The 115,343-nt window shown below is 71.2% G+C and carries 103 protein-coding genes, 3 pseudogenes and 1 CRISPR repeat array (1 of these 107 running past the window's edge); of the genes and pseudogenes, 68 read left to right on the forward strand and 38 right to left on the reverse strand.

From position 1 onward, the window contains the following. Positions 1–237: 237 nt before the first annotated feature. The 3 genes from C8250_RS09370 to C8250_RS09380 form a co-directional block, all read right to left on the reverse strand. Positions 238–720 carry a hypothetical protein gene (locus C8250_RS09370; RefSeq protein WP_138356052.1) on the reverse strand — a complete coding sequence of 161 codons (483 nt, stop codon included), beginning with the start codon at positions 718–720 and terminating at the stop codon, positions 238–240. Next, positions 717–1,277: a DUF4913 domain-containing protein gene (locus C8250_RS09375; protein WP_244809799.1), complete on the reverse strand. Its 561-nt coding sequence runs from the start codon at positions 1,275–1,277 to the stop codon at positions 717–719. The genes C8250_RS09370 and C8250_RS09375 overlap by 4 nt, the downstream gene beginning before the upstream one ends. 241 nt (positions 1,278–1,518) lie before the next feature. Further along, positions 1,519–2,274 (reverse strand): site-specific DNA-methyltransferase, encoded by a 756-nt coding sequence (locus C8250_RS09380; protein WP_138356050.1) that lies wholly within the window; start codon positions 2,272–2,274, stop codon positions 1,519–1,521. A 512-nt stretch (positions 2,275–2,786) separates the two neighbouring features. On the opposite strand from C8250_RS09380, the gene C8250_RS09385 reads away from it, so the two are divergent. The 23 genes from C8250_RS09385 to C8250_RS09490 all read left to right on the forward strand — a co-directional run bounded on the left by C8250_RS09385 (position 2,787) and on the right by C8250_RS09490 (position 22,206). After that, positions 2,787–3,917 (forward strand): C40 family peptidase, encoded by a 1,131-nt coding sequence (locus tag C8250_RS09385; RefSeq protein WP_138356049.1) that lies wholly within the window; start codon positions 2,787–2,789, stop codon positions 3,915–3,917. Positions 3,918–4,031: 114 nt separating this feature from the next. Then, positions 4,032–4,346: a DUF6112 family protein gene (locus C8250_RS09390; protein WP_138356079.1), complete on the forward strand. Its 315-nt coding sequence runs from the start codon at positions 4,032–4,034 to the stop codon at positions 4,344–4,346. After that, entirely contained in the window at positions 4,346–5,038 is a 693-nt protein-coding gene (locus C8250_RS09395) for a hypothetical protein (RefSeq protein WP_138356048.1), read from the forward strand. Before C8250_RS09390 ends, C8250_RS09395 begins: the two co-directional genes overlap by 1 nt. Before the next feature lie 31 nt (positions 5,039–5,069). Continuing rightward, the gene (locus C8250_RS09400; RefSeq protein ID WP_138356047.1) at positions 5,070–6,389 is read left to right on the forward strand and encodes an ATP-binding protein; all 1,320 of its coding nucleotides are present in this window, start codon (positions 5,070–5,072) and stop codon (positions 6,387–6,389) included. A gap of 81 nt (positions 6,390–6,470) precedes the next feature. Then, the gene (locus C8250_RS09405) at positions 6,471–7,943 is read left to right on the forward strand and encodes an SCO6880 family protein (RefSeq protein ID WP_187144799.1); all 1,473 of its coding nucleotides are present in this window, start codon (positions 6,471–6,473) and stop codon (positions 7,941–7,943) included. After that, positions 7,940–8,467, forward strand: a complete 528-nt coding sequence (locus tag C8250_RS09410; protein ID WP_138356046.1) for a hypothetical protein — start codon at positions 7,940–7,942, stop codon at positions 8,465–8,467. Before C8250_RS09405 ends, C8250_RS09410 begins: the two co-directional genes overlap by 4 nt. 108 nt (positions 8,468–8,575) lie before the next feature. Beyond that, positions 8,576–9,040, forward strand: a complete 465-nt coding sequence (locus C8250_RS09415; protein WP_138356045.1) for a DUF6238 family protein — start codon at positions 8,576–8,578, stop codon at positions 9,038–9,040. A gap of 28 nt (positions 9,041–9,068) precedes the next feature. Then, positions 9,069–10,574 (forward strand): ATP-binding protein, encoded by a 1,506-nt coding sequence (locus tag C8250_RS09420; RefSeq protein WP_138356044.1) that lies wholly within the window; start codon positions 9,069–9,071, stop codon positions 10,572–10,574. 53 nt (positions 10,575–10,627) lie between these two features. Next, positions 10,628–11,122 carry a hypothetical protein gene (locus C8250_RS09425; protein ID WP_138356043.1) on the forward strand — a complete coding sequence of 165 codons (495 nt, stop codon included), beginning with the start codon at positions 10,628–10,630 and terminating at the stop codon, positions 11,120–11,122. A gap of 126 nt (positions 11,123–11,248) precedes the next feature. Then, entirely contained in the window at positions 11,249–11,818 is a 570-nt protein-coding gene (locus C8250_RS09430; protein ID WP_138356042.1) for a hypothetical protein, read from the forward strand. Between the two features lie 107 nt (positions 11,819–11,925). Continuing rightward, the gene (locus C8250_RS09435) at positions 11,926–12,099 is read left to right on the forward strand and encodes a hypothetical protein (protein WP_187144800.1); all 174 of its coding nucleotides are present in this window, start codon (positions 11,926–11,928) and stop codon (positions 12,097–12,099) included. 88 nt (positions 12,100–12,187) lie between these two features. Then, positions 12,188–13,033 carry a hypothetical protein gene (locus C8250_RS09440; protein ID WP_244809062.1) on the forward strand — a complete coding sequence of 282 codons (846 nt, stop codon included), beginning with the start codon at positions 12,188–12,190 and terminating at the stop codon, positions 13,031–13,033. Between the two features lie 34 nt (positions 13,034–13,067). Further along, positions 13,068–13,835 carry a hypothetical protein gene (locus C8250_RS09445; RefSeq protein WP_138356040.1) on the forward strand — a complete coding sequence of 256 codons (768 nt, stop codon included), beginning with the start codon at positions 13,068–13,070 and terminating at the stop codon, positions 13,833–13,835. A 52-nt stretch (positions 13,836–13,887) separates the two neighbouring features. Beyond that, complete coding sequence (locus C8250_RS09450) at positions 13,888–14,418, forward strand: hypothetical protein (protein WP_244809063.1); 531 nt, start codon at positions 13,888–13,890, stop codon at positions 14,416–14,418. Positions 14,419–14,428: 10 nt separating this feature from the next. Next, on the forward strand, positions 14,429–15,502 hold the full coding sequence (locus C8250_RS09455) for a hypothetical protein (RefSeq protein WP_274599396.1): 1,074 nt from the start codon (positions 14,429–14,431) through the stop codon (positions 15,500–15,502). A gap of 24 nt (positions 15,503–15,526) precedes the next feature. Next, entirely contained in the window at positions 15,527–16,063 is a 537-nt protein-coding gene (locus tag C8250_RS09460) for a hypothetical protein (RefSeq protein WP_138356039.1), read from the forward strand. Positions 16,064–16,241: 178 nt separating this feature from the next. Then, a complete protein-coding gene (locus tag C8250_RS09465) occupies positions 16,242–16,688 on the forward strand; it encodes a hypothetical protein (protein WP_346268730.1) in 447 nt (148 codons plus the stop codon). 48 nt (positions 16,689–16,736) lie between these two features. Beyond that, positions 16,737–17,531: a glycosyltransferase gene (locus C8250_RS09470; RefSeq protein WP_138356037.1), complete on the forward strand. Its 795-nt coding sequence runs from the start codon at positions 16,737–16,739 to the stop codon at positions 17,529–17,531. Between the two features lie 17 nt (positions 17,532–17,548). Continuing rightward, positions 17,549–18,202, forward strand: a complete 654-nt coding sequence (locus C8250_RS43460; protein ID WP_244809066.1) for a hypothetical protein — start codon at positions 17,549–17,551, stop codon at positions 18,200–18,202. Then, a complete protein-coding gene (locus C8250_RS43465) occupies positions 18,190–18,729 on the forward strand; it encodes a hypothetical protein (RefSeq protein ID WP_244809068.1) in 540 nt (179 codons plus the stop codon). Before C8250_RS43460 ends, C8250_RS43465 begins: the two co-directional genes overlap by 13 nt. Before the next feature lie 473 nt (positions 18,730–19,202). Next, a complete protein-coding gene (locus tag C8250_RS09480) occupies positions 19,203–20,393 on the forward strand; it encodes a hypothetical protein (RefSeq protein WP_138356036.1) in 1,191 nt (396 codons plus the stop codon). 27 nt (positions 20,394–20,420) lie between these two features. Next, positions 20,421–21,779: an MFS transporter gene (locus C8250_RS09485; protein WP_138356035.1), complete on the forward strand. Its 1,359-nt coding sequence runs from the start codon at positions 20,421–20,423 to the stop codon at positions 21,777–21,779. After that, positions 21,709–22,206, forward strand: coding sequence for a hypothetical protein (locus tag C8250_RS09490; RefSeq protein ID WP_187144801.1), 498 nt, complete (start codon positions 21,709–21,711; stop codon positions 22,204–22,206). The genes C8250_RS09485 and C8250_RS09490 overlap by 71 nt, the downstream gene beginning before the upstream one ends. Positions 22,207–22,247: 41 nt before the next feature. Here C8250_RS09490 and C8250_RS09495 read toward each other — a convergent pair whose 3' ends face one another. After that, positions 22,248–23,120 (reverse strand): hypothetical protein, encoded by an 873-nt coding sequence (locus C8250_RS09495; protein ID WP_138356034.1) that lies wholly within the window; start codon positions 23,118–23,120, stop codon positions 22,248–22,250. Positions 23,121–23,353: 233 nt separating this feature from the next. Between C8250_RS09495 and C8250_RS09500 the strand changes: the two are divergent. From C8250_RS09500 to C8250_RS09585, 18 genes and pseudogenes are all read left to right on the forward strand, one after another. After that, positions 23,354–23,790: pseudogene (locus tag C8250_RS09500) on the forward strand (hypothetical protein). A gap of 46 nt (positions 23,791–23,836) precedes the next feature. Continuing rightward, positions 23,837–24,679: a relaxase/mobilization nuclease gene (locus C8250_RS09505; protein WP_138356033.1), complete on the forward strand. Its 843-nt coding sequence runs from the start codon at positions 23,837–23,839 to the stop codon at positions 24,677–24,679. 13 nt (positions 24,680–24,692) lie between these two features. Next, positions 24,693–25,388, forward strand: coding sequence for a hypothetical protein (locus tag C8250_RS09510; protein ID WP_187144802.1), 696 nt, complete (start codon positions 24,693–24,695; stop codon positions 25,386–25,388). Positions 25,389–25,411: 23 nt separating this feature from the next. Then, positions 25,412–26,170, forward strand: a complete 759-nt coding sequence (locus C8250_RS09515) for a hypothetical protein (protein WP_138356031.1) — start codon at positions 25,412–25,414, stop codon at positions 26,168–26,170. 37 nt (positions 26,171–26,207) lie between these two features. Further along, positions 26,208–26,630 carry a hypothetical protein gene (locus C8250_RS09520; protein ID WP_244809070.1) on the forward strand — a complete coding sequence of 141 codons (423 nt, stop codon included), beginning with the start codon at positions 26,208–26,210 and terminating at the stop codon, positions 26,628–26,630. 243 nt (positions 26,631–26,873) lie between these two features. Further along, on the forward strand, positions 26,874–27,257 hold the full coding sequence (locus tag C8250_RS09525; RefSeq protein ID WP_138356030.1) for a hypothetical protein: 384 nt from the start codon (positions 26,874–26,876) through the stop codon (positions 27,255–27,257). Next, a complete protein-coding gene (locus C8250_RS09530; RefSeq protein WP_138356029.1) occupies positions 27,254–28,057 on the forward strand; it encodes a DUF317 domain-containing protein in 804 nt (267 codons plus the stop codon). Before C8250_RS09525 ends, C8250_RS09530 begins: the two co-directional genes overlap by 4 nt. Before the next feature lie 29 nt (positions 28,058–28,086). Continuing rightward, on the forward strand, positions 28,087–28,443 hold the full coding sequence (locus tag C8250_RS09535; RefSeq protein ID WP_138356028.1) for a hypothetical protein: 357 nt from the start codon (positions 28,087–28,089) through the stop codon (positions 28,441–28,443). Further along, entirely contained in the window at positions 28,440–29,270 is an 831-nt protein-coding gene (locus C8250_RS09540) for a DUF317 domain-containing protein (RefSeq protein WP_346268731.1), read from the forward strand. The genes C8250_RS09535 and C8250_RS09540 overlap by 4 nt, the downstream gene beginning before the upstream one ends. A 23-nt stretch (positions 29,271–29,293) precedes the next feature. Further along, a complete protein-coding gene (locus tag C8250_RS09545; RefSeq protein WP_138356026.1) occupies positions 29,294–29,875 on the forward strand; it encodes a hypothetical protein in 582 nt (193 codons plus the stop codon). Between the two features lie 96 nt (positions 29,876–29,971). Further along, positions 29,972–31,759: a type IV secretory system conjugative DNA transfer family protein gene (locus tag C8250_RS09550; protein WP_138356025.1), complete on the forward strand. Its 1,788-nt coding sequence runs from the start codon at positions 29,972–29,974 to the stop codon at positions 31,757–31,759. A 262-nt stretch (positions 31,760–32,021) separates the two neighbouring features. Beyond that, positions 32,022–32,744 (forward strand): hypothetical protein, encoded by a 723-nt coding sequence (locus C8250_RS09555; RefSeq protein ID WP_187144803.1) that lies wholly within the window; start codon positions 32,022–32,024, stop codon positions 32,742–32,744. Continuing rightward, positions 32,741–33,478, forward strand: a complete 738-nt coding sequence (locus tag C8250_RS09560) for a DUF317 domain-containing protein (RefSeq protein WP_138356023.1) — start codon at positions 32,741–32,743, stop codon at positions 33,476–33,478. Before C8250_RS09555 ends, C8250_RS09560 begins: the two co-directional genes overlap by 4 nt. Before the next feature lie 50 nt (positions 33,479–33,528). Continuing rightward, the gene (locus C8250_RS09565) at positions 33,529–34,383 is read left to right on the forward strand and encodes a hypothetical protein (protein ID WP_138356022.1); all 855 of its coding nucleotides are present in this window, start codon (positions 33,529–33,531) and stop codon (positions 34,381–34,383) included. Positions 34,384–34,644: 261 nt separating this feature from the next. Continuing rightward, on the forward strand, positions 34,645–35,523 hold the full coding sequence (locus C8250_RS09570; protein WP_138356071.1) for a hypothetical protein: 879 nt from the start codon (positions 34,645–34,647) through the stop codon (positions 35,521–35,523). Then, on the forward strand, positions 35,520–36,770 hold the full coding sequence (locus tag C8250_RS09575; protein WP_138356021.1) for a DNA cytosine methyltransferase: 1,251 nt from the start codon (positions 35,520–35,522) through the stop codon (positions 36,768–36,770). The genes C8250_RS09570 and C8250_RS09575 overlap by 4 nt, the downstream gene beginning before the upstream one ends. Then, positions 36,770–37,894, forward strand: a complete 1,125-nt coding sequence (locus C8250_RS09580; protein WP_138356020.1) for a DnaB-like helicase N-terminal domain-containing protein — start codon at positions 36,770–36,772, stop codon at positions 37,892–37,894. The genes C8250_RS09575 and C8250_RS09580 overlap by 1 nt, the downstream gene beginning before the upstream one ends. Before the next feature lie 67 nt (positions 37,895–37,961). Continuing rightward, complete coding sequence (locus C8250_RS09585; RefSeq protein ID WP_244809072.1) at positions 37,962–39,329, forward strand: DUF317 domain-containing protein; 1,368 nt, start codon at positions 37,962–37,964, stop codon at positions 39,327–39,329. A gap of 132 nt (positions 39,330–39,461) precedes the next feature. Here C8250_RS09585 and C8250_RS09590 read toward each other — a convergent pair whose 3' ends face one another. Together C8250_RS09590 and C8250_RS09595 are read right to left on the reverse strand one after the other, a co-directional pair. After that, a complete protein-coding gene (locus tag C8250_RS09590) occupies positions 39,462–40,676 on the reverse strand; it encodes a hypothetical protein (RefSeq protein WP_346268732.1) in 1,215 nt (404 codons plus the stop codon). 242 nt (positions 40,677–40,918) lie between these two features. Next, positions 40,919–41,809, reverse strand: coding sequence for a DUF5655 domain-containing protein (locus C8250_RS09595; protein WP_138356018.1), 891 nt, complete (start codon positions 41,807–41,809; stop codon positions 40,919–40,921). 1,433 nt (positions 41,810–43,242) lie between these two features. Between C8250_RS09595 and cas6 the strand changes: the two genes are divergently transcribed. From cas6 to C8250_RS09640, 9 genes are all read left to right on the forward strand, one after another. Next, a complete protein-coding gene (cas6, locus tag C8250_RS09600) occupies positions 43,243–43,932 on the forward strand; it encodes a CRISPR-associated endoribonuclease Cas6 (RefSeq protein ID WP_138356017.1) in 690 nt (229 codons plus the stop codon). Next, positions 43,929–45,353, forward strand: a complete 1,425-nt coding sequence (locus tag C8250_RS09605) for a hypothetical protein (protein ID WP_187144804.1) — start codon at positions 43,929–43,931, stop codon at positions 45,351–45,353. The genes cas6 and C8250_RS09605 overlap by 4 nt, the downstream gene beginning before the upstream one ends. Before the next feature lie 20 nt (positions 45,354–45,373). Then, positions 45,374–46,426: a type I-B CRISPR-associated protein Cas7/Cst2/DevR gene (cas7i, locus tag C8250_RS09610; RefSeq protein WP_244809074.1), complete on the forward strand. Its 1,053-nt coding sequence runs from the start codon at positions 45,374–45,376 to the stop codon at positions 46,424–46,426. Next, a complete protein-coding gene (locus C8250_RS09615) occupies positions 46,416–47,102 on the forward strand; it encodes a CRISPR-associated protein Cas5 (RefSeq protein ID WP_244809075.1) in 687 nt (228 codons plus the stop codon). The genes cas7i and C8250_RS09615 overlap by 11 nt, the downstream gene beginning before the upstream one ends. Further along, positions 47,084–49,507, forward strand: coding sequence for a CRISPR-associated helicase Cas3' (cas3, locus tag C8250_RS09620; protein ID WP_138356013.1), 2,424 nt, complete (start codon positions 47,084–47,086; stop codon positions 49,505–49,507). Before C8250_RS09615 ends, cas3 begins: the two co-directional genes overlap by 19 nt. Beyond that, positions 49,504–50,034, forward strand: coding sequence for a CRISPR-associated protein Cas4 (locus C8250_RS09625; protein ID WP_138356012.1), 531 nt, complete (start codon positions 49,504–49,506; stop codon positions 50,032–50,034). Before cas3 ends, C8250_RS09625 begins: the two co-directional genes overlap by 4 nt. After that, positions 50,034–51,014: a type I-B CRISPR-associated endonuclease Cas1b gene (gene cas1b / locus C8250_RS09630; protein WP_138356011.1), complete on the forward strand. Its 981-nt coding sequence runs from the start codon at positions 50,034–50,036 to the stop codon at positions 51,012–51,014. Before C8250_RS09625 ends, cas1b begins: the two co-directional genes overlap by 1 nt. Positions 51,015–51,026: 12 nt before the next feature. Further along, positions 51,027–51,284 (forward strand): CRISPR-associated endonuclease Cas2, encoded by a 258-nt coding sequence (gene cas2, locus C8250_RS09635; RefSeq protein WP_244809076.1) that lies wholly within the window; start codon positions 51,027–51,029, stop codon positions 51,282–51,284. An 89-nt stretch (positions 51,285–51,373) separates the two neighbouring features. Next, positions 51,374–56,086: a CRISPR direct-repeat array (repeat unit 29 nt; unit sequence GTCGTCATCAGCTCAGGAGGGCTCGCAAC). 822 nt (positions 56,087–56,908) lie between these two features. After that, on the forward strand, positions 56,909–58,288 hold the full coding sequence (locus tag C8250_RS09640) for an MFS transporter (protein ID WP_138356009.1): 1,380 nt from the start codon (positions 56,909–56,911) through the stop codon (positions 58,286–58,288). A gap of 56 nt (positions 58,289–58,344) precedes the next feature. Here C8250_RS09640 and C8250_RS09645 read toward each other — a convergent pair whose 3' ends face one another. From C8250_RS09645 to C8250_RS09655, 3 genes are all read right to left on the reverse strand, one after another. Beyond that, positions 58,345–60,255, reverse strand: coding sequence for a helix-turn-helix domain-containing protein (locus C8250_RS09645; protein WP_244809077.1), 1,911 nt, complete (start codon positions 60,253–60,255; stop codon positions 58,345–58,347). A gap of 44 nt (positions 60,256–60,299) precedes the next feature. Continuing rightward, positions 60,300–61,082, reverse strand: a complete 783-nt coding sequence (locus C8250_RS09650; RefSeq protein WP_138356007.1) for a 3-hydroxybutyrate dehydrogenase — start codon at positions 61,080–61,082, stop codon at positions 60,300–60,302. A gap of 91 nt (positions 61,083–61,173) precedes the next feature. Further along, positions 61,174–61,671: an NUDIX domain-containing protein gene (locus tag C8250_RS09655; protein ID WP_138356006.1), complete on the reverse strand. Its 498-nt coding sequence runs from the start codon at positions 61,669–61,671 to the stop codon at positions 61,174–61,176. Positions 61,672–61,859: 188 nt separating this feature from the next. Between C8250_RS09655 and C8250_RS09660 the strand changes: the two genes are divergently transcribed. Continuing rightward, positions 61,860–62,909, forward strand: a complete 1,050-nt coding sequence (locus tag C8250_RS09660) for an O-antigen ligase family protein (protein WP_138356005.1) — start codon at positions 61,860–61,862, stop codon at positions 62,907–62,909. 201 nt (positions 62,910–63,110) lie between these two features. Here C8250_RS09660 and C8250_RS09665 read toward each other — a convergent pair whose 3' ends face one another. Beyond that, entirely contained in the window at positions 63,111–63,674 is a 564-nt protein-coding gene (locus C8250_RS09665) for a hypothetical protein (protein ID WP_138356004.1), read from the reverse strand. 89 nt (positions 63,675–63,763) lie between these two features. Beyond that, complete coding sequence (locus C8250_RS09670) at positions 63,764–64,561, reverse strand: aspartate/glutamate racemase family protein (RefSeq protein WP_138356003.1); 798 nt, start codon at positions 64,559–64,561, stop codon at positions 63,764–63,766. Between the two features lie 98 nt (positions 64,562–64,659). Between C8250_RS09670 and C8250_RS09675 the strand changes: the two genes are divergently transcribed. Further along, positions 64,660–65,844, forward strand: a complete 1,185-nt coding sequence (locus C8250_RS09675; RefSeq protein ID WP_244809078.1) for a glycosyltransferase — start codon at positions 64,660–64,662, stop codon at positions 65,842–65,844. Here C8250_RS09675 and C8250_RS09680 read toward each other — a convergent pair. Both C8250_RS09680 and C8250_RS09685 read right to left on the reverse strand, forming a co-directional pair. Continuing rightward, on the reverse strand, positions 65,817–66,965 hold the full coding sequence (locus tag C8250_RS09680) for a glycosyltransferase (RefSeq protein WP_138356001.1): 1,149 nt from the start codon (positions 66,963–66,965) through the stop codon (positions 65,817–65,819). The two genes, C8250_RS09675 and C8250_RS09680, sit on opposite strands and share 28 nt — an antisense overlap. 118 nt (positions 66,966–67,083) lie before the next feature. Continuing rightward, positions 67,084–68,449 (reverse strand): annotated as a pseudogene (locus C8250_RS09685) (TerD family protein). A gap of 252 nt (positions 68,450–68,701) precedes the next feature. On the opposite strand from C8250_RS09685, the gene C8250_RS09690 reads away from it, so the two are divergent. The 4 genes from C8250_RS09690 (at position 68,702) to C8250_RS09705 (ending at position 73,374) form a co-directional block, all read left to right on the forward strand. After that, positions 68,702–69,301, forward strand: coding sequence for a DUF6643 family protein (locus tag C8250_RS09690; RefSeq protein ID WP_138353820.1), 600 nt, complete (start codon positions 68,702–68,704; stop codon positions 69,299–69,301). Between the two features lie 55 nt (positions 69,302–69,356). After that, entirely contained in the window at positions 69,357–70,184 is an 828-nt protein-coding gene (locus C8250_RS09695) for an MOSC N-terminal beta barrel domain-containing protein (RefSeq protein ID WP_138353821.1), read from the forward strand. 106 nt (positions 70,185–70,290) lie between these two features. Continuing rightward, complete coding sequence (locus C8250_RS09700; protein ID WP_138353822.1) at positions 70,291–70,893, forward strand: hypothetical protein; 603 nt, start codon at positions 70,291–70,293, stop codon at positions 70,891–70,893. A gap of 87 nt (positions 70,894–70,980) precedes the next feature. Then, positions 70,981–73,374, forward strand: a complete 2,394-nt coding sequence (locus C8250_RS09705) for a right-handed parallel beta-helix repeat-containing protein (RefSeq protein ID WP_138353823.1) — start codon at positions 70,981–70,983, stop codon at positions 73,372–73,374. On the opposite strand, the gene C8250_RS09710 is transcribed toward C8250_RS09705, so the two are convergent. Beyond that, positions 73,344–75,737 (reverse strand): hypothetical protein, encoded by a 2,394-nt coding sequence (locus tag C8250_RS09710; RefSeq protein ID WP_138353824.1) that lies wholly within the window; start codon positions 75,735–75,737, stop codon positions 73,344–73,346. The two genes, C8250_RS09705 and C8250_RS09710, sit on opposite strands and share 31 nt — an antisense overlap. A gap of 207 nt (positions 75,738–75,944) precedes the next feature. On the opposite strand from C8250_RS09710, the gene C8250_RS09715 reads away from it, so the two are divergent. Beyond that, positions 75,945–76,781, forward strand: coding sequence for a DeoR/GlpR family DNA-binding transcription regulator (locus C8250_RS09715; RefSeq protein ID WP_138353825.1), 837 nt, complete (start codon positions 75,945–75,947; stop codon positions 76,779–76,781). Between the two features lie 24 nt (positions 76,782–76,805). Beyond that, complete coding sequence (locus tag C8250_RS09720) at positions 76,806–77,294, forward strand: SRPBCC family protein (protein WP_138353826.1); 489 nt, start codon at positions 76,806–76,808, stop codon at positions 77,292–77,294. A gap of 23 nt (positions 77,295–77,317) precedes the next feature. On the opposite strand, the gene C8250_RS09725 is transcribed toward C8250_RS09720, so the two are convergent. Beyond that, complete coding sequence (locus C8250_RS09725; protein ID WP_138353827.1) at positions 77,318–77,785, reverse strand: MarR family transcriptional regulator; 468 nt, start codon at positions 77,783–77,785, stop codon at positions 77,318–77,320. 105 nt (positions 77,786–77,890) lie between these two features. On the opposite strand from C8250_RS09725, the gene C8250_RS09730 reads away from it, so the two are divergent. Then, entirely contained in the window at positions 77,891–78,448 is a 558-nt protein-coding gene (locus tag C8250_RS09730) for a DoxX family membrane protein (protein ID WP_138353828.1), read from the forward strand. Positions 78,449–78,605: 157 nt separating this feature from the next. Here C8250_RS09730 and C8250_RS09735 read toward each other — a convergent pair whose 3' ends face one another. Genes C8250_RS09735 through C8250_RS09760 form a run of 6 tightly spaced genes read right to left on the reverse strand, consistent with a single transcriptional unit; the run spans position 78,606 to position 88,183 of the window. Further along, a complete protein-coding gene (locus C8250_RS09735) occupies positions 78,606–81,680 on the reverse strand; it encodes a glycoside hydrolase family 38 C-terminal domain-containing protein (protein ID WP_138353829.1) in 3,075 nt (1,024 codons plus the stop codon). 14 nt (positions 81,681–81,694) lie between these two features. Further along, positions 81,695–83,809 carry an endo-beta-N-acetylglucosaminidase gene (locus tag C8250_RS09740; protein WP_138353830.1) on the reverse strand — a complete coding sequence of 705 codons (2,115 nt, stop codon included), beginning with the start codon at positions 83,807–83,809 and terminating at the stop codon, positions 81,695–81,697. 11 nt (positions 83,810–83,820) lie between these two features. After that, complete coding sequence (locus C8250_RS09745) at positions 83,821–85,074, reverse strand: glycosyl hydrolase (RefSeq protein ID WP_138353831.1); 1,254 nt, start codon at positions 85,072–85,074, stop codon at positions 83,821–83,823. Between the two features lie 42 nt (positions 85,075–85,116). After that, on the reverse strand, positions 85,117–85,950 hold the full coding sequence (locus C8250_RS09750) for a carbohydrate ABC transporter permease (RefSeq protein ID WP_138353832.1): 834 nt from the start codon (positions 85,948–85,950) through the stop codon (positions 85,117–85,119). Position 85,951: 1 nt separating this feature from the next. After that, positions 85,952–86,827, reverse strand: coding sequence for a sugar ABC transporter permease (locus C8250_RS09755; protein WP_138353833.1), 876 nt, complete (start codon positions 86,825–86,827; stop codon positions 85,952–85,954). 15 nt (positions 86,828–86,842) lie between these two features. Next, positions 86,843–88,183, reverse strand: a complete 1,341-nt coding sequence (locus tag C8250_RS09760; protein ID WP_138353834.1) for an extracellular solute-binding protein — start codon at positions 88,181–88,183, stop codon at positions 86,843–86,845. Positions 88,184–88,404: 221 nt separating this feature from the next. Here C8250_RS09760 and C8250_RS09765 point away from each other — a divergent pair, with 221 nt between their 5' ends. Beyond that, a complete protein-coding gene (locus tag C8250_RS09765; RefSeq protein WP_138353835.1) occupies positions 88,405–89,460 on the forward strand; it encodes a LacI family DNA-binding transcriptional regulator in 1,056 nt (351 codons plus the stop codon). Positions 89,461–89,647: 187 nt separating this feature from the next. On the opposite strand, the gene C8250_RS09770 is transcribed toward C8250_RS09765, so the two are convergent. From C8250_RS09770 to C8250_RS09785, 4 genes are all read right to left on the reverse strand, one after another. Next, positions 89,648–91,078, reverse strand: a complete 1,431-nt coding sequence (locus C8250_RS09770) for a hypothetical protein (RefSeq protein ID WP_138353836.1) — start codon at positions 91,076–91,078, stop codon at positions 89,648–89,650. 177 nt (positions 91,079–91,255) lie between these two features. Continuing rightward, positions 91,256–91,909 carry a cytochrome b/b6 domain-containing protein gene (locus C8250_RS09775; RefSeq protein WP_138353837.1) on the reverse strand — a complete coding sequence of 218 codons (654 nt, stop codon included), beginning with the start codon at positions 91,907–91,909 and terminating at the stop codon, positions 91,256–91,258. Next, positions 91,893–92,651, reverse strand: coding sequence for a molybdopterin-dependent oxidoreductase (locus C8250_RS09780; protein WP_138353838.1), 759 nt, complete (start codon positions 92,649–92,651; stop codon positions 91,893–91,895). The genes C8250_RS09775 and C8250_RS09780 overlap by 17 nt, the downstream gene beginning before the upstream one ends. A gap of 52 nt (positions 92,652–92,703) precedes the next feature. Beyond that, positions 92,704–93,513 (reverse strand): alpha/beta fold hydrolase, encoded by an 810-nt coding sequence (locus tag C8250_RS09785; protein WP_138353839.1) that lies wholly within the window; start codon positions 93,511–93,513, stop codon positions 92,704–92,706. Between the two features lie 166 nt (positions 93,514–93,679). Here C8250_RS09785 and C8250_RS09790 point away from each other — a divergent pair, with 166 nt between their 5' ends. Then, positions 93,680–95,017, forward strand: coding sequence for a PLP-dependent aminotransferase family protein (locus C8250_RS09790; RefSeq protein WP_138353840.1), 1,338 nt, complete (start codon positions 93,680–93,682; stop codon positions 95,015–95,017). A gap of 52 nt (positions 95,018–95,069) precedes the next feature. Here the strand turns inward: C8250_RS09790 and C8250_RS09795 are convergent, their stop codons facing one another. Beyond that, positions 95,070–96,203: a PLP-dependent cysteine synthase family protein gene (locus C8250_RS09795; RefSeq protein WP_269288342.1), complete on the reverse strand. Its 1,134-nt coding sequence runs from the start codon at positions 96,201–96,203 to the stop codon at positions 95,070–95,072. A gap of 405 nt (positions 96,204–96,608) precedes the next feature. Here C8250_RS09795 and C8250_RS09800 point away from each other — a divergent pair, with 405 nt between their 5' ends. Continuing rightward, a complete protein-coding gene (locus tag C8250_RS09800) occupies positions 96,609–97,070 on the forward strand; it encodes an ATP-binding protein (RefSeq protein ID WP_138353842.1) in 462 nt (153 codons plus the stop codon). 162 nt (positions 97,071–97,232) lie between these two features. On the opposite strand, the gene C8250_RS09805 is transcribed toward C8250_RS09800, so the two are convergent. The 4 genes from C8250_RS09805 to C8250_RS09820 form a co-directional block, all read right to left on the reverse strand. Next, positions 97,233–99,797, reverse strand: coding sequence for an ABC transporter permease (locus C8250_RS09805; protein WP_138353843.1), 2,565 nt, complete (start codon positions 99,795–99,797; stop codon positions 97,233–97,235). Continuing rightward, positions 99,794–100,576, reverse strand: coding sequence for an ABC transporter ATP-binding protein (locus C8250_RS09810; RefSeq protein ID WP_138353844.1), 783 nt, complete (start codon positions 100,574–100,576; stop codon positions 99,794–99,796). Before C8250_RS09810 ends, C8250_RS09805 begins: the two co-directional genes overlap by 4 nt. Beyond that, complete coding sequence (locus tag C8250_RS09815; RefSeq protein ID WP_138353845.1) at positions 100,573–100,905, reverse strand: SHOCT domain-containing protein; 333 nt, start codon at positions 100,903–100,905, stop codon at positions 100,573–100,575. Before C8250_RS09815 ends, C8250_RS09810 begins: the two co-directional genes overlap by 4 nt. A 152-nt stretch (positions 100,906–101,057) precedes the next feature. After that, positions 101,058–101,438 (reverse strand): PPOX class F420-dependent oxidoreductase, encoded by a 381-nt coding sequence (locus C8250_RS09820; protein WP_138353846.1) that lies wholly within the window; start codon positions 101,436–101,438, stop codon positions 101,058–101,060. 59 nt (positions 101,439–101,497) lie between these two features. Between C8250_RS09820 and C8250_RS09825 the strand changes: the two genes are divergently transcribed. Then, on the forward strand, positions 101,498–102,397 hold the full coding sequence (locus tag C8250_RS09825; RefSeq protein ID WP_244809079.1) for a DUF2797 domain-containing protein: 900 nt from the start codon (positions 101,498–101,500) through the stop codon (positions 102,395–102,397). A 49-nt stretch (positions 102,398–102,446) separates the two neighbouring features. On the opposite strand, the gene C8250_RS09830 is transcribed toward C8250_RS09825, so the two are convergent. Continuing rightward, complete coding sequence (locus C8250_RS09830) at positions 102,447–104,084, reverse strand: DUF2142 domain-containing protein (protein ID WP_138353847.1); 1,638 nt, start codon at positions 104,082–104,084, stop codon at positions 102,447–102,449. A gap of 434 nt (positions 104,085–104,518) precedes the next feature. Beyond that, positions 104,519–105,742, reverse strand: a complete 1,224-nt coding sequence (locus tag C8250_RS09835) for an ROK family protein (protein WP_138353848.1) — start codon at positions 105,740–105,742, stop codon at positions 104,519–104,521. A gap of 41 nt (positions 105,743–105,783) precedes the next feature. Here C8250_RS09835 and C8250_RS09840 point away from each other — a divergent pair. Beyond that, positions 105,784–107,014 (forward strand): annotated as a pseudogene (locus tag C8250_RS09840) (MFS transporter). Between the two features lie 174 nt (positions 107,015–107,188). After that, positions 107,189–107,932, forward strand: a complete 744-nt coding sequence (locus tag C8250_RS09845; protein WP_138353849.1) for a maleylpyruvate isomerase family mycothiol-dependent enzyme — start codon at positions 107,189–107,191, stop codon at positions 107,930–107,932. Between the two features lie 28 nt (positions 107,933–107,960). Here C8250_RS09845 and C8250_RS09850 read toward each other — a convergent pair whose 3' ends face one another. Continuing rightward, positions 107,961–109,331 (reverse strand): deoxyribodipyrimidine photo-lyase, encoded by a 1,371-nt coding sequence (locus C8250_RS09850; protein WP_138353850.1) that lies wholly within the window; start codon positions 109,329–109,331, stop codon positions 107,961–107,963. A gap of 100 nt (positions 109,332–109,431) precedes the next feature. Beyond that, positions 109,432–109,827, reverse strand: coding sequence for a MarR family transcriptional regulator (locus tag C8250_RS09855; RefSeq protein WP_138353851.1), 396 nt, complete (start codon positions 109,825–109,827; stop codon positions 109,432–109,434). Between the two features lie 86 nt (positions 109,828–109,913). On the opposite strand from C8250_RS09855, the gene C8250_RS09860 reads away from it, so the two are divergent. Both C8250_RS09860 and C8250_RS09865 read left to right on the forward strand, forming a co-directional pair. Then, complete coding sequence (locus C8250_RS09860) at positions 109,914–111,431, forward strand: MFS transporter (protein WP_138353852.1); 1,518 nt, start codon at positions 109,914–109,916, stop codon at positions 111,429–111,431. A gap of 147 nt (positions 111,432–111,578) precedes the next feature. Continuing rightward, complete coding sequence (locus C8250_RS09865) at positions 111,579–111,857, forward strand: DUF6332 family protein (RefSeq protein WP_138353853.1); 279 nt, start codon at positions 111,579–111,581, stop codon at positions 111,855–111,857. A 41-nt stretch (positions 111,858–111,898) separates the two neighbouring features. Here the strand turns inward: C8250_RS09865 and C8250_RS09870 are convergent, their stop codons facing one another. From C8250_RS09870 to C8250_RS09880, 3 genes are read right to left on the reverse strand one after another with little or no spacing between them, the layout of a single operon-like run. Next, complete coding sequence (locus C8250_RS09870) at positions 111,899–112,564, reverse strand: response regulator transcription factor (protein WP_138353854.1); 666 nt, start codon at positions 112,562–112,564, stop codon at positions 111,899–111,901. Next, on the reverse strand, positions 112,561–113,778 hold the full coding sequence (locus C8250_RS09875; RefSeq protein ID WP_138353855.1) for a sensor histidine kinase: 1,218 nt from the start codon (positions 113,776–113,778) through the stop codon (positions 112,561–112,563). The genes C8250_RS09870 and C8250_RS09875 overlap by 4 nt, the downstream gene beginning before the upstream one ends. A gap of 58 nt (positions 113,779–113,836) precedes the next feature. Further along, on the reverse strand, positions 113,837–114,556 hold the full coding sequence (locus tag C8250_RS09880) for a TetR/AcrR family transcriptional regulator (RefSeq protein WP_138353856.1): 720 nt from the start codon (positions 114,554–114,556) through the stop codon (positions 113,837–113,839). Positions 114,557–114,688: 132 nt separating this feature from the next. Here C8250_RS09880 and C8250_RS09885 point away from each other — a divergent pair, with 132 nt between their 5' ends. Then, positions 114,689–115,144 carry a nitroreductase family deazaflavin-dependent oxidoreductase gene (locus C8250_RS09885; RefSeq protein ID WP_138353857.1) on the forward strand — a complete coding sequence of 152 codons (456 nt, stop codon included), beginning with the start codon at positions 114,689–114,691 and terminating at the stop codon, positions 115,142–115,144. 81 nt (positions 115,145–115,225) lie between these two features. Here the strand turns inward: C8250_RS09885 and C8250_RS09890 are convergent, their stop codons facing one another. Beyond that, positions 115,226–115,343: the 3' portion of a DUF4230 domain-containing protein gene (locus tag C8250_RS09890; protein WP_138353858.1), read on the reverse strand. The gene runs 539 nt beyond the window's last position; only the last 118 of its 657 coding nucleotides appear in the window; its start codon lies off the right edge, out of view — the gene reads right to left on this strand; it ends in the stop codon at positions 115,226–115,228.

A 115,343-nucleotide genomic window follows, 5' to 3' on the forward strand; every position in this document is an offset into this window, starting at 1 on the left:
GCCAGCCGCTGGAGGAGGGTGCGGTAGAAGGTCACGCCGGTCTCGGCGCTGGCCAGCTCGCGGTGCCGGTCAACCAGGTGGGCATGCGGCGCGTCCAAGACGCCGCGGTCGCGGTACGTCCAAAGGGTGTCGACGTCCTGGCCGGTGACGATTTCGATGCGGTGGTCGAGTGGTGTCACCGAGCGCCGGGCTGCTGCCGGCGCGGGGTCTGGGGGCATAGGCGAAGGCTCCGTGTACTCAGCGGATGTGCAAGGGCGAGGGGTGGTGCGCGAGACGGGGAACGCCCGGCATCGCGGCCGGCGGCGGACCCGGTCTCGGTGTGGAGCCGCTGGTCATCAGCTGCGGGGGGCGGGAGCGTGCCGCGTGGGTGCGGGCGCTCAGCGGCCGGCGGGCCATGCCCAGGCGTCGGCCGACCTCGTCGTAGACGTCGTTGCCGGCCCGTGGCCGGACCGCGACGACGTGGATCTCCCGCTGGTGCGCGGACCCCTCGGGCGCCGAGCGGAGACCGTAGACCACGCGCCAGTCCTTGCGGGTGTCCACGACGATCTTGCGGTAGCCCTCCAGATCGCCCGTAAGCCGCGGCCCGAAACGCTCGGCGTTCACCACTTCCTGCAGGTAGGCCAGGGTGAGATCGCGGATGTCGCCGGGTGCTTGGAGGAGGTCGGTCAGGGCGCGGGGGTCGAAGCTCAGCCCGAAGGCCGGTTGCCGCCCGCTGTTCATGACGTCGGCTCGCCCAACTCAGCCGGCCCGGCGGGCTCCTCCGCGTTGGTGGTCGCCTTCTCCGTTCGCACTGAGGGCGGCGGGCCGGGAAGAAGCCGATGCGCGGGACGCTCGGGGGAGGTCATGCAGGCGGACAGCGGACCGCCCGGCGCGCGGATCGCCGCGGTGGCGTGGGTGAGGAAGTCCCGGTGCCACACGAACAGGCCGCTCAGTCCGGCTTCGGGGTCCTTGTGCTGCTGGTAGGCCAGCCAGAGGGCGTGCAGCCACGCCACGACGTCGTCGTGCTCCTGCCACTGCAAGCACCAGGGCGCCGCCGTGGTGACCTCCGCCCCGTAGACCGGCAGGAGGAAGTCATCGACCCAGTCCGACAAGCCGTCGAGCTCGTCCTCGCGCTCCTCCCCCTCCAGCTCCATGATCGGCCGCGGCTCCGGCGGCGCGACCGCAGGCAGGCCGCCGAACCCCGGCATGCCGAACGCCGCGAACGGCGAAGGGCTGCCGGGGGCCGGCGCTGAGGCCAGACGGTCGAGCTGCTGCTCCTGCTGGGCCTGCCGGTCCATCAGCCGTCGAACCGTGGCCTCCACCCCCTCCGCTCGGGGATCCGGAACTCGGACCGGCTCCAACTCGCCATCAAGCGAGGTTTCTACGGGTTCAGACATGAAGGGAAGGGCCTCCTAGAGGACAAGGAACAGGGGAGCAGGAGCGATGACGAACGGACCGGCCATCGGGGTCACAGGACATTCGTGGCGGGCCGTGCCCGGGACAGGAGACGGTCGCCAGTTCCGCCGCGGTATCGCAACGTCAGGCGGTGAGCACCATGTCGTCCTGGGTGAGGGTTTCGCGGATCGTCGCGGTGAGCCGGTCGGCCGCGATGGCTGCGTACTGCGTGGTCTTCTCCACGCCGATGAAATCCCGGCCCTCCAGCAGGGCCGCGACACCCGTGGAGCCGGAACCGGCACAGAAATCCAGCACCGTGCCGCGCTCGGGGCTGATCTTGACCAGCTCGCGCATCACCTCGACGGGCTTTTGCGTGATGTGCTGGCGCTTCGCGCCCGAGGGCTGCGAGGCGGAATACAGGCCCGGCAGGTAGACGGGGTTCCGAGAACCATCGATCGCGCCGTTGGACGCCCACACGATGAACTCACAGTTCTGGGTGAACCGACCCTTCTGCGGCCTGGCCTGCGGCTTGTGCCAGGCCAGGACCCCGCGCCACAGCCAACCGGCCGCCTGGATCGCGTCCGTCGTGATGGGAAGCTGACGCCAATCGGTGAACAGCAGAGCGGTGCCACCGGTCTTGGTGAGCCGCTGAGCTTCGGTCATGACCTGCGTCAGCCAGAACCCGTACGACCTCTGGTCCATGTTCTCGCCGGTGAAGTCCGGCAGGGTGTGCTGGGCATCCACGGACGTGTACTTCTGCTTCGCAGAGCGCGTCGTGCGCTCTTTCGCCGTTCGGCCGCCTGAGTTGTACGGCGGGTCGGTGATGACGGAGTCGACGCAGTCGTCCGGCAGGCCGGCCAAGACGCTCAGGGCGTCGCCCTGGTGAAGGGAAAAAGGCAAAGAGGAACCCCAATTCGGGTGTGGGAGCGTGAAAGGGACTGCCCGTCTCGCATGAGAGTCCCTGCGGGCCGGAATCGGGCATGAGGATGCCCGGGCCGCAGATCAGGGAGAGCGAAGGGAGTCCAAAAACTGTAGAGGCGAAATCGCCGACAGCCAAGAAGTACTGGCTGAGGGTGCGGATTTCGACCCCTCACGCCTATTTTTTGGTCGTCGGCGATTTCGCCTCTACTGTTTTTGAACCAGTCGGCGCACACCGCCGCTGGCTACTCCACATCACGCCGCACGGAGGTTCGCCCTGTCCCGGCACACCTAGCTCACGGCCCGGCCATGCGACGCGAGCGGCAACTCGCCCGCACCGGCCTCCCTCGATCGCCCACCACCGGCCGCCGCGCCCTTCCACCACACCAACGCATCCGCGGCACGCCGGACACCGCACCCCGAAGGACAACGCCCATGACTTCCCGCTACCCGACCCGGCCCGACATCGCTGACACCCGAGCGGTCCGCTCCGGTTGAAGACGCTCGCCGCCGGCCTCGGCGTCGTCTTCCTGTCTCCACTCCTGCTCGCGGGAACGGCCATGATGGCGGCCACCTCCAGCGAAGCCGCCCAGAGCACCGGCTCGTTCAGCTGCCGCTCCAACATCGATACTGATGCCGTCGCCCAGCAGGTCACCGCCATGCTCGACGGAGCGTCCGGCAAGGACGTGCACATCGAGGGCCTGACCCTGCCGGCCGAGCAGATCCCCAACGCCCGGACCATCGTGGCCGCCGGGATCAGCCTGAAGGTGCCGGTGCGTGGGCAGGTCGTCGCCATCGCCACCGCGATGCAGGAGTCGAGGCTGCGCAACCTGAACTCCGGGGACCGCGACTCGCTGGGCCTGTTCCAGCAGCGGCCCTCGCAGGGTTGGGGGACCGCCCAGCAGATCCGCGATCCGATCTACGCATCCCAGCAGTTCTACCAACACCTGTTGAAGGTCAAAGGCTGGCAGCAACTGACCGTCACACAGGCCGCCCAGGCCGTGCAGGCATCGGGCTACCCCGACGCGTATGCGCAATGGGAACCCCTGGCCAGCGCGCTGCAGCAGGCCATCGCCAAGACCTTCCCGAACGCCAGCAAGGACACGGACGGCACGACGCCGGACCAGGGCAAGCCGCCTGCGGCCGGCACCACCGCCTGTCCTCCTGCCGCGGACGGCTCCGGGTTCGGCCGCATCCCCGAAGGCAGCGTCCCGCAGGGATACAAGATCCCGCTGGACGCCGACCCGAAGGCGCGCAAAGCCATCGAATGGGCGATGTACCAGCTCGGGACGCTCTACCAGTGGGGCGGCAGCTGCACCGACTCTCACGGCCCTGACCCGATGGGTCGCTGCGACTGCAGCAGCCTGATGCAGCAGGCATACGCCCACACCGGCATCCAGCTCCCCCGCACCACGTACGAACAGGTCAACGAGGGCAAAGCGGTTGCGCCCAACAAACTGAAGCCCGGCGACATGATCTTCAGCCGCGGCACCGCGAGCCGTCCCGAGCACGTCGGCATGTTCCTGGGCGCCGGCCTGGTCATCGAGGCGCCTCGCACCACCAAGCCCGTCCGGATCACTCCGATCAAGGACTGGGCGATCCTCGCCGTGCGCCGCGTCGTCTGACGCCGCACCGCGCCCGGACACCGCTCCGGGCGGCCGGATGACCCATCTCGCTGCCTCCAGCCCCCATTCCCGCCGCAGGTGTCCATTTGGCCTGCGTACACAAGGAGTCCCGCCATACCCCTGTCCCTCGCAGACCGCGCCACCTACCTCGCCTATGACCCCGGCATCGCGCCCGCGGAAGGCGGGCTGCCGGGCCTGTCCGTGCTGAAGAACGTGGTCAACAGCATCAATCTGTTCGGCATCATCGCCGTCGTCGGTGCCCTCGCCGTATCGCTCGCCGTGTGGGCCTGGGGCCACCACAGCGGCGGCCACCAGGCCGAAGCTAACGGCAAGAAGGGCGCGACCGTGGCTGCGGGCGCGGCCCTTGGTCTCGGTGCCGCCAACGGCATCGTGATGTTCTTCAGCACGCTGGGGTCCCAGGTCAAATAATGCAGAAACGTTTCCCCTCCTTCGCTCTGTCCGCCCGCGCAGTCGACTGGCCAGCGCACCGGCGGGTAACGATCGCCGCGATCGTCATCACCGGTCTGCTCGCAGTCGCCGCCACCACCGCCTGGCTCTCCAGGGGCGGTGACCAGCACGACCGTTCCAGCGCGCCCACTCGTTCGTCCCCTAGCAGCGTTTCACCGTCCCAGGCCGTGCCTACTCCGGCCGGCGGCACAGGCTCGGTTCCCAAACCACCGCCAGTCTCCGAGCCGGTCGCCTATGCCAAGGCTGCCGCCACGATGCTGTGGTCCTACAACGCCCGCGACACCAGCCGTGGCCAGCAGCTCGCCGGCATGGAGGCGTGGATGAGCAAGGAGACCCAGTACGCCGACTGGCAGTCCATCTCGGCGCAGGTCCCCGACCCGGTGCTGTGGTCGCGCATGGCCGACAACGACCAGCACGCCACTTCCACCGTCACCGAAGCGCACTACCCCAGTGCCTTCGAGCAAGCCCTCGCGGACGACCCGACCGCGATCACCGAGGCATATATCTACGTCGTCACCGTCAACGGCAAACAGCAGATCACCTGGAAAGGGGGTGGCGGCGGAGCCGAAGACCGGGCCGTGACCCTCGCCGTGCAGTGCCGGCCCTCCCACGACTGCTCCCTGGTCGCCATCGCACCCCGCGTCGCGCCGTGACCCGCCCGACTGAGAAAGGAGACCTCCACCCATGGGCTTTTGCGACCTGCCCGTCGCGGGCAAGCTGTGTTCCGTCGGCGACGCCGTGGACTTTGTGAGCGATCCGGGCAAGGCGATCGGCGACTGGATGGCCAAGTCCGCCGGCGAACTCGCCGCAACGTCCGCCGACCTGGCCGCCACAGCCGTCAACACCACCACCAAGGTCGACCTGAACGCACCCTGGTTCCGCGACAACTACCAGATGCTGCTGCCGCTCGGCCTCGTCCTACTCGTCGCCACCTTCTGCGCCCAACTCATCCGGGCCGCGATCAAACGCGACGGCCAGGCCCTCACCCAGGCATTCACCGGCACCGCCTCCGGTGTGATCTTCGCATTCGCAGCCATCGCGCTGACCACCGTCGCCATCGAGGTGGTGGACGCCCTGTCCGACGGCCTGTTCAGAGCCTCACACCTATCGATCGAGTCGGCCGTCCGCCGTATCGTCAAGGTCTCCGAAATCGGCGCCATCATCCCCCTGGGGTGGCTCATCGCGACGCTCGCCGGCCTCGGCGCCGCACTCGGCGCCGTCCTGTACTGGTGCGTGATGATGGTCCGCAAGGTCGGCATCCTCGTCATGGTCACCCTGGCGATCTTCGCCAGCGCCGGCGGCGGCTGGGAAGCAACCCGCCGGTGGCGCCGCGGCTGGATCGAAGCCACCGCCACCCTCGTGGTCTCCAAACTCCTGATGACCGTGATCTTCGTACTCGGCATCGCCGCCATGGGCAAGACCGAGGCCAAGGACGGGATCGGTGCACTCGCCGATGTCATGTCCGGCATCGTGATCATGATCATGGTGCTGCTGTGCCCGTACGCGGTCTTCAAATTCGTGCACTGGGCAGCCGACGGCACCGACGGAGAGTCCATCCACCGCGCCGGTGGAGCCGGAGCCCAGATCGCCAAGCAACACGCCGAAAAGGCCGCCCGCAAGGCCGCAGCAGCAGCCACCGCCGGAGCCGGCGGCGGCGCGGCAGCCGGAGCGGAAGCCACCCCGCAAGGCCCCGACCCCGCAGGCGGATTCCCCGGCGACATTGCCTCCAACCCGACCGGCGGGGACGGTGAAGGTGCCCCGCCCGGCCTGGAGCAGGCAGTCCAGCCCCCTCCGACGAGCGTGACCGACGACACCAACGCCCCGATGGGCGACACGGGACCGAACGGTCCCGGAACGAACGCCCCGCCCAACCAGCGCGGCGGATGGCAGTCAGCCCCGCCGACCACCACCCCACCGCCCCAGGGCGCACCGCCGCCCCCCGGCACACAGCCCACAACAACCAATGGGACGGCCCCACCGCCGACGCCCCCAGCCGGCCTCTGACCCCCTGTCCGCTGTCCGGGGGCGGGTGGTGCTCATCACCTCCCGCCCCCGGCCCCCACCCGCGACCCCAGGACCCGCCCCTTGACTGACCTTTCCGTCGCCCCGGTCACGGTGAAGTTCCCGCACCGGTCCCGCCGCGGCATCCTCCTCGGACTCTCCCTCCCCCAACTCGTCCTCGTATCGAGTGCATTGGCTCTGTTGCTGATGACGGTGGTCTCCACCGGCCTACTCGGGGCCATCGCCCTGACACCGCTGTGGGCCGCGGTCGCCGCTCTGGTGGCGATCCGCCGGCACGCCCGTTCCCTGATCGACTGGGCGCCAATCGTCGCCCGCTACACACACCGCCGGCACACCGGCCAAACTCTGTGGCTCGCCCGGCCCGTCACCCGGCCCCGCCACGACGGCGTCCTGCACCTGCCCGGGACCGCTGCCTCCCTCAAGGTCGTCACCCCCGGCGATTCCGCCAACGGCGCTGCCGCCGTGTACGACCCGCACCGCCAGACCCTGACCGCTGTTGCCCGCGTCACCAGCCGCGCTTTCGCGCTGCTCGACCCCACCACCCAGAACCACAACGTCAGCAGCTGGGGCCGCGCGCTGGCGGGCATCGCCCGCACCGGGCACATCGCCACCGTGCAGGTCCTGGAGCGTACGGTCCCTGACAGCGGAGACACGCTTACCCGGCACTGGGCTCACAACGGGCAGCCCCAGACGCCGGTCGCCGGGCAGATCTACTCCGAACTGGTCGCCTCGGCCGGCCCCGCCGCCGCCCCGCACGAGACCTACCTCGCGATCTCCCTCGACCTCAAAGCCGCCAAGCGCCTGATCTCGCAGGCTGGCGGAGGGCTGCCGGGTGCGTTCACCGTCATGGGGCAGACCACGACGTCCATCGCCCAGGCCGCCCGCAACGCCGGGCTGATGGTGACGGGCTGGCTGAGCTCGCGGGAGATCGCCGCCGTCATCCGCACCGCCTACGATCCCAAGGCCCTCGCCGCGCTCCAGCAGTGGTCCCCGGCTGGTCGCGCCGAGGCGGACCCCGCAGCCGCCGGACCCGTCGTCCAGGTCGAGGAGTACGACCGCCTGGCGACCGACTCCGCCCGCCACGCCACCTACTGGGTGGAGAACTGGCCCCGCACCGAGATGGGGGCCGGCTTCCTGCACGGCATCATGTTCACGGCCGGAGTGCGGCGCACCTTGTCCCTTATCTACGCACCGCAGGGGCTGGAGTCCGCGCTGCGCGACGTCCAGCGGAAGAAAGCGTCGATCATAGCCGACGCGAACGAGCGCTCCCGCCGCGGGCAGGTCGACAGTGAAGAAGACTCCGTCGAGTACGCCGACGTCAAAACGCGAGAGCGCCAGTTGATCGCCGGGCACGCGGACGTGGCCCTGACCGGCCTGGTCACCGTCACCGCCGCGACCGACGCCCTCCTAGACGCCGCCTGCGCGCAGATCGAAACCCACGCCGTCACCTCGGGAGTCGACCTGCGACGGCTCAACTACCAGCAGCCCGACGCCTTCACCCTCGCCGCCCTGCCCCTCGCCCGGACCGCCCTATGACCGAGTCGCTTCCCACCGCCGGCCCCGCGCCACACCTGATGGACGAAATTCTGGCCCTGCTCACCCCCTTGCAGGCCATGCACCGCCGCCACCAGGAGGAGCTGGACGTCTACCGGAACACCGACGGCGAGGTGATCGAGGACCAGCGCCGCGCATACGAAGGCACCCGTGAATCCACGGCCATGGAGGCCAGCGACACTCTGGGCATCGTGGTGCAGCGGCTCGCGCTGCTGGCGTCCGTCCCCACACGCCGCGCCTTCACAGTCGCCCTCACCAGCCCCGGTCACGAAGAAGGTGCGCTCCCGTGGCTGTTCGTGGTCCTGGCCACCGACCTCGACGACGCACACCGCACCCTCTCCGAAATGCCCTCGTACAAGCAGTGGTTGGAGGAAATCGCGCCTCTAATGGACGGCGACGGGGAACTGGTAGCCGCGCAGAGCCACCCGGGAACCCGCGCCCCGGGTTCATACATCGACCTGCGTCACGAGCAGGCCCGCGTCCTGGCCGAGCGTGCCCCCACATAGCCCCCGGCCGCGGCGCCGGCCCCGCCGCCGAAGGCACCGCGTCGTTCCCGCTGACCACCCTCCCTACCCGCCGCTATCCCTGCCTTATGGCAGGAAGGACCACCACCTTTGACCTATCGCACGCGTCCGGACGACGCGCACCCCTATCTCCGGGCCGCAAGCGCCGGAGTCCGCCATCACACCCGCGCCCTGGCACGGACCACCGCCACCCCTCCGGCGCCGGTGGATCGCGTGCACCTCGACGTGCTCCACACCCACCTCACCGCCCTGCACCGCCTCCTCGACCAGCTCGCCGAGGCCACCCGGCCGCCGCACCCCGCCGCAGGCCGCCACCTGACCACCGCGCACACCCGCCTGTGGCAGGCCACCGCCGAGATCCACTCGGCCTTCCACCTGCTGCCCAGCAGCACAGCGGCACAAGGCGCCGAGGCGAGCGAGTGCCATCCGGAACGGCTGCCCGAGGGACCACCCGTCCTGACGATCTGCCAGCGCCACCTCGCCGCCGGACACAGCATCCGGCGCAAGACCACCCCCACCGACCTCCGCCCGCGTACCACGGCCTGCGTGCGATGAGCAGCACCCGCAGAATCGAGGGCACCCGATGAGCCACCGGCCCGCCCGCCGCGCCTCCGCGTCGCCCCTGTTCACCCCGCACGGAACCGACCGGGCCAGCCGCAAAGCAGCCCGCCGCCAACTAGCGGAGGCCACCGCCAAGGCCCGCACCGACGCAAGCGCCCACTCGGCAGGCACCACACCCGCCGAGCACAAGACTCCCGCCGCCCTTTACCCTCCGAGCGGTCGACCCGGGGCAGCCTCGGCCCGCAGGAATCGGCTGAAGCTGCCCGCGCACCGCATGACGACCGCGGTGGCAGCCGGCGCGTACCCTTTCCTCGCCGAAGGCGGCCTCGGCGCCGAAGGCATCTACATCGGCCGCGACGTCCATGCCGAAGCGTCGTTCGTGTTCGACCCGTTCGCCCTGTACGGCAAGATCGAGGGATTCACCAACCCGAACATCCTGCTGGCCGGGGTGATCGGCCAGGGCAAGAGCGCATTGGCGAAATCGTTCGCGCTGCGGTCAGTCGCCTTCGGCTACCGCGTCTACGTTCCGTGCGACCCCAAGGGCGAGTGGACCGCAGTGGCGCGGGCTCTGGGCGGCACCTCCGTCGCCCTCGGTCCTGGCCTGCCCGGCAGGCTCAATCCCCTCGACGCGGCCCCGCGGCCGGCGAGCATCTCGGCGGCCGACTGGGTCGGGGAAATCCGCAAGCGGCGCCTGCTCCTGCTGGGCTCCCTCGCCCGGACCGTCCTCGGCCGGGACCTGATGCCCATGGAGCACACCGCCCTGGACATCGCCCTCGACGCCACCGTCACCCACGCCACCGCCACTGGCCGCACCCCACTCCTCGGCGACGTCGCCACCACCCTCAACGACCCCGCCACCCTCGACGAAGCCGCCGGAATGATGTCGGGACGACTCGGCGACGCGGCCCGCGACCTGGCGCACGCCATGCGACGGCTGATCCACGGCGACCTGGCCGGCATGTTCGACGCCCCCTCCACCGTGACCTTCGACCCCAGCGCGCCGATGCTGACGATCGACCTGTCGCAACTAGGCGGATCCGGCGACGACACCGCACTGGTCCTGGCCATGACCTGCGCCTCCGCCTGGATGGAGTCCGCCCTCACCGACCCGAACGGCGGCCGGCGCTGGATCGTCTACGACGAGGCATGGCGCCTGATGCGCCACGCCGGCCTCCTGCAACGCATGCAGGCCCAATGGAAACTTTCCCGCGGCCTGGGCATCGCCAACCTCATGGTGATCCACCGGCTGTCCGACCTGCTCACCGCAGGCGACGCCGGATCCCGCGGACGCGCCCTGGCCGAGGGCCTCCTCGCCGACTGCAGCACCCGCATCATCTACCGCCAGGAAACCGACCAGCTCCACGCCGCGGCCTCGCTGCTCGGCCTGACCTCCGTCGAGATGGACGCCATCGCGCACCTCAACCGGGGCCGCGGGCTCTGGAAGGTCGCCGGACGATCTTTCATCGTCCAACACCAACTGCACGCACTTGAATTGTCGCTATTCGACACAGATGCTCGCATGCATTGAGTCTCTCGTGGGTTCACGAATTGCGACGTCAACGCCACCAAGGAGGTGCGCTCATGCCGAACCCCACCACGCCACCTGCCTCGACCGCGCGGGCCGCCCTGCCTCGGCCGTTCTTGCCGCAAAGCACCTCAGCAGCCGGGTTCCTCGCGCTCGCCTACGCCTATCTACTCGCTTTCAACCTGCTGCAGCAACTCGCAGCCACGACGCACGCTCCCGCCTCTGTCCCCTACCTGTTCCTCGGCGTCATCGATGGCTTCATCACCTTCGCGATCTACGCCGCGGTACGGCTGCGACCCGACGAGAACAAGGAAGCGTCCGCGTGGACCATGGCGGTACTCGCGATCATCGTTCGTGGCATCACGGTCCTCGTGCTCGGCGTCCTAGGCACACGTCAAAGCCCGGGGAGCAGGTGGCAGCCCGCAGACGTCGCCACCACATGGATGTCTGTTGTGGCGCCTCTCATCCTTGTTCTCGCCGTACACCTCTACGCCCTGGTCACCCAGAACGCTGCAGACGTCGAGCAAGTCCAGAGCGGTGATGCCCGATGACATCTCGGCAGCTTCGGCACGCCACGTCATCGACGGCCATGACCGGCATTCGTCCCGGCTCCGCTCGCCCCGTCCTCGCCCGTCGGGCAACCAACCCACACCCTGGACAAGGACAGCGAAGCGTTCATGAATCCCAGTATTGCGCGGCAGCTCATTCCCCGAGGCGACACGGTTCGCCTGATCAACCAACTGCAGGAATTGGTGCTTCGGCTCAAGGACACGGCTGAGCAGATGCGGTTGCTCACGGACGCGGGGCGTGTTCCGCAAACGCCGGACTTTTCCTCACTGATCCAGCATGCCGCCGAGGCACAGGCCATCTCCCACGAAGTCGTCAACCTGGCTGCCCAGTTCGCCCAGAGCCCACACAGCACGAACCGCGCCGGCAGCTCCGTCCTGGCCCACCTGGCGACGGCCGCCACCTTGTCGGCCTTCGCCGCACCGCACTTCGCCGAGACGGCAGAGGCCGCCCTTTCCCTGCCCCGGTCCTGTGGCCCGACCGACCTGCAGTACGCCGAAAACCGCATGGTCATCGACCACGCCACCGCGCGCGCCTACCTGCGGCGCACGTCGGACTCGCTGCGCGACGCGGTCAAGGAACTCGACGAACACCTCGACCTCCACCGTTTCTTCCCGACGCCATCCCGACCCGACAGCCCGGCGCCCCTGCAGCCCAAGCCGGGCACACACCGCCGCTAGCCCCCTCCGGCATCCCCTTCCCAAGGAGTCCCCTGAACCGCCCCACCCATTTCAGCGACGCCGACTGGGCCAAGTGCCAGCAGAGCCAGGCCAAACACGAAGACCTCATGGCACAGATCGCCGATCACGAAGCCCAGATGGAACACGAACTGCTCTGCGCCTACGACGCCGACGAATTCGACTCCGCCGCCCCAGCGCGACCCGAGCAACAGCCCCACCTCGCCCCCCGGGCACCGCGCCTCCGCGCACTGACTCCCCGCAGGCACAACCGTGGCAGCTGACGACAAAGGCTTTCCGGATTCCTTCCCCGCCGCGCGCCGCTTGCCTGCCGGCACTTCGCCTCTCGCACCGCTTCCCGAACACCGCAATGTGCACACCGCCTGGTGGCAGGAGCTGTGGCGGCGCCACGCGCACATCACCACGCCTCTGCGGCAGCGCGGACTGGAGTGCGACATCGAATTCGGTCTCAGCGCATACATCGTGCACGTATCGCTCCCCGACGACAGCTACCTGATCATCGGTCCACCACAGGAACATCCCTCCGAGCGTCCGCCGGGGGATCCCGAGGGGTGGATCGTGACCCGTCAACACCACGACAGACCAGAGCTGTTCGAGCTGATCTACGACTCGGTCCCCTCGACCGACCCCGGCGCCCCTGCGCGTCCCGAAGGCCGCCACGGCCGCAGTGCCACGCAGGTGATCGAGGCCATCGACCAACGGCTCACCCAACTCAGGCTGTTGCCAGCGCCTCCCGCGTCCACCGGAAGCCCGAGCTTGCCCACCGCAGCCCAGCCCGAAGCACCGGAACCTCCCGCCGAGGTCGCAGACAGCACCGCCGGTTACGTCTACGGCAACGCTCTCCTCGCGCTCACCGACCAGCTCAACGGAGCCGGCTCGCACGCCGAGGCCGCCGCGCTGCTGCACCAGATCCTGGACCCGATCAACGGCCTGCTGGAACGGCTCGGAGAGTTCTTCGAAGCGGCAGGTGAGAAGGCCAAGGAAGCCGAGCAGGACGACGGCTTCGACCTGTCCTACGACCTCGCCGACGCCGCTGCCGAGATCCGCAACCTCGGGGACGTTCTACACGTCGCCGAGGACCGGATGCGGGCGCTGACCCCGCTACCGCCGGCGCCCCGACCGTCGGCGGCCCTTCCCCGGACTTCGCCCTTTCCCCCGCCGGCCCTCCCTTCGGCACCGCCGGGGCACACACGCTAATGCCGGCACACCGCCCTACAGCCCCCAGGAATCCATGACCCCACCCCGCACCGATCTGTCCACGTTCGCCAATGGCCTGGCCGCCCGGCTGCCCGGCGCCTGGACCAGCGACTACCAACGCCACGCCACGTACGCGGACCAGTTCTCCCGGACCGAGCAGCTGTGGGACCTCGGCCACGTCCAGCACATTGTCAGCCAGTACGTCCTGACCCACGACGCCGTCCTGCACGGTCCGGACGGGCAACGGCTCTATGTCGTCGACCGGCCGCACTACCCGCATCAGTTCGTCGTCGCCCCGCTCGCCCCGGACGACGACGAGACTCAGCCGCATCACTTCGAGGGGGTCGCGGAGCCCAACGGCATCGCCGTCCCCAACGATCCCGCGCGAGCGGCAGCCGGGGTCGACCGCCGGGTTCTGCCCCGCTACGAGCAGGCCCTGCAAGTGGTGCGCGACAACGCCGCAGACCAGCCTGAGCCGCCGCACCGGCCCGCGCCGCCGCAGGTCGCACAGGTTCTCACCTTGACGTTGTACGAGGACGGGGTCCTGGGCGCACCGTACGCAAGCGTGCCTGAGCAGGCCCGCATGACGCTGTACGCCTGCGGTTTCCAGTACCACCCGCACCAGGCCGCGATCCTCCTGCCCGCCACGTACAGCGAGAACGGTCGGACGCTCCGTCTCCAGGCCGTGTTCCGACTGCTCACGGCCAAGGACATCGGGGTGAACCTACGACACGCCGATCCCAACACCAGACCTGCGCCCCCACCTACCTCGGGGCGGGCCGCCCGCACGTCCCATCGGTGATCCGCTCCTGAGCGCGCCTCGCGGAGTTCACCGGCTGTCCGACCTCGACGCCATGAGCCAACTGCGGTCCCTGGCCGAGCGCATCCACCAGGCCGCCCAGGACATGCCCTTCACCAACGCCCGGCACTGCGTCAATGACAACCTCGACGAGCTGGAAGACCGGATCCGCGACATCGCCGGACTGATCATGCATGTCACCAGTGCCGCCGCGTTCGCGCACCGGGTCGTCAGCGGCCATGCCGGCGCCAAGGACGGCGTCACCCAGCGCAGAGTCACGGCGCTGACGCAGTCCGTGGGCGCCCTGGGGTGCGTCGTGGCCGATCTCGGGGCAGCCGTCGCCCACGCCGGCCTCCTGCATCAGGCCGCGCCTCTCCAGGGCTCGCCGGAGGGGGCCGATGCCCGGCAAGTCACCCGCTCCGCCCTCGACCTTCTGCTCAACCGCGCCCGCGATCACCTCTATCAGGCATCACACCAACTGCGCCTCGACGCGGACCACCTCACCCCGACACCGCTCACACCCCGCCGTGCGCCGACACCCGCCGCCGCTCAGGCCGTCAGCCGCTCTTCACCCCGCACGCGCTGACCACACCCCGTTGACCTTTGGAGTCCGTATCCGCATCGCCCGCCGCACCCTGCCGCTGATCACCGGCGCCGCCTGCCTCACCCTGGCCATGGCCGCCTGCACCAACGGCAGCAGCTCCTCCCCCGCCGCACCGACCCCCACCACCAGCTCCGTGGCAAAACCCGCACCTGCCCTCAGCGCCGCCCAGGCCCAGGCCGTCATCGCCCGTTACTCGGTGATCAACAACCAGGCCAATGCCACCGACGACCGCGCCCTGCTCGACACCATCGAAGACGATTCGCTGTATGCCATGTCGCTCGCGGAGTACACGGAATACGGCGGGCTGACCAAGTCCGAGCGCCAGCCGTACAAGCCGTGGTCCTACGACCTGGCGAGCGCCCGGCTGTACATCCCGCGGGTCACCGCCGGCCAGTCCCGCTGGTTCGTCGCCGCGCTGTCCACCGCGAAGGGCAAGGCCCCCTCCCGGCTGGCCGTTTTCGCCGAGCAGCCGGAGCACCAGCGGTGGGAGATGGTCTCCGTCACCGACCTCGACAACGGCACCCTGCCTGCGGTCGCGCTGGACTCCGACGGATACGCCACCGCGGTGGCGCCCAACGACCCGCGCCTCGCCGCCGGCGCAGACCTGCTGCGCAACGGCGTTCTCGACAACTTCGCCACCGGCGGCACCACCACCGGCCAGAAGGTCTTCGCCGCGACCGAGGCGAGCAAGCGGCAGATCAAGGTCCACGACGAGACCGGCCGCCAGTACGGATCCCAGGGCACCAGCGTGTTCGCCGGAACCGTTAACCGCTTCCCGGACCCCTACGCGCTCAAGACCACCGACGGCGGCGCGCTGATCCTCTTCTCCCACACCCACACCCAGACCGACACCGTCGCCCACGCCGGCCTGGAGATCATCCCGGGCAAGGACGACCGGGCCTGGCTCCACGACATCCCGCGCCTCTCCATCCAGTACACCTTCGTGTGCGACGACGCCGCCACCGTCCCCGCCAAGGGCGCCCCCTCCCGGCTGATCGGCTACACGTGCGCCCGCACCGACGCCTCCGGCCCGCCGTCCACACCCCGGCAGTTGAACCGCGCATAAGCCCTGCACTGCCGAGGAGCACTCTTGTCCCACCCTGATTTCGAGCTGTACGACAATGCCGGCCGCGACGCCGAACAGATCAGCGCCGCTCGCTACGGCATAGCCACGCGCGCCGACCTGCTGCGGTGGGCTCGGCGGGACGCCGTGCCGTTCCTGGCCGAGCACCCGCTGCCGGACGGACCCCTACCCAGCCCGGACCCGGCCCCCTATTTGGCTGCACTCGCCGCGGCCCAGACGCCCGCCGAGGTCCACGCCATCACCAGCTGCCTCCTGGACGCCGCTGAACCCGCGCTCCGCGCGATGAGCGACTACCTCGTCGCCGCCGCCCAGTGGCGCGGTCAGCACCGCGAAGCGGCGAAGGACTCCCCACCCAAGCTGCTCCTGGAAGCGGCCAGCCGCAGTCTGTCCGCCCTGGCCATCGCGGACCACGCCGATCTGGAAGCGCTACGGGCCGCATACGACCCCGCGCCGACGCCCAAGAGTCCGACCCCCGGTCTTGCCTCACCCCCGCCGAGCAGCACACCACCCGGTCAGGTTCCCCCGCACCGCCCGGCGCGCTGACCGGCCCCAACCCACCCTGCGACCTGGAGACCCCCTGTCCACACGCGCCTTCATCGCCCGCCCCACCGATCGCACGGGCTACAGCGGCATTTACGTCCACGTCGACGGCGTGCCCAGCCACCACCTGCCGTTGCTCCTGGCCGCCTACCAGCACCGATTCCGTCGCAGGTTGGAAGCCATGTCCCATCACCTCATCGACACGGTGGCCATTGGCTGGGACGAGCTGGGCACCGACCTTCTCGACGGGGCCCCGCTCTCGCTCATCGCCGCGCTGACCGGCGGCGCGCAGTGGCCCAGCCGCGCGCTCGCCCACGTGATCACCCCGGACGGCTCCCCTCCGGTGCGCATGACCGTCACCGACGACACCGCCGACGCGCAGGGCATGCAGTGGGGCTACGTCCTGCACGAGCAGGGGATCGAGGTGATCAGCCTGCACCACCAGGACCTCGGCCCGATCGTGAAGTGGTCCACCGACCCGCGCACCCTCTTCAGCGACGATCGCGAGCTCTGGTTCTGCGACGAGCCCGCCCCGGTCATCCGGTCCGTGCAGAACACGCCGCCCCTGGGCTCTCCCGCGGCGGCCCCGGCCAAGACCGACATCCAGCGACCCGCCACGCGCCGCTAGCCCTCCCCTCGTTCCCCGGAGACTCCTCTGCCCCCGCACACCACGCCCCTGATCACCGTCGTCATCGCGACCCGCCTGCGCGAGGACCGGCTGGATTACCTCACCGCCATGCACGCCAGCCTGACCCGGCAGTCCGTCCCCTGGCAGGCCCTGATCGCGCTCGACGGGGTATCTGCTGACCGCCTGCCCACCCCGCTCGCCGACGACCCGCGCGTCCGTACCCTGGCGCTGCCCCGCCCGGTCGGCGCCGCCTGCGCCAGAAACTTCGCCCTCGCCCAAGTCGACACCGAGTACACAAATTGGGCGGACGATGACGACGAGTTCACCGACGACGCCATGTCCCTGCGCCTGAACGCCCTGGAGTCAGCCGGGGTGGGCTGGTGTGCGGGGTGGAGTGAGGACCTGTATCCGGACGGTTCGACCAGCCTGTGGCGCTGCCCCACCCCACCGGGTCGGCACGAGGCCGGCGACGTGTGGACGTACTGGAAGTCCCCGGCGGACACCATCCCGATCGGGCCGACCACGATCCTGGCCCGTACCGACCTCGTACGCGCCGCACCGATGGGCGGCCTCGTCCAGGGGGAGGATTACTGCACGGCCGTCGGCATATCAAATCTTGCCCCCGGAATCCTGCTGCCCGTCCCGGTCTACAGGTACCGCAAGCACGCCGGCCAGCTCACAGCCCAGCCCGGATATGACGAGTTGGAGGCGGCAGCTCGCGAGCATGCCTGGCAGTACGGCCGCAGCCTGCGCTCCGCCCTCCGCAACCAGCAGCCCAAGCCCGCTGCCCGCACCCGCCCGCCGGCGCTTGCTGCAGGGCTGCCGGCTCGCGCGCACCGCTGACACTCAGGATCACCGACATGAGCACCCCGCCCGACGCGGAAATCATTCTCTCGACCAGCCACACCCACGGCCTCGTCGCCATCACCTCCGGCGAGAGGTTCCTCGACGCCCGCGCCGCCTTGCACGAAGCCGGGTTCAGCGACCTACCCGGTGGAGCCTTCGCCGCCCCACTGCGTGGGGCGCAGGCAGCCCGCGACACAGCCAGCGCCTTGGTGCACCGGGCCCACGACCACGGCGTGAGCATCACCACCAGCAGCCGCCCCTACCTCGGCGACACCGGCCAGGACATCGCCGCACGGCTGCCCGGCGCCTGGACCGCTACGGTGGAGACCTACCCCCGCCGACACTGGCAGGAGGACATCGTCGGCTCGCTGTGGGACAGCGGCGACCTCTTCCAGGCCATGGTCCACGACCACGTTCGGTGCGCAATCGTGCTGGAGAACCCAGCCGGCACCGCGTTGCTCCTGATCGAGCGTCCCGGGCACGCCAGCGGCTATCTCCTGGGCGCCTTCGCCACCGAGGAGTACGACGACAACTGGGATGACCCGCACGCGCCCCGCAGCATCGTGCTGAGGCGGAGCTCGCCGCGCAGGCCGTCGCCCACACCTTCCTGCCCGATTACCGCAGCGCCCTGCACCACCGGCGGCTCGACACCGTCATGGCCGCGCTGAACCGGATCCGCCCGGACCACGAGACCCTGCAGGCGATTGCAGAGTCCGGCCGGTACAGCGACGGCATGCCGTTCGACAACCCGCGGTTGCTGAAAGAGATGGAGCGATCGTACGCCGACCGCGGCTGGCGCTCTTTCCAAGATGTCCTGCAGCACGCGCCTCTCCTGCTCAGCCGCTGCCGGCCCTCCGCGAGTGCCTGGCCGCAGGACGCTGCCGCGCTGGCCCGGCTGCGCGACGCGCTCGCCAGCAGCCAGGATGCCTGGGCCGAATTCCAGGACCTGCGCGCGGAGTTGTACTCCATTCCCGCGACGTTGTCGGCCCCGGAGTGGAGCCAGGTACGCAGCCAGCTCGGGGCCACCGTCCTGCCGCAGATCGCGACCTGGCTCGCCGACGGCGAAGCGTTCGAGCGCCAGGCCCGCGCCGCTGTCCCCGGTGGACAGGTGGCGCTGTCCGCGCCCACCCCGCGTCTGCTCACCACCCGCCCGCCCCAGCCCGCCACTCCCCGGCCGGCGAACGCGCACCGCTGACACCCCCAAAGAAGAGGTTTCCCCCTGCCTGACCATTTCCGTTTCGGCACACACCCCGACCTGGGCTTCGTCGCCGCCGCGACGCCGCAGATATCCCCGCATCTGGCCGAGTGGTTTCTGACCCGCGAGCAGTTCGAACCCGTACCCGCCCGTCCCGGGCTGTATCGACTCAGCGAACCCGAGCGTGACGGCCACCGCCGCACACGCCAGGCGGTAACCGACCTGCGCCGTCACGGATATGCCGTGCACGCCGACATCGTCCTCGACCCCGCGCTCTCCCCTGGCCTAGCTGATCCGGTGCTGCCGCACGGGCTACTGGAGCGCCGCAGCCGCCTCGCCCAAGCTGCTGCCGGCCGAACGACACAACGCGCAAAGCCGCCGACCGCATCGTCGCCTTCGACCCGGCCTATCCCACCCAAGCCCTCCTACGCGCCGACCGTCCACCTGACGTCTTCGGGCGGTGCGCGATCCCGATGACGAGTCCCAGCAACCCGACCCCCGAAAGCCCCCGGCCGCTGGTGCCCGAACTGGCGCACCAGGCGCGTGACTTCCGGCTACGGATGTCGGTCATCAACGCCGAGGCCGATACCGCGCTCGACCTGACACGCGACCGCTACGGGCACACCGTTCACCCCGAAGCCGCGGCGGCTGCCTGGACCCGTCGCGACCGGGCAGCCGTCGAGGCGTACGTCACGCACCTCGCCCCGCACACGGATCCCTTGCTCGACGCCGCCCGCCTGTCGCTCGACGCGCTGCCGCCCGCCCGGCACCTCAGTGGGTGGCGGACCGTGCTGGATGACCTCGCCGCCTCCGCCCGTGAGGTCCGTCGGGCGCTCGACCGGCCCGCTGTTGCCGGCTCGGCAGCCGAACGCGCGCAGCATGCGGCCCTGTGGCCTCACCTCGCCGCCTGGGCGGAATACGGCTTCATCGCCAGCGACCTCGCCGACCAGGAACACCGCCAGCACCACCAGGCGCCGCTGACCGACGAAGAGCAGCAGGTGTGGACCGAGCGGGCCCAGGCCGCACAAAGGCGAGGTGAGCTGGAGCTCACCGAGTCGTGGTACGCCGCTGACGGCCAGCCGATCACCCTCGCCCATCTGATCGAGGGCGACGACTCGACCGTGATCGCGCTGCGAGGAGACCCGGACGCACCGGGCTGGCAGGTGATCGGGCACTACGCCCACGAATACGAGGCCGGGCAGGCACTGCCCGCCGCGGTCCCGCCCGGCGTGCTGCGGGCGGACGCCTCCCGGTTCAACCGACCCGCACCTGACCCCGAGGTGCCGCTGCATGAACTCATCCGGGACGTCGTCGAAGCCCAGCACGCCGGTGACGCATCCAACGCCCTGCTCACCGCGACCCAGCGCGGGCACGGCGCGGGCCCGATGGTCCAGCTCCAGGAGCTCGTGGAGACCGCCGGCCAGTTCGCCAGCGCGCTGGAGACCGTGCAGGGCCGACAGATCGCTGCCCGCCTGTCAGCACTGGGCCGGCAGATCAACTTCCTCACCCGCGAAGTACACGAGGCGGCCGAGGACCTCGGCGCGACCGTCTCCGTCCTGCCGCCGCACCGCACCCCCGTGCTGCGAGCCCGTCCGCGCCCCGCCGTGGACACCACACCACCGGCGGCGGCGCCTCGCACCACCACCACCGCCCGCCACCGGTAGGCGCCGCTCCCGACGAGAAAGCACCCGTTGTCCCTGACCGCTCCCCCGGCCCCGGCACCGCGCATCAGCTACGGCGCGGTGCTGGGCACCCCGTACGTCGCCCGACTGCTCGGCGGCACGCTCGCCGGCCGCCTGCCCAACGCTATGGCGCCCGTCGCCATCGTGCTGTGGGCCACCGCTACCGGCGGCAGTATCGCTTTCGGCGGGCTGCTCAGCGCCCTGTACGGCTTGGCGTCGTCGCTGGCCCAGCCGGTCATGGGGCGTCTGATGGACCGCTACGGGCAGACCAGCGTGCACCTGCCGGCCGCTGTGCTGAACTCCGTACTGGTGGCCGTCCTGCCAGTGGCCGGACCCTACGGTGGGCCGACCACGGCCACGGTGATCGTGCTCGCCGCGGGCCTGACGACGCCGGCCCTGGAGGTCGGGCTGCGGGCTCTGTGGCCCACCGTGCTGCCCAGCCCCCGGCTGCGGCACGCCGCGCTCGCCCTCGACACCGGCATGCAGGGCCTGCTGTACGTCCTCGGCCCGCTGCTCGTCGCCGCGCTCGCCTTCTCATGCAACCCGTCCCTGGCGCTCGCCGTCACCGCCGCTCTCGGTCTCGCGGGCACCGTCACCGTCGCCTGCGCACCGCCCTCTCGGAGCTGGCGTCCTCCACAGTCTGCGGACTCGGACACCAAGCGAGGGCGCCGCTTGCTCTGTCAGGGCCTGGTGCTGCTGTTCGTCTCCCTCACCGGGGTGGGGTTCGCGATCGGGGCCATGAACGTGTGGTCGATCGCCATGGCTGAGCAGCACGGCCAGGACCTGCTCTCCGGGGTCATCCCCGCCGCGTTCTCGATGGGCAGTTTCGTCGGCGGCCTCCTTTACGGACGCCGCACCTGGTCGGGCACCACCACCGGGCGACTGATCGCTGCCACAGCCGGGTTCCTGGTCGGGTGGTTGCCGCTCCTTGCCCTCCTGGGTCCGTACGCGGCCACCGCCGCGGTCGTCGTGCCCGGCGCGTTCCTCACCGTCGTGGTCGCCTGCGCCTTCGTGACCGCGGACGTCCTCGCTCCGGCAGGCCGTACCAGTGAGGCGTACGCGTGGCTGATCCTGTCGATCGGCGTCGGACAGTCCGCCGGCACCGCACTCGCCGGGTACCTCGCCGAGCACCCCCTCGCCAGCGCTGCCCTCCCCGCCGCCGGCGCCGCTGCTGCCCTCACCGCTCTCCTTTCTCGCCCGCCCTGGCCAGCACCTGCCCTCTCTCGACGGCACCGTCGCGCACCCGCCTGGAATCGTGCCTCAACCCCCGTCCGTCATTCCTTTAGGAGATCCACATATGGCTGTCCGCACGCAGTTCATCATCGAGCATCCCTGTGGCCACTCGATCACCCACGACCTGTCCGGTAGGGCCGCAGACAAAAGATCCGGATTCGCTCGCTGGCTCGCGGGTCGGGACTGCACCAACTGCTGGAAGGCAGCCCGCGACTCCAACACGGAATCCAGAGAAGAGTGGCTGGCTGGCAAGCGCGCTGAGGAACAGCAGGCCGCTGTCGAGTGGGCGAAGCGATTCGATATGCCGCCGCTGGAGGGCCCGGAGCGGGCCCTCGACTGGGGCGAACGATCCCGTCATCAATTGATGACAGCCGCGCACACCGCCCTGGTCGTCGAGGGCACCTGGGACGAGGCGGACTGGGCGGAACTAGAGGAGAAGGCTCGCGCGATCACCCGGGCCGGATGGTGGCTCGACCAACGGGACACGGAGGGCTCCGACCTGCTCGAACTCCTCGACGCCGCAACCGAACACGATGTGGGCAACGAAAACCCCTTCCGCTAGGACCCTCCCGGCGGACCCATCGTCTCCTCGACGGTAGCCTCCTACAGCCTTCGCTTCCGCCGCTCCACCGGAATCGCTTCCAGAAGTTTATCGACCCTGCGATCCGCACGATTGCTCCACCATCCGGATTCTTCGATGGTGTCGCGGTATCTCGAGAAGTCCACGTCAGGGTGCTTGGCCACCAGCCCGGCGAGGCGATCCAGCGTGTAGTTGACCTCTTGTGCCTGCCTCAGTGCCTCATGCAGCTTCTCTCGAAGGTGATCGTCCGGGCTTGAGTAGGTTGGCGGGATCACCAATTTGAAGCTGGCGCTCCCCTCAGCGTCCAGGAACGCGCCGTCAATCACCAGTGGGATGAACGAGCAGTCCCTGTGGTTGCGCTGGAGGGCTTCCATCACCTTCAGATGGTCATCCCTGAACTCCGTGGTGATCCATACAGCGTGACTTGCTTCCACCGTGGCAGCGCAGGTGATGAGTCGACCGAGATGATCCGCGTCGGTCCGTTCCATTTGATTCTCAATCACGACGAATCGCTCACGGTCGCCCACCAAAGTCTTGGCGAGAATATCGATTCGGTACCCAGCGATCTTCTGCTCAGTGCCGACAAGGGTAAGCGGATTTTCAAACCATGCCGCACGCCTGATGATTTGGAGCCGCTTGGCGATCCATGGAGTGAGGTTGGATGCCTCATGCGGGAAGAACGAACGCAGGTCTTCGACCGGCCGAAGCCATACCTGGCGAAGCTTGTCCGTTCCATCCGGCTCTTCGGCGTCCACCACCGCCGGCTCGGGCAAGTCCTCCTGTATTTCGGTGTCGAGGGTGCCCAAGTAGTCGTTTGCATCGAGTTCCGAGTAGGCGTCAGCGAAGGACTGGCCCAGGCTGGTCCAGTCCACGGCAGGAGCGGTATCCATAGTCATGAACGGAACGCTACCTTCCGGTACTGACATCGCTACGAGCGTTCGCCCCCAGACCCACTGCGTTGCCTATTGCCGGTTGCCGAACGCTCAGGTGAGCCGCGCAGCATCCGCGCCTCGGAGCCAAATCCTGGTGAGCGAACGGAACATAGCCGGGCATCGCCGGTTAGCCAAACCGGCGTTCCTGCGGACCATTGATCCTCCCGCCGTTACCCGCTCCGTGTGGAAGGACCTTCATGATCCCGCCGTCCTGGACGCCGCCGCCAACCCCAGCCTTCGTGCCGACCCGCGACCCCTTCACTCCCGGGCGGGACATCACCCACGCCCACTTCCAGCCCGGCGATCAGATCGTCGTCATCAAGGGGCCGCCGCAGGCGAGCTGTGGGGAGATGCCATGCGCGTGGTCGCCCCGTCCTGGCACGCCCCGACTGACGAGGACGGCTGGCGGCTGCGCAATCCCCAGGGCGGCGAGCAGACCTTCCTCACCGCCCACCCCCGCTACCTCGTGCACCTGTCGCGGCGCTGCCCCGACTGCCTGATCCACCTGCGGGCCATGGAGGACTACCTGCTGCCCAAGTTCACCGACCCCAACACCGTCACCAACTGCGGTTGGTACACCATCACCGCCCTCGGCCAGCTCGTGCACATCGCCGACATCCAGAGCGGCCGATGATTCTCCCCATCCAACGCCCGGACAGCGCCCTCGGAGGCACACCGAGGTGATCCCCCACATCAACGAGCGCACCCATACTCCGCACGATCCGCTCAGTGAGGCGCTGGGGCGCCCGGTGTCACCGGACGACGGGCTGACCGAGTACACCGTCGTCGCCCATTGGCCGGGCCTGGACTCCTACACCCTGGATGACGAGCAGAAGATCTGGACGTCCGCCCAGTGGGCCGAGCACCTTGAAGATCCGCTGCTGGAGCACCCGTTCGCTGCCAGCCCGAACGACGACCGGCGGGCGATCTTCCACCTCGATATCCGCCTCCACCCCGATGACCGGGTGCTGACCGGCCCCGAATGGGCCGAGGCCGCCCACCGGCTCGCCCGCGCCGCTGGCATCGAAGTCCCCGGTGACGAGAACGGCTGCCGGTGGATCGCCGCCCAAGCTCAACCCGGCCGCCTCGACCTGATCGCCAACCTCATCCGCCTCGACGGCGAATGGCACGCCCCGCCTGCCGATGCCCACCGGCAGCTGGCGGAGGAGTCCCGCCGCATCGAGCAGGACCTGCGCCTCATCCCCGCCCCAACCGCTCGTCGGCTGCCGGCCGTTCCCACCGCGTCCACGCAGCTCGGGGCCCTCCTGGCGCAGCTCGCCGACGAGCAGTCCGGGCCGCTCGCCACGGTTCGAGGGCTCGTTGAGCACACCGCTCACCGCATCGCACGACAACCCGGCACAGCCGGGGCCGGTACGGCGCACCGCCTGGAGCTGATCGCCGGCCGCCTTCACGCCATCCAGCACGACCTGGACGGCGCCGCAGCCCACCTGAGTGACCTGAGCCGCCCCCGTGTAGCCGCCGCACCGCCCGCTGCTCACCGGGCCGCCCATCGATCGCCGTAGGAGAAACGATTCTTTGCCTCTAGCCGACCGCATTCTGGTTATCCGGCGCGATCCGCACTCCGATGAGGTCCTCGCCCGCGGTGGAGACGCAGAGGCCCACAGCGTTCTGCAGCGCACCGGTTTCGTGCCCGTCGTCCGTGTCCACGAGACCTACCACCGCACCCCCACCGGTCTCGGCCAGGACGAGGAATCCCGCCTCGCCCTCCAAGCCGTCGCCCGGCTGCGATCCGCGGGATACCACGTCAACTGCGACGAGGACTTCCACACCGAAGCACGGCCGGCCAGTTACCTGCCGCTGGGCGCATCCGTCGCCCACCTCGCCGAGCGGATCCGCCAGGCCACCACCACCGACGAGGCAGCCGACGCTCTCACCGAGCTGACCGCCGCCCACGACGGCATCCTCGCCGCCCTGGCCGAGGTCCTGACCGCCACCGCCGAGTTCCACGACAACCTCGGCCAGGCCGCCGACCCGCACATCGCCCAACGGCTTCACTACCTCGCCAACGAGCGCCTGCCCATCATCAGCGCCGACCTGGCCGCTACCCGCAACGCCCTCGCCGACCGGCACGCCCCGCACCCCGGCCGCAGCCCCTGCGCCCAACAGGTTCCCGCCACCGAACGCGAGCGTTCCGCCGTCTGCGCCTGCCCACCCCCGCCGCGGATAGCTCCCGCCCCGCCGCCACCGGTGGCCACCGGGCTCCGCCGCTGACCTCCACCACACCCAAGGACACCATGCACGATCACGAAAACTCCGAGCGCCTTGCTTCGTACGCCGACATCCTCGCCGGTGAACTCCCCGGCGCGTGGACCAGCACGTACCTTCCGTCCGCGGACAAGGACGACCTCGCCGAACTGGCCGAGCGGGTCTGGGACCTGGACCTCGTCGCCGCGACCCTCGCCGAAATCCCGCTCCAGCATGCGGCTGTCCTGAGCCGCCCGGACGGCGCCCAGCTCATCGTCCTGGACCGGCCCGACGAGCGCGACGGCTTCCTCATCGCCGCCGTCGCCCCTCATGACCTTCCCGACGAGGCGTACCGCGCAGTCGCCGAACCCAACGGCATCGCTCTGGTTGACGACCCCTTCCAGGGTGCCGAGACCGTAGCGGGCGACCTGCTCGCCCGCTACGACACCGCGCTCGCCCAGGTCCGCCACAACGCCATCGGCGGCTTCCAGCCGTCCCAGCCCGAGCGGGTAGTCCTGACCTGGCAGCCCGACGGCTTCCTCGCCGCCGCACCCATCGGAGAGATGGCCGCCGCCGTCCTGGTGGCCAACGGCTTCGTCCAGGACCCGCAGACCGGCATCCACCGGCTCAGTGGAGACGACACCACCGCGCAGGCCCGCGCCGTCCGTGAACTGGGCGCGCAGCTCGACGCGCACGGCATCGGCACCGGCCTGCAGCACCCCGCCGGCCGGACCGCACCCACGGTCACACCGGCCGCCCTGCCGCCAGTCCCCACTGTGACCCGCGCCCAGGCCCGCCCGGCTCGCTGACACACAGAGGCTGACCTCACGCCCCTACTGCGGCTGAATGGGAGAGACCTCCATGGCCAATCTGGCCGACGAGTACGGCACCGACGTCGAGATCTACCCCAGGGCCCCGAGCACCACCATCCACGCCGACACCCCCACCGACGCCCCCGCAAGGCTCCACGACCTGCTCGACCAACTCGGCCTGGAGCGCCAAGAGATCCGCACCGCCGGCCCCGTCTACACCTGGCATGTTGTGCCCGAACACCTCGACGCTGATGAGCAGAAGCGCCTGGCCACCCGCGCGATCCCCGCCCTCCTCCTGGCCGGGTACAAGGTCAACTGCGCCCCCGACGTCTTCGACGAGGACGCCTACCAGCAGGCCGTGAACGAGATCCGCGCCAGCAAACCCGATCCCGCGGCGCGATACCCCACACCGGTCGCTGCCCCCAAGCGCCCCGCACCGTCCCCGCGCACCCCGTGAAGCGGGCCGGGCGGTCCCGACACCCCACCGGAGCCGCCCGGCCCGCACCGTCCGAACCATCGGAGAAACCCGTAACACACCGCACGCCCCCGCCGATCACCCACAGCCGCAAGCCCCGCCTGGCGACCGCTCTATTCCGCCGGTACCTGCACGCATGCATCCCCACCGGCCCGCAGGCCGTTCTCCCCGAATCCCAGCAGATCGCACCCTGCCCAGACACTGACCGCCCCGCTCTGGAGGAGCATGTCCCATCCCACCCCGTACCCGGTGAGGCTCGCTGACGAGATCAGCCGCCAACTCGACCAGCTCGCCGAGCACCTCACCCACCTGCTGGCGCACGAGGCCACCCAGGTCATCGCCCGGATCTGCGACCCCGACCACGGCCTCCTCGGTGGCGTGGCCCACCTGGTCGACCGCAGCAGCAGGTTCGCCAAGGGCCAGACCGAGCGCGGCGCACTGCCTGCCGAGGTATGGCTTGCCCTGGGCCGAGCCGCGAACGACCTCGCCCACACCAGCGCAGACCTGGAGGAACACCGGGAGACTCTCCAGCACGCCTCCACACAACCCGCCACCAGCGCGGGCAAGCCGCCAGCCACCGCATCGCTCGTCGTCCGGCGGCACCGATGAGCAAGCAGCAGCGGCAGAACTGGGGGGCAGGAGAGCAGGCCCAGCAGCACTACCTGGTCGAGCCTCGGGCCCTCGCCGGCGGCGGTGACCTGCGGCACGTATCTGAATTCCTGCGTGCCTCAGGATGGCGGGACAAGTCCAAGACAGGCGGCCCCCTTGTCATGGAGAGCCCGCAGCGCGCTATCCGAATCTCCTACGACCCCTACGTCCTGCCCGGTGGGTGGACGATCCACGGCAGGGCGAGCGGCCAACAGGAGGAGTGGTGGGCGGTCCTTGGGCGGCAAACACCGGTGGAGATCGTCGCCGGTCTCACCGACGCGCTCACCGCTCCCCGCTCCGCGCATGCCCCCAACGTCTGGGCGCCCTTGCAGGAGCAGGACTGGCAGACGGGTCCCGCGGGTGGGCACTACACCGCCACCAGCCCTGACGGCAGCGCCCGACTGCAGTACCACGAGGTCCCTGGCAGCCAGCCCATGTGGCGGGCCCAGGCGAAGGGCGGCCAAGGCAACGGGTGGTCCGCCCAGTTCACCGCCACCACCCCGATGCATCTGGTGCAAGCCTTCTCGACCGCGCTTTCCAGCCCTGAGCCGGTGATGCGCCCGCTCGGCCGCGTCCCCCAGAGCACCCAGATCCGCACCACGTCCGTCTCCGTCCTGCCCTCCCAGCTCAGCGCCTGGCAGCAGTCCCGGATCGCCGCGGCCCGCGCCGCCACTTGGGCCCGCAACACCGCCCGAGGTAACCGGCCCCGCACCACGGCTCGCCCCCACGCGCACGCCGGCGGAACCCGAACTCGCCGCTGACCCAGCACTCACAACTTCCGAGGAGCCCTATGCCCGCACTCACCCCGGACACCATCCGAAGCGCGACCGAGACCCTGACCCACCTCACCGAGTATCTGCGCGACGAGCCTGACCCCGAAACGGCGTTCGCGCTCGTCGAGCCGCTGCTCGACGAGTACACCGGCCTGCCCATCCAGCTCGCCGACATCCTGCGCGCCTTCGCCCGCACCGTAGCGGGTCACCTCGATACCCCGTGGCCGGCCGGGGCCCGCGAGTTGATCGCGGAGCTGCGGGACGCCGCGTGGGAGCAGACCGACCAGCACACCCTGCACTACGCCCTGGACGATCTGCGGCTCCTGTTCGACCAGGCTCGGGCGACGAAACCGGGGTGCTGCGCTTGCCGGTGAGTGCACGGCAGCTCGCCACCTTCGCCTCCACGCACGCCTGGCAGATCCCGTTCGACACCAGCCCCCGCCACCTCGCCGGCCCCGGAGACGCCCGCCACGTCACCCACGGCCTGGCCGCCGCCGGCTGGACCCCCACCTCCGACCCGCTAAGCGCCGAGATCGTCCTGCGCAGTCCCGACCTTCGGCACACCCTCCAGTTCAACCCGCAGTCCGCCACCTCCGCGTGGTGGCGGCTGCGGGCTGAGCCCGCCGGCTCCGAGCCAGGTTGGTTCGCCGAGTTCGGCGAACTCGTCCCCGCCGAAGTCCTCGCCGGCATCACCGACGCCCTCGTCGCTCCCGCACGCGCCGAGCCGAGCAGACCGCTGTCCGTGTTGGAAGGCGCCGGTTGGCTCATCGACGGCCGCGGGTCCGCCGCCTCCGACCCACCGGGGTGCACGGTGGAGCGCCGACCGGAGAGCGGCCGGGGCACCGTGCCCTGGCGTGAACCGGAGCGTGTGTCCTGGCACATCGAGGTCCATGACCAGCCTGAGGTCTTCGTCAACGGTCCCCGCCTGTGGCACGCCTGGTTCGACGGTCATACGCCCGAACACCTCGTGACCGCGTTCGTCGCGGCGCTCGCGGATCCCGCTCCGCTGCAGCGCGGCATGTTCGACCGGACCGGCCACGGGGCCACCCAAGAGCGCAGTGCTCTCACACCGCAACAGGTCGTCGATGCCCACGCCAACCGCCTGGCGACGACTCGGGCGCAGACCCGGGCCGCCCGCCGGCGTCAAAGCGCCGCGCTCGCCGCCCGGTCCACCGCAGCGCCCGCGGTGCGAAGCCGGTGACCGCCCCGAACGGAAAGCCCGCCATGACCACCCACCCCACCCACTGGGTCCATGAACTGCGCATGCGCCAGCTCGCCCACTACGTGCGCGAGAGCCGGCAGATCCTGGCCGACTGGGACGCCTACTCCGACCATCACTCCGACCCCGAAACGTACGAGCCCCTGGACGAGACCGCGTACGGGCTGCGCCAGCGCCAACGTGACGCCGACACGTGGAACTCCTTCGCCCGCGTGCTCTACGTCGCCGACGACATGCTCGACACCGCCGAACAGCAGCTCGCCCAGCTGCCTCCTGCCGATGCCGTCGGGCTGACCGGGCAGATCCGCGAACTGCACACCAGCATGGACCGCCTCCACGCCCTGCACGTCGAAGGGCCGGCCCGCCATGGCGCCATGCCCAGCAATCCGGCGTTTGACGCCGAGGCGCTGGCCGAGCGGAACGCCGAAGCCTGGCACCACCTCAACCAGTGGACTTCGTTCGGCCCTGCGCTCATTGCCGCCGATGTGCTGTTCCGGCAGGCCCAGGCGGCGCCTCCTACCGGCACTCCCCTCCAGGGGCCGGTGACCTCCACCCCGCACGCTAAGGGCCCGGGGAAGCGCCGGTGACGCACCCGCACGACCTCTGAACTGCCCGCGACAGCCGCCCCTCAATCACAGCGGCAGCCGCTGCTACCCCTGCCCCGCCCGGAAGTTTGGAGCCCTTTGCCGCCCTCGTCCAACAGCTCCACCGACGGTTACGACCTCGTTCTGCGCCTCTTGCTTGGGGTGCTCGCCATCGTCGTCCCCCTGTCCCACCTCGCCTGGCTGGGCGGCAACGCCAACGCCTACGTCACCGGAACCAGCTGGGCGCCGTACCAGCCGACCATCGCCCTGCTCCACCCCGAACGGCTCTGGCCGCAGGCAGGGGAAACGTCCCTGCTGATCGGCACCCGCATCGTCCCCGGACTTCTCCTCCTGGCCCTCGGGATCGCAGCTGGCGTCCTGTGGGCCCGGCACAAGAACCGCAGCGGCGGCCGGAAGAAGATCACCGACATGGCCAAGGCCCGGGACATCGAGCCGCTGCTGGCCAAGGCGATCACCGCCAAGGCCCGAGCCCTGCGGCCGAGCCTGAAGGACGCCAAGCGCATCGTCCCGAAGGACACCGGCATCCTGCTCGGCAACCTCCAAGGCAGCCGCCACGAGGTCCGGATGGGGTTCGAGGACGTCGCTGTCGCGATCATGGCCCCCCGGTCCGGCAAGACCACCTCGCTCGCGATCCCCTCCATGCTCGCCGCACCCGGCCCGGTCCTGCTGACCTCGAACAAGGCCGCCGGTGACGCCTTCACCGCCGCCTACGACGCCCGTGCGGAGGCGGGGCAGGTGTGGACGATGGACCCGCAGCAGATCGCCCACGCGGCTCGCGAGATGTGGTGGAACCCCCTCGCCAGCGCGAAGACCCTCGACGGTGCCGGCCGGTTGGCCGGCCACTTCCTCGCCGCGAGCGTCGATGCCAGCGCGCAGGGCGACTTCTGGTCCAAGGCCGGCAGCAACATCCTCAGCCAGCTCCTGCTGGCCGCCGCCCTCGACGAGCGGCCGATCACCGACATCATGCAGTGGCTCGCCTTCCCGGCCGACCGCACCCCGCTCGACATCCTCCGCGACCATGATTTCGCCGCCGTCGCCGCCCAGCTCAAGGGAACCGTTGAAGGGCCGCCGGAGACGAGAGACGGGATCTACGAGACCGCCCGCCAGTACGCCGCCGCCCTGCTCAACACCGAGATCGCGGCCTGGGTAACACCGCAAAAGGACGTCCCCGAGTTCCAGCCGGCGCAGTTCGTCACCTCCACCGACACCCTGTTCCTGCTGAGCAAGGACGGCGGCGGCGGAGCCTCGGCGTTGATCGCGGCGTGCGCGGATTCGGTCATGCGGGCGGCCACCGCCCAGGCCGAGCGTGCCGGGGGACGCCTCGACCCGCCGATGCTGGCGATCCTCGACGAGGCAGCCAACGTCTGCAAGATCAGCGACTTGCCGGACCTGTACTCACACCTCGGCAGCCGCGGGATCATCCCCATCACGATCCTGCAGTCCTACCGCCAGGGCCAGAAAGTCTGGGGCGACGCCGGTATGGACGCGATGTGGAGTGCCTCGACCGTGAAGGTCATCGGCGCCGGTATCGATGACCCCGACTTCGCCGACAAACTGTCCCGGCTGATCGGCGACCACGACGTGGAAACCACGTCCACCTCGCACTCCGAATCCGGAAAGTCGACCTCGGTGAGCATGCGGCAGGAACGGATCCTGCCCGCCGACGCGATCCGCGCCCTGCCCAAGGGCACGGCGCTCTGCTTCGCCACCGGAATGCGTGCCGCCATGCTCGACCTGCGCCCGTGGTACCTGGAGCCCGGCGCCGACGAGCTGGCCGGCGCCTCCGCCCGCGCATCGAAGGCCATCACCACCCGCGCCATCGCGAAGCACGCACCGCAGCAATCCGACTTCGGCAAGGCCGTGTGAGCGCACCCCCGCTGGGTTGCGTGCCTCCCCGAATGCAACTCCACCAAGCGGATTGCGCCGTCGACCGCTGGCGACCGTCTCGCCGGCCTGGCTACGGCCGCCGCATGACCGCTGACCCGATGACCCGCCTCCGGAGCCCTCTCTGCCCACGAAAGAAATCGACCTCCCCAGCCAGCGCGAGCGCCTGCGCCACCTCGCCTGCGCTTTCGAGGCCCTTCGCATCCAAATCCGCGATCTCACGTTCACACCCGGCCCCGATGCCGTGCGCCGCATCGAGCCTTTGATCCTCAAAGCCCATGACCTGGTCGGCAATTCGATCCTGCAGTTGTCCGCACTCGACGGCAGCCAGTACACCGCCGTCCCCGGCAGCAGGGCCTCCCTGGACGCCCTCTCCAGCGTCGTCTCATCCGTATCCCTGGCCGGCACCGACCTAGCGCACGCGCTGGCCGCCAGCCCCCTCGACGGTGCTTCCTTCGGCGAGCCGGCCGATGATGAGGACGGCATCCGCCAGGCCCGGCACGCCCACGCCCTGCCAGTCATGGCCGACCACCTGCATAACGCAACCCAGCAGCTGGAGTTGTGCGCGACGGCCTGCCGCTACGTGGCCAGCGGGTTCGACCGGGACCTGGCATCCACCGCGCAGAACACCCAGCCCACGCCGCCGCAGAAAGTGAGCCCCACCCAGCAGCATGCGCTGACCGCGCTGGCGACGGGCGGGGCGCGCCTGCGGGCAGCGAACAACTACGCCACTCCTCGTGTCTACGTCCCGGACGGCAGCCGGGTGGGTCTGGCCACCTTCGCGTCGCTGGCCAGGCGGGGCCTGATCCACGTGGACACCTCTGCCCCGCTCTATCAGGGGCAGAACGTCAGCGTCACGGCGCAAGGCCACCGCGCCCTGGCCCACTGCCGGATCACGGCCACCCTCCCCAGCGCCGCTGTCCCGGCGCCGCCGACAGCAGCGTCCACCCTCGGGGCGCGCCGGTGAGCGAATTCCTGGAGGACGACCGCGTCCTTATCTCCCCGCGCCACCTCGCCGGCGCCGGCCTGGACCGCCTCGCCGACGCCATCGGCCCCCTGGTTCACCTCTTCGGGTGGCCCACCGGGCACGACCCCACCCGCGGGCACGTCGCCCTCGACAGCCCGGACCACAGCCTGACGGTCGACTTCGAGCCCACCCGGGTGGACGGCATCTGGTGGACCATCGCCCACCACCAGCCGTACTGGGAAGCGCGGTTCACCCGACAAACCCCCATCGAGGCGATCGCGGCCGTCACCCAGGTCCTGCCGCAGCTGCTCGGTGACCACCGCCACGCCGATCGCATCCACCTCAGCACCAGCAGCCTCGCCGACATCGCACACCTGAACGGTTGGGCCGCGTCGCCGCATGGTGAGGCGTTCACCTCGCCCGACGGACAGTGCACCCTGCGCCGCAGCGCCGACAGCGACGCCGCCTGGAGCGCCGCGCACGGCGTCTACGACGGGTTCGACACCCACTGGAACGCGACCTTCACCCAGGACACCCCCGATCGCCTCATCGCGCAGTTCTTCGCCCACCTCGCCTCCACCCTCCCCGTCGAGCGCCGGTACGGCGAGATCCCGTACCTCGTTCGGGACCTCGACGACGCGCTGATCACCCCCATCCGCGGCGCCACCGTCAACCCGCAGGTCCACCACGCCGCCGCCCAAGCGGGCCGTGCTCATCACGCCCACCGCCGCTGAACCACCCGGCCCGCGACCACGATCACCACACCGGAGGACTCCCCCGCACCATGACCACACCGTCCCGCGACGAGCAGCACGCCGCGCCCCCGCCCACTGCGCCCGAGCAGCTCCTGGAGCTCGCCGGCGACTTCTCCCGGCACAACGACGCCCTGACCGCCCTAACCGCCATTGGCCCATCCGCAACCAGCAACGTGCTGCAACACGTCGCCTTCACCCAAAGCCTCGCCCGCGAGACCCTCGCCACCATCGCCGTCATCAAGCAGCAGCCGCTGCACCACACCCACCAGGTGCAGGACACGCTGGTACGCCTCAAGCAGCTCGCCTACCTCACCACCGAGGCAGCCGACCACCTCCTGGACGCAGTGGACCTCCTGCGTGCGGCCCGCGAGCAGGGCGCCGGGAGCCCGGACCAGCTCGCGGCTCATCCGGAGCCGCTCCGCGCGGCGTCCCGCCGGATCCAGCTGGCCCGCGAGCTGACCGCCCTGGCACCCGAAGCCATCGTCGAGGCAGCCGAACACATCGCCCGCGAGTCACACCGCCAGAAGGCGGCCGAACCTCACCCGCAGGAGATCCGCCTGTCGCCAGCGCAGTACACCGCCCTGCGCGCTGCCGCGAGTGGTCATGTCCTGGCGACGGACCTGTTCGGCAAGCAGTCCGCCAGCATCCGCAGCACCCGCGTCCCCATCAGCACCCTCCGGTCCCTGCAGGCCAAACGCCTCCTCCAGCACGAGATGCTGCCCCCCGCTCACCGCGACGCCGCACACCAGTCACGGATCCGCCTATCCCCCGCGGGCATCACCGAGCTCGCTGCCCTCCTGAGCCGGCCCCGGCCCGCCCCACAGACCACCAAGGGCGCATTGCAGCCAGCGCCGGCCAAGCCGGCACCGAGCCGAACCCGCTGACCTCGGACCCACACCACCGAAGGGGCCTGGCACCCACCGCCATCGCCGGGCCTGTCGATGCCCGATAGCCGCCGGGCGCGGGGGCAGCTGTACTCGGCACCCTCGCTGACTGCGCCCGCCGGGCGGGGAATCCGCCGGCCACGCGCTGCCGCAGTCGCGCTCCCCCTTACCGCGCCTCTTTCCCCCACCCAAGGACAGAATATTTCCGAAAAGCCCGTATTTCGCGCCCTTTCCCTAGGGGCGGGAGTTCAGTCCAGCGCCCTGCTCGCGCTGTCGGCGAAAGGGATTCTACCCAAGGTCGACTACGCCATTTTTGCCGATACCGGATGGGAACCCGCAGCGGTCTATTCCCATCTGGACCGGCTGGAGCGCGAGATAGCCGCACCCGCCGGAATACCTATCCTCCGTGTGACGTCCGGCAATATTCGCGATGACGCCCTGGATCCAGATCACCGGTTCGCCTCCATGCCTCTCTACATCCTCAACAAGGATGGCCGACCTGGCATGACGCGGCGCCAGTGCACTGGCGAATACAAGATCAAACCGATCAAGAAGAGGGTCCGGGACCTTCTGGGTTACCCGTCACCGGAGCGTGTCCCGAAGGGCGTGTTCGTCGAGCAGTGGGTCGGCATTTCCACCGACGAATTCCACCGCGCCAAAGACTCCGACGTCCAGTACATGCGCAACCGCCACCCGCTGATCGCGGATATGAACTGGTCGCGCGGCGACTGCGTCGACTACCTCACCGAGTTGGGCCTGGCCGAAACCCCGAAATCGAGCTGCCTGGGCTGTCCCTTCCACGGCAACGCGCAGTGGAGAAGCATCCGGGACACCTCTCCGTCGGAGTGGGCGGATGTCGTCGCGTTCGACGCCGCGATTCGCCAGGGCAACGCCCGCGCCAACGCGACCGGCAACCGACTCCTGGGACAGGCATTCCTCCACCGTTCCCGCGTGCCGCTCGACCAGGCCCCGATCGATCACGTCACGGCCGCCGAACGGGCAGCTCTCCAGCAGCCATCCGGCGACACCGATCCCGAGGCGGACGAACTGGAGCATGGAGTCGCCGACGGGTGCTCCCCTTGGGCCTGCCGCGGATCGGCGACGGGGCCGGAACAGGACGACTACGAGCTGGCCACGTGATCCTGGATCTCTTCGCGGGGCCGGGTGGCTGGAGCAGGGCCCTGACCGTGTTCGGTGTCCAGGACGTGGGCCTGGAATGGGACGAGTGGGCCAGCAAAACCCGTCAGTCGGCCGGCCTGTTGACCGTGCGGACGGACGTGGCGCGCTATCCGACCTGGCCCTTTGTCGGCCGGACCCGCGGGCTGATCGCGTCTCCTCCCTGCCAGGCATGGAGCACAGCCGGCAAGCGTCTCGGCCTGCTCGACCAGCCGCTCGTGCACGAGGCCGTTGACCAGCTCGCCGCCGGACGCGACACCCGGGCACGCCTCCTGACCCTCTGCCGCGACGAGCGCTCCCTGCTCGCGGCGGAGCCGATGCGCTACCTCCACGCCCTGAACACCGCCGGCGAACCCGAGTGGGTCGCCATGGAGGAGGTACCGGACGTCCTGCCCTTGTGGAAGCAGTACGCGGCCGTGCTGCGGGCGTGGGGGTTCAGCGTGTGGACGGGCATCCTCAACGCCGCCGACTACGGCGTACCCCAGACGAGACGGCGGGCGATCCTGCTCGCCTCCCGGGTCCGCACCGCCCAGCCCCCTGCCCCGACCCATGCTCAAGTCGGCGAGCCCGACTCGCTGTTCGGTCCGGGCCGCATTCGCTGGGTCAGCATGGCCGAAGCACTCGGGTGGGGCGCCACCGACCGGCCCGTGCCAACCGTCTGCGCCGGCGGCGGGCCCGGGGGTGGCCCTGAACCGTTTCCCTCCGGGTCCCGCAAGGCCCTGTCCAATGCGCGTGAGCGCGGGACTTGGATGTCGCGGCCGGAGGGGTTGATGCTGCCGTCTCGGGCTTCCTGGCCCGGACAGCGCGAGGGCTGTCCGGCAACCGCTCCGCGACCAGCCATCACCGGGTCACCTGGCTGGTCCTGGTCCTTGCGGAGCAACAACCAGACCAACGCCACCATCCGGCCGCTGTCCGAGCCCGCGGGGACCCTGTTCTTCGGGCATCGGGCCAACGAATGCACCTGGATCGCTGAACCGCCCGCATCCCCGCACCAGGACGCTGCGGCGGGTCCCGTCCCGGATCCGATCCGGATCACCGCCCGCGAGGCCGGCATCCTGCAGACCTTCCCCGCCGACCACCCCTGGACCGGTAACAAGGGCCAGCAGTTCTCGCAGATCGGCAACGCCGTCCCTCCGCTGCTCGCCGCCCATCTCCTCGCCCCGCACCTGAACGTTCCCCTCAACCCCGACGACTTCGCCCTGGCCGCCTGATGCATCACACCCCCGAACCCGACGCAGACGACCTCGACGCCACCGCCCCGCCGCCCCCGGTGTTCCACGCCGAGCAAGCCCTGCTCGGCGCGCTCCTGTTCCAACCCCAGCACCTCGGTGAAGTGACCGGCATCGGCCCCGACGCGTTCTCCGCCGCCGCACACGGTGCCGTGTTCCGCGCGATCGCGTCCCTGCCAGCATCCGACCCGGGCGACCACACGCAGAGCACGCAGTGGCTGGATGCCGTGCTCGGCACGGCTCGCGAGCAGGCGCCCGGCCTGACCGCCACTTACCTGCACCACCTCATCCAGGTCTGCCCGTGGCCCCGGCATGCGCCCGCGTACGCACGAATGATCGAAGCCGAGCACGCCCGGCGCCGTCTGGCCGCCGCCGCCCAACGCCTCGGAGACACGGCCCGGGACACCTCCCTGCCGCAGCTCGTGGACGCCACCCTCGATGAGGCCGACGCCCTGGCCACCGTGGTGGACGACATCACCGCCCGCTTCCCCCCACAAGCGGGCCCCCTGCCCCGCCCCCGCATTTCTCGGCAGACCCCGGCCCCCGACCAGGAGGCCCTCGGCGAAGAACAGTTGCTGCTCGCGACCGCCACCGCGTTCCCCACCGACGTCGAGCAGATGCGGTGGCTGACACCCGACGACTTCACCCACCCGTTGCACGCCGGGCTGTGGCAGTGCCTGAACGCCCTGATCCGACGCGGCGCCCCCGTCGACCCCGTGACGCTGCTGTGGGAGGCACAGCACCGACGCCTGATGGCCGCCGGAGCCGACCCGCGAGAAGTGCTCGGCCTCCTCGCCGGCCCGCTCGGCTCCCCCGACCACTGGGGCGAGCGCGTCCTTCAGCGCTCCCTCCTCGCCACCGCCCAGCACACCAGCCAGGTCATCTACGCCTTCACCAACGATCCGGCCACCACGCCGAACCAACTCGTCGTCGGCAGCCGCCGCGCTCTCGCCGACCTGTCCGCCGTACGCACCCGATGGCACCACGCCACCGCACCCGTACCGGCGCACCCACCCCACCCCAATAAGCCTCGCAGGGCCCCGCACGCATCCGGGGCCGGGCCACCGCGGACAACAGCTCCGCCCGCCGCCCGGAGTTCCCGCTAAGCCCCCTGCCGCCAGCCGGACATGCCGGGCCCTTGCGCCCCGGCGACCGATGAAGAGAGCCCCCTTCGTGTCGACCCCCTTCCTGGACGCGCACGTCCTCCTCGACAGCCACCCCACCCACTCCAGCGCCGTAACCGCCCTGCCGACCGGCTCCCAAGCCCACATCCCCCACCTGGGCCTGGAGGCCGCCAACTGGCACGTCGTCGCCACCAACACCCTGGTTCTTGCCCGCATCGACCATGAGGAGCCCTACTGGGCCGAACAGGCCGCCCAGCAACTGGCCGCCGACGGGATCACCGTCGAGATCACCCCCCAGCTCCGCAAAGCCATGGACGAAGACTGGACATGGGCCGACTACCCGATGCCCTGGTGCACCCGGACCGAGATCCGCGAGGTCTCCAACGAGGCCCAGACCATCTATGACGACATCCGCCACGGCCGGCTCCTCATCCACGCTCACGCCGATGACAGCCACGCCACCGTCGCGGTGGGCACCTACCTCAGCAGCGGCAAGAGCGTCTACCTCCACGGCGAGAACCACCTGCGGCAGGTCGCCGACACCTTCGACTCACCCGCTCAGGCCCTGGTCGCCTTCGAAAAAGTCCACGGCGGCACGATGCGGCCCGGCCCGGCACCCATGACCGACATCGAGCACGACGCCGTCCAGGCCCGCACCTCCTTCGCCATACCGGGCGTCGAACCTGTACCCGCACCAGAGCAGGAAACCGTCCCGGCGTACGCCGCCGATGCCGGCGACCACGATGCGCTCCTGAACGCATTCCTCGCCGCTCATGACGACTGGGCGAAGTGGCGGACCTGGTCCGACGACACGACCCACGCGATCCACGAAGACCAAACCCTGCGCATCGAGCGAATCCACGACGCCCCCGCCCACGAGACCGCCTGGACCGTCGCGGCATACGAGACACCGGTCTCGGACCGCATGTGGATTCTCACCGCGACCGGTGCCACCCCCGCCCCCGTGCTGCAAGAACTACTGGAGCACCTCGCCGACGGAGACGGCTGGAGCACAGCCGTGGGCACCCCGGTGGACGAAAAGACCGTCACCGCCGCCACACAGCCCCTGGCCAAGGCAGGATGGAAGCACACCGTGGACGGACGCTGGATCCGCTGGACGTCTCCCACCGCAGACGCGGGAGTCCAGTTCGACGCCTTCGCCGCCCAGCACCCGACCCGAAACCTCGCCACCTGGACCATCTGGGCCGGCCCAAACCCCGACCACCCCACCTGGACGCTCACCGCGTCCCCGCACACCCCCAGCACGCTGCTGGCCGATCTCGCCGAGAACCTCGCCCATGGCACCGGCACTCGCCACCTGCCGGCCACGGGTCGCGAACGCAGGACGAGCCCCGACACCACGCCCTCTGCCATTCCGGCGGTCGTGGCCGGCCCCACAGCCAGCCGTACCCGCTGACCACCGACAGGGCGGAGCCACGTCGCGCGGGATCGCCGGTTAGCCAAACCGGCGATCCCGCGCAAGGAAGTCGATGACGAAGCCCTTGGCGTCGTTGCCGCCGAAGAGAAGATCACTCAGCTCGACGAAAGGCTAGAACGGAAGGGATCCCCCGTTTTCTTGGGTATTCCCGCCCACGACCAGGCTGCCGCCCGAGCCGTCGACCTTGGATGACTGTCCTGGCAGAGATCTACTCGAGATCATTCGGTTAGTGAGCTCCACCGTGGCCAAGTACCACCAGAAGACCCAATCCAGAAAGTTGTCGTCGTAGTCGACATGCTGACCGGCATCCCGATGCCGGAGGTTGAACTTGTTGGCGATCAGGAAGAGCGCCCCTTCGTCTGCACTGGTCATTTCATCTTTGATCAGTTTGCGACGCTCCTCTAGGATGCCCGCCAGCGCGACAATCGCAGAACGTTTGCTCTCTCGGGAGGTGCTGCGACTTCGGAATAGGGCGATGGCGTGTTCGGTTCGCTCCTGGATGTCGGGTTGCGAGACGTGCAAAGCCTGATGGACGAGTTGGCTCCTGGCGTCATCGGTCACCGCCACCAAGCGTCCTAGGTCTTCACCCTCAGCTGCTAGCTCGTAGTCGATCCCAGAATTCCGCAGCATCTCATTTACCTTCACCCGGTAAAGAGTCTTTGCGGGGCCCGAATGAAATTCAGAATGATGCCAACCACAGGAACCATAGGAGTGGAAGTTGCGCATTCGCGGCCGACTCACCAAATCGTGAAATACTTCGATGAGGCCATAGAAGGTATCCTCGTCCCAAGACTCTGGTTTTATCGGCCAAAGTTGAGCAATTCCAAGGCGCCTTTCGATCACCCCTGAGGCATCTGGAAGATCATCGCGAGCATCAACACACTCTTCGCCGAAGACCTCCACCAGATAACCATTGTCCTGAAATCCACCGATGATCCGCGCGAACTCGCGGCGTGTGTCACGGGGAGTGCTTCCATCATGCGAGGCATTCTGCCCTCGCCGCTGAGGCCAGTACGGTCTTGGCGCGGCTGCATGTCGAAGCTCCCCTGCTCGGCTGATCAACTCGTCGAACCAATCGTGCTGAGTCATGGCACGTTGCGGAGCCCCCCACGATTGCTTGGGAGCCCATGGATCGTCGTTGACACCGCTCTGAGCTGGGAGGTCCTCAAAATCTGCTACCGCGGTTGTTCCTGACAATGCCTCCGTCAGCAGCCAGATCGCCCGGTCGCTCCAAAACCTGTTGTTGGCTCGGCTGATTCGCTCACCTTCAGCGATGAACAGCTCCGTGGGCCAAAGGAGTTCGTAGTTGCTCAAGTCCAAGCTCACGAGAGTCATGATGGCTCACCGCCCAGCCAGATCACCACTGAGTTCGCACCCTAGTTGTGCCCAGCCCCTGGGTCCGGCCCCACAGCAGCGCGGGCAACATAGCGCGGGATCGCCGGTTAGCCAAACCGGCGATCCCGCGCACCATTGATAGTCCACCGCCACGACCTGCCCAATCGTCGAAAGGCACAACCCCACGACCCCAGACCAACCGAAACGCTCACGGCCACGGCGCCGTCTAGCGATCACGCCGCGGCGTAACTCGCCCGGAACAGATCCTGCGCACGCTCCACGTCCCTAGCCGTGCGAAGCTGCACCTCCAAGTCACCCGTCCCGTGGTGGCCGAGCCCGGACACGTCCCGGGTGAAGCCGGGAATGAGGTCGACGTGCTTCGGGTCGACCTTTAGGTAGACGAGGAGCTTGGTCCGCTGGGGCGGGCAGACGCAGGCGAAGTTCCGCAGGCGCTGATACGCCCTGTACTGCTTGCGCTCCACGCGGTTCACGCCGTCCCCGAGACCGAGCAACGCCTCGTCGACCGCGGTCGCCATCGCGACCATCGACGCACCCGGGACGGCGGCTGCCACCCGTGCGACCTCCTGCCGACGCGCACGCCGGGGCGTCTGTGTCCCGCCGCTCACGGACGCCACGGTCTCAAGGCCGAGCAGGTCGTTGCCGAAGAACCGGTAGCGGACCAAGTCGATCGACCTCCGGTTCTCGCGTACGGCGTGAACGTCGTAACGCGTGAAGTCGCCGGCAATACAGATCAGGCGCGGTCCACTCCACAGCACCTGGGACGCGGCCGTAGCCCCGAGCCGGTCGCGGACCAGGTGCTCGAACTCAGCCCGATGGTCCATCAGCCACGAGAGATAGAACAACCCCTGGTTGATGACGCCCGCGTCGACGCCGCGCTTGTATTCCAATATGACCGGTGAGCCGTTCTCGTCTAGCCCAAGCGAGTCGATCCGGCCCCCGTGCGCCGGCCCTGTGCCGTACTCACTCGCCAGGAACCGGACGTCCAGCAGCGCCTCCATATGCGCCTCGACGAGGCCCTGCACATCCGCCTCAACCTCAGCAAGACGCGGCGCGACCTCGGTCACTCCGCTTTTCATCGTGCGGAACAGCTTCAGACCCGACACCTCCCCCTCCTCGACCCGAGATCAACAACGCCGAGCAGGGGCAAGATTGTTTCCACCGGGGCCTTCAACCTGGTGGAGACAGCGTGGGAACCTGCAGGTACGGCCTACGAGGAACACCCGTGTCCCCCTGGACCTCAGGGGTTTGCCTTTCCCCCATACGTCCCCCACGTTGCGGGGGTTGGCGCCAGGAGAGTGCGTTCACGCAGGTCAGCGCCCTTGGCGCGGCGCGTAGGGCTAGTGCCTCCTAAGCGCCTGCCGCATGTTCCAGCCTCGCTAAGGTTGATGACGACCTCAACGAGCGCCGGCCCGGCCGCCGCGCCCTGTTGTTACGAGCCCTCCAGGGCTGATGACGACCGTCGAGGCCGCCGACGGTGATGGTGTCCCCGTCCGGTTACGAGCCCTCCAGGGCTGATGACGACTGCAGGGCACGTTCCTGGCGCCCACGTTCTACCTGCGTTACGAGCCCTCCAGGGCTGATGACGACCACTCCCGCGCACGGCACGGATCCAGCCGGGTGGTGGTTACGAACCCTCCAGGGCTGACGACGACTCGATGTGCGGGGTGTACGGCTCGGGGGGGGACCACTGTTGCGAGCCCTCCAGGGCTAATGACGACAAAGAAGCCGTGGCCGAGCGGGACCGCATTCGCACGTTACGAGCCCTCCAGTGCCAATGACGACGTCGTCCATCTCCGTGGCGGACACGGCCGCGTTCTCGTTACGAGCCCTCCAGGGCTGATGACGACTTCGCTCCCGGGCACATCCTGCTCCGGCGTCTCGCGTTGCGAGCCCTTCAGGGCTGATGACGACTCGGCGTTCGCCGCCAACTACGTGGGCCGGATCCCGTTGCGAGCCCTTCAGGGCTGATGACGACCCCAACGGCTACCCCTACTGCAGCCAAGCCTGCCGGTTGCGAGCCCTCCAGGGCTGATGACGACCGGAACGGCCCAGCGGCTCCCGGTCTTGCCACCGGGTTGCGAGCCCTCCAGGGCTGATGACGACCCGGGATCATTCGTTGTCCCCGGTTCTGTGTCCACCTCCCGTTGCGAGCCCTCCAGGGCTGATGACGACTCGAGGGTAAAGGTACTGGTCAGCGGAAGCCTTGAGGTGGTCGTTCGAGGGGAATTGGCAGCGATCCGCCGGTAGTGCATCAGCGCAGGTCAGGCCGTTTTGTGCGGCTACCCCACCATCCTTCAGTCTGGCAGCAGACGGACGTAGCGTCGACGGCGGGCTTTGGTTTGCTGCTAGTCACCACTATGGCTTCATCGCGGCTTCGGCGGAATCGACCTCCCGATGCGGCATAGCACTCAACGGAGACATTCATGGTATTTCAAAAGAAATCACTACCTCACTTACTTCGGTCAACTATGGTGCCGCGCATGCCAGTTGCGCCGAAGAACTGCGGCATCAACACGGAACCTCGAGGTGGCCTTCGATGCGGGTGAGGGTTGATGTCAGTGCCGATACGCCGAGTCTGCGTTGGGAGGACGTGCACGGACCAGCGCGGGCCGTCGTGTATGGGCTGCTGGGGAGCCAGGACCCGGTATTGGCGCAGTCGTTGCATGACGAGGGTTGGCGGGGCCATCCGCTCAAGCCGCTCGGGGTGACGAGCCCGCAGTTCAGAGGCGCGCCCAACAAGAGGGGGGTATACACCACCTCCTCCCAGGGGTCGGTCTGGTTCGGTTCGCCGGTGCCGGAGATCGCGGCCGTGCTAGTTGCTGCTCTTGCTTCGCGGACGGAGATTGTCTGGGGAGCGACGCGCCTGCGGGTGCGTGGCTTCGCCGTCGACTTCGATGCACCCTCGACGAGTGGCCCGGTGGAGATGGCGACGGCTACCCCAGTTGTCGTCAAGCATGACGGGCGCGATCTGTTGCCGGGGGATGATCATTTCGTCGAGCGGCTGGAGCACAACCTGGTCCACAAGGCCGATGTGCTGGGTCTGCCGGCTCCTCACGGGCTGCGGGTGCTTGAGGCCGGGCCTCGGCGGCGGTTCACGGTCCAGGGGGCTCCGCGGATCGGGGCACAGGTGCGGGTGTCGATGGAGGCGGATGCGCGGTTCGTCGACGCGGTGCGCTCCTGGGGGTTGGGGTTGGACACGATCCAGGGCTTCGGGTGGATTCGGTGAGCGCCGCGGTGGCGCTGGGATGCCTGCGGGCGACGAGCCATCCGTTGCAGCGTGCGGGTGCGTGGGCGGCAGCGGTGATGGCCGGCTGTGAGCGCCCGGATCAGGTGGGGGTATCCGATCTGGATGAGGTGGCCGCTCGCATCGTCGCTGACGCGTGCAGGGCGGCGGTGGCTGCGAAGGATGCGCCGGCCTATGACTGGTGGAAGGTCTTGTTCGCGCTGTATCCGAATGCCAAGGTGACGCACGCCGGCCGGACGCGCGACGAGGACGTGCTCAGAGCGGCCCTCGCGGGGATGTTCGCACCGGATGCGCTCGATGGCGGGACGTGGCCCTGCACCTTTTGCGGCACCGATGCGTCAGCGTTGTGGGCGAAGTCGATGCTGCCGATGTTCGACACGAACAAGGCGCTCAATACGTTGCCGCCCGGTGTTGCGGGGTGGCCGGTCTGCCGGGGTTGTCGGGTCGCGATGTGGGCGTTGCCGTACGGGTCGTGGGTGACGGCCGGCTCAGCGACGGTGCTGTCCTGTGAGCGGGAGGGCGCCGAGCGCCAGTTCGCGGAACGCAATGTGCAGCGGGCGCGGCGCATCATGCATGCCGGCTTTACCGGTCTGGCGGCAGGCGCGCGTCCGGAACTGGTGGTGCTGCGAGCTCTGCGCGGCGTGGGGCCGGAGTTGTGCGCCACCACCTTGTGGAGTTTCAAGAACGATAACCAGGATCCGTGGCTGAGAGTGACGCGTACCCGCCGTGCGATCCCGCGGTTCCTGGCGATGGTCGAGGGCAACGCGCCGTTGAGGCGGGGTTGGCGGTTGCTGGAGTTGGCCCTCACCCAGCGCGATAAGAGCGGCAAGGTGGCGGCCCATGGGGCGGCGGAGGCGGCTCGGCTGTTGTTCGAGGCTGAGGACGGCAGGAGCCGGTCCGTTCTCCGTCAGGTGAATTACCTGCTGCGCGAGGCCGAAGGCACGTGGAGCCCGCGGGACCTGTCGGACTTGGCGCGGCTCGCTTTCACGTACGCGGAGGAGATTTTGGGGATGGATGTGGACCTGATGCCGGTGGCGACGGTGATCGCTGACTGGATCGAGCATGGCAGCGGCAGCCCGCGGGGGCGGCTGGCGGAGTACCGCAGTGTTGCGCTGAGTGATTACAAGCTGGGGTTGCTGTTGGTGCAGGCGCATGGGCGGTTGTGGTTCGACGGGCGTCCTCCCCAGGCCGGTCCGGAGGACTGGAAGCCGTTGCTGCAGCAGCGGTCCCGTGCTTGGGAGCAGCGGATGCTGTTGTTCGCCAGTGTGTCGAAGCTGCTGGTGGAACGGGGTGTGGCTGTGAACGAGAAACCCGTGGACGCGCAGGAGCGCGAACGCACGGAGCGCTTGGTGGAGCTGCCGGTGCTGGCCTTGGATGACGACGATGAGATGGGGGCGGCCTGATGGCTTACCTGGCAGGCAAGATGGTGCTCGCGGTGGAGGCGGGTGCGCCCAATAACGGTAAGGGCGAGGAGACGAAGGCGCGGGTGAAGTTCGCCCGGATCCGGGGTCGGCAGTACCCGTATGTCTCCGCGCAGGCTGTGCGGCGCTGGATGCGGGACGGGATGGTCGAGCAGGGTTCGGTGCCCTCGCCGGTGACGCGGGTAGGGAAGGCGCAGAATCGGGCGCAGAAGGCCAACACCGATGCGGACCCGATCCGGTACGCCGACGATGATTTGTTCGGCTACATGCGGGCGGGGGCCAAGAAGGACGATGCGGCCACCACCTTGCGGGACAGCCCCTTCATGCTGGGCACGCTGATGTCCGTGGAGCCGGCGTATCCGACGGAGGATTTCGGGGTCATGTCCCGAGGGGTGAGTGAGCCGGTGCTGCACGGCCACGAGTTCTACACCGCGGACTTGGCAGCGCCCTTCTTGCTGGACCTGCCGCGTATCGGCACGTTCACGCTGCCGAACCCAGGCGGCGTCGGGCGCCCGAACTACCTGACGCAAGAGCAGGCCCTGCAGGTCGCCGACGCGGCGGCCGCTGGCGCACAGGCGACGACGTTCCGTGATCAGCCAGCCGTACGGCTGCCGATCGAGGAGCGCCGCAAGCGGGCCGCGCTGCTGCTGGAAGCTTTGGCGCACCTCAGTGGAGGGGCCAAGCAGGCGCTGCACTACGGCGACCGGGTTCCGGCGCTGATCGTGCTGGTGCCGTTCAAGGGCGGCATCAACCCGCTGGCCAACTGTGTGGACGGCGAAGAGAGCACTGGTCTGCGGGTGCGGGGTGACGTCCTGCGCAAGGAGCTCGCGGCGTGGGACGGCGAGTGGGAGGCTCCAGTCCGGATCGGCTGGCGCCCCGGTTTCCGGGACGAGATGCGGGCGGTGTTCGAGAAGCAGTGCGCGCAGGAACTCGAGGCCGGGACGATCGTCATTGACCATCCCCGGACGGTGCTGCGCGGTCTGGCGGCCGAGCTGCGCGGTGGAGGGCTGGATTCCTGGTTTGACGATCCCGCCGGTGCTCCCAGTGCCGCGTGAAGCAGTGCCGGCGTGGCGGCTGGAGTTCTACGCACCCGTGGCGTCGTTCCGCGATCCGCTGTTTCCCGGCATCACCCACGGCCTGCCAGTGCCGCCTCCCTCGACGGTACGGGGGCTGCTCGCCGCGGCCACCGGACGGCCGTCGGAGCCGGTGACTTTCGGGATGGCGGCCTGGTCCGAGGGCGGCGGAATCGACGCGGAGACGTACCACCCGATCGCCGCGGGGGGTGCGAACCCGGCGGTATCCGGCCGGGTGCGCGAGGGCAAGGGCGGTATGACGATCCGCGATCGGCCCTTTTTGGCCGGCGTCCACCTCACGTTGTGGCTGCCGGGCGAGGACGGAGACCGGATCGCGCGGGCGCTGCGCCGTCCGCGCTGGCCGCTGCGGCTGGGGCGTTCGCAGGACCTTGTCCACCCCCTGGAGCGGGACCATGTCCTATTGGAGCCCGCCGATGAGGCGGTCGTCGATCACGCCTTGGCGCCGGTCGGCGGGCACGACGTGCCGTTCGCCACCGTCCATCGCCTGGCGGCCTCCATCTCCACCGACCGGATGACCACGTCCTGGGCCGACTACCAGTGGTGCGACGAACCCACCGGCCGCCGCCCCGTCCACGACGCCTACCAGGACCCGGAGCCGGGCCGGCCGGGGAGGGCGGTATGGCTGCTGGCCCCGTGAGCCCAGTACCGCGCAGACGCGCTCTCACCGACGTCCGGGCGAAATCACGGCCCGCGGACGACCCCGAGCGGCTGACCACCCACTCCCGGACGGTCCACGACACCGTCGCGCAGATCGAGGCGCGTATCGGGAACGCCGGGATCCTGGCGACCGACCCGGCCTTCTGGCCCCGGATCCGCCATGCCGCGCTTTTGCACGACACGGGCAAGATCGCGGAGGGCTTCCAGCAGCAACTCCTCCCCGGGAGCGACGCCTGGGGGGAACGCCACGAGGTGTTGTCCCTCGCGTACGTGGACCTGCTCGCCGCCCGGACCGGCTGGAGCGACCAGGACCGGCTGATGGTCGCGACTCTGGTCGCCTCCCATCACCGGGCTCTGCACGACGCTTCCTCCGGCGGCACCGGCGGCAGGCCGAGCCTGTCGCGCCAATACAACGCGCACACGAAATGGGACGAAGCGTTCGGCACCACCCCCGGAGCCACCGCGGGGCAGGTGCAGGTCCAGGTAACCCTGGGTCTGCACCGAGAACTGCTGGCCTGGCTGGCCGGGTTCCTCACCGTCGACCCGCCCCCGGCGAGCCGTAGCGGACCCACACTGGCGCGCCGGACAGAGGAACTGCTCGGCCAGGTACTGGACGCCTGGCGGCACCCGGTCAAACCACACCGCGGCCTGCTCGCCGTCCTCGCACAAGGGGCCCTGACCCTGGCGGACCACGCAGGCTCTGCCCACGAACGCCTGCAGACCCACATGCCGCTGCTGCCTGACTACCTCGACCGCTTCCCCCACCCACCGCACCTGCACCAGCAGCAGGCCGCCATCACCACAGGTCATCTCATCCTCATCGCCCCCACCGGCAGCGGAAAAACGGAAGGCGGACTGGCCTGGGCCGCCTACCAGACCACGACGATGCCCGGCCTAGTGCGCGTCGTGTGGACGCTGCCCTACCGGGCATCCCTCAACGCGGTGCGCCGACGCTTCGAACTGGATCTCGTCCCAGCACCCGGGCAAGACAAGGCTGACATCGGACTCCTGCACGGCTCCGTAGCGCACACCTTGCTCACCCAGGCCGTCGACGACGACTGCGGCGGCACCACAGCACGCGCTGAGCCGACCCCAGCACAGGCCCGCAAGGCACGCGCCCAGGCGGCAGCCATGAGGCTGTTCGCCCAGCGGGTACGCGTCGCCACCCCCCACCAACTCCTGCGCGGAGCCATCGCCGGCCCCGTGTACTCCTCCGTCCTCCTGGAGCAGGCCAACTCACTGTTCGTGATGGACGAGCTGCATGCATACGACCCCGACACCTTCGGCCGCCTGTGCGCTGCCATGGGACTTTGGGAACAGCTCGGCAGCCGGGTCGCGATCCTGTCCGCGACCCTGTCCCAGACGATGATCGACATCATTGAAGAGAGCCTGGAACAGCCGGTGGCGGTGCGCCGGGCAGCGCAGGGCACCGCTCCGATCCGCCACCGCCTCGTCCTGGACGACGACCCACTCAGCGCACCCGCAAGTATCGAACGCCTGCGGTCCTGGCTGGAGGATGGGCACAGTGTGCTCGTCGTCGCCAACAAGGTCGACACTGCCCAGGCACTGTTCGAGGCCCTGGCCGACACCGCCCGCGGCGCCCGGCCCGAAGACCCGTACGCGGCGTTGCTGCTGCACTCCCGATTCAAGAACCGTGACCGCGACCTGATCGAGAGAACCTTGCTGCGGCGACACCCGGAGCGGCAGCCGCACGAAGCCGCCAGGCGAGGCGGACTGGTCGTGGCCACTCAAACCGTCGAAGTCTCCCTGCAACTGGACTTCGACCGGGGCGCGGTCGACAACGCCCCCGTCGAGGCGGTCGCGCAGCGAGCCGGACGCGTCAACCGCCGCGGCCTGCACCCCGACGGCGCCGCCGAATTCCGCGTCCACCGCACCGACGGACACCGGCCCTACGCCCAAGGCGCGGTCGAAGCAGCATGGGCGGCCCTGACCGCACTCGTCGAGCACGGAGTCGACACCCTCAGCGAGCAAGACATCGACCACCTCCTCACCCACGCCTACGCGACACCCTGGGGCAAGGAGTGGGCGCAGGAAGCGCGCGAAGCCCGCGACACGTTCACCTCAGAATTCCTCACCTTCACCGACCCGTTCCACGACCGCACCGAATTCGCCGAGGCCCTCAGCGAACAGTTCGACACCGTCGAGGTCCTGCACCACGACGACATCGAGGAATATCGGACCTTGGTCAAGGGCAAGCACGGTGACCCGCTCCTCGCCACGGGGCTCCTGATCCCCCTGCGATACCGCCAGCTCACGATGTACGCAGGGCGATTCGACCCCCACCTCGGCGTCCACGTGATCGACGGCGTCTACGACGAGGTCACCGGCCTGCGACCACCCTCCGAACAAGAGACCATCTTGTGAGCCCTCCCGCCTTCGACCCCGCGCACCCTGATGACAAAGGTGCCGCTCTCGGCGGGGTCCACATCAAGTACCTCCGCCACTGCCCACGGCAACTATGGCTGTACGCACGCGGCTACCGGCCCGAACACCGCAGCGACCTCGTCGCTTTCGGCGAAGTCGTCGCCGACACGACCTTCACCCGCCGCCGTGAGATCGACCTGGGCGAAGCCAAGATCGACTGGGTGACCGCCGGCGCCGTCGTGCACGAGACCAAATCGTCCCGCACCCCCTCACCGGCCCATGCGGCACAAGTCCGGCACTACTGCCTGCTGCTGGAGCGCCGGGGCATCGCCGTCCGCGGTGGAACCGTCCATTACCCGCTCATCCGACGCACCACCGACGTCCCCTGGGACGAGGCCGCCCGCGCCGAGGCGGAAGACACCGAGGACGAAGCCCGCGCTGTCATCGCCGCTGCCACAGCGCCGCCGCGCCTCGCCCGCGCCAAATGCCGGGGCTGCTCCTATCTCGACTACTGCTGGGGAGACTGATGGCCGCCGCCGGCCGCACATACTGGCTGACCGAACCATGCCGCATCCGCCGGGAGGATGACAGCATCCGCATCGAGCGGCACGACGGCAGCCCGGTCCACATTCCCATCACCGATATCCGCGATCTCATCGCCTTCGACCACATCGACATCAACACTTCCGCCCTGTCCCTGCTCAGCCGACACGGCGTGAACCTCCACGTCCTGGACCACTACGGCAACCACGCCGGCCACTTCAGCCCCGCAGAATCGATGGCCTCCGCCGCCGTCGTCCGCCGCCAGGTGGAACTCACCGGTGATGCAGAACACCGGACGAGGGTCGGCCGAGACCTCGTCCTCGCCACGGCACAGAACCTGCGCTGGGCCCTGGATACCGACCTCCTCGATCCCGCCCTCCAAGCCCTGCACACCGCACTGCCCACCTGCCAGGACAGCGAAGCGATCATGGGCCAGGAAGGCAACTTCCGGCGCACCGCCTGGGCCGTCCTCGACACCCAGCTACCCGCCTGGCTGCGACTCAACGGACGCACCCGCCGGCCGCCGACCAACGCCGGCAACGCCTTCGTCAGCTACCTCAATTCCCTCGTCTACGCCCGCATGCTCACCGCCCTGCGCAGCACCCCCCTCCACCCAGCTATCGGCTTCCTCCACGCCGACACCGACCGGCGCCGCAACACCCTCGCCCTCGACCTGGCCGAACCGTTCAAGCCCTTGTTCGCCGAACGCCTCCTGAAGCGCACCGCTGCCCAAAAACACCTCAGACCCAGCGACTTCGAGACCGACGTGGGGCGCGCCTCGCTCAGTAAGGACGGCCGCAAGAAGATCGCCGCCCTGGTACGCGAGGAACTCGCCACGACCGTCTTCCACCGCACCCTCAAGCGCCAGGTCAGCTACGAGGAACTGATCCACCTCGAAGCGCTGAAAATCGTCCGCCTGTGCCTGGAAGACAAGCCCTACAAGCCGTTCCATCCCTGGTGGTGACCGGTCATCTTCGTGATCCTCGTCTACGACACCGCCGCCGAACGCAACCCGAAAGTCCTCAAGACCTGCCGCAAATACCTGCACTGGACCCAACGCAGCGTCTTCCAGGGCGAACTCACCGCCGCCCAATACCGCGCACTGACCTCCGCCCTCACTGTCGCCATCGACCCGGACTACGACAGCATCATCACCTACACCGCCCGATCCCCCGACATGATCGACACCAGCACCCTCGGCGTAGCTCTGGGCACCCCCGGAGATATTCTCTGACCTGCACCAATGCATCACCAGCAGACCGCCGCATATCCACTTCCCTAAACGACTGTCAGCCGTCGCATGACCTGCGGCTTTACCTTCAGGTCGTCATCAGCTCAGGAGGGCTCGCAACGGCGGCCTGTGGACGCCGCCGAGCCAGCGGGGGCCATGTCGTCATCAGCTCAGGAGGGCTCGCAACGCGGCGGCCCGCTGGGCTTCGGCCTTGTTCTCCGCCGTCGTCATCAGCTCAGGAGGGCTCGCAACCCGAAGCTGGCGATCGACCCCCGCGCGAAGCTGGGGTCGTCATCAGCTCAGGAGGGCTCGCAACCCGTTCTGGGGCTGGCCGGTACCGCCACCGCCGCCGGTCGTCATCAGCTCAGGAGGGCTCGCAACCGGGGACGCGCTCGATGATGCCGGCCCGGCCGCCGGTCGTCATCAGCTCAGGAGGGCTCGCAACTCCGCGCTCAACGGAGGAAAGCCTGCTGCGGTCAGCGTCGTCATCAGCTCAGGAGGGCCCGCAACCCCCACTCCGACACGGTTGTGCCGGTGAGGACGGTGGTCGTCATCAGCCCAGGAGGGCTCGCAACAACTGCGGGTGCCGCACGGCGAGGTGGAGCAGGGTGGTCGTCATCAGCCCAGGAGGGCTCGCCACATCAGCTCACCCGCGGTACGCGGCGCCCGCTTGCCGGTGAACACGTCGTCATCAGCCCAGGAGGGCTCGCAACCGCGCATGCAGAACGCAGGCGCTGAGGGCGCCGCTGGTCGTCATCAGCCCAGGAGGGCTCTCAACAGGATGTACGGGCGCGGCGGGGTGTGGACCCGCGCGGTCGTCATCAGCCCTGGAGGACTGGCAACATGTGGCACAGGTCCAGCAACTCGGGACGGTACACGAGTCGCCATCAGTCCTAGAGGACTCGCAACAGCGTGAACTTGTAGATGGAGCCCTGGCTCCCGGATCGTCATCAGCCCTGGAGGGCTTGCAACGCGCGGGCGCGGCTGACGTTGTAGACCGGCCATGGGATCGTTATCAGCCCTGGAGGGCTCGCAACCTGCGCACGACCGGCGCTGGGGGTGCGACCAACGCCATCGTCATCAGCCCTGGAGGGCTCGCAACCGGTAGAGGTAGAGCCGGCCGTCGGGGTCTTCGGCCATCGTCATCAGCCCTGGAGGGCTCGCAACATGGCGCGCTGCATCCCCCCGGACTTGAAGCCCTTGATCGTCATCAGCCCTGGAGGGCTCGCAACGGGGTCATCTGGCGCGCCGCGCGGTTCAGGACACTTATCGTCATCAGCCCTGGAGGGCTCGCAACAGCAGCAAATGCTGCAGCTCGGCGGCCGGAACTCGGATCGTCATCAGCTCTGGAGGGCTCGCAACGCACGACCATGACCGGTGTGGTGGACGACCTTCCTGATCGTCATCAGCCCTGGAGGACTCGCAACTTGAGGCCAGCGACGGTGAACGTGACCCGGTCGACCATCGTCATCAGCCCTGGAGGGCTCGCAACGTGCCCTCCGACCCGGCGCTGCGGCCGATCTCGGCTATCGTCATTGGCCCTGGAGGGCTCGCAACCCAATTGGGTGAATCTCGGGATGACCCCGCGCGGTCATCGTCATCAGCCCTGGAGGGCTCGCAACACGGCCACCAGCATGCTCGACCCGGGCTCTGTGGCATCGTCATCAGCATTGGAGGGCTCGCAACGCGCCCGCAACGACGCCAGCAAACGCTTCGTACAGCATCGTCATCAGCCCTGTAGGGCTCGCAACGAGGAACGCCGATGACCCAGGTGTCGCACCGGTATCGTCATCAGCCCCGGAGGGCTCGCAACGCGACCTGGCACCGGATTGCAGTCGGCGGCCCGGCGATCGTCATCAGCCCTGGAGGGCTTGCAACGCTGGGCCGCGCTCAACGCGTGGATCCACTCCTGGGGATCGTCATCAGCCCTGGAGGGCTTGCAACTGGTGACCGGTCTGGGCTGCGGTCCTGGGTGCACGGGATCGTCATCAGCCCTGGAGGGCTTGCAACCCGTTGTCGTGCTGACGGTCGTAGTGGAAGACGGGGCTTGTCATCAGCCCTGGAGGGCTTGCAACATGGCCAACGTGTACGGCGTGGACGCCGGGAAGCCCATCGTCATCAGCCCTGGAGGGCTTGCAACACGCGTGCCCCGGCAGCTGCCGCGACCCTGACCAGCATCGTCATCAGCCCTGGAGGGCTTGCAACGTCAGCACGACGCACCACCCACAACGGGAGCGTCAGATCGTCATCGGCCCTGGAGGGCTTGTAACCCGCCGGGGAGGTGCTGCAGGCGCCAGGCTGTGGCGTCGTCATCAGCCCTGGAGGGCTCGCAACGAGAACTCGCCGGTGCAGTCCTCGGGTTCGGCTCCGATCGTCATCAGCCTTGGAGGGATCGCAACTTGCGCAGGCCCTGCAGCTCGGCCAGTTGGTCATGCATCGTCAGCAGCCCTGGAGGGCTCGCAACCGCTTGGCCTGGCGGACCAGATCCCGGAACGCTTCCATCGTCATCAGCCCTCGAGTGCTCGCAACGCCCGCCTGCGCCAACTGCGGCGACTTCCTGACCGTATCGTCATCAGCCCTGGAGGGCTCGCAACATGACCGCCACCCGGCAGCCCATGGCGGCCAAGCCCATCGTCATCAGCCCTGGAGGGCTCTCAACATCGCAAGCTTCACGCCGTCGGTGGTCCCGCCTGTGTCGTGATCAACCCAGGAGAGTTTGCAACACGTAGCCGAGAAACGTCTCGGTGCCGGTCCCCGTGGTCGTCATCAGCCCTGGAGGGCTCTCAATGGCAGCCCGCTGGGTTCGGCGGTCATCAGCTCGTCATCGTCATCAGCCCTGGAGGGCTCGCAACGTGTAGACACGGCTGAGACTGACGGTCGGCTCGGGCATCGTCATCAGCCCTGGACGGTCGCAACCGCGGGTATGGGGACCTGGCGCAGGCCCTCGCCGGTATCGTCATCAGCCCTAGAGGGCTCGCAACCGTGAACTCACGGTCATGGTGATGTGCCACTCTGCATCGTCATCAGCCCAGGAGGGCTCGCAACGTGTCCGCGGCTTACGCACGGACGGCCACCCCCGTGTCATCATCAGCCCAGGAGCGCTCGCAACAGCAGTACCGCGAGCTGTACGCCATCGACGCACCGAGTCGTCATCAGCCCAAGAGGGCTCGCAACATGTCCTCGAACATCCCCACCGGCACGTCCAGCCTGGTCGTCATCAGCCCTGGAGGGCTCGCAACGACAGGCCGAGTTTCGTGCGGACCACCTGCGCGGTGTCGTCATCAGTCCTGGAGGGCTTGCAACACGTGGGTGAGCTGGATGTAGGCGCCATGCCCGTGGAACGTCATCAGCCCTGGAGGGCTCGCAATCCCGGCGGCAGCGGCGAGCGCGTCATCACGATCATGATCGTCATCGGCCCTGGAGGGATCGCAACCGGCTGCACCACATGGCGGCGCGCGCCGACAACGGCATCGTCATCAGCCCTGGAGAGCTTGCAGCGTTACCGGATCCTCCGGCCCCCCGCTGGCGGCCACGATCGTCATCAGCCTGGAGGGCTTGCAACCGTGTGCTGACGCCGGCTTTCACCAGCCGGGCCGCCATCGTTATCGGCCCTGGAGGGCTTGCAACACTACCGCCGGGCCCTGGGAGCGCGTATCCGGGACATCGTCATGAGCCCTGGAGGGCTTGCAACATCTTCCGCCCGGCCGTGGTGCTGCCGTCGCAGCAGATCGTCATCAGCCCTGGAGGGCTCGCAACGCGCCGCCGAGGACCTCGGCCGGCAGCAGGACGCGCCACCCACCATCCTCATCAGCCTTGGAGGGCTCGCAACGCGATCCACGTCTCGTAGTCTTCCAACCGGCGCCGATCGTCATCAGCCCTGGAGGGCTCGCAACGTTGGGTAGATCGCCCTTCGGTCGACCCCATCCACGTTGTCATCAGCCCTGGAGGATTCGCAACACGTAGCTGGACGTGGCGCCCAGGACGAAGTACTGCGTCGTCATCAGCCCTGGACGGCTCACAACATGATGTTCGTGACGACGGGGGTGGCCTCATTCAAGATCGTCAACAACCCTGGGACTCTCGCATCGCGTGCGCCGGCGTGGTGCGCGATCACCCGTTCGCGATCGTCATCAGCCCGGGAGGGCTTGCAACTGGCACTCGGCCCGGTACACGGTGACCGTGTCCGAATCGTCATCAGCCCTGGAGGGCTTGCAACTACTGCCAGCACAGATACCCGCACATCGCGATCGTGTTCGTCATCAGCCCTGGAGGGCTCGCAACTGGCGACCCAGGCCCGGCAGGATGGTCGGCAACCGCGTCGTCATCAGCCCTGGAGGGCTCGCAACGGATGCTCCGCTGGATCAGGGCGGTCACGGCGCTGGGTCGTCATCAGCCCTGGAGGGCTCGCAACGCGAGTTGCGCGTCGAGGAGCCATGCGGCGCCGAGGGCGGTCGTCATCAGCCCTGGAGGGCTCGCAACAGCTGATGACTGTCCAGACCCGGACCGCCCGATCCCGTCGTCATCAGCCCTGGAGGGCTCGCAACACGATCGCGAAGAGTGTCCCGTTCGCGCCCTGCGCCCGTCGTCATCAGCCCTGGAGGGCTCGCAACGTGCGGGCCAGCACGGAAGCCGATGCCACGGCGGCGGGTCGTCACCAGCCCTGGAGGGCTCGCAACTGCTGCCGGACCGCGTACACGGTGTCGTAGCTGATGTCGTCATCAGCCCTGGAGGGCTCGTAACGGGAGGGTGAACCCCGCGTCGTCGCCCCGCACGCCGAGTCGTCATCAGCTCCGGAGGGCTCGCGCCCAGAGCCTGCCTCCTTGACCGATTAGCAGGCAGTGGCCCCGCTTAGTACTGGTGCCATTCTCGGGCGCGCCGACTCCACGATTCTCGCCAGTCGCGAGCCGCTGCAGAGCCGAGGAGTGGCCATCACCCTCGGGACCCCCTGGGACTTCCAGCCGTATCGACAGGCACAACCCTGAAACATACGAAAGACTATCTGCGCAGGTCAGCACCCCACAGCCACTCATCCTGGCAGGTCACGGGGCCCTATGGTCCCTTCCGCGACATCTGAGTCAAACCGACGTTCAACCGCCCGAGGTGCCGATATTCGCTCGGTCTCGCGCCGTTAGGCGATCGAGAGAAGGCCAGCAGGACGGGTCGCTACCGGCGACTCTGCGAGAACTCCGAGTACGTGGCCATCAGCCAGGAGCGCACGATCTACCGCGCCACGGCCATGCTCTCGCTCCACCGCTCGGCAAGATCCCTGCTCTCAATGTGCCCGCTGCGGCACCCACTCGGACTGGCCTGCCCGTTTCAACGCTCCGTAGTCAGCACCAAACCAGCACGGGAGAGGTGATCAGGGGTGCTGACAGGGGATTTCAGTCAGCACCGAACCAGCACGGGAGTCAGCACCGCGGTGTCAAAATGTGCCAAAAGCCGCGTCTCCGCAGCGGGGCGTCCGGCGCCGTCGGAAGGCGCCGGCCTGGCTTCCGATGCCGCGCATGGCTGCCGCGCGGACACCCGGCACCGAAAGTGTGGTGTCCCACCACATGTGCGCCTGACCAGCGGCTTCCTACCGTGTGGCGACATCGAATCGTCCCCGTCCCCGCCCGGAAGTGGTGACCATGGCTGCCTCGGCATCCGCTCCACCCGCACCTTCGTCCCTCAAGCGCATCGTCGCCGCGAGCCTGATCGGCACCACCATCGAGTGGTACGACTTCTTCCTCTACGGCTCCGCCGCCGCCCTGGTGTTCAACAAGCTGTTCTTCCCGGGCTCCGATCCGCTGGTCGGCACGTTGCTGTCGTTCCTGACCTACGCGATCGGCTTCGCCGCCCGGCCGGTCGGCGCCCTGGTGTTCGGGCACTTCGGTGACCGGCTCGGGCGTAAGAAGCTGCTGGTCATCAGCCTGTTGATGATGGGCGGCGCGACGTTCTGCATCGGTCTGCTGCCGACCCACGCCACGGTCGGCTCGGCCGCGCCGGTGCTGCTGACCGTGCTGCGGCTGGTGCAGGGCTTCGCGCTCGGGGGTGAGTGGGGCGGGGCCGTGCTGCTGGTGTCGGAGCACGGGGACGCCAAGCGCCGCGGGTTCTGGGCGTCGTGGCCGCAGACCGGGGCGCCCGCCGGGCAGTTGCTGGCGACGGGGGTGCTCTCCGCGCTGACCGCGCTCATGTCGGACTCGGCGTTCCTCGCCTGGGGCTGGCGGATACCGTTCCTGCTCTCCGGTCTGCTGGTGATGGTGGGCCTGTGGGTGCGGCTGTCGGTCGACGAGTCGCCGGTCTTCAAGGCGGCGCTGGCCAAGGCCGCGGCGCGGACGTCCGAGGATCCCGTCGAACGCATGCCGCTGGTGGCCGTGTTCCGGGACCACTGGCGCGATGTGCTGGTCGCGATGGGCGCCCGGATGGCCGAGAACATCAGCTACTACGTCATCACCGCGTTCGTCCTGGTCTACGCGACCACCCACGCGGGGCTCGGCAAACAGACCGCGCTCAACGCCGTACTCATCGGCTCCGCCGTGCACTTCGCGGTGATCCCGGCCTGGGGCGCGCTGTCCGACCGGATCGGCCGCAAACCCGTGTACCTGCTGGGCGCGGCCGGGGTGGGGCTGTGGGCGTTCCCGTTCTTCATGCTCATCGACCGCGAGAACTTCGGCTCGCTGGTGCTCGCGATCACCGTCGGACTGATCTTCCACGGCGCGATGTACGCGCCGCAGGCGGCCTTCTTCTCGGAGATGTTCTCGACCCGCATGCGGTACTCCGGAGCCTCGATCGGCGCCCAGTTCGCCTCGGTCGCGGCCGGCGCGCCCGCACCGCTCATCGCGACCGCGCTGCTGAAGGACTACGGGACGTCCACCCCGATCTCCCTGTACGTGGTCCTCGCCGCCGTCATCACCCTGGTCGCCGTCGCGGTCGCCAAGGAGACCCGTGGCCGGGACCTCACCGCGGTGGAACCGGAACGGGCCGCGGACCCGGCGCCCGCGGCCACCGCCGCGACCGCGCCGCGCTGACCGCGGAAGGATCAGCCGGTCCGCGACCAGGAGGGTGGTCGCGGACCGGCGGCGGTTCAGCCCGTGCCGCCCAGCCGGTGCAGGCGCAGGGCCAGTTGGAGTTCGAGGGCGCGTTCCGGTTGCTGCCAGTCGGGGCCGAGCAGCTGGGCGACGCGCTCCAGGCGCTGGGCGACGGTGTTGACGTGGACGTGCAGCGCGTCCTTGGTGCGGGCCGGGCTCATCCCGCTCGCGAAGTACGCGTCGAGGGTACGGACGAGGTCGGTGCCGCGCCGGGTGTCGTAGTCGGTGACCGCGCCGATGGTCCGCCGGACGAAGCCCCCGACATCGCGGGAGTCGGCCAGCAGCAGGCCCAGGAAGCCGAAGTCCTCGGCCGCGGCACCCTCTCCGCCCCGGCCGAGCACCCGCAGCGCGTCGACGCAGCGCTGCGCCTCGGCGTATCCCGCGGCGACCGCCTCGGGGTGCGCGGCCGGGGCGGGGACGCGGGTGGACGCGCCCACGGTGACTTCGGCGTGGACGGCCGCGCCCAGTTGCGCGGCCAGCCGGCGGGCGGTCGTCGACGCGTCGACGCCGTCCTCCAGGGGCAGCAGCAGTACGGTGCCGCCGTCCCGGGCGGCGGCCAGGCCGTGCCGGGTGGCGGCGACGTGCGAGGCGGCGGACCACAGGCGCTGGCGGTCGGCGGTGGCGCCGTCGGCCGGCCGGGCTGCGAGCACGACATGCGGTACGTCGAGGTCGGCGCGGAGCCGGCCGGCCCGTTCGCGCAGCAGCCGGGGATCGCGGTGCGGCGCGTCGAGCAGGTCGTCGAGCAGCTCGCCCCGGAAGCGCTGCTCGGCCTCGCCCGCGGTGCGCCGGGCGAGCAGCAGCAGCGCGGTGACCATGGCGGCGCGTTCCAGGGTGCGCTGGTCGACGGGGTCGAGTCCGGGGTGGCCGCGCAGCACGAGGGCGCCGAGGAGCTCGCCGCCCGCGGTGACGGCGGCGGTCCAGGTGTCGCCCTCGCGCACCGCGTGGCCGTCGGCCCGGGAGCGGGCGACGGCGGCCGCGAGGGCGGCGGGCACCGGCTCGCCGCCGGTACCGGTTCCGGTGACCTGGACCGTGCCGGAGAGCACTTCGGCGACGGCGGCGGCCACGTCGTCGACCCCGCCGCCGCGCAGCACCAGCTCGGTGAGCCGGTCGTGGACCTCGGAGGCCCGTTCCAGGACGGCGCTGTGCGTGCGGATGGTGTCGTTGGCGGCGCCGAGGCCGTCGAGCGCCGAGCGGGTCTCCTCCAGCAGGTTGGCGGTGTCGATGGCGACGGCCGCGAGGGAGGCGAGCGAGGCGAGCAGGGCGATCTGCTCGCGTTCGAAGACCCTGATCCGCCGGTCGGCGGCGAAGAGCACGCCGATGACCCCGCTGCCCAGGGCGAGCGGCACGCCGAGGATGGCGACCAGGCCCTCGTCGCGGACCCCGGAGTCGATGGTGTGGGTGTGCCGGAACCGCTCGTCGTCGAAGTAGCTCTCGGTGACGTACGGCATGGCGGTCTGCGCGACGAGCCCGCCGAGCCCGGCGCCCATCGCGAGCCGCAGGCTCTGGAAGCGGGCGGACACCGAGCCCTCGGTGACCCGCATGTAGGTGTCCCCGGCGCGGGGGTCGTTGAGGGTGAGGTAGGCGACGTCGGTGCCCAGCAGCGAGCGGGCCCGCTGCACGATGGCCTGCAGTACGGCGTCCAGATCACGCAGCCCCGCCAGATCGCCCGCGGTCGCGAAGAGCGCCGACAGCTCCGCCTCGCGCCGCCGCCGCCCCTCCAGCTCGTCCCGGACCCTTAGGGCCAGCCGCTTGGCGCGTTCGAGCTCCGCGAGCCGGGTGACGGGCGCGCCGTCGGCGCGGGCCCGCAGCACCGGGCGCTCGTACTCCTCGGCCGGTGCGCCCCGAGCGAGGAGCCGCAGGTAGGGGGCCTCGGCCGGTTCGTCGGCTGCCGGGTGATCGTCATTCATGGGCACAGGCATACCGGCCCGCCCGGCCCCGGCGCCAGCGGCGTTCAGTGGGCGGTCCATCCACCGTCCATCGTGAGGGAGGCGCCGGTGATGAAGGAGGCCTGTTCCGTGCAGAGATACGCGGCCAGTTCCGCGACCTCGGCCGGCTCCACCAGCCGTTTGACGGCCGAGTCCGCCAGCAGGATCTCGGTCACGACGCGCTCGGGCGCGATGCCGTGCGCGGCGGCCTGGTCGGCGATCTGCCGCTCCACGAGCGGGGTGCGGACATAGCCGGGGCACAGGCAGTTGGAGGTCACCCCGTGCCGGGCGCCTTCCAGGGCGGCGGTCTTGGAGAGCCCTTCGAGACCGTGCTTGGCGGAGACGTACGCGGACTTGTACGGGGAGGCCCGCAGCCCGTGCACGGAGGAGATGTTGACGATGCGGCCCCAGCCCTGCCCGTACATGTGCGGCAGCGCCCCGCGGATCAGCCGGAAGGGCGCCTCCAGCATGACGCGCAGAACGGTGGAGAAGACATCGGGCGGGAAGTCCTCAATGGGGCGGACGAGTTGCAGCCCGGCGTTGTTGACCAGGATGTCGGTACCGGCCGCGGCCTGCTCGGCGGCGTCGAGATCGGTGAGGTCCAGCAGCAGGGTCTCCACGGAGCCGGGCCGGCCCGCGGCCTCCTCGTGCAGCGCGGCGAGCCCGTCGGCGTCACGGTCGACGGCCCGCACCTTGGCCCCGGCGGCGGCCAGCCGCAGGGCGCAGGCGCGGCCGATGCCCCCGGCGGCCCCGGTGACGAGTGCGGTGCGGCCGCCGAGGTCCACGGCGGAAGGCGAGATCAGCGTCATGCTGGGCAGGTTAGGCAGCGATCGCCCGCCGACCGATGGCGGCCGCACCCACACTTCGGCGCCACCAGGTGTGGCGTGCCGCCATGGGTGCTCAGCGCTCGTGGAGCCCGGGGTCCGGGGCCGGGACGAACCAGGCCGCCGGTTCGTTCTTGAGGGCGAGCGCGATGCGCTCGCGGTGCAGTGGCGCGAGTTCCGGCAGCGCGTCGGGGGCGAACCAGCCGACGTCGAGCGACTCGTCGTCGTTGACCTTCGCCGTGCCACCGACGGCGCGGCACAGCAGCACCACGTCCATGTACTGCGCGAGGTGCCCGTTGGGGTACTCGATCACCTGGTTGGTGAAGACACCGAGGATCCGCTCGACGACGGCGACCACCGCGGTCTCCTCCTGGATCTCCCGCACCGCGGCCGCGGCGGGCTGCTCCCCCGGCTCGGGGATACCGGCGATCAGCGCCCAGTTCCCGGTGTCGGAGCGGCGGTTCAGCAGCACTCTGCCGCGGTCGTCGAAGACCACCATGACGACGCCGGGCATGAACAGCAGCGTGTTGCCCGCCTTGGCACGGATAGCGCGGATGAACTCGGGAATCGGCATCCTCCGAGCCTAGCGAGAGCCCCTGATCGTCACACCAGCACCAGGGCCACCAAGTGGTGGATCGTTCCTGCACTACATATCCACAACTCACCACCTGAGCCGTTACGGTGACCGGGACAGCGCCTACGCGGGGACCGGACGGCGACGGCACCCCGTCGCGTCCAGGTGGCGTCAGGGGGTACCGGGGGATGAGAACGGCGACCGGCGGGGCGTCAGGAGCGATGCGTGCGGACGGCCGGGACGGCCCGGAGGAACGAGTTCAGGGCAGCAGGACCGACGCGCTCGGCGTCGCCGTGCTCGTCTGCTGGGCCACCTGGTCGCTGATCGCCGCGGCGGGCCGTCCGGCCCGCCCCGAGGGTCTGCTGCTGGCACTTCTCGCGGTGACCGCCGGATACGCGACGGGCCGGATCGCGGGCGCCCTGCTGCCCGTCGCGGCCCCGGCGGGCATGGCGCTCGCGATCGTCGTCGCGACCCTGGTGATGCCCGGCCGGCTCTCCGGCGCCGCCGATACGCCGCCGCTGGGCTACCCGAACGCCGACGCCGCGCTGCTGGTCCTGGCCACCGGCGCCGCCTGCTGCGCCGCCTGGAGCGCGCCCTCCCCGCCCCTGCGGCTGGTGCTGCGCACACTCGGAGCCGGCGCCGGGGCGCTGGCGCTGGCCCTCGGCTCCACGGCCGGGTTCGCCGCGTCCGTCGGAGTGCTGCTGTGCTCCCTGGCCGCCTCGCACATGCGCCGTCGGCTGCTGGCCCTGGTGGGGTTCGCGCTGGCGACCGCGATAGCGGTCGGCGGAACGTACGCGGTGGCCACCGACACCCTGCCGTCCGGCCTCTCCGCCTCCCTCGCCGGACAGCTGACCGCGCCCCGGGTCGAGCTGTGGCGCGACGCGGTGGGAATGGCCGAGGACCACCCGGTGCGCGGCGTCGGCCCCGACCGCTTCCGCGTGGAGAGCGCCGGCGCACTGGCGGCCACCGAAGGACCGCCCACTCCCCAGTCCGCCGTCTTCCAGGTCGCCGCGGAACAGGGCTTTCCCGGCCTCGCCCTCCTCGGGGCGGCGTTCGCCTGGGTCCTGTGCACGCTGTGGCGCTCCCCGCGCTCCACCCCGGTCGTCCTGACCGCCGGAGCCGCCCTGACGGGGCTCTCCATGCTCGCCACCGTCGACCACGTGCTCAGCTACGCCGTGGTGACCGCCGCGGCAGGCATCCTGGCGGGCCTGGCGGCGGCGCGTCCGTTGCCGGACTAGGGCGTGTTGCGAAAGTCCCGCCTGGCCCACGACGCCTGGCACGCGCCCTAGCCGAGGGCCGGGCCGGATCAGGGACGAACGTGAGGGGGACGGGGCCGGAGGGGGAGGGGTCCGAAATGCTGCCGTGGATTTGTGGGCCGCCAGGCCCGTAAATATGCGATTTCGGACCCCTCCCCCGGAGGGCCCGGCCCACGACCCGTGTCAGGAAACCGGCGGCAGGCCGTTGCGCGGCCGCAGGCCGACCCACTGCCGGATCGCCGCCACGGCACCCTCGGCGTCGTCCACCGTCACTGTGAAGACATGCCCGCTGCCCAGCACCAGCACCACACCCGGCCCGCGGCGTACGACGACCGCGGTCCCCATCTCGGGCCGCCAGCGATAGCCCCAGCCGCCCCACGTGCGCGGGCTGACGAGGGGGGCGAGGTCCGCGGAGCTGACCTGGTCCAGGGGGATGCGGCGGCGCGGTACGCCGATGTGGCCGCAGCGCACGTAGAGGCCTTCGCGGTCCACCGTCACCCGCACATGGGTGAACGCGACCGTGCCGAAGAGCACCAGCAGCCCGACGGCCACACAGCCCACCACCGACATGACCAGCGGCGCCAGACCCGAGGTGTAGGGGCCTTCCACGGCCAGCTCGATCCCGAGCGCCATACAGGCGGCGCCGGCGGCCGCGGGCAGCCACTGCATGCGGTTGTGGGCGCGTCCTGTCCAGACCGGGGGCCAGATCTGGGGCGCGGGCGCGTCTCCCTGAGGAGCTTCCGTCATGGTCCGCAGCCTACTCAGCTACCGGCGAGTCGGCAGCCTCATGAAGCGGGCGGATGAACGCCGGCCGGACGGACCCGGGCGGGACGGGTTCAAGCCGACGGGCTGAGGCGGATGCGGCCCGCTCCGAGCGCCGCGCCCTCCGGGTAGGCCAGCGCGGACGCGGGAAGCTCGGACCGGCGGCCGCTGAGGATCACCGTCAGGCTGCCGGACGGCTCCGCCGCCGGCTCGGGAAGCGCGCCGAGCCTGCGCAGCGCCTGGGCGGCGACCGCCTCCGCCGACCCGAGCGGGGTGACGGCAGGACCGCCGGCCCGCTGGACGGCGGCGCGGATCCGCTCGGTCACCAGCTCGTAGTGCGTACAGCCCAGGACCACGGCGCGCACATCGTGCGGCGTACGGGCCGCCGCGACGGCGATGGCCGCGTCGATCGCCGCGTCGTCGGCGTGCTGGACGGCGTCCGCAAGCCCCGGGCACGCCACTTCCGTCACGGCCGCCCCGTTGCCGAACTCGTCGATCAGCCGGCGCTGGTAGGCGCTGCCGGTCGTCGCGGGCGTGGCCCAGATGGCCACCGCCCCGCCGCCCGCGGCGGCGGGCTTGATCGCGGGCACCGTACCGATCACCGGCACGGCCGGTTCCAGCTCCGCCCGCAGCGCGGCCAGCGCGTGCACGGAGGCGGTGTTGCACGCGACGATCAGCGCGTCGGGGCGGGTTTCCGCGGCCGCCCGCGCGCAGTCCAGCGCATGCGCCGTGACGTCCTCGGCGGTGCGCGGGCCCCACGGCATCCCGTCGGGATCCGAGGACAGTACGAGGTCGGCGTCGGGCCGCAGCCGGTGCAGTGCGGCGGCCGCCGCCAGGAGGCCGATTCCGGAGTCCAGCAGCGCGATCTTCACCCGGTCACCTTATGCGACGACCGCCCGCGGCCCTCAGGGCACGGGGGGTCCGGGCGCGTCCGGACCCGCCGTGGCGCGGTTGCGGCAGACTGCGGCAGGTGACGGTGCTGACGTGGGTCGCTGGGGTGTCGCTGCTGGCGTGGGTGTGGCTGCTGCTGGCACAGGGGTTCTTCTGGCGGACGGATGTCCGGCTGCCGGGACCGGAGGAGGGACCGGGCGGTGGGGCCGACGCGTGGCCGACGGTGGCCGTCGTCGTGCCCGCCCGGGACGAGGCGGCCGTGCTGCCGCTGAGCCTGCCCTCGCTGCTGGCGCAGGACTATCCGGGCCGGGCCGAGGTCTTCCTCATCGACGACGGAAGCACGGACGGGACCGGCGAGACCGCCCGGTCGCTCGGCGCGCTGCACGGCGGGCTGCCGCTGACGGTGGACTCGCCCGGTGAGCTCCCGGCGGGCTGGACCGGGAAACTGTGGGGCGTACGGCACGGCATCGCGCTGGCCACCGAGCGCACCGGCGCGGAGTACCTGCTGCTCACGGACGCGGACATCGCGCACGAACCGGATTCGCTGCGTGCGCTGGTGGCGGCGGCGCGGGCGGCGGACCTCGACATGGTGTCGCTGATGGCCCGGCTGCGCGTGGAGACGGTCTGGGAACGGCTGATCGTCCCGGCGTTCGTCTACTTCTTCGCCCAGCTGTACCCGTTCCGCTGGATCAACCGTCCGGGCGGCAGGACGGCCGCCGCGGCCGGCGGCTGTGTGCTGATCCGCCGCTCGGCCGTCGAGGCGGCCCGGGTGCCGGAGTCGATCCGGCACGCGGTGATCGACGATGTCGCGCTGGCCCGCGCGGTCAAGGGCGGCGGCGGCCGGATCTGGCTGGGGCTCGCGGACCGGGTGGACAGCGTGCGCCCGTACCCGGACCTGGGCGAGCTGTGGCGGATGGTCTCGCGCAGCGCCTACGCGCAGCTGCGGCACAATCCGGCGGTCCTGGCGGCGACCGTCGCCGGGCTCGTCCTCGTCTATCTGGTGCCACCGCTGGCGGCGCTGGGCGGTGCGGCGGCGGGGGCCTGGCCGCTGTGCGCTCTGGGCGCGGCCGCGTGGGCGGTGATGGCGGGGACCTATCTGCCGATGCTGCGCTACTACCGGCAGCCGCTGTGGCCGGCGCCGCTGCTCCCCTTCACCGCGGCGCTGTATCTGCTGATGACCGTCGATTCCGCGGTGCAGCACTACCGCGGCCGGGGCGCGGCGTGGAAGGGCAGGACCTACGCGCGTCCCGACGCCTCGGTGTAGACGGCGGCCAGCCGCGCGCCGACGGCGTCCGGCCCGAAGTGCCGCCGGGTCCGGTCCGCGAGCGCCGCGGGCTGTCGCCGCGTCAGTTCCGCGGCGGCCTCGACCAGCGCGAGGGCCAGGGCGTGCGGATCGGCGGGCGGTACGAGGATGCCGCCGTCGCCACCGACGAGTTCGGGCAACGCGCCGGTGCGGCTGCCGACGACCGGGGTGCCGCAGCACAGCGCGTCGAGTGCCGTGGTGCCGAAGCCGCTGACGTGCCGCGGGTCCACGAAGAGGTCGGCGTGCGCGAGGGCGTGCAGGGTCTCCTTCCGGCCGAGGTCACCGGTGAGGACGGCGGCGCCGCCGGTCCCGGCGCGCCGGAGGTGTTCCCGGACGGCGCCGAGCCCGGGCCCGTCACCGATGATCCGCAGCCGTAACCGCGCATCCTTGCCGAGCGCTTCGGCGAAGGCGTCGGCCAGTACGTCCCAGCCCTCGTTCCCGACGAGCGGGCCGGCGGCCACGATGCGCACCGGGTCCTGGCGGATCCGCGCCCGGGCGGGAACGTCCAGCAGCGCCTCGGTGTCCACGGGGTGCGGCACCAGCAGATGGCGGCCGGGGAGCCCGAGTTCACCGAGCCGGGCGAGCAGTAGGTCGCTGACGGGCAGGATCGCGGCCGCCTCCCGGTACAGCCGGGCCGCGCGCCGCCGGTCGAGCAGTCCGGGGAGCGGCCGCGTCGGGTGGCCGAGCCAGCGGCGGTCGTGCTCGGACAGGACGTACGGGATACCGGTGACCTTGGACAGCCACGGCAGCTGGCCTGCCGCACCCGGGGCATGGCCGTGCAGGACGTCGATCGCGCCGCACTCCGAGGTCTCGACCCGGAGGACCGCCTCCATGCGGCCCGCGGTGACCCGCTGCCCGACGGCAGCGGTGGCCGGACGGTTCCGTCCCCCGTGCGCGGCCTCGATCTCGTAGCGGTGCGGGCTCCGCTCGTCGCGCCCGGCGAACGGCAGTCCCGGCAGCGGCGGAGTGCTCAACGAGCCGACGGTGACCAGCTCGACGACATCGGCGACCGTGGCCGCGGCCCGGTGCCAGGCGTCCGGCCGTCGTGGCCCGTCCGGTCCGGACAGCATGGCGACCCGCACGGCCTCACCCCTTGTGACTCCTCACGGAGCGCGGCGGAAACCTCCCGGAATCCACCGCTCCGGGGCGCCACTGTGGCACAGCGGCGCCTCCGTCAGGGCCGGTTCCGCGCGCTCCGGGTCACTTACGGCCGGGCGTCCAGTTCATGCCCCATCCGTAGGCGTAGTCGACCGTGCGCTGCGGGCTCACCCCGCGCTGCGGCACCAGGTAGCGCGCCTCGCGCTGCACCACCAGGTCACCGCCCTGGTTGGTGATGAGCGCGAGGGCGCAGACGTTCGACGGCACGGTGCACTCGTCGAGCGAGAAGTCGATCGGGGCGCCGTTCAGCGGCTGGAGGGTGACGGTCGCGTGCAGTCCGGCGAAACTGCGCGCGCCTTCGTAGATCGTCACGAAGATGAGGATCCTGCGGAACGCCTGCTTGTGGTCCAGGTTGATGGTGAGGTTCTCACCGGACTCGGAGCCGCCGGTCCTGTCGTCACCGTCCAGGTGCAGGTACGGGGGCTGGTGGAGGGATCCGAACGCGTTGCCGAGCGCCTGGATCACGCCCTTGCTGCCGTCGGCGAGTTCGAACAGCGCGCACAGGTCGAGGTCGAGGTCGGAGTGGAACGCCGACGGCTTCCCGCTCTTGCGCCCCCAGCCCTTGAACTGCTTGTGCATCTGCCAGCTCAGGTTCACCCGCATCGCGCCGGAGACGCCGCCTTGCTTGGTGAGGGAGACCGACGGCGCCTCCTTGGTCAGCGTCACCTTCGTGAGCCGCACGGGCTGCGGCGCGGCCGGCGGAGCGGGCGGTGGCTGCACCGGCGGGGCGGTGCCTGGTACTGCTGCGGGGGGGCGGCGGCGCCTGGTACTGCTGCGGCGGCGGGGGCGGCGGCTGGTACGCCGGGTGCGGCTGCGGCGGGGCCTGGTGGGTCTGCGGCGCCGGCGCCACCGGAGCGGGAGCGGTCACCGGCGCGGGCGCGGCGGGCTCGTCGACCGAGATCCCGAAGTCCGTGGCGAGCCCGCCGAGTCCGCTGTCATAGCCCTGGCCCACCGCGCGGAACTTCCAGGCGCCCTGGCGGCGGTAGAGCTCGCCGAGCACGAACGCCGTCTCCACGGACGCGTCGGTGCTGTCGAAGCGGGCCAGTTCCGCGCCGTTGGCCGGGTCGCTGAGGCGGATGTGCAGACCGGGGACCCGCCCGAAGGTCCCGCCGTCGCTGGAGGCGGCGAGCACGATGGTCTCGATGGCCGGTTCCACACCGCTGAGATCGACCGACAGGGTGTCCGTCACCGCGTCCCCCGCGGTGCGCTTGCCCTCGTGCCGTACGGCACCGGACGCGTGCGCGGGCTGGTTGTAGAAGACGAAGTCGGCGTCGGACCTGACCTTGCCGCCCACCAGCAGCAGAGCGGAGGCGTCCACGTCCGGGACACCGGGACCGGTACGCCATCCCAGCTCCACGCGGACCGCCGGCACGGACACCGGCACATTCGTGCCCTTGCGCATCGTCATGCTCTCCCCTTTTGCACGGTGCCGTCCACCGTAGCCCGGACCCATGGCCGTCGGACATATGCTGCCGCTCCGCGGTCGGGGGCGACCGCCGGTAACGCCCCGCGGACACGGCTTTTACGCGATCTCAACGCCTAATGGTGACCGATTTTCGTTGATTCGCTCGTATTGGGGATCGACCGTCACTCACAGCACACAAAACAACCTACTAATCGGTCTCCCCAACCAGCACATCGTGGGCTTAACTTAAGTGCCATGAGCTCCCCCCGCGGCACCTATGGTGGCGGCTACTACGCAGCGCCGTCCTTCCCGGACACGCCGATCTACGACAGCCTCGTCGCTGAGCGTGGCACCCCCCAGATCGCCCCGATCAGAGTTCCGTCGGAGTACTCGTACCCGTCGTACGAGACCGGCAGGAACCTCCCGGCACTGCCGGCCGCCCTCCCCGCGCTGCCGTCCGGTTCGTCGCAGTACGCCCAGTACCCGGCCGCCCAGGGCGGGTACAACGGCTACCCGTCGAACGGCTACCAGCCGCAGCCCGCGCCGGTGCAGCACACTCCCGCGCCGTACATCCCGCAGCAGGCCGGCGGGGGGCGCGCGAGCGGCTCGTACAACGGCTTCAACGGTGCGAACGGCTTCACCGGGGCCAATGGGTACAACCCGGGCTCCACCGGCAGCTATCCGGTGCAGCAGCCGCAGCCGCAGGCCCCCGCGCAGGGTCTGGGCCACGACTCCGCGCGCCAGGCGCCGCAGCGCCCGGTGCAGCCCCGTCAGGTGCCTAACGGCTATGTCGAGGACCCGTATCAGCAGCGGCGTCCGCTCGGCCAGGGGAACCAGGGCTACTACCAGGGCTGAGCAGCGTGCGGCATACAGCCGGGCGGGCCGCGGCCGGTCCTGGCAGGATGCCGGTATGCCGACGCACGCCCTGCTCAGCGCCCTGTACATCTACCCGGTCAAATCGCTTCGCGGCCTTGCCCGCGAAGCGGCGGACGTGGAGCCGTGGGGGCTCGCCGGAGACCGCAGGTGGATGCTGGTGGACGCTGACGGGCGCGTCATCACGCAACGGCAGCAGGCGAGTACGGCGCTGGTGACCGCGCAGCCGTCGGGGGGCGGCTCGCTGCGGTTCACCGCGCCCGGCCAGGAGGCACTGGAGGTGGCCCCGCCGGAACAGGGAACGCCGGAACCGGTGCTGATCTTCCACGACAAGGTCGACGCCGTCGCGGCGGGTGACGCGGCCGACACCTGGTTCAGCGACTACCTCGGGGTGCCGGCACGCCTGGTGCACATGACCGACCCGGCGGTCTGCCGCCCCGTCCATCCGGAGTTCTCCCGCCCCGGCGACACGGTGTCGTTCGCCGACGGCTTCCCGCTGCTCCTCACCGCCACCGCCTCGCTCGACACCCTCAACGCCCATATCGCACGCGGCGCCCACGCGTCCGAGGGACCGCTGCCCATGAACCGCTTCCGGCCCAACGCGGTCGTGGACGGCACCGAGGGGTGGGCCGAGGACGACTGGCGGCGGATCAGGATCGGCGAGGTCACCTTCCGGGTCGCCAAGCGCTGCGCGCGCTGCGTCGTACCGACCACGAACCAGGAGACGGCAGAACGCGGCCGGGAACCGATGCGCAGCCTGGCGAAGCACCACCGGATCGACGGCGCGACGATCTTCGGCCAGAATCTGATCCCCGAACACCCCGGAACCCTGCGGGTCGGCGACCCGTTGACCATCCTGGAGTGACGCGTCGAGGCATCGCTCCTGCGACCACCGCGCGGACGGCTCCGCTCACCCCGCGCGGTCGCCGCGCCGTTTGAGGTATTCGAACGGTCGAAGGGGGTGCTGCTCCTTGGGCTCCAAGGTGCGTTGGTGGCGGTGGCGGCGCAATCCGCTGCGCCGCGCGTCGGATCTCGCCGAGGCGTGGATCGGCCTGGTCACCGTGGTCCTCGTGCTCTGTGCCGTGCCCGCGGCCGGCTGGTTCACCGGCCAGGCCGCCAACCGCGCCCTGCAGCGCACCGTGCGCCACCAACTGGCGGAGCGCGCGCTGGTACCCGCCGCCCTGGTCACCGCCGCGCCCCGGTCGGCGGCGGGGACGGACGCCGAGGCCGGCCAGGCGCGGCAGACCCGGCGGCCGGCCGTACTGACGTGGGCGGCACCGGACGGCTCGGCGCGCAGCGGTACCGTCCGCGTCGAGAACCAGGAACAGGTGGACGGCCGGCTGCACATCTGGACCGATCGCGGCGGCCGGCCGGTCGATCCGCCGCTGGACCGCGCCACCGCCAGGGCCCACGCGGCCCTGGCAGGGCTCGGCGGGGCGGCCCTGGCGGGCGCGTTGCTGCTGGGCATACGGCAGTTGCTGCTGTGGCGGCTGATGCGCCGCCGGCTGCTCGAATGGGAGCGCGAATGGACCCGCGCGGGCCAGGATTGGGGACGGGCGGGCGCCGGCGGCTGACCGCGACTCGTCATGGAGGGCGTCCCACTCACGCTACGGTGGATCCCCCGGTCGGCTATACGCAAGAGGTGGGGGCAGGGCAGCCCGATGGCACATGGCGTGGTGCAGGTGACCAGCACGAGCAGCTCGCGGTGGCGCCGCCGTTCGGGAGAGTACGAGACCCTGGCCGCCGCCCTGGAAGCGGCCGGTGACGGCGACGTCCTGTCGATCGCCCCGGGCACCTACCGGGAGAACCTCGTCGTTACCCGGGCCGTCACCCTGCGTGCCGCGGAGGGCCTGGGCTCGGTGCGGATCGCGCCCGCCGGCGGCGTGGCGCTGACGTTGCGCGCGGCGGCCCTCGTACAGGACCTGACCGTCGAGGGGCAGGACACCTCGGCGGCCGCGCTGCTCATCGAGGGCTGCGCCCCGGAGCTGACCGGCCTGCGGGTCGCGACCAGGTCGGCCGTCGGGATAGAGGTGCGCGACAGCGCCCGTCCCACCGTCCGGCAGTGCACCGTGGACAATCCGGCGGGCCTGGGGATCAGCGTCCTGGAGTCGGCCGGCGGGCTGTTCGAGGACTGCGAGGTGGTCTGCGCGGGCCAGACGGGCGTCTCGGTGCGCGGCGGCGCCTCGCCCCGGCTGGAGCGCTGCCGCATCCACCACACCAACGGCGCGGGCCTGTCCGTCACCGGTGAGGGCACCTCCGCCGAGGCCGTCGGCTGCGAGGTCTACGAGATCAAGGGCACCGGTGTGCAGGTCGCCTCGCGCGCCACCGGGCACTTCACGGACTGCCAGGTGCACCGCACCACGGGCGACGGGATCACCCTCGACACCGACGCGGTGCTCACCCTGTCCGACTGCGACATCCACGACATCCCCGAGAACGCGATCGACCTGCGGGCCCGTTCGGTCCTCACCCTCACCCGGTCCGCCGTCCGCCGCTTCGGCCGCAACGGCCTGTCGGTGTGGGACCCGGGCACCCGGGTGGACGCCAACCGGTGCGAGATCCACGACAGTACGGGCGACTACCCGGCGGTCTGGGTGAGCGACGGGGCCGCGGCCGTGCTGGACTCCTGCCGGGTGCACGACGTGCCCGACGCCCTGTTCGTCCTCGACCGGGGCTCCCGGGCCGAGGTCGTGGACAGCGACTTCTCCCAGGTGCGCAACACGGCGGTGTCGGTGAGCGACGGCGCGACCGTCCAGCTCGACGACTGCCGGATCCGCGAGGCCGCCACCGGCGCCTGGTTCCGCGACCACGGCAGCGGCGGCACGCTGGCGCAGGTCACCATCGACGACACGGCGACCGGAGTCATCGTCACCAAGGGCGCCGACCCGGTGCTGGACCGCTGCACGGTCACCAACCCGGCGGAGGCCGGCTTCTACGTGTCGGCCGAGGGCCGCGGCACCTTCACCGGCTGCCGGGTCACCGGCAGCCGCGGCTACGGCTTCCACGTCATCGACGGCTGCCGCAGCACCCTGACCCGCTGCCGCACCGAGCGCTGCGAGCGCGGTGGCTACGAGTTCGCCGAGCCGGGCCCGGTCACCGAGGACTGCACCAGCGACCGGGCGGCCGAGCAGACCCCGGACGCCGGGCAGCCGGTGACCGCGGTGGCCGCCGTCCAGTCGTTCGGGCTGCTCGGCGGCGTGCCCCAGCAGGGTTCCGCCGAGCCGGCGGCACCGGAGCCCGTGATCCGGGCCTCGGACGACGTACTCGGCGAACTCGACGCGCTGGTCGGTCTGGACAGCGTCAAGCGCGAGGTGCGCACCCTCATCGATCTGATCGCCGTCGGCCGCCGCCGCCAGGAGGCCGGCCTCAAGGCGCCGTCGCTGCGCAGGCATCTGGTCTTCACCGGCTCCCCCGGCACCGGCAAGACCACGGTGGCGCGGCTGTACGGCGAGATCCTGGCCGCGCTGGGTGTGCTGCAGCGCGGGCATCTGGTCGAGGTGGCCCGGGTGGACCTGGTCGGCGAGCACATCGGCTCGACCGCCATCCGCACCCAGGAGGCGTTCGACCGGGCGCGCGGCGGTGTGCTGTTCATCGACGAGGCGTACGCGCTGTCGCCGGAGGACTCCGGGCGGGACTTCGGCCGCGAGGCCATCGACACCCTGGTGAAGCTCATGGAGGACCACCGCGACGCGGTGGTGGTCATCGTCGCCGGGTACACCGCCGAGATGGAGCGCTTCCTCGCCTCCAACCCCGGTGTGGCGTCCCGGTTCTCCCGCACCATCACCTTCGGCGACTACACCGCCGACGAACTGCTGCGGATCGTCCAGGCACAGGCGATCGAGCACGAGTACCAGCTCGGCGACGACGCGGGCGACGCGATCCTCAAGTACTTCAACGCCCTGCCCCGGGGACCGGGTTTCGGCAACGGCCGCACCGCGCGGCAGACCTTCGAGGCGATGGTCGAGCGGCATGCGGGACGCCTCGCGCACGTCACCGAACCGAGCCATGACGAGCTGCAGCTGCTCTACCCGGAGGACCTGCCGGAACTGCCCTGAACGGGAAGGCCGGGCGGCTCCGGATCGGGCGGCTCCGGTGTTCCCGCGGCGGGCAACCGGCGCAGCAGCGCGGCCCGTTCGGCGGCGAAGACCGGATCGCACGGGAAGCCGGAGTGGCCCAGCACCGGTTCCGGCAGCGGATGCTGCGGTGTACGGCCGTACGCCACCGGGTCCTTGAGCGGTCCGCGGTCCACCACCGTGCCCTCCCCGACCCGCACCGGGCCGCCGATCGGGTCCGTACGCCGCCACAGGTTGCGCCACGCGCTCAGCTCCCGGTGCAGCGAACACAGCTGCGGCGGGCCGAAGTACGCGGGGAACCACCGGCCGTAGAGCCGCTCCAGCGGGCAGCCGTAGGTGAGCAGGGCGACCCGGCGCCGGGTCGCCGGGTCCAGCTGCCAGACGGCCGCCGCCGCGAGCACGCTGCCCTGCGAGTGGCCCGACAGGATGATTCGGCCGCCGGTGCGGGCGGTCCAGGTCGCCATCCGCCAGGTCAGGTCGGGCACGGCCCGTTCGGCGTAGCAGGGCGGCGCGAACGGGTGGGCGGCGCGCGGCCAGAACGTGCCCACGTCCCAGAGGATGCCGATCGTGCGGCGCGCGGACGCGTCCCGGTAGGCGCGGCGCCCGAGCGCCAGCAGGGCGACGACGCCCGCGCCGACCAGCCAGGAGCCCAGCGACTGGGCGGCCCGCGCCACGTCCGGCAGCGGTCCGGGAGCGCCCTCCGCCGCCTCTCCGGGACCGGCCCCGCCGGTCCACGCCCCGACGACGGCGCCCGCGCCGAGCAGGAACGAGACCCCGCAGACCAGCGCGACCAGCGACGCGACGGAGTCGGTCAGCCCGGCGCGGGCGATCGCCCCGGCGATCTGCCGGGTCCTGGCCGGCTGCCGGGCCTCCCCCGGATAGAGCCCGGCCATCTCCTCGCCGACGGCCAGCCGCTCCCGCCACAGCCGCCATGCTGCACCGGCCACCACGCCCACCAGCACGACCAGCAGAACCGGGATGATCGACGCCTGCCACGTCAGCAGCGCCGGCGGTCCCCACAGCGGACCGCCGTCCTGACCCGGCGTCGCGCCCCGGTCCAACCAGTCCGCTATCCGCTGGGACACCCCGCCCGTGAGCACACCGCCCAGGGCGCACGCGAGCATCGCCACCGCGGGCCCGCCGAGGCCGTGCAGCACCGCCTGCCCGGCGTGGCCGCCGAAGTGCGGCGCCTCCACGGCGGGCTCCGATACCTGCGGCGGGATCCTGGGCGACGGATCGTCGGCCTCATGGTGCATCAGGGCTGCCGTCACGGCCAGCGCGGCGATCAGGGCGCCCTGGACGAGGGTGAGGGCGGTGAAGGTGACATCGGCCGGTAACCGCCCGGCGGAGGCCCAGCCGGGACGGTGCCAGCCGGCGTGGACGGCGACGGCGGCCAGGACAGCCGGGCCGCCGCACAGCAGCAGCCGGGCGGTGCGGTGGTCCGTGCCGTCGTCCGGTTCCGTCTCGCTGCGCCCCGCACGGCAGGTCTCGGTGACCGCCGCGGCGGCGAGGACGGCGATCAGCCCGCCGAGTGCCCAGCCGGTGGCGCCGAGCGCGCCGTGGTCGCGACGGAGCGCCGGCACCAGCAGCGCCGTCGCGACCGTGAGGGCGCCGGCGGCGGTGTGCGCGGAGCGCAGCCGGGCGACCAGCCGGCGGCCGTACCAGAAGCCGGGCAGCGCCAGCGCGGGCCCGCCCGCGCCGGGGCGGCTGTCGGTGGCCGGACGCTGGGACTCGTACGCGTACCAGGTCCGGTGCGAGAGCCACCACAGCAGCGCGGTGAGCCCGCCGGGCACCAGGGCCGCGAGGGCCAGCCGCCGACCGGGCTCGGACCACCAGCCGCCCCGGTGCGCGGCGGCGAAGCCGAGCCAGTACTTGCCGCGGACACACGAGGCACTGCCCGCGCACTGCCAGCCGACCAGGTCCATGGAGACCTCGCAGACGGCGGCGACCAGCAGCAGCGTCAAGGTGAGCGCGATGAGCCGCACCAGCACGTCATAGGCCCGGTTCAGGCCGTCCCTGGCGGTCGGCGGGCGCATCCAGTGGGCGAGGTTGGCGACCATGAACGGCAACAGCAGCAGCCACATGGCCCGGCTGCCGTTCCCCGAGGTCAGATTGCACCAGGTGTACGCCTCGGGCACCGGGGCGTCCCGGTCCGCGCCGGGGTGGAGTTCGGCGTCGGCGTCCACCGTCCGCCGGTACAGCCCGGCCGTGTCGTCGCCCGCCACCCGCACGGTGCGCGGATCACCGAGCATCCCCTGGGGTGTGGCGCCGCCGACGCCGTGGACGAGCAGTTCGAGTGCCGGTTCCCACGCCTCCGCGGTACCGGGTCCAGGATGCCGGCTCACGTGTCCCCCGTCCTGTCGTGCAGTCCCAGGATCGGCGCCCCCGCGGGCGGGCGCAGCACTCCGTACGGAATGTGACCCGAAATCGTGACAAGGACGCGCCGCGGAGCCCCGATCACCCCCCGCACGCCCTGATGCCTCCCGCATGGAAGGATGACCGTGGTTCGATGGCGGTCGACGGGACGCATGAGACGAGAGACAGGGCCACGGGTGAGCGACAACCAGAATCTCCTCGCCGAGCAGCGGCGTGCCCTCATCCTCGACGAGGTCAGGCGGCGTGGCGGGGTACGGGTCAACGAACTCACCCGCAAGCTCAACGTCTCGGACATGACCGTCCGCCGGGATCTGGACGCGCTGGCCCGGCAGGGTGTCGTGGAGAAGGTGCACGGCGGCGCGGTGCCGGTGGTCGAGGCGAGCAGCCACGAACCGGGCTTCGAGGCGAAGTCGGGCCTGGAGCTCGGCGCGAAGGAAGCCATCGCGCGGGCCGCCGCCAAGCTCGTGACACCGGGCAGCGCGATCGCCCTGTCGGGCGGCACGACGACCTACTCCCTGGCCCACCACCTGCTGGACGTACCCGACCTGACCGTGGTGACGAACTCGGTGCGGGTCGCCGACGTCTTCCACACCGCCCAGCGCCGGCCGGGAGCACAGAGCCGGGACGGCGCCGCGACGGTGGTGCTCACCGGCGGAGTACGGACCCCGTCGGACTCCCTGGTGGGCCCGGTCGCGGACCGGGCGATCGGCTCGCTCCACTTCGACATGCTGTTCCTGGGCGTGCACGGGATCTCGGTCGAGGCCGGCCTGTCCACGCCGAACCTGGCGGAGGCGGAGACCAACCGGCAGTTCGTGCGCTCGGCACGCCGGGTCGTGGTGATCGCCGACCACACCAAGTGGGGGACGGTGGGCCTCAGTTCCTTCGCCTCCCTCGAGGACGTCGACACCCTCGTCACGGACGCCGGCATCCCCGAGGTGCTGCGCGCGGAGATCGCCGAGTACCTCTCGGACCTGGTCGTCGCGGGTGAGACGGACACCGACGCAGACAGCTGACGGCTCGTCACGTAAGGTGCGCCCATGGCCCGCCGATCGCGCTCACCGCGCCCCCTGCGCCGCGTCGAACTGGACTTCCTCGACACCGCGCCCGTACGTCTGGTCTTCACCCTCGCCATCACGTCGTCCCCGGAGGCGGTCTACCGCGCCATCGCCGTGGACACCGAGAGCACCCCGGAGTGGTTCACCGCGGTGAAATCCGCGCGGCGCACCGAGGTGGGCCGCGATGTTGCCCTGGCCGGCGGCGTCCGCTTCGAGGAGACGGTACTGGTCGACGAGGCGCCGAAGCGCTACGTCTACCGGGCGGACACGTGCAACGCCCCAGGACTGCGGGCCCTGTTGGAGGAGTGGCGGGTGGAGCCGGTCGGACCCGGCAGCCTGGTGCAGTGGACCTTCGCGATGGACGGCCCGGCGCCACTGCGCCTTTTGATGCGGGTGCTGCGGCCGGGGCTGGGTCGGGCGTTCCGTGGCGCGGTGCTGGCGCTGGACCGGCGGCTTGCGGGGGCGGAGTAGGTGGGGGTGCGGGGCTACCGGACTCAGCGGACGGTGGACGCGCGCAACCGGCGGCTGACCTCGCCCAGGCCCTCCGCGATGGCGGTGAGCTGCTCGCGGGTGAGGACGTCGATCAGTAGCTCGCGGACCAGGGCGACGTGTCCTGGGGCGGTCTCGCGGACCTTGGCCCAGCCCTCGTCCGTGAGGCAGGCGACAACGCCGCGCACATCACCGGGGAAGGACCGCCGGCGGACCATGCCGCTCTTCTCCAGCTGGGTGACCTGGTAGGTCAGCCCGCTCTTGGAGGTGAGGAGGGCGTCGGCGAGCTCGGTCATGCGCAGCTCGCCGCAGGGGGCCGCGGAGAGCCGGGTGAGGATCTCGTACTGGGGATGCGAGAGGTCGGCGTCGTCCTTCAGTTGCTGTTCCACCCGGCGGCCCAGCAGGTTGCTCGCCGCCAGGAAGCCCGTCCAGGCCGCCATCTCCTGCTCGTCGAGCCACCTCGTGTTGTCCATGGGGCCATCGTAGCGCTGTTGTTCAAATTCGAATTAGCCGATACGGTCGGACCAGTGGTTCGAATTTGAACCACGCCACGTCCCCCACCCCAGGAGAACCGCCCTATGCCCTCCCCCACCACCCAGCTGACTCCGCCCGTCCTCCGTGCGCCCGCTCCGGCGACCGCGGCGGCCACCCCGCACGCCTATGACGCCGGGCTGCTCCTGCTCCGGCTCGCGGTCGGCCTCACCATGGCCGCGCACGGCGCCCAGAAGCTGTTCGGCTGGTTCGGCGGGGGCGGCCTCGACGGGACCGGCCAGTTCTTCACCATGAGCGGCTACCCGTCCGGCAAGGCGATGGCCGTCGTGGCGGGTCTCAGTGAGACCTTCGGCGGGCTCGGCCTCGCCGTCGGTCTGCTCACCCCGCTGGCGGGCGCCGCGGTGGTCGGCACCATGGTCAACGCGCTGGCCGTGAAGTGGGGCGGCGGCTTCTTCGCGCCCCAGGGCGTCGAGTACGAACTGCTGCTGACCGCGGCCGCCGCCGCCCTCGCCCTGACCGGCCCCGGCCGCCTGGCCGCCGACCGCTACCTCCCCATCCTCCGCTCCCACCGACTGGCCTACGGTGCATCGGCTGTGGTGTTGGGCGTCGCAGTGGCGGGCGTCATCCTCCTGCTGCGCAAGTAGGCCCACACCCCGCTCCGGCCGGCTGTGACGTGAGGGGGCCGGGGCCGCAGGTGGGGGGTTCGAAATGCTGCCGAGCTATTTGTGGGCCGCCAGGCCCTAAATAGTCGATTTCGAACCCCCCACCGGAGGACCCGGCCCCCGACCGCACCACCAACGGTCAGACGTCGCCCCGAGCCAGCCGCAGGGTACGAATCTCGAACGGCCGCAACGACAGCTCGACACCCGAACCACCGCCCACGACCCCACCCGTCGGACGTTCCAACAAGTCGCACACCGTGGCCGACGCCAGCTCGAACCCCGCCGTCAGTCGCGCCCTCGCCCGGCCGCCGGCCGACTCGTACAGCCGCACCACAACGTCACCGCTCCCGTCGTCCGCCAGCTTCACGGCCGTCACGACCACCGCGTCCTGGTCCACCGAGACCAGCGGCACCACCGCCGCGCTGCCCGGCACCCGCCGCTCGGGCAGGTTGATCCGGTATCCCTCGCGCACCGCGTCGCCGATCGCGGCGCCGGGGACCAGCGCGTACCGGAACCGGTGCGTGCCCTGGTCGGTGTGCGGGTCGGGGAAGCGCGGGGCGCGCAGCAGGGAGAGCCGGACGGTGGTCGTCGTGCCGCTGCTGAGTGCGGCCTCGGTACCGCCGGTGCGTGCGGTTTCGGCGTCCGGCCGTACGGTGCGGGTCACGTCGTAGCCGTACGTCGAGTCGTTGACGACGGCGACACCCCAGCCCGGCTCCTCCAGATGCACGAACCGGTGGGCGCACGCCTCGAACTTCGCGGCGTCCCAACTGGTGTTGGTGTGCGTGGCCCGGTAGAGGTGGCCGAACTGGGTCTCGGCCGCCGTGCGGTCGGCGTGCAGGTCGAGAGGGAAGGCCGCCTTGAGGAACTTCTCGGTCTCGTGCCAGTCCACCTCGGTGGCGATGTCGAGGCGGCGCTCCCCCGCGGTCAGCGTGAGCACCTCTTCCACCCGGGAGGAACCGAAGTTCCGGGTCACCCGGACCGCCGCCACTCCGCCGCCGACGGCGTCCAGTTCCAGGGTGTCGACGTCGGTGAGGTCGGTGACCGTGTTGCGGTAGAACGTGTCGACGTCCCAGGCGTCCCAGCGGTTGGGGAAGTCGGGGTGCAGTTGCAGCAGGTTGGCGGCGGCGCCCGGGGCGATCGTCTCGCGGCCGGCTTCGAGGTCGTAGACCGAGACGACGAGTCCGCGCGCGTCGACCGCCACCCTCAGCAGCCCGTTGGCCAGGACGAATCCGCCGCCCTCGCGCGGTACGGCGGTGACCGCCGCGCCGGTGTACGGCGCCGTGACGACGGCGCCGCCCGCGGGGGCGCCGGAGCGGGCGTGCGGCGCAGCGTTGAACAGCACGGAGGTTCCGTCGGCGGGGCTGCCCGCGAGGGCAGCCTGTGCGTCGGCGATGATCCGGTCCAGTTCGGCGCCGACGGCCGCGTACTTCGCCTCCGCCTCGCGGTGCACCCAGGCGATGGACGAGCCGGGGAGGATGTCGTGGAACTGCAGCAGCAGGACGGTCTTCCAGATCCGGTCGAGGTCCTCGTACGGGTAGGGGAAGCCGGCCCGTACGGCCGCGGTGGCGGCCCACAGTTCGGCCTCGCGCAGCAGGTGTTCGCTGCGGCGGTTGCCCTGCTTGGTGCGGGCCTGGCTGGTGAGCGTGGCCCGGTGCAGTTCGAGGTAGAGCTCCCCCACCCAGACCGGGGCGTCCGGGTATTCGGCGTGGGCCTTCTCGAAGAAGGCGGACGGCTTCTCGAAGACGACCTTCGCCGAGCCCTCCAGGTCCGCCAGCCGCTTGCCGTGCGCGAGCATCTCGCGGGTGGTGCCGCCTCCGCCGTCGCCCCAGCCGGTCGGGGCCAGCGACCGGGTCGCGGAGCCCTTCTCCTGGAAGTTGCGGACGGCGTGGGCGACCTCCTTGCCCGACAGCTGGGCGTTGTAGGTGTCGATCGGGGGAAAGTGGGTGAAGACCCGGGTGCCGTCCAGTCCCTCCCACCAGAAGGTGTGGTGCGGGAACTTGTTGGTCTCGCTCCAGGAGATCTTCTGGGTCAGGAACCACTTGGCGCCGGCCTGCTTGACGATCTGCGGGAGGGCGGCCGAGTAGCCGAACGTGTCCGGCAGCCACACCTCCTCGGTGTCGATGCCGAACTCCTCCAGGAAGAACCGCTTGCCGTGCACGAACTGCCGTGCCAGCGCCTCGGATCCCGGCATGTTGGTGTCGGACTCGACCCACATGCCGCCGACCGGCACGAACCGCCCGTCCGCGACGGCCTTCTTGACCCGTGCGTAGACCTCGGGCCGGTGCTCCTTGATCCAGGCGTACTGCTGCGCCTGCGACATGGCGTAGACGAACTCCGGGTTCTCCTCCAGCAGCGCCGTCATGTTGGAGGTGGTGCGCGCGACCTTGCGGACGGTCTCGCGCAGCGGCCACAGCCAGGCCGAGTCGATGTGGGCGTGGCCCACCGCGCTGATGCGGTGCGCGGAGCGGTGCGCGGGTGCGGCGAGCACCTCGGCCAGCTGCTCGCGGGCCGCGGCCGCCGAGCCGCCGACGTCCTGCAGGTCCACGGCGTCCAGGGAGCGTTCCACCGCGCGCAGGATCTCCCAGCGGCGGGGTGAGTCGGTGGACAGCTCCGCCATCAGCCCGCCGAGCACCTCCAGGTCCTGGACCAGTTCCCACACCGTCTCGTCGAAGACCGCGAGATCCATCCGGGCGAGCTTGTACTGCGGCTCGCTGCCGGCGGTCTCCTTGTCGCCGAGGTCGGTGGGCAGGAAGGGGTGGTAGTCGAGCAGCACCGGGTTGGACGAGGCCTCGATGTGCAGTTCCACCCGCTCGCCGCCGGTGACGGGCGCGCCGATCCGGATCCACTGGTTGCGCGGGTTGAGTCCCTTCACCGGCGAGCCGTCCGCCCGGTAGACCAGGCCCTCGCACTGGAAGCCGGGCATGTTCTCGTCGAAGCCGAGGTCCAGCAGCGCCTCGACGGTCCGGCCGGCCCATTCGTCGGGTACGACGCCCGTCACGGTGATCCAGCTGGTGCCCCACGGCGGGCCCCAGGGCTCACCGGTCTCGATCGGCGTACGAGGCGCCGCCAGGCCCTCGGCCACCGGGACGGGCTCGCCGGGGGCGTTCCAGATCCCGATGTCCAGCGGCACCGACTGCGGATAGACGGCGGGGCGGATGCGTTCGTCGAGGACCCGCTTGAGCCGGTCCTCGGTGACGGTTCGGCTGCTGTGCATGAGGGTGGGTTTCCTTAGATCCAGGTGAACGCGGCGGACGACGGGGCGGATGAGGTGAACAGCTCGCCGACGGCGCGGACTTCGAGCCGGGTGACGGCCTCACCGGCGGTACGCCGCAGGGCGGGCAGGTAGTAGGCGGTGCCGGGTGTCCCGCCGAGGAAGCGCCGGCCGCCCCCGGGCAGCACCTGGTGCACCTCGTAGTGCCGGACCGGACCGGCCGAGCGGCGCCAGCCGATGCGCAGGGCGGCCGAGATGCCATCCGCGGCGGTGGCCGAGGAGGTGACGGCCGGCAGGCCGGGCCGGGCGGGGGGTTTCGGAGCGGCATCGCGCACCGCGATGCCGCCGAGCCGCCAGCGGACCGCCGTGCCGCCGGATCCGGTGAGCCGGACGCCGAGGACGTGCAGGACGTTTCCGTGCGGCTGTCCCAGCCGTACGGTCGCCGTGGTCCAGCCGCGGCCGCCGGCGGGCAGGGACCCGGCGGGGACGTACCGGAAGCGCGGCGGCGTGCCGGGCGTGCCCGGGCCGTCGAGGGCGACGGCCACCTCCACCCGGACCGGGCCGGAACCGGGGTCGGTGCGGTGGGTCAGTTCCACCACCGCGCCACCCGTCAGCGGCAGTCGGGCGGCGTACAGCTCCAGCGTGGCCGGGGCGTCGAGCGCTCCGTCCACCAGCAGGCTGCTGCCGCCGCGCCAGGCGTCGGCGAAGTCGAAGGCCACCGCCGGCCGGGCGCCGGCGGTGTGCACCACCCAGCGGCGGCCGGGCAGCCGGTCCTGCAGACCGAGGTGGTTCCAGGCGGTGTCGGAGGACGCGGTGCCGTGCTCGTACCAGCGCAGGCCGTGCCCGGTGTTGAAGGTGGTCGCGAACGGCAGCGCGGTGAGCGTGGAGCGGTCGGCGACGGATTCGGCCGGCGCCCGCCAGCCTCCCGTGCCGCTGCGCGGTGCCGAGGGATCAAGTGAGGGGCCGGTCCAGAAGCGGTCGTCGCGGGCGTGGAAGTCGCCGGGCGCGCGCCGGTCCGCCGGCAGGCTCGTCCAGGTCCACTCGGGGCGGTAGAAGCCGTACGAGGTGACATGCCGCGCGTCGGCGGGGACGATCGCGTCCCAGTCGACCGGGGTGTCCCAGCCGCGGGACTCGACATCGATGCCGGCCCACAGCGCGTAGCGGCTGCGGTCCAGTTCCCCGGCGAGGGTGCCGGAGGCGGCGAGGCCGGACCTGCTCCAGTCGAAGTTGACGAACATCGTGTCGGCGGCGGTGAAGAACTCCTGGTTGCGCGGGTTGAGTTCGTTCTGCCAGTCGACGGCTCCGGTGTCGGTCATCGCGTCGTACCAGGTGACGCGCAGGCCGTGGCCGTGGGCGCGCAGGTACTGGACGAAGTCACGCATGGCGGTGGCGAGCGCCGCGTCCCCGCCGCCGGTCTCGGCGTTGATGAACCAGCCGTCGAAGCCGTACGCCCGCGCGACCAGGATCAGCTGGTCCGCGATCGGGAACCGGCCGTCGGCACCGCGCTGGACGAGGTCGCGGGTCCACCGCAGATCGCCGCCGTAGGCGACCGGTGGCAGGAAGACGGTGCCCAGCACGGGCACGCCGTTGCGGTGCGCGGCGTCCACCACCGGCGCGTTGGGGGCGAGGATCAGGCCCTCGCCGGACGAGCCGCCCCAGAACACCAGCTCGTCCAGGTACGCCCAGTGCGTCAGCGCGTAGTAGTCGGCGGTGGCGGAGCCCTGGGAGGGGTTGCCCGCGGTGTGGTCGAACGCGGCCAGGCCGGAGATCCGCGCCTGGCCGGTGCGGGCCGTGGTGTTGGCGGGCGGCGGCGCGAAGCGGGCCGCGAGCGGGACGCTCGCGGTGTTGAACGCCAGGTCCGGGTCGGTCTCCGGCGTCCACGCCTTGAGGCTGCGCCACTGGATGCCGTCACCAGGTGTCCCGGCGGGGAGGCTGTCGGGAAACCAGTACGAGGCGTGGGGCTGCAGGTTCCGTGCGGTTCCTGCTGCCGCGCTGGCAGCCGGCAGGCCGGGCGCCAGGAGGAGGCCCGCGGTGCCGGCCCCGGCGATCAGGACCCGGCGGCGGGAGGGCCGGGACCGGTCCGCGGCGGGGAGGGCGGAGGCGGGGTCGGCAGAGCTGCGGTGCTCGGTCATCGGTGCGCTCCCTAGGGGTGTTCGACCTGATCGACGGTGAGGACCTCGGTGATGCCACGGGCCGCCAGATGACCGGCGTCGCCCGCGAGTTCGGCGAGTACGGCGGTGGGCCGGGCACCAGTGGCGGCCAGTCGCATCCACGCCTCGAAGAAGGCCCCGCCGGGCGCGCACACGGAGCGGGCGGGCGCGCTCACCCGGTCGCCCGCGTCGACCACCAGCGCGGTGGTGCGCGGCGCCGGGCGGTGCTCGCGCCCGCGCCACTGTTCGACGGCGCGGGCGACGGCCGCGCCCGCCGGCTTGACCGTGCGGTCGGTGGTGAGCAGTCCCAGGCTGTACTCCAGCTCGGGGAAGTCCGCGAGCGCGCGGTCCACGTCGTGCGAGCACCACCAGGTGACGCCCCACACGTCCGGGCAGTCCAGCGCCGCGGCGATGGTGGCCTCGGTGAACTCGGCGGCGTGCCCGGCCGGGATGTGCGGGGCGGGCGCGCCCACCTCCTGCAGCCACACCGGCCGGTGCGGGTCGGTGGCCCAGGCCTTCGACAGTTCGATCAGATAGGCGGCGTGCTGCTCGGTGGCGGTGCCGGTACGGCCGTGGCGCTGCGCGGTGCCGTTGAACACCCAGGAGTGGACGGCGGTCGCGGCACCCAGCTGGGCGGAGTGGCCGGGGGTGAAGGGGTGGTCGTCCTGGTACCAGGCCGCGTCGTAGGACGCGTGCAGATGGAACTTGCCGGGCGCGCCCTCCTCGCATGCGGCCAACACCCGCCGCAGCCAGGACTCGGCCTGGGCGGGGGTGATCCGGTCGGGGTCGGGGTGCGGTCCTGAGGAGAACTGGTTGATCTCGTTGCCGATGGTCATGCCCAGGAAGCCGGGCCGGCCGGCGAGCGCCGCCGCGAGCGTGCGCAGATAGCTGACCTCGCCGTCGATGACGTCGGGGTCGGTGAAGAGGTTGCGGCGGTGCCAGGTGGTGGTCCAGGAGGGGATGAAGTCGAAGCTGGACAAGTGGCCCTGCAGCCCGTCGACCGCGGTGTCGAGGCCGCGCTCGGCGGCCGCGTCGACCAGCTGGACGAGCTGTTCGACGGCGCGCGGCCTGATCAGAGTGCGGTTCGGCTGGAAGACCGGCCAGAGCGGGAAGACCCGGATGTGGTCGAGGCCGAGGGCGGCGATGGAGTCCAGGTCGGCGCGGACTTCGTCGAGGTCGAAGTCGAGCCAGTGGTGGAACCAGCCGCGCGTGGGCGTGTAGTTGACGCCGAAGCGCATTGCGTTCATCCGGTGCGGTGTCCTCAGTGCGGGGAGAAGGGGAGCGGAGGCTCAGCCCTTGACGGCGCCTTCGCCCACGCCGCGGAAGAAGTACCGCTGCAGGCAGGCGAACATGACGATGAGCGGGGCTACAGCGATGATGGTCCCGGCGGCGACGAGCCTGGGGTTGTTGGCGAACGTGCCGTGCAGGAAGTTCAGCCCGACGGTCAGCGTGTACTTGTCCGGGTCGGACAGCACGATCAGCGGCCAGAGGAAGTCGTCCCAGGCGCCCATGAACGAGAAGATCGCCACGACCGCCAGCGTGCCCTTGACCGAGGGCAGCGCGATCCGTACGAAGCGCTGCCAGACGTTGGCGCCGTCGATGACGGCGGCCTCCTCGATCTCGTACGGGAGGTGGCTGAACGCGTTCCGCATCAGCAGCACGTTCATCGCGCCGATGCAGCCGGGCAGCACGACGGCGATGAGGGTGTTGTTCAGCTGCAGATCGCGCATGGTGGTGAACTGCGCGATGAAGATGGACTCGAACGGCACCAGCAGCGCCATGACGAAGGCGGTGGTCGCGAGCTTGCGGCCGCGGAAGCGCAGCCGGGCGAGCGCGTAACCGGCCAGGGCGGAGCCCACGCAGTTGGTGACGACGCTGGCCGCCGCGACCTTGAGCGAGTTCAGGGCGTACTCCCAGACCGGGATGATGTCCGCGACGCCCGAGTAGTTGTCCAGCGTCGGATGCTCGGGGAGCAGCTTCGGCGGGTAGCTGTACATGTCCTCGGTCGGGCCCTTGAGCGAGGTGCTCAGCTGCCACAGGAACGGGCCGATGGTGACGGCCAGGACGGCGAGCAGCAGGACGTAGCGGAGGACGAGCTGCCAGCGGGGCATACGGCCGCCCATGTCACTCACCGTCCTTGCGGTCGGCACGCAGCACCAGCAGCATCAGGACCAGCGTGACCACGAAGATCACCACGGAGAGCGCGGAGGCGTATCCGGTGCGCCCCGACAGTCCGGTGCCGACGCGCTGGACGAGCATGACGATGGTGGTGTCCTCGCCGGCCGGCCCGCCGGTCGGGCCCGCCATCAGATAGACCTCGGTGAAGACCTTGAAGGCCGCCACCGACGACAGCGCGCCGACCAGCACCATGGTGGAGCGGACCGCCGGGACGGTGATGCTGATGAAGCGGCGGACCGCTCCGGCACCGTCCACGGCGGCCGCCTCGTGCAGTTCCTTCGGCACGTTGGCCAGCGCCGCCAAGTAAATGATCATGTAGTAGCCGAGGCCTTTCCACACCGTCAGCGCCATCGCGCTGAACAGCAGCAGCCACTGGTCGCTGAGGAACTCCACCGGGCCGGTCCCGAAGTACCCGAGGATCCCGTTGACCAGCCCGCGGTCGTCCAGCATCCACACCCAGATGAGCGCGACCACGACGACCGACGCGACGACCGGGGTGTAGAAGGAGGAGCGGAAGAAAGCGATGCCGGGGACCTGCTTCTGGACGAGCAGGGCCAGCAGGAGCGGCAGCAGCACGGTGCACGGCACCACGAGCAGCACGTACAGCGTGCTGTTGCGCAGCCCGGTCCAGAACTGCTCGTCGTCCAGCATGTCCTGGAAGTTCCGCAGCCCCACCCAGTGGCCCGGGGTCAGGGTGCGGGCGTCGGTGAAGGCCGTGCCGACGGTGCTGATGAACGGGTAGAGGCTGAACGCGGCGATGATCACCAGGCCGGGCAGCAGGAACAGCCAGGGGCTGGCGGCCCGGTGGGTCCGTGCACTCATGTCGGGTCCGCCCGCTCAGCTCTGCTTGAGCAGCTTGTCGCTCTGGCTGACCGCGTCGTCCAGAGCCTGCTGCGGCGACTTCTTGCCCTGCAGCGCCTTCGCCACCTCGTTCTTGAGGATGGTCTTCATCTCGTCGGTCATCACGACCGGCGTGTAGTTCACCGCGCCCTTGAGCAGCCGCGCGGAGGCGACCCGGATGCGGCCCTCGTCGGTGCCGTCGTCCTGGGTCCAGTACGGCTGGTCCAGCGAGCCGGCGGTGCTCGGGAAGATCGCGACCTTGTGCGCGAACGACTCCTGGTTCTGCTTGTCGGTGATGAAGTGCGCGAAGGCGATGGCCGCGGCCTTGTGCTTGCTCTTGCTGTTCACCGCCATGCCCATCACGTACATGTTGGGGTGGCCGGTGTTGTTGGGCGCGTCGGTGATGCCGAGGTTCTTGTACAGGTCGGGCGCGTTCTGCTTGAAGGTGCCCAGGTCGTGCGCGCTGCCCGGGTTCATCGCGACCTTCTGCTGCAGGAACTTCTGGCCGACGGCGTCCGGGCCGCTGGTCAGTGCCTGGGAATCGAGGCCGCCGTTCTTGAACAGCTCCAGGTACTTGGTGAGCAGTTCGGTGCCCTTGGCGTCGTTGTACGTGAACTTGGTCGCGTCGGCGTTCATCAGCGGGACGCCGTAGCGGCCGAAGTCCTCGATGGACGGGGTGCCCGCGAGGGTGGCGGTCTTCCCGCCGGACTTCACCGCGATGGTGTTGGCGTCCGCGAAGAGCTCGTCGTAGGTCTTCGGCGGCTTGGCCGGGTCGAGGCCGGCCTTCTGGAACAGCGTCTTGTTGTAGAAGAGCGGGCCGGTGTTGAGGTACCAGGGGAAGGCGTACGAGCCCTCCAGACCCGGCAGTTCATTGCCCTTCCACGCCTCGGGCGTGTAGTCGCCCTTGAACTTGGCAGCGGCGGGCTCCTTGTCCAGGCTCATGATCACGCCGGCCTTGGCCAGCGGGTACGACAGGTCGGGCGAGACGTTGACGACGTCGGGGAGCGTGCCGCCTGCCGCGTCCGCGCTGAGCTTGTCCGCGTAGTTCTCGGCGGGCTGGTCGAGCCACTTCACATGGACGCCGGGGTTCTGCTTCTCGAAGTCCTTGGCCAGGCCCTCGAAGTAGTCCTTGTAGTTCGCCCGCAGGTTCCAGGTCTGGAAGCTGATGTCGCCCTCGATCTTGCCGTCGGCACTGCTGCCGGCATCGTCCCCGCCGGATCCGCAGGCGGTCAGCGTCAGCGCCGACAGCAGCAGGGGGACGACGACAACGGCTGTTCTACGGGTGGCGCCGCGGCTGCTGCCGCGCTCTCCACGGGTTCTTCCACTGGATACGGACATGGCTGACAAGCTCCTTCGCTCGGGCCAGGAGGGGGGCGACGTAAGGCTGCACCCGCGTTGCGAGCAACGTCAACGGTTAACCGGAGATGAATTCGCGCCATCTCACATATGTGCAGGTGAGAGCAGTTCAGGCCACAAAACTAATGCGCTTTAGTAGTCATTAGCTCAAGCGCATTAGTAGCCGGTCGCACTCCGGCCCCGGAGTAGGACATAATCCAGCCATGGATCCCGTGCGCCGCACTCCGGCCCGCCGACCGACGATGAAGGACATCGCGCAGCGCGCGGGTGTCTCCGAGAGCGCCGTGTCCTTCGCGCTCAACGACCGGCCCGGCGTCTCCCCCGCCACCCGCGACCGGGTCCGCCGGGTCGCGGAACAGCTGGGCTGGCGCCCCAGCACCGCGGCGCGGGCGCTGTCCGGGGAGGGCGCCGCCACCGTCGGCCTGGTCCTGGCCCGGCCGGCGCACACGCTCGGCGTCGAGTCGTTCTTCCTGCAACTCGTCTCGGGCATCCAGGAGGTGCTGGCGCGGCGTCATCTCGGGCTGCTCTTCCAGGTCGTCGAGGATCTCGGCGAGGAGTGCGCGATCTACCGCCGCTGGTGGGCCGAACGCCGGGTCGACGGGCTGCTCGTCGTCGACCCCCGGCTCGACGACCCGCGGCCGGCGCTGCTCGACGAACTCGGCCTGCCCGCCGTCGTGATCGGCGCGCTCGCCCCGGGCACACCCGCGCACTCCGGCATCTCCACCGTGTGGGCCGACGACGCGGGCGCCATGGCCTCGATCGTCGACCATCTGTACGGGCTGGGGCACCGCAGGATCCTGCACATCGCCGGCCTGCCGCACCTCGCGCACACCCAGCGCCGGATCCGGTCGCTGCACGCCGAGGCCGCCCGCCGCGGGCTGCCCGACGTCCACTCCATCAGCACCGACTACTCGGACACCGAAGGCGCCGAGGCCACCCGCCGGGCCCTCGCCCGACCCCGGCCGCCGACCGCGATCGTCTACGACAACGACGTCCTGGCCATGGCCGGTCTCGCCGTCGCCAACGAGCGCGGCCTCGCGGTCCCCGGCGATCTGTCCCTCGTGGCCTGGGACGACTCCGTGCTCTGCCGCAGCGCGCACCCCGCGCTGACCGCGCTCGTCCGCGACACCAGCAGCTTCGGCCGCCATGCCGCCGAGCAGTTGCTCAGCCTCCTGGACGGGAACCCCGCCCGCGAGATCCAGGACGACCTGCCGCGCCTCATGGCCCGCGCGAGCACGGCGCCGCCGCCCGGTAGCTAGGGCGTGTTGCGCAAGTCCCGGCTGGCCCACGACGCCTGGCACGCACCCTCGCTGCGTTGTCGGGCTCGCCCACGTACGTCCAGTACGAGAACGACCCTCCGCCATGCGAGCGCACCCACCGGACGCCGTGGGCCACGCCCTCCGGGCGAACAGCGCTCCTTTCGACGCACGCCCTAGCTTCCGTTCGTCAGCGGTACTCGGCCAGCCGGGGGCGGATTCCCAGCAGGACGAGGACCGCCGCGGCGGCCAGCGCGCCGGCGGGGACCGCGGGCCAGCCGGCGAGGGCCGAGCGGGCGCGGCCGGTGTGCAGGTCGAAGTCGGACCGCTGGTGGTCCGCGAGCGCGTCCAGGGTGGTGGCGAAGTCCCAGAAGTCGAACGCGACCTGGCCGCGGCCGACTTCGGTGAGCACCGTGACCGCCTCGTCGAGCCGGCCGGCGGCGCGCAGGTCGCGCAGCTTCCGGTCGTCGGCGCGGAAGTGGCCGTAGCGGGTGAGGACCTCCTGGTAGGCGGGGCGCTCCGCGGCCGTGGCGTACGACTCGGGGGCGAGGAGCACGTCGAGCCGGCGGGTGAGCGTGTCGAACCGCTCGCGCTGGTAGCCGGCCGAGTCGGTGTCGTGGACCAGCCAGCGGCTCTGGGTGGCGGCGGCATCGGCGGCCACCGCGCGGGCCTCGGCCAGCCGGGACCAGGGACGCAGTCCCTCCCGGCCCGCGGCGCCGACCTCGGACGCCGCCGAGGCGAAGGAGAGCGCGCCCGCCAGGGTGACGACCAGCGCGGCGACGGTGGCGGCCACCAGCGCCGGGTTGAAGACCCGCCGGTAGCGGCGGGCGAGGTCCCGCTGCCACCACAGGAGGAAGCCGAGGGTGAGAACACCGAGCACCCCGACGAGGCCCGCCGACCATTTCGCGCTGTCCTGTGTCTCCGACTCCAGGTGCGCGGCCTGCTGGGCGTAGGTCTCCGACAGCGCCGCCGCGACGGGCAGCAGCTCGTTGCGCAGTACGTCGGCGGCCTCGGAGGACAGGGCGACGGCGGCGTGCGGCGGAGTTCCCGCCGGGCGGTTGGGCTGGGTCTCGTCCACGTAGGAGGAGCGGGCGCTGGCGTCGTCGTAGCGGCCGAGCGCGTCGAGCAGGGAGCGGACCCGGTCGCCCTGGGCGGTGTCGGCACCGAGCTGCCGCAGCAGTCCACTGACCTCGGTGCGGCGCTGCTGCGCGGTGATCAGTGCGAGCAGCCGGTTGCCGACCTCCACGTCCGGCTGGAGCGCCGAGTGGCCCGGCACCAGGGAGTTGGCCCGCTGGGCGTCGAGGTCGGCGAGCGCGAACCGCAGTTCGGCGGCGACGGCCGCCCGCTGGGAGACGGTCGTGCCCAGGTCGGAGGCGTTGCCCCGGACGTCGACCGCGCCGAGGACGGCGGCAGCGCAGAGCGCGGCGAGCGCGGCCAGGGCGATCACGGCCGACACGACGAGCCGTACGGGACCGGTGAGCGGCAGCCGCGGACGCGGCGCCCGGGAGCGCCGGGCGCGCGGCGGCGGGGTGGGCGGCGCGGCCGGTCCGCCGGCCGGCGCGGCCCGCGGCTCCTCGGTCGCGGACACCCGCTGGACCGGCGGCGCCTGAGAGGTCGTCATATCGCGACGCTAGGCGCGTGCCCGGAAAGGAGGATGTCCCACCGGCGGACTCCAGGTGACCGGCCCGTAACAGCTAGGAACGGAGGCCGCCCCTCCGCAGAGCCGGCCCGCGGCCGGCCCCGCCGCCCACCCCGTCAGTCCGTCAACTCCGTCAGGCCGTCAACTCTGTCAGCCCGCTCAGTCCTTGTCGTCCGGCTTCCACAGCGAGTGTTCGCGCCGCGCCCACCACGAGGCCACGCTTCCGGTCCGCATGCCCAGCCGCGCCTCCGGGTCCTTACTGGCCATCCAGACGTGTCCGGTGATGCCGGCGGCGAGCAGCAGTGCCAGCCAGTCGTGGACGAAGGTGGCGCCGGTCCGCCAGAGCACCGGGGCGAGGTGGGTGAACCACATCAGCAGCCCGGTGCCGATCATCACCAGCACCGCTCCCGCGATGAAGGCCGAGTAGAGCTTCTGGCCCGCGTTGAACTTGCCCGCGGGCACTCCCTCCTTGCTGCGCTTGCGCAGTACGGTGCGCAGCCAGTGCCAGTCGTGCCGGCCGAAGCGGTTGAGCCGGCTCAGGTCGGCTCGCAGCGCGCGGAAGAACATCCCCGCGATCAGCGGCGCCGGGAGCATCAGGCCGGACCACTCATGGACGGTCACCACCAGCCGCCGTCTGCCGACGAGTTCGGAGAGCGGGGGCAGATAGAGACAGGCGGCGGTGAAGACACAGATGCCCATCAGCCAGGCGGTGCCGCGGTGCACCCAGCGTTCGGCGCGGCTGAAGCGGCGCAGCCGCCGTGCCGGCTGCCGTGGGGCGGTCGGTGCGGCCGGGGCGTCAGGAAGTGGGGTCATCGGACCGTCCGTTCGACTTTCCGACCCAGGCGTCGACGTCGTAGCCGAGCTTCTCCCAGTAACCGGGTTCGACGCTCTTGGTGAGGGTGATCCCCGAGAGCCACTTCGCGGACTTGTAGAAGTACATGGGCGCCGCGTAGAGCCGGACCGGGCCGCCGTGGGCGTGGGTGACCGGCTTGTCCTGCATCGTGAGCGCCACCATGACGTCGCTGCGGCGGGCCTGCTGCAGCGTGAGGCTCTCGGTGTAGGCGCCGTCGAAGCAGTCGAACCGGATGGCGGTCGCCTCCGGCCGCACCCCTGAGGCGGCCAGCAGCGCGGAGAGCCGCACACCGGAGAAGGCGGTCTTCGGCACCCGCCAGCCGGTCACGCACTGGACGTCGTGCACCAGCCGCTGCTGCGGCATGGCCTGCAGGTCGGCGAGCCGGTAGGTCATGGGGCGGTCGACCAGCCCGCCGACCGTGAGCCGGTAGTTCTCGGCGTTGCGCTTGGGCACCGACGAGGTGACCGAGTAGTAGCGGAATCCCCCGCCGCCGGGCAGCAGTCCCGTCACCCCGGTGGGGTCCTTGGCGCTCACCTCGGCGAGCACCGCGTCGATACGGTCCTGCACATGGCTGCCCAGCGCGACCCCCGCGGCGCCCAGCCCCAGCATTCCCAGCACGACGCGCCGCCCGACCGGCGCACCGTGCCGTTCGTTCTCTTCCCCCGGGTCGTCGGGGGCATCGTCCACGCGGGGTTCTTCCATAGGTCGATTCGAGCACGTCGAACAGCCGCTGGCCAGGGGCGGCGCCCTGACGTCAGGCTTTCGTCATAACTCGGGTCAGGAAGCGGTCCAGCGCCGCGTTGAATTCGTCCGGGCGTTCGAGATTCGGCAGATGAGCGGCACCCTCGATGACGACCAGCTCGGATCCGGCGATCCGCCGGTGCATGGCCTCCGCGTCGGTGACCGGGGTGTACTCGTCGTCCCGGCCGACCACGACGAGGGCGGGCACGGCGATCCGGCCCAGCAGGTCCACGTAGTCGGGTCGTTCGGCGCGCCCCCGCAGGGCCGCCGCCGCCCCCTCGGGCGGAGCGCCGTACATCATCCCGCGCACATGGTCGGCGACGGCGGGCAGCGCCTCGATGTTGTGGGGCGCGACCATCTGGGACAGCACCTCGTCGGTGTACCCCTTCAGCCCCTCGCGCACCAGCCGTTCCGCCATGGCACGCCGTACCCGCTTGCCGTCCTCGGTCTCGGCCTCCGGGAAGGTGTCGGCGAGCAGCAGGCCGCGGACCCGGTCGGGGAAGAGCCGGCAGAACTCCATGACGATCTGGCCGCCCATCGACAGACCGCCGATGACGACCCGGTCCAGGCCGAGGTGGTCGAGCAGGGCCGCGATGTCCCGGGCGAAGGTCTCCAGCGGGGTCGTGCCGGGGACGACGGTGGTGGCGCCGTAGCCGCGGAGGTCGGGGGCGACGACCCGCCGTTCCCCGGCGAATGCACCGACCTGGGGTGCCCACATCGAGCGGTCGAAGGGATGGCCGTGGACCAGGACCAGCGGGTCGCCCGCACCCGCGTCCTCGTATCCGACGGTGATGCCGTTGACCTGTGCCGTTGCCGCCGTCATCGCGCTCTCCACCGGTACTTTCTCTTTCGTCCGGCCGCGTTGTCCGTCGCGGCCGGTCCCCGTACCGCCCTGGTGGCCGGTCCCCCGCCCGATGTTAGGACTGGCCATGAGGGAGTGCAATGTTTATCTTGTTCTCGGTGCAATGTGGAACGGGACGGAGCGCGTGATGGAGGACTACCGGGCGGTCGCCGACGCGGTCGCGGCGGACATCGGTGCCGGCCGGCTGCGGCCGGGCGACCGGCTCGCCACGCAGCGCGCGTTCGCCCGCCGGCACGGCATCGCGAACTCGACGGCGAACCGGGTCTACCGCGAACTGGCCCGGCGCGGTCTGGTGGTCGGCGAGGTCGGGCGCGGCACGTTCGTCCGGGCCGCCCCGCGGACGCCGGGGCCGGCACTGGCCGAGCCGGCCGCCGCGCCGGTCGACCTGGAGCTGAACTACCCGGTGGTGGCGGGGCAGACCGCCCTGCTGGGCGAGGGGCTCGGCCGGCTGCTGCGGACCGATGTACTGGCGGACGCCCTGCGGCCGGTGGGCCCGGCCGGCACTCCTCCGGCGCGCGAGGCGGCTGCCGCGCTGCTCACCGGGGCCGGCTGGGCACCGGATCCGGCGCGGGTGCTCTTCGCCGGCAACGGCCGGCAGGCGATCGCCGCCGCCGTCGCCGCACTGGTGCCCACCGGCGGCCGCCTCGGCGTGGAAGCGCTCACCTATCCGGTGGTGAAGGCCATCGCCGCCCGGCTCGGCGTCACCCTCGTCCCGCTCGCCCAGGACGAGAACGGACTGCTGCCCGACGCCCTGCTGGCCGCCCATCGCAGCGCCCCGCTGGCCGCCGTCTACCTCCAGCCGACCCTGCACAATCCGCTGGCGACGACGATGCCGGAGCGGCGCCGCGCCGAACTCGCCGACGTGCTGCGCCGTACCGGTGTGCACGCGGTGGAGGACACCATCTGGGCCTTCCTGTCCGACGGCCCGCCCCCGCTGGCCGCCTGGGCCCCCGAGCACACCGTGGTCGTCGACAGCCTGTCCAAACGGCTCGCCCCGGGCCTCACCGTCGGCTTCGCCGTGACGCCCCCTGGCCTCACCGACCGGATCGCGACCGCGCTGCGCTCCGGTGCCTGGACATCGGCCGGCTTCGCGCTCGACGCGGCGACCGGCTGGATGACGGACGGCACGGTGGCGGCCGTCGGGCGTGCCAAGCGCGAGGACGTGACGCTGCGCCAGGAGATCGCGGCCCGGCGGCTCGCAGGCTTCCGGGTACGCACCGCCCCGTCCTGCTACTTCGTCTGGTGGGACCTGCCCGAGCCCTGGCGGGCCGAGACGTTCGTCGCCGCGGCGGCCCGGCGCGGTATCGCGGTGACCCCGGCCGCGGCGTTCGCCGTGGCTCCGCACAGCGCACCGAACGCGGTCCGGGTCGCCCTCGCCTCGCCGCCGCCCGACACGCTCTCCACGGCGCTCGGCACCCTCGCGGCGATCGCCGCCGGCTCCCCGGACGACGCGATGGTCGGCTGAAGCACCCGCTCGGAGAGATCGCCTGGAGGGACCGCCCGGAGGGGACGGGAGCTCAGCTCGGCCAGGCGCCCGTGGCGAGGAAGTGCTCGATGGCGGACGTGTACGGGGCGATGTCCAGGTGCTGCTCGGCGACCCAGTCGTCGGAGTAGTACTTGTCGAGGTAGCGGTCGCCGGGGTCGCAGATCAGGGTGACGACGCTGCCGGTCTCCCCCGCCGCGACCATCTCCGCGATGATCTTGAAGGCGCTCCACAGCCCGGTCCCCGTCGAGCCGCCGGCCTTGCGGCCGATCGCGGCGTCCAGCGCCCGCACCGCCGCGACCGACGCCGCGTCCGGCACCTTCATCATCCGGTCGATGGCGCCCGGCACGAAGCTCGGCTCCATGCGCGGCCGTCCGATGCCCTCGATCCGGGAGGAGGCGTCGCTGGTCACGCCCTGGTCGCCGGTGACCCAGCCGTCGAAGAAGCAGGAGTTCTCCGGGTCGGGGACACAGATCCGGGTGTCGCGCTGGGTGTAGTGGACGTAGCGGGCGATGGTGGCGGAGGTGCCGCCGGTCCCCGCGGTGGCGACGATCCAGGCCGGCTCGGGATACCGCTCCAGCTTCAGCTGCTCGAACATGGACTCGGCGATGTTGTTGTTGCCGCGCCAGTCGGTGGCTCGCTCGGCGTAGGTGAACTGGTCCATGTAGTGGCCGCCGGAGTCGGCGGCGAGCCGGGCGGACACCGCGTAGACGGTGTGCGGATCGTCCACCAAGTGGCACTGCCCGCCGTGGAATTCGATCAGCCGCTGCTTCTCCTGGCTCGTCGTCCGCGGGATCACCGCGATGAACGGGACCCCGATGAGCGTCGCGAAGTACGCCTCGGAGACCGCCGTCGAACCGCTGGACGCCTCGATCACCGGTTTGCCCGGCCGGATCCAGCCATTGCAGAGGCCGTACAGGAAGAGCGAACGGGCCAGCCGGTGCTTGAGGGAACCCGTCGGATGCGTCGACTCGTCCTTCAGATACAGGTCGATGCCCCATTCCAGGGGCAGCGGGAAGCGCAGCAGATGGGTGTCGGCCGAACGGTTGGAGTCCGCCTGGACCTTGCGGACGGCCTCCTTGAGCCACTCCCGGTACCCGTGGTCCGTCCGGTCCACGTCCACCGTGCGCGTACAGCCGCTGTCGTCCGCCCGCTCGATCGTGCCCACCGCGCCAGCCTCCGCTCGTGCCGGTCCCCGGCGGCACGCCGGGCCATTTCGGATCATAACGACCTGATCCGCCCCCTGTCGCGCACCAGGCAGCCGGTCGCCCCTCGCCGCCGGACCCGCTCGAAGGCACCCTGGCGCGCCCTTCGCGGGCGGAACGGAGCCGGCCTCCGCCGGGCCGCCGGAGCCGGAGTTCTGGCCGACGGACAGCGGGTCGGAGGGCCCCGCGGGAGGCGCGCGGCACCATGCGGGTTGCGGATCCCGCCACGGGGGGTGACTCTGAAGTCACATCACGGAGTACTGCAGCAGTCACTCTACGCATTTTCGCTCAGGTGTTCTCATTCCGAGCGGTTCAGGACACGGCTTCCGACACGGCGGCCGGCCCTCGCCGCGGAGGGAGTCGCAGCCGTGATCATGCAAGCCGACCGACAGTGCACGCTGGAACTCGAAGCACTGCCGTCCCGCATCCAGCAGATACGCCGAATCGTTGCAGCGCAGCTGCGTTACTGGCATCTCGACCCGCTGCTCGACACCGCCCTGCTGGGTATCACCGAACTGCTGGCGAACGTCTACCGGCACGCCGGATCCGACAAGCACTGTTCGGTCCAACTGACCCTGGTCTCGGGCCGGCTGACCGTATCCGTCCTGGACAGCGATCCCCAGCTGCCCCAGGTCAGCTCCCCCGAGCCGCTCGCCACCGGCGGCCGCGGGCTCGCCATGGTGGCGGCGCTCAGCGACAGTTGGGGAGCCGATCCGGTACCGGACGGCGGCAAGGTGGTCTGGTTCAGCCTGCATGTCGAGGCTCCGGCACCGGCGCCGCGCAGGCGCCCGGCAGCCCGGCGGGTTCCCGCCGTCGCCGCCGCGGCCTGACCTCCCGACGGCCCCGGCCGCCGTGTCCCCCTGTGCGGGACGCGGCGGCCGGGGCCGTGCCCGGTCCGGGACCATGCCCGGGCCGGGACCATGCCCGGGCCGGGCCCGTTCGGAGCCGACCTGTTTTCGTCGGATCCGTTCTCCCCCGGATGCCCTGACGGCTCATTCCGTGGCGATGGCCCGCAGGACGTCCAGCCGGGCCGCCCGGCGTGCCGGGCGCCATCCCGCGAGGACCCCCGCGACCAGGCCGACCAGCAGCACCACCGCGAGCTGGGCCGGCGGCACCGCGAAGGCGCTCGTCCCCGAGCTGTCGGTGGCCTTCACCAGCGCCCAGCCGAGGAAGGCGCCGAGGCCGAGACCGCCGACGGTGCCGAACGCGGCGACCAGCACCGACTCCCAGCGCACCATCGCCCGCAGCTGCGACCGGGTCTGGCCGACCGCGCGCAGCAGCCCCAGTTCCCGGGTGCGCTCGTGCACCGCCAGGGTGAGGGTGTTGGCGATGCCCAGCAGCGCGATGAGCACGGCGAGCGCCAGCAGTGCGTAGACCAGCGTCAGCATCATGTCGATGGCCGACGCGGAGGACTTGGCGTACTCGGCGCGGGTCTGCACCGTGGGACCGCCGTACTCTGCCGCCACCTTCTCGACCGCTCCCTTGCCGTCGCCCGTGGACACCCCGTCCTTGAAGGCGACCGCGACGAGGGTGTCGGAGTCCTGCACCCGGTGCGGGGCCCAGGCCTCGCGGGTGATGACGTAGTCGCCCGCCAGGTCCGCCCGCTCGTAGACCGCCGCCACGGTGAAGGGCAGCCGCTTCCCGTCGGTGAAGACCAGCGAGGCCGTACTGCCGGTCGTCCAGCCGTGCTTGTCCGCCTCGTCCCTGGCGACCGCGATGCCGTCGGCGCCGAGGCCGGTGAGCGAACCGTCGACCGTACCGAGGTCGAGGACGGTAGCGAGCGCCGCCGGATCCGTGACGGTCAGCGCGCGGCCGCCGCCGTCGACCTTCGCGACGCCCCTGCCGAGCCCGACCGCGGTCCGCACCTGTGGCAGCGCGGCCACGGCGGGGGCCAGTTTCGGGCTGAGTCCGCTGCCGCCCGCCCCGAACACCGGGGCGCTGATGGCGACATCACCCGCGAAGGACCGCGACACCGTCCGGTCCATCGTCGCCTTGAGCGAGGCGCCGAAGACCGTGAACAGGGAGACGACCGCCACCCCGATCATCAGCGCGGTCGCGGTGGCGGCCGTGCGCTTCGGGCTGCGCAGCGCGTTGCGCCGGGCCAGTCCGCCGGTCACCCCGCGCAGCCGGGCCAGCGGGGCGCCCAGCAGCCGTACCGCGTACGAGGACGCGACCGGTCCGAGGACCACGAACGCGGCCAGGGTGAGCACCGAGCCGCCGCCGGTGAGCCAGACGTCGGACGTGCCCGCCGCGCCCGTCACGGTCAGCGCGATGCCCGTCACCGCGGCGAGCGTGCCCAGCACGGCACGATTGCGCGAGGCACCGGAGGTGTCCACGGCGGTCTCCCGCAGTGCGGCCAGCGGCGCGGTGCGCCCGGCCCGTACGGCGGGCAGCAGCGCCGAGCCGGTGCACACCAGCAGCCCGACCAGGAACGGCAGGACCAGGGCGGTCACGCCGATCACCAGGTCACCGTCGGGGAACGGGAAGCCGACCACCGGGAACAGCGCCTGGAGTCCGGCCGCGACCCCGATGCCGCCGAGGAGTCCGGCGGTCGAGGCGACGACCGCGACGACCGCGGACTCGACGAGCGTCGAGCCGAGCACCTGGCGGCGGGACGCGCCCAGCGCCCGCAGCAGCGCGTTCTCCCGGGTCCGCTGGGCCACCACGATCGCGAAGGTGTTGTGGATGCTGAAGGTCGCCACCAGCAGGGCGATGCCCGCGAAGACCAGCAGCAGTGAGGTGAAGATCTTCAGGAATGTGCCGGAGATCATGGTGAGGCTCTCGTCCGTGGCCTGCTGCCCGGTGATCGCCTCGACGTTCGCGGGCAGCACGGGCGCGAGCCGCTCGGCGAGCTCCCGCTGGCCGACGCCGGGTCCCGCGCGCACCTGGATGGTCGACGCCAGGCCCGGCTTCGGGGTGAGGTAGCGCTCCGCGTCGGCCCGGGTGAGGCCGGTGAACGTGGTCTGCCCCATGCCGTCCTCGCCGCCGAAGGCGGCCACGCCGACGATCGTCACCCGGACCGGATCGGGCGTGCGCAGCACCGTCGTGTCACCGATCCGCAGCTTGCCGGACCTGGCCGCGCCGCGGTTGATCACGACCTCGCCGGGCACCTTCGGGGCCCGGCCCCCGGTGAGGGTGTACGGGTTGAGCTGCGCGTCCTCGATCCAGTTGCCGGCGAGGGTGGGCGGGCCCTTCCCGCCGACGGCCTTGCCGTCGGCCCCGACGAGCTGGCCGGCGCCCGTGATGTTCGGGGCGGCCGCGGCCACTCCCGGCACCGCCTCGATCCGCTGGACGAGCGCGGTGTCGACGGGCTCGCGGGTGCCCTGGCCGCCGCCGGGGACGGTGATGACGTCGGAGCTGCGGACGACCGCGTCCGTACCCCGGTTGGCGTCCGTGAACAGGGTGTCGAAGCTGGCCTTGAGGGTGTCGCCCATGACCATCGTGCCGGCCAGGAACGACACCCCGAGGAAGACCGCCAGGAACGTGCCGGCGAAGCGCCGCTTGTGGGCGCGCAGCGAGGCGAGGCTGATCCGCAGTGAGGTGCGTGCGCCGCTCATGACACCGTCCCCCGGCCCGCGCCCGCACCGGCGAGGCCGTCGAAGGCCTTCATCCGGTCGAGCACCTTCTCGGCGGTGGGGTCCGTCATCCGGTCCACCAGCCGGCCGTCGGCGAGGAAGACGACCTCGTCGGCGTGGGCGGCGGCGACCGGGTCGTGGGTGACCATGACGACGGTGCGGCCCATCTCGTGCACCGCGCGCCCCAGCAGGTTCAGCACCTCGGCGCCCGAGCGCGAGTCGAGGTTGCCGGTCGGCTCGTCGGCGAAGACCACGTCCGGGCGGCCGGCCAGCGCGCGGGCCACCGCCACCCGCTGCTGCTGGCCGCCGGACAGTTCCCTCGGGCGGTGCAGCAGCCGGTCGCCGAGGCCGACGACGTCGATGAGCGCGTCCACCCAGCCGGTGTCCGGCCGGGTGCCCGCCAGATCGAGGGGCAGGGTGATGTTCTCGGCGACGGTCAGCGTCCCCACCAGGTTGAACGACTGGAAGACGAAGCCGATCCGCTCGCGGCGCAGCAGCGTCAGATCCCGGTCCCCGAGCGTGCCCAGGTCCGTGCTGCCGATGAACGCGGAGCCGGAACTGAGCGTGTCCAGGCCTGCGGCGCAGTGCATCAGGGTGGATTTTCCGGAGCCGGACGGTCCCATGATCGCGGTGAAGCGCGCCGCCGGGAACCCGACGGTGACGCCGTCCAGCGCGCGGACCTCGGCGTCCCCCGCGCCGTAGACCTTGAAAGCGTCCACGACGCGGGCGGCGAAGGTGCCGACAGGGGTGAGGGTGGTCATCGGGGGCCGTCCTCGGTGCCGGACTTGTCGAACGTCCCGCGCGGTCCGTGCTCTTCGTACGGTCCGTGCTGCTCGTTCAGTACGGCGAGCCGGCTGCGGTACTCGTCCTCGTCGATCTCGCCCGACGCGTAGCGGCGGCCGAGCAGCGCCACCGGCGAGTGCTCGCCGCTCACCGCCCGCCACTGCCACGGTCCGCGGCCGCAGCCCCGGCCGCGCCACACGGTGCGGCGCAGCACCAGGACGATGCCGACCACGACGAGCGCCCAGACGAGCGGGAAGAACAGGATCCACGGGCCGGGCCCGCCGTCGTTCCATGCCATGACGTTCATCTGCATCGTCTCCTCGGTGATGGTGGGATGCGATGCATCCCGACACCACCGAGCCTGGTCCGGAACGGCCGCCGGGTCGTCGTACGGCCAGCGGCACTCCGCGTACCACGTGGGGAGTACGCACGCCGGCCGCGGCTACGTCCGGCGGCCGGTCAGAAGGTGACGGCGATCCCCACGTGCGGCCGCTTGCCACGCCGGAGCAGCGCGCCGCCCACGTCCAGGACCCTGAAGCGCAGGCCGTACTTGCCGGCCATGGCCTTGCGGACCCGGTCGAGCTGCGACGCGTCCAGCAGCCGCGCGGTCCCCTCGGCGGTCGGCGCTCCGGCCGCGATCCTGCCCCGGGCGTCGCACGGGGCGACGGTCACCCGGCCGCTGTTGCGAATCCGCTTGACCTTGCCGGTGTCGTCCTTGGTCCAGACGAGCAGCTCGTCCCCGTCGCGGACCGACCACACCGGGGTGGCCACCGCGTCGCCGCTGCGGCGGTAGGTGGTCAGGCTGACGTAGGGGCTGCGGGCGAGCTCGTCGGACACCATGGAACCGGAGGGTACTCCGCGGGAACGGGGACCACCACGCTCCGCCTACCATCGGGCTGGTGGAGACGTGGCGATGCACCGGACTGCGCTGGAAGGGCGGCCCGGGCTCCTGGGAGCCGTGCTGGCAGTGGTCGCACCCCCGGCACGGCGAGCGGAGCAGCCCGGTCCCAGTCGGCCGCCCGCTGGCCCTGGCCGTGGGCCCGGACGCGGTGCGGCGCTGTACCGGCGTACAGCGGCAAGGCCGTCACCTGGTGTGCCCGCGCGCGGCGGAGCTGGGCCCGACGGCCCGCCGGGACCTGTGCGACGACTGCGCGGCGCTCGACCGGCTCTCGTCCGTCGCCGCCGACACCATGGCCGACGACTCCCGGCCGTACTCGGTGTACCTGGCCTACTTCGGTCCCGGTCTGACCAAGGTCGGCATCACCGCGGCCGAGCGCGGCGAGACCCGGCTGGTGGAGCAGGCGGCGGTCTGTTTCAGCTTCCTCGGACGCGGTCCGCTGATGGCGGCCCGTCGTACGGAGGCCTCGCTCGGCGCCGCGCTGGGCATTCCCGACCGCGTGACGGCCGGTGCCAAGCGGGCGGCGCGGTGGGCGCTGCCGCCCGCCGCCGAGCGGGCCGCCGAACTCCGAGCCCTGTACGAGGCGGTGACCGGACTGCCGGAAACCCTGGACCGGCTGCCCTACGCCCTGGTCGACCACGCGGCGCTGTTCGGGCTGGAGCCGGAGCCGCCGCGGCCGGCGGCCCGGATCACCGCGCTGGCGCCGGGAACCTCGGTCACCGGCACGGTGCGGGCGGCGGCCGGGAGCGATCTGTACCTCGATACGCCGGACGGCGGGCTGCTGCTCGATTCCCGGCTGGTCTCCGGCTGGCCGCTCACCACGCCCGCCCCCGGACCGCGCTCGACGGCCCCCACCGCTCCCGTGCCCCGGCCGGAGGACGTTCCGGAGCCGCTCTTCTGAACTCCCGTTCCGAACTCCCGCGATCCCGGGGCCCGTCCGCCCGTCCGGGTCAGCCGCGGCTGGGTTCCTGCTCCCGGACGGCATGGTTCTCCGCCGACGGCCCGGCGGACGCGCGCGGCGCGGTCCCGGCCGGATCCGCGGCCATCGGCCGCCCCGCCCTGATCGCCAGCAGCACCAGCAGGAAGCCCGACAGCGCCGGCAGGACGAGCGCGGCGGACCAGCCCACGACGGGCGGCGACCACTGCAGCGGGCCGCCGGAGAACTGGTTCGCCCGGCCGAACGCGTAGCGCAGCGCGGCCCAGACGAACGCGCCGCCCTGTGCCAGCGCCCAGCAGCCGATCAGCAGCAGGGGCAGCCGGGTCCGCAGCCGTTCGGGAAGGTCGCTCCAGCGCCGGCCGGCGACCACCGCCGCCAGCACCGGGATCCCGACGGCGACGGCCAGCAGATAGCGGCCCTGCCAGATGAGTCCCAGGTGGGCGGCCTGCGGGGCCATCAGCACCAGCGGGCCGAAGGCGGTGCCCGCCATCAGCGCCGCCAGGACGAGGATCTCGCGCGCCCGTCCCGTCGCCAGGGCGAGCATCACGAGGCAGCCGGCCATCACCCACCACAGCACGTAGGTGAGTTCGGGGGCCGCGACGTTCAACGAACCGAAGATCGCCACCATTTGGTGCAGGTAGTTCGGGAGAAGGTCGAAGACCGCCTTGAGGGCGGAGGTCAGCGGTGTGTACTGCTCCAGGGTCTGGGTGGGCAGCGCGAGCGTGTCGGCCGTCATCGTCCAGGCGACAGCGGCCAGCCCCGCGGCGGCCGCCACCCCCAGGCACACCCACACCGGGCGCAGCCGCGCCAGCTGCCGCAGCCGTCCCGGGCGCGCCAGGACCAGGCCTCCGGCCAGCACCAGCGCGATCCACAGCGGGCCCAGCGCCCGCATCGAGGCGAGCAGGACGCAGGCGGCGCCGAGCCGCACCAGCCGTCGGCGCAGCAGCGGCAGACCGTCCTCGTCGGTCACCAGGCGGACGACGACCGCCCAGGCCAGGACGGCCGCCGTGACCTCAGGACCGTTGGGATTGACGACGCCGCCGAGGTAGACGGCCGTCGGAGTGACGGCGGTCAGCACGCCGATCAGCGCGACCCGTCCGCTGTATCCCTTGGCCGCGCCCTCCAGAACCGTCACCACGGCGCTCGCCAGCAGCGCGGCGCACAGCAGCGCGCTCAGCAGCCGCATCGCGTACAGGCCCGCCTCACCGGTGAGCAGCAGACTCGGCCAGCCGACCAGCAGGTAGTAGCCGGGGCCGTAGGTGCCGGCGCTGGTGATGACCGTCGCGGTGTCGCCGGAGGGGGCGACGGTGCCCCGGCAGGAGACGGAGAGCTTGTCGTCGTTGCGGAAACACCGGTAGACGCCGTCGGTGACATCCAGGTCGCGGTATCCGGCGGGCACGCGGACCGCCGTGAATCCGACCTCGACGTCGACCCCGACGTGATGCGCTTCGATGACCCGCTGCTCGCCGCCGAACTCACCGCGGACGACGGCGGCGGCCTTGACCATGTGGGCTGCCTCGTCCGGAGGCGCGGTGATGGGTGTGGCCAGCGACCACGCGGTCATGAGCGTGACGAACGTGGCGAAGGCCAGCGTCCAGACCGTACCGGCGGCGGCCCACGCCGACACCCGCTTCCGCAGCCAACCGGCCACCGTATGGCTCCACTTCTTCCGCCGCCGACACCGCCGGCACCGCGCGGGGCGCGCCGCTGACGGGCGCACCTCGCTGACGGCCGCGCCGTCGATTGAGGCGCACCATATACGCGCGACCTGACGGCAGGGTTCCGCTCGCCCGGCACCCCGGATGCCCCCGGACGCACCCCTCGGCGGCGCCCCTCAGCAGGGGATATTCCCTGGTCACACGGGTAGTTCGGCGGCTCCGTGCGGTGCCGCGGGCGTCCACCGGGCGGCCTGGCGGGACGGTCGCGGGGCCCGACCGGACGGTGGCGCGGCGTCGGGAATTCCCCCGCCCGCCCCGCACTGTTCAGCGCCGGGTCACCGTTTCGCGGGTTGCCGCTCATCGGCGGCGGACCCGCGGTCAGCACGGGCAACCGCGCGCCGGCCCCGGGTGTCCGGCCCGCCGTGGCTCAGCCGCCGAGCGCCGTCAGCGGGTCGTCGAGCACCGGCTGCCAGGCGAGCTCCGCGGCGCCGACCAGACTGTTGTGGTCCAGGGCGCAGGCGAGCAGCGGAACGCTGCCGCTGCGCCCCCACAGGCTGCGGTCGGCGACGACCGCGCGCAGCCGCTCCGGGTCGGCGTCAAGGAGGTGGCGGTGCAGGCCGCCGAGCAGGATGCGGTCGGGGTTGAGGACGTTGACGAGGCCGGCGAGCCCGAGGCCGAGCCGGTCGATGAGGGTGTGCGCGGCGGCGCGGACGGCGGGGTCCTCGTACTCGTCCCGGAGCAGGTCGCGGGCCTGTTCGAGGAGGGAGACCGCCGGTCCCGGCGGGCGTCCCGCCGCTTCGAGGAAGGCGAGCGGGTCGACCTCGACGTCGAGGCAGCCGCGGCTGCCGCAGTGGCAGGGCCGGCCCGCCGGATTGACGGTCAGATGGCCGACCTCGAGGGCCAGACCCGAACTCCCGGTGTGCAGCCGCCCGCCGAGCACCAGCGCTCCGCCGACGCCGCGGTGGCCGGTGGCGACGACCAGCAGCTGGCCGGCGCCGCGCCCGGCGCCGTGCCGGTGCTCGGCGAGGGCGGCGACGTTGACGTCGTTGCCCAGGAAGGAGGCCATCGGGGCGCCGCCGGGTCCGGTGATGCCGGCCCGGGCGATCTGCTCGGCGAAGACCTGGCGCACCGGGGAGCCCGCGGGCCAGGCGACGTGCAGCGGGTTCAGAGCGGTGCCCTCGGGCTCCGCGACGGCGGACGGTACGGCCAGCCCCGCGCCCAGGCAGGTGCGCCCGGAGGCCCGCAGCAGCTCCGCGCCGGCTTCGACGACCGCGCCCAGGACGTGCGCCGGATCGGCGGGCACGGTCATACAGCCGGGAGCGGTGGCGACGATCCGCCCGCCGAGCCCGACCAGTGCCGCGCGGAAGCCGTCGGAGTGCACCTGGGCGGCGAGGACCACCGGTCCCGCCGGATCGAGGTCCAGTCCGTGCGAGGGCCTGCCCTGCGCCCCGGAGGCACCGCCCGGCCGGGTGTCCACCCGGATGAACCCCAGTGCCTCCAGTTCCGCGGCGACCGCGCCCGCCGTGGCGCGGGTCACGCCGAGTTCCGAGGTGAGCAGGGCGCGGGTCGGCGCGCGGCCGGTGTGCACGAGTGCGAGCGCCGGGCCGAGTGCGCTCCGGCCTCGCTCGAGCCTTGTCCGAATCTGGGTCACGCCCCTATTCTGACTTTGTGCCGACGCTAAACAAAATAGGGATGGCCCTTACGGCCTCCCGCCGCCCCCCGACCGACCCCTCTCTCACCCGGCTCCGCGTCGCCCTCACCACGTTCTTCGCCCTCGACGGCTTCATCTTCGCGGGCTGGGTGGTCCGCATTCCGGCCATCAAAGCGCAAGTGGGCGCCTCCTCCAGTGAGCTGGGCCTCGCCCTGCTCGGTGTCTCGGCGGGAGCCGTGGCCACGATGGTGCTGACCGGCGGGCTCTGCCGCCGCTTCGGCAGCCGCCGGATCACGGTCGTGACCGGCGTGCTGATGGCCCTGAGCATCGCGCTTCCCCCGCTCACCCATTCGGCGCTCGCCCTCGGCCTGGTGCTGCTGGCCTTCGGCGCCGCCTACGGCGGGATGAACGTCGCCATCAACAGCGTCGCCGTCGACCTGGTGGCGGCGCTGCGCCGTCCGGTGATGTCCGGATTCCATGCCGCGTACAGCCTTGGCGGGCTGCTCGGCGCCGCCCTCGGCGGACTGCTGGCCCCGCATCTGTCGCCCACCACCCATCTGCTGCTGCTCACCCCGGTCGGTCTGCTGGTCGCCGCCGTCGCCGGCCGGACGCTCCTCACCCAGCGGATCACCCCGCCGGCTGACGACCGGCAGGACCGCAGCGGATCCGCGGGCTCCCCCGCTGAAGGGACGGCCGGCGCCGCGCCGGCCGTGCACCGGACCGGCCTGCTGGTGGCCGTGTTCGGCCTGATCGCGCTTTGCACCGCCTACGGCGAGGGCGCTCTCGCGGAGTGGGGGCCGCTGCACATCCAGGAGGACCTCGGCGGCGGCCAGGGCATCGCCGCGGCCGGATACGCGGCCGTCGCGCTCGCGATGGCGCTCGGCCGGCTGTCCGGGACGGCGCTGCTGGAACGGCTCGGCCAGACCCGGGCGCTGGTACTCGGCGGGCTGACCGCCGCCGCGGGCATGCTGCTCGGCGCGCTCGCCCCGTCCATCTGGCTCGCGCTCGCCGGCTTCGCCGTGACCGGCCTCGGCCTGGCCAATCTGTTTCCCGGTCGCCATCGCCCGCGCGGGCGAGCTCGCCGGACCCAGCGGTGTCGCGGCGGCCTCCACCCTCGGCTACGGCGGGATGCTCCTCGGCCCGCCCTCCATCGGCTTCCTGGCCGACGCCTTCGGGCTGCCGACCGCGCTGACCACGGTGGCGCTGCTGGCCGCGACCGCGTCCGCCATCGCCTACGCCGTACGGAACCTGGGCACCCGTCCGGGCCCCTGACGGCCCGGCGTCCCGGCCCGGCGTCCCGGCCCGGGGCCGGACCCGGTGCCGGGTATACGATCCGCGCCGCGGTGGCACCGGTTCCGGCGCAGGTCGGCGCGGTGTCGCCGGGCACCGCGAGGCCGGTGCCGTACGGGCGTACCACGCGCCGTGACGGGATGTCACAATCCCGCCATGGAGACGGTTGAGTTCATCGAGATCCTGCGCCACAACGGAACGCTGCTCGCCGATGCCGCCGAACAGGCCGGCCTGGACGCACCGGTGCCGCCCTGCCCCGACTGGCGGGTTCGCGACCTCGTACAGCACACCGGAATCGTCCACCGCTGGGCGACCGGATTCATCGTCGAAGGCCGGAAGGAACCCGCGCCGATAGAGGGCAAGGTGCCCGACGACGGCGCGCTGCTCGACTGGTACCGCGAGGCGCACGCCGACCTCGTGGCCGCGCTCACCGCCGCCCCGGCGGATCTGCGGTGCTGGCACTTCCTCACCGCCCCCTCGTCACTGGAGTTCTGGGCGCGGCGCCAGGCGCACGAGACGGCCGTCCACCGGGTGGACGCCGAGGCCGCGCTCGGCGTTGCCCCTTCCCCCGTGACCACGGCCTTCGCCACCGACGGCGTGGATGAACTGCTGGCCGGATTCCACACCCGCCCCCGCAGCCGGGTGCGCAGCGAACTGCCGCGCACCCTGCGCGTCCGGGCGGTGGACGCGCCCGCCGGCACGGGCGACTGGCTGGTCCAGCTCTCCCAGGAGGCCCCGCGGGTCGAGCGCGGGGCGCCGGGCGCGGCCGACTGCACGGTGAGCGGACCTGCCGCCGACCTCTACCTCGCGCTGTGGAACCGCGGACCGTACGACGGGCTCGACGTCTCCGGGGACAGGACACTCGTGGAGCTGTGGCAGCAGGCCTCCCCCATCATGTGAGGCGCTCCGGTGCGCGGGGCCCGGTGGTTCAGTCGTCGAGCCCCCGGGCCCGGCGGAAGCGCGCGGCGGCGACGTCGAGGTCGACGATCGGTTCCGGGTACTCCAGGGCGGCGCGTTCGGCCGCGGGCAGCCGCCAGGGCCGGTGGACCGCACCGCCGGGGATGCCCGCCAGCTCCGGAACGTAGCGGCGTACGTAGCTGCCGTCCGGGTCGAAGCGCTGGGCCTGGGTGAGCGGGTTCAGCACACGGTTGGGGCGGGTGTCGGTGCCGGTGCCCGCCGCCCACTGCCAGTTGAGCTGGTTGTTGGCCATATCCGCGTCGACCAGCAGCTCCTGGAAGTGGCGGGCGCCGGTCCGCCAGTCGGCGTAGAGCGTCTTGGTGAGGAAGCTCGCGGCCAGCAGCCGTGCCCGGTTGTGCATCCAGCCCTCCTGCCGGAGCTGGCGCATCGCGGCGTCGACGATGGGATAGCCGGTGCGGCCCGCACGCCAGGCTTCGATCTCGTCCGCGTCGGCGCGCCAGTGGTCGCCCCGGCTCCGGTAGTCGCGGTGCGCGGCGGCGGGACGGGCGGCCAGCACCTGGTGGTGGAAGTCCCGCCAGGCCAGCTGCCGTACGAAGGCGTCCGCGCCCGCGCCGCCGCGGGCCGTCGCCCGGTGCACCAGCTCGGCGGCCGACAGACAGCCGAAGTGCAGATAGGGCGAGAGCCGCGAGGTGAGGTCCCCCGGCAGGTCGTCGTGGCCGTCGGCGTACCCCTCCAGCGGCCCGTCCAGCCAGCGGCCGAGCCGCCGGCGGGCCGCCGTCTCCCCGCCCTCGGGCAGCGTGGGAGACGGTGTACCGCCGGCCAGCGACGAGGGGGACGGCAGCGATCCGTACCGGACCCGCGCGCCGGGAATCCGGCGCGGCGCGGGCAGCGGTTCGCGGACGCCCTGCTCCGCCCAGCGTCTGAAGTACGGGGTGAAGACGGCGTAGTGGTCCTTGCCCTGCGGTGTCACGGCGCCCGGGGCGACGGCGGTCACCACCGCCTCGTGCACCACCAGGAGGCGGCCGTCGAGTTCCAGGGCGCGGCGCAGCCGCTCCTCGCGGCGCTGAGCGTAGCCGCTGACGCCGGCCGCGAGGTGCACCTGCTCCGCGCCGGCCTCGGCGGCCACCGCGCGGACCTGTTCGGTGACGTCGCCGGTGCGCAGGGCCAGCCGGGCTCCGGTGCGGCGCAGCCGGGTGTCGAGATCGGCGAGGCAGCCGGCCAGGAAGGCGGCGCGGTTGGGGGAGGGAAAGCCGGCGTCGCGGATCGCGTGGTCCACGACGAAGAGCGGGACGACCTGGTCGGCCGAGCCCAACGCGCCGCGGAGCGAGGGGTTGTCGTGCAGCCGGAGGTCGCCGGTGAACAGCGCGATGGAGACGGACATACCGCCAACAGCTACCGACTCCGGCGGCCCGCGGCCGGGCGACACGCGGAGGGCACGGTCACGCCTACTCGAAGGAGCACGCGCTGCTCGAAGAAAGCGGTCACACCGTGCCGAGCATGCGCTCCAGTACGGCCCGCTGCCCTGGCCGGGCCACCTCGTACCGGGTGCGCCCCAGGTCGGTGATCCCGACCCGTACGCCGCGCCGGTCCTCGTCGCAGATCCCGCGGCTCACCAGGCCGTCCTTCTCCAGCCGGGCCACCAGCCGGGACAGCGCGCTCTGGCTCAGATGGACCCGGTCGGCCAGTTCCTGGACGCGGAAGGTGCAGCCGCCGTCCGCCGGATCCCCGCCGGCGAGTACGTCGAGGACCTCGAAATCGCTGGCCCCGAGACCGTGCTGATGCAGCTCACGGTCGAGTTCGCACGCCGTACGCGCGTGGACGGCGAGGATCGCCCGCCATTCCTCCACGAGCGCCCGCTCACCTTTGTCACCGGTCATCTCTGCACGGTAGCAGAAAAACGACGCTCCATGCGCAAGCATTAAATGCACTTGCATTGGATGCATGCGCATGTAGTCTGCTCCGCATGACCTCTCCGTCCTCCACCGTCCGCGCTACCGAAGCGAGTTGGAACGCCCGCCAGTGGGGCACCCTGCTGGTGCTCTGCGCGGCGCTGTTCCTCGACGCGCTCGATGTATCGATGGTGGGCGTAGCCCTCCCCTCGATCGCCCACGACCTCGACCTCACCACCGCCTCGCTCCAGTGGATCGTCAGCGGCTACATCCTCGGCTACGGCGGTCTGCTGCTGCTCGGCGGCCGCGCCGCCGACCTGCTCGGACGCCGCCGCGTCTTCCTGATCGCGCTCGGCGTCTTCGCCGCCGCCTCGCTGCTCGCCGGCGTCGTCGACTCCGGTGAGCTGCTCATCGCCACCCGCTTCATCAAGGGTCTGAGCGCCGCGTTCACCGCACCCGCCGGACTGTCGATCATCACCACCTCGTTCGCCGAGGGCCCGGTCCGCAACCGGGCGCTCACCATCTACGCCTCCTGCGGCGCGACCGGCTTCTCGATGGGCCTGGTGCTCTCCGGGCTGCTCACCGAGGTGGGCTGGCGCTGGACCATGCTGCTGCCCGCACCGGTCGCCCTGATCGCCCTCGTCGTCGGCCTCAAGCTCATCCCCAGGAGCCCCCGCGAGAGCGGCGCGGGACGCGGCTACGACCTGCCCGGCGCGCTGACCGGTACCGCCGCGATGCTGCTGCTCGTCTACACCGTCGTCGAAGCCGGACAGACCGGCTGGGGCTCGGCCCGCACCCTGGTGTCGTTCGGCGTCGTCGCCGTACTGCTGGCCGGCTTCATCGCCATCGAACGGCGCTCCGCGCACCCGCTGATCCGGCTCGGCATCCTGCGCTCCCCCAACCAGATCCGCGCCAACCTGGGCGGCGCCACCTTCATGGGGTCGTACATCGGCTTCCAGTTCCTCGTCACCCAGTACATGCAGTCCCTGCTCGGCTGGTCGGCACTGCACACCGCGCTCGCCTTCCTGCCGGCCGGCGCGCTGGTGGCCATCGCCTCGCCCCGGATGGGGCCGGTGGTCGACCGGTTCGGCACCCCGCGGGTGATCACGGCGGGCTTCGCCTCGCTCGTCCTCGGCTATGTGCTCTTCCTGCGGGTCGACCTGTCGCCCGCCTACGCCCTCGACATCCTGCCGTCGATGCTGCTGCTCGGCACCGCCTTCACCCTCGCCTACTCGTCGCTCAACATCCAGGCCACCAACGGCGTCAGCGACCATGAGCAGGGCATGGTCTCCGGCCTGCTCAACAGCTCGTTCCAGGTGGGCGGGGCGATCTTCCTGGCCATCGTGACCGCGGTGGTGACGTCGAGCGGCACCGGGTCGCCCAGCACGCCGCAGGCGGTCCTGGACACCTACCGGCCGGGGCTCGTGGTCGTCACCCTCATCGGGGTGGCGGGGCTGCTGATCACCGTCACCGGGCTGCGCAAGCGCCGTCCGGCCCACGAGATCGTCGTCGCGACCTCCGTACCGTCGGCCTCGTCCGCCGGTGTGGTGGCGGCGGAGGCCGAGGCGCAGCCGGTGGCGGTGCGCGACTGACCGACCGGTCCGCCGTACCACCCGGGAACCGACCGTCGTCCGGTCCCGCGCCACGAGGGAGGGCGCGGGGCCGGACGTCTCCCGTGGCGCGGGGCCGGGTGCCGGACCGGCGGATTGTGCCGCCGGTCCCAGGGGAAGGGTGTTCCTATGCGTGGGACTCGTACACAGGCCGAGCGGGACGCCACCACGGTCGAGATGATGTACGCGGCGGCGGCCGGAACGGTCTTCGCCGCGATCGCCTTCGCCCTGGTGGTGAGCCCGGTGCTAGCCGGGCGGGTGCACGGCGACGCCCGGCACAGCTGGGTGACGGCGGCCGTCGCCGTGGCGGTGGTGACCTTCTGCGGCACGGTGGCCGGCGTCCTGCAGCGCCACGAGAACCGGACGCGCGAAGCGCGGGACGTACCGGGCCGCAGAGAATCCCGCTGAGCCGGATCGATTCAACCCCGGTCGGGTGCCGGCCCCTTCGGTCAGCCGAGCCACCCAGGGCGTACCAGCCCGGACTCATAGGCCAGGACGACGAGTTGGGCCCGGTCGCGGGCACCGAGCTTGATCATGGCGCGGCTGACATGGGTCTTGGCGGTGAGCGGGCTGACAACGAGTCTGCGGGCGATCTCCTCGTTCGACAGGCCGATGCCCACCAGCGCCATCACCTCGCGCTCGCGGTCGGTGAGGTGCTCCAGGCCCGCGACGGTCGTCGGCTCCTTCGACCGGGCCGCGAACTCCGCGATCAGCCGGCGGGTCACCCCCGGCGAGAGGAGGGCGTCGCCCTCCACCACCGCCCGGACCGCCCGCAGCAGTTCCGCCGGCTCGGTGTCCTTGACCAGGAAGCCGGAGGCACCGGCGCGGATCGCCTCGAAGACGTACTCGTCCAGCTCGAACGTGGTCAGGATGACCACCTTGACGCCGGTCAGCGCCGGATCCGCGGTGATGTGCCGGGTGGCCGCCAGACCGTCCATACGCGGCATGCGGATGTCCATCAGGACGGCGTCCGGGGTGAGTTCGCGCACCAGCCGCAGCGCCGCCTCCCCGTCGTCGGCCTCGCCGACCACCTCGATATCGCTCTGGACGTCGAGCAGCGCCCGGAAGCCGGCCCTCACCAGGACCTGGTCGTCGGCAAGCAGTACGCGGATCATCGGCCCTCTTCCTCGGTGGCGCCCGCCACGGTACCGGCCGCGCCGGACGGCAGCCGTGCCAGCACGCGGAAGCCGCCGCCGGGGCGCGGTCCTGCCTCGACCGTGCCGCCCAGCGCCGCGGCCCGTTCGCGCATACCGATCAGGCCGTTGCCGCCGCCCCCGTCGCCCTCCTGCCGCTGCGCCGAGGGTCCGTCGTCGTCCACGCTCAGCTCGACCCCCTCCGGCCCGTATCCGAGGCGGACGCGCGCGGTGCGGGAGCCGGAGTGCCGGACGATGTTGGTCAGCGCCTCCTGGATGATGCGGAACGCCGCGAGGTCCGCGCCGGGCGGCAGCGGGAAGCGCGCTCCGGCGGTGGTGATGTCCACCGTCAGACCGGCGCCGGCCGCCTGTTCGGCGAGTTCGGGCAGCCGGTCCAGGCCGGGGGCGGGCGACCGCGGCGCGTCACCCGGTGCCCGCAGGGTGCTGAGCACCTGTCGGACCTCGCCGAGCGCCTCCTTGCTGGCGGCTTTGATGGTGGTCAGCGCCGTACGGGCCTGCTCGGGGTGGTCGTCCATGAGCGCGAGGGCGACACCCGCCTGCACATTGATCACCGAGATGCTGTGCGCGAGGACGTCGTGCAGCTCCCGGGCGATCCGCAGCCGCTCCTCGTCGGCGCGCCGGTTCTCCGCCTCCTCGCGCTCGCGCCGCTCGCGCGCGATCCGCTCACGGCGGGCCCGGAACAGCTCGGCGCCGGCCAGGACCGCCAGCAGCCAGGCGGCGATGCCGGACGCGGCCATCCAGGACGAGGGGCCGTCGCCCTCCGGCGGCAGCCAGCGGTACAGCCACTGGCCGACCAGCAGCTCCCCTGCGTAGACCACCCCCGCGATGATCAGCACGGCGCGGCGGCGGCCCGCTCCGATGGCGGCGAAGAAGGCCACGACCACGCTGAGGAAGACCGGCCCGTACGGGTAGCCGAGCGCGAGATAGCCGCCGGCCACGGCGGCGGTGCCGGCGGCGACGAACACCGGCAGGCGGTGGCGCAGCGGCAGCATCGCCGGTCCTGCCAGCAGCAGTACGTAGGCCAGCGAGTCCAGGGGCACGCGGCCCGTCTGGTTGCGCGCCGCTCCGTTGGAGCCGACGAGCTGCGCGACCGCCACGGCGATCGAGGAGATCCAGGGGTAGCGGGTGGCGATGCCACGGAACCGGGGTGCCCGGGGCGACTCCTGGTCTGTCATGCCGCAACGCTAGACCGGCGGACCGATGGCCGTCGTCCGCTGCCGGTGGTCATCGTGACTACTCCGCTGGGAGTACGGCGGCGGGCGACAGCCCGACCTGGCCGGCCAGCGCGCCCACGGCCTGGTCGAAGAACGCACCGCGGGCCTCCACCACGCGGTTGAACTGGCCGAAGAGCTCGAAGCTCAGCAGTCCGAAGAGCTGGGCCCAGCTGCCGACCAGCGCGGCGACGACCGGGATGGGGAGCTCCGGGCCCAGCTCCGCCGCCAGCCGGGCGGCGTCCGCCCTGACCGGCGCGGCCAACGGCGATCCGGGGGGCGGGCCCAGGGTGCCGGCCGCATGCGCCTCCCGCACCACGGCGACCAGCGTGAGCGGTACGCGGGAGGCGGGGCCCACGGTGTCCATCGGCGCGATGTAGCCGGGCACCGGCGAGCCGTAGATGAGGGCGTACTCGTGCGGGCGTGCCAGGGCCCAGTCGCGCACCGAGCGGCAGACCGCCACCCAGCGCGCGTGCGGGGCGTCGCCGGCCGTGCGGGCGAGGGCGGCCTCGGCCTCCGCTCCCATGGCGTCGTACGCGTCGATGATGAGCGCGGTCAGCAGCTCGTCCCGGCTCGGGAAGTAGCGGTAGAGGGCCGAGGAGACCATGCCCAGCTCGCGCGCCACCGCACGCAGGGAGAGGCGGGACGCGCCCTCGGCGGCCAGCTGCCGTCTCGCTTCTTCCTTTATGGCGGCGGTTACTTCGATTCGGGCCCGTTCCCTGGCTCCGCGGATCACACTCATGTCGTCCAGTCTGCCATCTTCCGGAGCATCGGCCAACAATGAGAGCACCGCTCTTGTTTTTTCCGGACGACGGTGACAGGCTGAACTCAAGCGAGAGCACCGCTCTCCATTTCGCCTCAGGGAGCACCGATCATGGCCGACCGCGACCACGTCAAGAAGCCCGGCTGGTTCACCGTCAACGTCTTCAACCGCACGGTCGCGTGGCTGACCCGGCGCGGGCTGAGCATCTGGGGATCGCGGGTGCTGGCCGTGAAGGGCCGCAAGAGCGGCGAATGGCGGCGCACCCCGGTCAACCTGCTGACGGTCGGCGAGGAGCGCTACCTGGTGGCCCCGCGCGGGCACGTCCAGTGGACGCACAACATGCGGGCGGCCGGCGGCGGGCAGCTCATCCTCGGCCGGAGGACCGAGGAGTTCACCGCGACCGAGATCGCCGATGACGACAAGCCGGTGCTGCTGCGCGCCTACCTCAAACGCTGGAAGGCCGAGGTCGGCGTGTTCTTCGGCGGCGTCGGACCCGATTCGACCGACGAGGAGCTGCGCGCGATAGCGCACAAGCACCCCGTCTTCCTGGTCACCACCTCGGGCTGACGGCGAACCGCCCGCGAACGGCCTGCGGGCGGACCGCCAGGAACAGGGGCCGACGGGCCACGGGACCACGGAGCCGTCGGACTACGGGGCGAAGGTCACCTCGACCTTGGTGAACCCGAGCGAGGTGAGCAGCCGCTGCAGCATCGACTGGGTGTTGGCCTCCGCGCGCCGGCCCAGCTCGGTCGCCTTGGCCGCGTCC

It is taken from the genome of Streptomyces sp. So13.3, from assembly GCF_005860785.2.
In the GTDB taxonomy this organism is placed as follows: domain Bacteria; phylum Actinomycetota; class Actinomycetes; order Streptomycetales; family Streptomycetaceae; genus Actinacidiphila; species Actinacidiphila fildesensis.

Bases quoted from the DNA above. Each gene is read 5' to 3' on its own strand.
- C8250_RS09495 (WP_138356034.1), bottom strand. From the start codon at position 23,120: ATGACTATGGATACCGCTCCTGCCGTGGACTGGACCAGCCTGGGCCAG.
- C8250_RS09880 (WP_138353856.1), bottom strand. From the start codon at position 114,556: ATGAGTGTGATCCGCGGAGCCAGGGAACGGGCCCGAATCGAAGTAACC.
- C8250_RS43460 (WP_244809066.1), top strand. From the start codon at position 17,549: ATGAGCACCCCGCCCGACGCGGAAATCATTCTCTCGACCAGCCACACC.
- cas1b (WP_138356011.1), top strand. From the start codon at position 50,034: ATGGCCGCCGCCGGCCGCACATACTGGCTGACCGAACCATGCCGCATC.
- C8250_RS09815 (WP_138353845.1), bottom strand. From the start codon at position 100,905: ATGAACGTCATGGCATGGAACGACGGCGGGCCCGGCCCGTGGATCCTG.
- C8250_RS09410 (WP_138356046.1), top strand. From the start codon at position 7,940: ATGACCGAGTCGCTTCCCACCGCCGGCCCCGCGCCACACCTGATGGAC.
- C8250_RS09650 (WP_138356007.1), bottom strand. From the start codon at position 61,082: ATGACGCTGATCTCGCCTTCCGCCGTGGACCTCGGCGGCCGCACCGCA.
- C8250_RS09690 (WP_138353820.1), top strand. From the start codon at position 68,702: ATGAGCTCCCCCCGCGGCACCTATGGTGGCGGCTACTACGCAGCGCCG.
- C8250_RS09770 (WP_138353836.1), bottom strand. From the start codon at position 91,078: ATGACGACCTCTCAGGCGCCGCCGGTCCAGCGGGTGTCCGCGACCGAG.
- C8250_RS09845 (WP_138353849.1), top strand. From the start codon at position 107,189: ATGGAGACGGTTGAGTTCATCGAGATCCTGCGCCACAACGGAACGCTG.
- C8250_RS09875 (WP_138353855.1), bottom strand. From the start codon at position 113,778: ATGACAGACCAGGAGTCGCCCCGGGCACCCCGGTTCCGTGGCATCGCC.
- C8250_RS09790 (WP_138353840.1), top strand. From the start codon at position 93,680: ATGGAGGACTACCGGGCGGTCGCCGACGCGGTCGCGGCGGACATCGGT.
- C8250_RS09885 (WP_138353857.1), top strand. From the start codon at position 114,689: ATGGCCGACCGCGACCACGTCAAGAAGCCCGGCTGGTTCACCGTCAAC.
- C8250_RS09520 (WP_244809070.1), top strand. From the start codon at position 26,208: ATGGGAGAGACCTCCATGGCCAATCTGGCCGACGAGTACGGCACCGAC.
- C8250_RS09820 (WP_138353846.1), bottom strand. From the start codon at position 101,438: ATGGTGTCCGACGAGCTCGCCCGCAGCCCCTACGTCAGCCTGACCACC.
- C8250_RS09525 (WP_138356030.1), top strand. From the start codon at position 26,874: ATGTCCCATCCCACCCCGTACCCGGTGAGGCTCGCTGACGAGATCAGC.
- C8250_RS09730 (WP_138353828.1), top strand. From the start codon at position 77,891: ATGCCCTCCCCCACCACCCAGCTGACTCCGCCCGTCCTCCGTGCGCCC.
- C8250_RS09725 (WP_138353827.1), bottom strand. From the start codon at position 77,785: ATGGACAACACGAGGTGGCTCGACGAGCAGGAGATGGCGGCCTGGACG.
- C8250_RS09515 (WP_138356031.1), top strand. From the start codon at position 25,412: ATGCACGATCACGAAAACTCCGAGCGCCTTGCTTCGTACGCCGACATC.
- C8250_RS09735 (WP_138353829.1), bottom strand. From the start codon at position 81,680: ATGCACAGCAGCCGAACCGTCACCGAGGACCGGCTCAAGCGGGTCCTC.
- C8250_RS09720 (WP_138353826.1), top strand. From the start codon at position 76,806: ATGGCCCGCCGATCGCGCTCACCGCGCCCCCTGCGCCGCGTCGAACTG.
- C8250_RS09425 (WP_138356043.1), top strand. From the start codon at position 10,628: ATGCCGAACCCCACCACGCCACCTGCCTCGACCGCGCGGGCCGCCCTG.
- C8250_RS09740 (WP_138353830.1), bottom strand. From the start codon at position 83,809: ATGACCGAGCACCGCAGCTCTGCCGACCCCGCCTCCGCCCTCCCCGCC.
- C8250_RS09565 (WP_138356022.1), top strand. From the start codon at position 33,529: ATGACCACACCGTCCCGCGACGAGCAGCACGCCGCGCCCCCGCCCACT.
- C8250_RS09370 (WP_138356052.1), bottom strand. From the start codon at position 720: ATGAACAGCGGGCGGCAACCGGCCTTCGGGCTGAGCTTCGACCCCCGC.
- C8250_RS09535 (WP_138356028.1), top strand. From the start codon at position 28,087: ATGCCCGCACTCACCCCGGACACCATCCGAAGCGCGACCGAGACCCTG.
- C8250_RS09430 (WP_138356042.1), top strand. From the start codon at position 11,249: ATGAATCCCAGTATTGCGCGGCAGCTCATTCCCCGAGGCGACACGGTT.
- C8250_RS09645 (WP_244809077.1), bottom strand. From the start codon at position 60,255: ATGAATGACGATCACCCGGCAGCCGACGAACCGGCCGAGGCCCCCTAC.
- C8250_RS09850 (WP_138353850.1), bottom strand. From the start codon at position 109,331: ATGTCCGTCTCCATCGCGCTGTTCACCGGCGACCTCCGGCTGCACGAC.
- C8250_RS09655 (WP_138356006.1), bottom strand. From the start codon at position 61,671: ATGCCGATTCCCGAGTTCATCCGCGCTATCCGTGCCAAGGCGGGCAAC.
- C8250_RS09745 (WP_138353831.1), bottom strand. From the start codon at position 85,074: ATGAACGCAATGCGCTTCGGCGTCAACTACACGCCCACGCGCGGCTGG.
- cas3 (WP_138356013.1), top strand. From the start codon at position 47,084: ATGGCTGCTGGCCCCGTGAGCCCAGTACCGCGCAGACGCGCTCTCACC.
- C8250_RS09435 (WP_187144800.1), top strand. From the start codon at position 11,926: ATGGCACAGATCGCCGATCACGAAGCCCAGATGGAACACGAACTGCTC.
- C8250_RS09805 (WP_138353843.1), bottom strand. From the start codon at position 99,797: ATGAGCGGCGCACGCACCTCACTGCGGATCAGCCTCGCCTCGCTGCGC.
- C8250_RS09705 (WP_138353823.1), top strand. From the start codon at position 70,981: ATGGCACATGGCGTGGTGCAGGTGACCAGCACGAGCAGCTCGCGGTGG.
- C8250_RS09400 (WP_138356047.1), top strand. From the start codon at position 5,070: ATGGGCTTTTGCGACCTGCCCGTCGCGGGCAAGCTGTGTTCCGTCGGC.
- C8250_RS09545 (WP_138356026.1), top strand. From the start codon at position 29,294: ATGACCACCCACCCCACCCACTGGGTCCATGAACTGCGCATGCGCCAG.
- C8250_RS09420 (WP_138356044.1), top strand. From the start codon at position 9,069: ATGAGCCACCGGCCCGCCCGCCGCGCCTCCGCGTCGCCCCTGTTCACC.
- C8250_RS09450 (WP_244809063.1), top strand. From the start codon at position 13,888: ATGAGCCAACTGCGGTCCCTGGCCGAGCGCATCCACCAGGCCGCCCAG.
- cas7i (WP_244809074.1), top strand. From the start codon at position 45,374: ATGGTGCTCGCGGTGGAGGCGGGTGCGCCCAATAACGGTAAGGGCGAG.
- C8250_RS09445 (WP_138356040.1), top strand. From the start codon at position 13,068: ATGACCCCACCCCGCACCGATCTGTCCACGTTCGCCAATGGCCTGGCC.
- C8250_RS09765 (WP_138353835.1), top strand. From the start codon at position 88,405: ATGGATCCCGTGCGCCGCACTCCGGCCCGCCGACCGACGATGAAGGAC.
- C8250_RS09855 (WP_138353851.1), bottom strand. From the start codon at position 109,827: ATGACCGGTGACAAAGGTGAGCGGGCGCTCGTGGAGGAATGGCGGGCG.
- C8250_RS09490 (WP_187144801.1), top strand. From the start codon at position 21,709: ATGGCTGTCCGCACGCAGTTCATCATCGAGCATCCCTGTGGCCACTCG.
- C8250_RS09480 (WP_138356036.1), top strand. From the start codon at position 19,203: ATGACGAGTCCCAGCAACCCGACCCCCGAAAGCCCCCGGCCGCTGGTG.
- cas6 (WP_138356017.1), top strand. From the start codon at position 43,243: ATGCGGGTGAGGGTTGATGTCAGTGCCGATACGCCGAGTCTGCGTTGG.
- C8250_RS09665 (WP_138356004.1), bottom strand. From the start codon at position 63,674: ATGACGGAAGCTCCTCAGGGAGACGCGCCCGCGCCCCAGATCTGGCCC.
- C8250_RS09860 (WP_138353852.1), top strand. From the start codon at position 109,914: ATGACCTCTCCGTCCTCCACCGTCCGCGCTACCGAAGCGAGTTGGAAC.
- C8250_RS09810 (WP_138353844.1), bottom strand. From the start codon at position 100,576: ATGACCACCCTCACCCCTGTCGGCACCTTCGCCGCCCGCGTCGTGGAC.
- C8250_RS09695 (WP_138353821.1), top strand. From the start codon at position 69,357: ATGCCGACGCACGCCCTGCTCAGCGCCCTGTACATCTACCCGGTCAAA.
- C8250_RS09640 (WP_138356009.1), top strand. From the start codon at position 56,909: ATGGCTGCCTCGGCATCCGCTCCACCCGCACCTTCGTCCCTCAAGCGC.
- C8250_RS09750 (WP_138353832.1), bottom strand. From the start codon at position 85,950: ATGGGCGGCCGTATGCCCCGCTGGCAGCTCGTCCTCCGCTACGTCCTG.
- C8250_RS09870 (WP_138353854.1), bottom strand. From the start codon at position 112,564: ATGATCCGCGTACTGCTTGCCGACGACCAGGTCCTGGTGAGGGCCGGC.
- C8250_RS09785 (WP_138353839.1), bottom strand. From the start codon at position 93,513: ATGACGGCGGCAACGGCACAGGTCAACGGCATCACCGTCGGATACGAG.
- C8250_RS09660 (WP_138356005.1), top strand. From the start codon at position 61,860: ATGAGAACGGCGACCGGCGGGGCGTCAGGAGCGATGCGTGCGGACGGC.
- C8250_RS09775 (WP_138353837.1), bottom strand. From the start codon at position 91,909: ATGACCCCACTTCCTGACGCCCCGGCCGCACCGACCGCCCCACGGCAG.
- C8250_RS09760 (WP_138353834.1), bottom strand. From the start codon at position 88,183: ATGTCCGTATCCAGTGGAAGAACCCGTGGAGAGCGCGGCAGCAGCCGC.
- C8250_RS09375 (WP_244809799.1), bottom strand. From the start codon at position 1,277: ATGGACCGGCAGGCCCAGCAGGAGCAGCAGCTCGACCGTCTGGCCTCA.
- C8250_RS09530 (WP_138356029.1), top strand. From the start codon at position 27,254: ATGAGCAAGCAGCAGCGGCAGAACTGGGGGGCAGGAGAGCAGGCCCAG.
- C8250_RS09580 (WP_138356020.1), top strand. From the start codon at position 36,770: ATGCATCACACCCCCGAACCCGACGCAGACGACCTCGACGCCACCGCC.
- C8250_RS09465 (WP_346268730.1), top strand. From the start codon at position 16,242: ATGTCCCATCACCTCATCGACACGGTGGCCATTGGCTGGGACGAGCTG.
- C8250_RS09780 (WP_138353838.1), bottom strand. From the start codon at position 92,651: ATGGAAGAACCCCGCGTGGACGATGCCCCCGACGACCCGGGGGAAGAG.
- C8250_RS09395 (WP_138356048.1), top strand. From the start codon at position 4,346: ATGCAGAAACGTTTCCCCTCCTTCGCTCTGTCCGCCCGCGCAGTCGAC.
- C8250_RS09755 (WP_138353833.1), bottom strand. From the start codon at position 86,827: ATGAGTGCACGGACCCACCGGGCCGCCAGCCCCTGGCTGTTCCTGCTG.
- C8250_RS09865 (WP_138353853.1), top strand. From the start codon at position 111,579: ATGCGTGGGACTCGTACACAGGCCGAGCGGGACGCCACCACGGTCGAG.
- C8250_RS43465 (WP_244809068.1), top strand. From the start codon at position 18,190: ATGGCCGCGCTGAACCGGATCCGCCCGGACCACGAGACCCTGCAGGCG.